Raw genomic sequence first — 115,343 nt, forward strand, 5'->3', positions numbered from 1 at the left:
GGTTGAACAACTGTCTTCATCAAGGCGTTTGGGAGCGTGAGCAAGAGGCGCTTCTGCAATGTATCGATCAGAGGCTTACTCTCTCTAACGGTAATACCCCACCTTGGATTTTTGTCAGTAATGAAGTCGGTTCGGGTATTGTGCCCCTTGGGCAGTTATCGCGGGAATTTGTGGATGCGGCAGGTTGGCTTCATCAGGCATTAGCCGAGCGAGCTGATAGCGTCACCTTGGCAATTGCTGGTTTGCCGCTCACTGTAAAGTAAAATTACCTGAAACTGATAATGATGACAGATGAACTCAGTTGGCTCGATAAGCCTGCACCAACCCCGGACCAGAGTGCTCGCAATGCCGCGATTGCCCGCCAGAAGCAATTGATTAAGCCGCAAGGCGCACTCGGTCGGCTCGAGAGCATTGCCGTGGATTTCGCCGGATTCCAGGGGAGGGAGCAACCCCAACTGAATAAATTGTCGGTGCGCGTATTCGGTGCTGATCACGGTATTGCAGCTCAGGGAACTTCCCGATTTCCTCAGGCAGTCACTTCTGTAATGCTGAAACTATTTTGCGAGGGTGGGGCGGCTATTAATGTATTGAGCCGCGAGCAGAATGCTGACTTTGCCGCAATTAATCTGGGTTGTGTGGTCCCCGCTGAACACCCTGACCTGATTGATGAAGTTATAGCTCCCTCTACTGCGGATTTCTCCCAAGGTAACCCAGCTATGACCCAAACGCAGCTGGCTCTTGCTCTTGATGCCGGTCGCCGCCAGTGTACCGATGCAGATTGTTTTATTGGCGGAGATATGGGTATTGGCAATACCACTTCCGCCGCTGCCATGTTTGCTGCCCTTTTTGAGCTAGAGGTTGGCAGCATTACGGGGCGAGGAACAGGTATCGACGATGCAGTGCTCGCCCGCAAAGTGGAACTGATCGAATCTGCCTTGGAGCAGCATCGGGCAGCGCTGGGCTCGCCACTTGCTATTTTACAAACTTTTGGTGGCTTTGAGATTGCAGCCTTAACGGGAGCGTTTGTCGCCAGTGCTCAGCGAGGTGTCCCTGTATTGGTTGATGGTTTTATGGCGACTGCTGCGGCAGCTATTGCCGGTGCTATTAATCCGTCAGTGAAACCCTGGTTGCTCTACGCCCATCTCTCTGACGAGTCTGGTCACAAACTAGCCCTCGAGTGCCTGGGGGTGAAGCCATTGCTGAGCTTCAATATGCGCCTTGGCGAAGGCACAGGTGCAGTGTTGGCCATCAGTATTATCAAGCAAGCGCTGAACCTGCATAACAAAATGTTCACTTTCAGTGAGGCAGGAGTGCCAGTTGCGGATTGATCTTTTACGACACGGTGCCTGCGAAGGTGGAAATATTTTTCGTGGCCAGATCGATGTGCCCCTAACCAGTGAGGGTAGGGAGCAGATGTTGCGAGGGCTTGCCGAACTCGATGGCTCTTGGGACCGGATTGTTACTTCACCCTTACAACGTTGCCAACGCTTTGCTGCTCAGCTTGCCCGAGAGAAAAAACTGCCGATAACTGAAGTTCCTGATATCCGGGAAATTGGTTTCGGGGACTGGGAGGGGCAGTCAGTCGATAAGATCTGGACTGAGCAACGAGCACTGTGTGAAGCCTGGGGGCGTGACCCGGAAAAGCACGCACCGCCGGGAGGTGAGCCCTTTCCCGTATTTCGATCCAGAGTTCTTCAAGCTATTGATAATCTAGCCCAGCAATATTCGGGAGAGTCCCTGCTGCTCATTACTCACGGCGGCGTTATCAAGTTGTTGCTCGCATATGCGAATAACTGGCTTCCAGTGAAAATGATTTCACTGCAAGTTAATTACGGGTTTGCCGCATCGCTGAGATACGATTCGGACAATAAGTCCTTTACCGTTTCCTACCCAGAGCAGTCAGCTTATGTTTATTGCCCGTAAGTTGTACAACCTATCCCAAGCATTTCTGTATGCGCTGGTATTTCTTACCCGGCTGCCGGTGGCGGGCTTGCTGCGGGACGTGGACAAGGAAACGGTGAAGCGGTCGATATATTTTTACCCCCTGGTTGGAGTGGTGATTGGTGTACTGTTATCCGGGGCCGCCTACCTTCTGGCTCCTTTAGGTACTCAGTTGCAAGCCGCAATACTATTGGGTTTCTGGGTGGTCCTGACAGGTGCACTACACCTCGACGGTCTTGCTGACTGTACTGATGCCTACTTTGCTGGACATAAATGTGCGGATCCTGAAGAGCAACGTCAGCATATTTTGAGAGTAATGCACGATCCCCACTGCGGCTCTATTGCAGTAGCGGCTGTTGTTGTTTTCCTACTGATAAAGTTCGCTGCAATTGCAGCCCTGCTAGAGCTAATAAACCCGGTAACAAAAGATGCTTGGGTCTATCTGCCGTTGGTGCTCTCACCTATGCTAGCCAGGGCTGCGGCCCTGGCTTTAATGGGAATTTCACAATACGCACGTGTTGAAGGCCATGTACCACCCTCTGGCTCCGAGCGCAGATGGGACCTATTGCCGGTAGTTGCAATCGTAGTTGCTATTGGATGTTTAGCGGCGCCAATACCCATTGCCATAGGCATCGTCTGTAGTTTGATTGCCCTGGTCTTATTCTGGCGTCGCCTGTGGGATAAGACTATTGGTGGTTATACCGGCGATTGTTTGGGCGGTTTGGTCGAGATAAGTGAATTGTCGATATTGATATTATGGGTGGCAGTGGTTGCCAATGTGAGTTACGGAGCTGTTTAGAAGCTCCTTAGTTATAGTCGAGTTAAAGAGATGTCTCGAAGCAGTATTGTCCGTGTTGTTTTAACCTTGAATCTGTTATTGGTTAGTAATACTTGGGCGGATGATTCCGTGCGGGTAAAAGATGCCCGTGGCCAATGGGTTGAACTGCCTGCACCAGCAGAGCGTATTGTTGCGCTAGCGCCAAATATCGTGGAGAACTTTTACAGTGCCGGGGCAGGGGATAAGCTAATTGCTGCGGTAAGCTACAGTGACTACCCCGAGCAAGCCAAGCAATTACCGGAGATAGGTAACTATAAAGCGGTAAACTATGAAAGTTTACTATTGCTAAATCCTGACTTGATTGTTGCCTGGGGATCGGGAAATGGCGATCAGATGATTAATAAACTGGAGGATCTCGGTTTTACAGTTTTCGTATCTGAATCTCACACTCTTGAAGATATCGCTGTGAATGTAAAGCGCTTCGGTAAACTTGCAGGTACAAGTGACTATGCAGATAAATCTGCCGGAGAGTGGCTTGAGCGACTGAATCAAATACAGCTTAGCCATAAGGACCTGGATTTAGTCAGTGTTTTTTATCAGGTTTGGAATGAGCCACTGCAAACACTTAATGGCGACCACCTGATTAGCGATGTTATTCAAACTTGTGGCGGCCGTAATATATTTGCCGATGCATTGGTATTAGCACCGAAGATTAGTATTGAGTCTGTACTCGATAGAGACCCGAGAGTAATTATCGCCAGCGGCATGGGAGAAGAGCGGCCAGATTGGTTGGATGCCTGGGAAGCATACCCAAGAATTAATGCAGTTAAAGAGGGAAACCTGTTTCATGTACCACCGGATATCATTCAGCGACATACTTTTCGGGTACTGGATGGTATGGAGATGGTTTGTGATGATTTGAATCGGGTGAGAGGAAGTTGAAGGTTTCAACATCCTAATTATCTAATCAGAATCTGTGCTTTCTGTTGGCAATATATCTAACGGGTCCACGTAATTCTCGCATAAGCCAGCTGGTGTTGGGATTCTTGGACATAATTCCAATTTGTCTAACCTTTGGTTTAGCTCGATCGGAGATTGAGTTGGCGTGGTAACAATTCTTAGACTGTAAAGTTTTAACGGTGAGAATAGGGGCGAGTCGCTCTGGAAACACCTCTTCTGGGGAAATATTTACCTTTATTTTTTCACTTTAGAAAATAAAGTCACGTGTTAGGTCTGTCCGATATAGTGGAATGGATACTTTGGACTCTTCACTATCAATTTATTCGTAAATAAATTAGTTTATCTGTTATTAGAGGCTTAACTACAAACACTCTGTTGGTCACCAATAGCCAAAAGAGTCTGTTTGCTGAATTTGGTATAGTCCTGATTATTAACTGTTCCGATTAAATTGCCCGGCTTCTTTGTGCCGTGTATTTAAAAATATTATCTGTTTTTGACTATTTAGTCTTCCTGAGCTTTATGTTTTCGTGGTGCCAAACTGTGTATAAATCATTGCTGATTTCTGTATTTTTGTCTGTTACCTTGTCAGGGTGTTCCGCTTCTGGGCCTATGTATACAGAGTACAAGCGACTCAATTCGGATACTGGAGTCCTTTACTTGTATAGGGAATCATCTCTTGTAAATATGGCTGTTGGCCCGAAGGTTTATATTGATGGCGGAGGCGGGCAGATTTTGAAAAATGGTGGGTATTTGGCATATGAATTGAGCCCAGGTAAACATACTATTATCGTAGGTGATGATAGTTTTGGATTTGATAACAAGGTTATGGAGGTTGATCTTAAGCAGGGCGAAAATTTATACATTAAATGGAAGGTTGGATCTCTGACAACTATGGAAATTATGGTTGTAGGGGATGCGGCAGCTGGTTATGGCGAGCGCGATTACCATTTGATAGCTATGCCTGGGAGTGTGGCAGCCAAAGAAATATCTGCTTTAAAATTATCAAAGTAATTGATTTTGGAGCTTTATATCCGTTCAGAAATGGGTGAGATAATTGATATATAAGCTGAGTCGGTTAGAAAAATTAATAAGAGGGATAATGTTGGGTTTTATTCCTCCTATTTTTACGTTATTTACAATTGGTCCAATAATGCCCAGTAACGAGCTTTGAATTCCGGTAAAATACTCAGTGCAAAAGACTGAGTGAGAGTTATGTATGAGAAACCATAAGAGATTTAGCTAATTATATGGGAGGTATAATAGCCTAGGTTTAACTCATGCTCTTACAGTTTCTGCTTCAAAGGCCAATGGCCTAACGCTTTGCTTTCTTCATAGTCATCGTTAAAGATATTGAAGTTATACGTATAGTCTCCCTATACTATGGGCTTATAGAAATTCCTTTTGAAAAAGTACGATCTTATAGATATATACGTTGTCATCTAGGAAGCCAATTATCACATACTGCGATGCCTCTACGAGAATCTTTGCTCCTAGAAATGGAATTGCTGAAGAGTCAGCCACAGAGATGGCCGCTGGACCTCTCGCCTGTTACTTACACGATCAGTGAGTAGTGAAAAAATCACTTTTTGGTAGATCATGGCTAATCAGTGGTAAAGCCGCCCCTAGCTGTATTAATGTTGAGTTCAAGTCAAATAGCCCCTTAATTTCATTGCCAAATATTGGCGGTATTTCCAAGGTGTCTAAATTATTCGTATCGTTATCTAGTTTGCAGTATTGAAGTTAAGAAAGCGGCTATTTTCTTGGGTAGGTATCCTTAGAGCCTGGAGCAAAATTCATCCCACAGTCGAAGTGGGCTGAAATGCAAAAACCTATTGACGATCGGTTTTTGCCGCTCTACCATCATTCGAAGATTAGTTTTAACCTCTGGAATAATGGTCTATGCGACTTGGCGATCTTGAGAAACAGGTGCTCCAATACCTCTGGGATAGAAAATCTGCGGATGCCAAACTGGTCCACTCGGACTTGAGCAGGGCCCGTGGAGGTTCTCTTAATACGATCCAAAGCACGCTGGATCGCCTTTACAAGAAAGGTTTGCTGTCCCGGGAGAAGCAGGGGCATGCATTCCAATACAGCCCGGCAGTGGAGCGCTACGAGTTTGTCGGGCAGCTGATTCAAGATGTTACTCGTGAGTTTGTTGATGATGAGAACGGGCTGGTAGCCGCGTTTACCTCCATCTCATCGGAGCTGAACGAAAGTCAATTAGAGCAACTGGAGCAGTTGATCGAAAGCCAGAAGATAAAGCGCCAGCAGGGTGATCGCTAATGATTTTGGGGCAGGTTGCACTCTGGCTAAACCTGCTGACTATTGCAGCGCTTGGCCTGTTTGTCGGTATTTTACTGGTATCAGCTGCCTGCCTTTCCGTTTCCCGGTATTCACTTAGCTTGTCTGTCAGTAGCCGGCGCTTACTGCTGTGGAGTGCGGTATTGCTGCCGTGGTTCGCGGCTTCCACCGCCGCTGTAATCCTGGCTTTCCCTAGCCTTTTGGGAGGCGTTGCATCACTGGCGCACTGGCACCATATCAATGCTTTTAACCTCTACAGTTGGCACGGTGTTTTTACTATTGCGTTTCTTTTCTTTAGCGGTTTTTTGGCGTTTCAAAGTTTTAAACGAGCTCATCGCCATTTGGCGCAGCTCCGTTTGTTAATGCAACTTTGCGAGAGGGATAAGTCTGACCAGAGTATTATCCAGGCAAAGGGGCCCCAGGCTTTCACCAGTGGTCTGCTCCGTCCGCAAGGGTTTTATACCAGCGGTCTGCGAGACCAGTTAACAGCGGAAGAGTTTGAGGTGGTGCGCCTGCATGAGGAAGCCCATGCGCAAAAATTTGATCCTCTGAAGAAATTAATATTCGCTTTATTTGCCAGCTTTTTCCCTACGCGTTTGGGGAATTACCTGAATCGGCAGATGGCGCTGTGTATGGAGCAGCGTGCAGATGCATATGCTCATAGGCAGGGGTGGAGTGAGACTTTTATCGCCCAAACCCTACTTAAAGTAACCCGTATCTCCAATGAGTTGCATCCCAAAGAGAGAAGTTCAGCAATGGTCTGTTATTTCGCTCTTGAACAATTGGATGCTCGTATTCGTTACTTGCTGTCTGATGATAAGGGGCGCAGCTTACCCCCCTTGTTATTAGCTGGAATGTTTGTGGCTCTTACAGGCACTTGCCTTGTCTCGGTGGATGCGCTCCACCACACCGTCGAAACCCTTTTCTCCCACTAAGGAAGCCGAAGTGTTTAATTGTTTGCGTTTAGTCATAACCAAAAAACCGATTATAGATCGGTTTTTTGTGGCCGGAGCTGTGTTCTTTTTGGCCGCATTAAGTGGGTCCCTTAGGGCAGAACAGGGCGAGGAGTTATCGGGACTTACTTATGAGCAGGCAATTCTTAAAAGCTTGCAAAATCATCCTGAACTGGCGGGCTACCGATATCAGTTTGAAGCTGTGGATGCTCTATCCGAGCACGCCAAGCTAGGACCACGACCGGAGCTTAGTGTTGCCGCCGAGGGGGTGGGAGAGGATAAGAGCAGTGATGGCAGCGGCAGTTCCCAGGTAACAGTAGGTATCAGTTGGTTATTACAGGGTGATCTCGCAGAAAAACGTGTATTGGCTACACGCAGTAAGGCTTCCGTGATTGAGGCCCAAAAGCAGGTTCTTGAGTTAGAAGTTGCCGCTAATACTGCGCGTTACTTTTTCCAGGTCCTGGCTCAGCAGGAACGCCTGGAAATTGCTAAAAGAGCAGTCGACCTGGCTCGCAGGATATCCGCTGAAATTAATCGCCAGGTTAGTGTTGGCAGAACGAATGAAGCCGATTCTTTTCGGGCGGAAGTCGACTTACAGCGTCGGCTCTTAGCTGTGGAAGATGTCGAGCACGAGTTGGATATTGCCAGATATCAATTAGCTGCCCAGTGGGGCTCCAGAGAGCCCAGTTTTCGTGCGGTGGCTGGTTCTCTTTCCAGTGTCCTTCCAGAAGTTGATTTATCTAGATTGCGAAGCTTGGTGGCGAGCAACCCAAATTTGGAAATATTCATGAGCCGCGAGCGCGTGGCGCAGGCGGAAATTGATTTGGCACGTGCAGAAGCTGGTATTCAGTGGAGGATTGATACAGGAATTCGTCGCAACGAAGCGAGCGGAGATTATGGGTTGGTGGCAGGGTTCGCAATCCCACTAGGTAAGGGTGACCGTAATCGCGGCAAGGTATCTGCTTTGAGGGCGGAACAAAATCGTTTCCGAACAGAAAGAAATGCGAAAGAGATTGAGTTGGATACACAGCTCTTTGTGATGACCCAAAGGCTACAACATCACCGGCACGTAGCTACCGCCTTGAATGAAAAGATGATTCCCAGTTTGGATAAAGCGCTCATCGCTACGCAAAAAGCCTATCGACGTGGCCGCTATAACTACTCGGAGTTGGCTCTAGCCCAACAGGGGCTTAGCGATGCGCAGCTTTCACTGCTCCAGGCACAGTACAACGCACACCTTAGCCTGATTGAAATTGAAAAACTTACCGGCCTGTCATTGGCACAGATAAGCGAGAGCGAGATATGAGATCCGCAGTTTTTTCCAGCCTGATATTCGGTGCTTTACTTTCCTTGTTCCTAAGTGGCAGCGGCAGTGTGTATGCGGCCGGAGCTGTCGCAGAGGCAGAACCGGAAAAAGGGCCCAATCGTGGGCGCATGTTGAGAGAAGGTGATTTTGCCGTTGAGCTAAGTATTTATGAAACTGGTGTTCCCCCGGAGTTTCGGGTTTGGGTGAGTAACGATGGAGAGCTGGTTAATCCTCGCCAGGTTGATCTTAAAGTGGTTCTTACAAGGCTTGGAGATGGAGAGGATCACATCGAGTTCAGGCCTGAGGGGAATTATCTGCGTGGCGATATGGTGATCTATGAGCCTCACTCATTTGTTGTGACTCTAACAGTCAAGTACCAGGGGCACGAGTACCGTTGGCAATACGATAATTTTGAGGGGCGAACCCGTATCGAATCCGGTATTGCCGAATCCATGGAAATTGATACGGAAACTGTCGGCCCCGCCAGGATGAGTGAGACCAACCGCGCTTATGGCAGGCTTATTGTAGATCCAGAGCAGGTACGTGAAATCCGTGCGCGTTTCGATGGATTTGTAGAAACTGTGCAGGTGGGATTGGGAGAGCGCGTTAAAAAAGGGCAACCCCTGATTGCAATTAACAGCAATCAAAACCTGAAAACTTACAGTATTAAATCCCCCATTACCGGTGTGGTAATTCAGCGCAATGTAAACCCTGGTGAACAGACCGCAGGTAGAGCTTTATTAACGGTTGCCGATGATACTGCCTTGTTGGCAGAGCTGGATGTTTTTCCCTGGACACGCCCCCAGATTCGCCAGGGCACGCCCGTTTCCGTAAATATCAAGTCCCTGGAAACTCCTCTGCTCGGGGTAGTGAAACAAATTGATACTTTGATGAAGCCCAACCAGGCCACTGCCGTTCGAGTGTCACTGCAAGATATTCCCTCAGGCCTCGCACCAGGTTCTTTTGTAAGCGGCGATATCCAAGTTGCTGAATATGAGGTGCCTCTCGCCGTCAAGCGTTCCGGTTTACAAGCGTTTCGCGATTTTACTGTCGTTTATGCCAAGGTGGGCGATCAATATGAAGTACGCATGTTGGAGTTGGGGCGTGAAGCAGGCGATTGGGTTGAAGTGCTGGGGGGGATTCGACCGGGAATCGAATATGTCACCGGTAACAGCTACATCATTAAAGCGGACATTGAAAAGTCCGGTGCATCCCACGATCACTGAGGGTTCGACATGCTTGAGTACTTGATAAGAACCTCAATTCAAAATCGCGGGCTGGTTATTGCCCTTGTGCTACTACTGTGCGGTTTGGGCATTTGGAATTTCACCCGGCTGCCCATTGATGCGGTACCGGATATCACCAATATCCAGGTGGTTATTAATACGGAGGCACCGGGGTATACCCCTAAAGAAGTTGAGCAACGGGTTACATACCCTGTGGAAAATGCAATGGCTGGATTGCCGAGCCTTGCTTATACCCGCTCCGTTTCGCGGTATGGACTATCTCAGGTTACGGTGATTTTTGAAGATGGCACCGATATTTATTTTGCCCGTCAGTTAGTGAATGAACGGCTCACTAGTGTACGTGGCGCACTGCCTGCTGGTATGGAACCCGGGCTCGGACCTATCGCCACAGGCCTTGGTGAAATCTTTATGTTCACAGTGGACTCCGAACCGGGAGCCACCAATGCTGATGGCAGTGCGGTAACACCCAAGGACTTGCGTTCGGTGCATGACTGGATTGTACGCCCGCAGTTACTGCGTGTACCTGGTGTGGTGGAAGTCAATCCGATCGGCGGGTTCAAGAGAGAAATTCTAATTGCTTTAGAGCCGGAGAAACTGCTGGCATTTGGCCTCACCCAAGAAGACCTGATTCGCTCGATCGAGGAGAACAATCGTAACCGCGGTGTAGGCTTTATTGAACACAGCGGCGCCCAGTGGTTGTTGCGGGTTCCGGGGCAGGCAAGCTCGTTAGAGACACTGAAGGATTTCCTGGTTGCGGAAGTGAATGGCGTTGCTGTTCGCCTTGGCGACTTGGCCAAGATCGAAGAGGGGCGCGAAATGCGCACCGGGGCGGCTACTCAGAATGGCAGGGAAGTGGTGATGAGCACCGTTTTCATGCTGGTTGGCGAAAATAGTCGCACCGTTGCAGGTGCAGTTGGTGAAAAGTTAGAGGATATCAAACAGAGTCTACCACCTGGTATCACATTGACTGCAGTTTATGATCGTACCGGTCTGGTTGACCAGACATTGCGCACGGTCCAAACCAATCTTATGGAAGGTGCGCTGCTGGTTATCGCGGTTCTTTTCCTGCTGTTGGGCAATGTTCGAGCAGCAATTCTTACTGCGCTGGTAATTCCGGTGGCCATGTTAATGACCATCACCGGCATGGTACAGGCCCGCGTAAGTGCAAACCTGATGAGTCTGGGGGCGCTGGACTTTGGCTTGTTGGTGGATGGGGCCATCATTATTGTCGAGAACTGCCTGCGACGCCTTAGCGAATCCGCCCGCGAGCGTGGCCAGTTAGATCTAAAAGAACGGCTTACCCTGGTATTTCAATCGACGCGGGAAGTGATTCGCCCGGCCATGTTTGGTGTGTTCATTATCACAGCCGTGTATTTACCCATTTTTGCCCTGACTGGAGTGGAGGGCAAGATGTTCCATCCAATGGCTATCACCGTGGTGATTGCGCTGCTTTCTGCGATGTTTCTTTCCATCACTTTGGTGCCAGCCGGCATAGCGCTGCTATTCCGCAAACCGGTGATCGAAAAGAAAAACCCTGCACTTGAGAAGCTGAATAGCTTTTATCGCCCGGCCCTAGAGTTTGCACTGCGCCAGCGTGGCATGGTTGTCGCTATTGCTGCGCTACTGGTGTTGGTTTCCGGCTATACGGCAAGCAGAATGGGTAGCGAATTTGTGCCGAATCTGGATGAAGGCGATATTGCCATGCACGCCTTGCGTATTCCTGGCACATCCCTGGAACAAGCGATTGCACTACAAAAATCCCTGGAGGAGCGGATTAAAGAGTTGCCCGAGGTGGAGCGTGTATTCGCCAAAATTGGGACTGGGGAAGTGGCTACCGATGCCGTTCCCTCAAGTGTTGCCGATAACTTTATTATCCTGAAACCCAGGTCTCAGTGGCCAGATCCGGATAAGCCGAAAGAGCAATTGGTAGAAGAGCTGGCAAAGCTGGTAGAGTCAATCCCCGGCAACCGCTATGAATTTCTCCAGCCAATTCAGATGCGCTTTAACGAGCTTTTAGCTGGGGTGCGTGCGGAATTGGCGATCAAAGTCTTTGGCGATGACTTTGAGCAATTAGAGCGTTTGGGCGGTGAAATTGAAGCGGCTATTGGCAGTGTAGAAGGCGTTGCTGATATACAGATGGAGCAAACCAGCGGTTTACCGGTTCTCGCCATTGTTCCTGACCAGGCCGCACTTACCCAGTATGGGCTGGCTATCAATCAGGTACAGGAGCAGCTGGCAACCGCCCTGGGAGGTACGGTTGCTGGCCGCTTTTATGAGGGAGATCGCCGCACCGATATTGTTGTGCGTTTGCCAGAGGTATTGCGCCAGGATTTGGATGCGCTAAAGAAATTGCCGATTCATCGACCCAATGGCAACTATGTGCCCCTGGAGGAAATTGCCAGCCTGGAACTCACTGCCGGTATCAATCAGGTTTTCCGCGAGAACGGTAAACGCAGGGTAGTGGTAACGGCCAATGTGCGGGGTAGGGATCTGGGTAGCTTTGTTGTTGATGTACAGCAGTCCGTTTCCGATAAAGTGGAAATACCACCCGGCTACTGGGTTGAATATGGCGGAACCTATCAAACGCTACAGTCTGCTACTGAACGCTTATCGATTGTAGTGCCGCTGACCCTTGTGTTGATTATGGGACTTCTCCTGCTGGCGCTTCGTTCCATAAAAGATGCGGCAATTATCTTTACCGGTATACCCCTCGCATTAACCGGCGGTGTGCTCTCTTTAATGTTGCGGGATATTCCTTTCTCCATTTCCGCAGCCGTTGGTTTTATCGCACTTTCCGGGATTGCCATCCTTAACGGCCTGGTGATGGTTTCCTTTATTCGCGACCTGCGAGACCAAGGTTACAGCATAGAAAAGGCCATTATTGAGGGCGCACTGATACGCTTACGTCCGGTCATTAGTACCGCACTGGTTGCCTCACTCGGTTTCGTGCCCATGGCGCTGAATACTGGTATTGGTTCTGAGGTACAGCGCCCACTGGCTACGGTGGTTATTGGCGGTATTGTCTCATCAACAATCCTGACACTTTTAGTGTTGCCGGCATTCTACAGAATTTTACATGGCAGGAATGCCAAGTCTGAGAGCTTACAAGATAACCCTGAAGTGGCTCTGGCTGGAGCCAGTTAACTCGGCCTGTGTGCGCTTTGGTTCACAAGAATTTAGAAATTTAATAACGGGAGATAGTAACGTTGCACAATAGTTTAAAAACAGTTTTCGGCTTGATGGCGCTGATAGCAGGTATGGTGATATCTATGCCGCTATTTGCCCATGGAGTGGACGATGCTACCAAGACTTTTCTTGCCGGCAACGAAGGGGTATCTATTATTCCCTTTCTATATATTGGCGCCAAGCATATGGTGACTGGCTATGACCATCTGCTGTTCCTGGTGGGAGTCATTTTCTTTTTATATCGATCAAAAGATGTTCTCATCTACGTAAGCTTCTTTACGCTCGGTCATAGCTTGACCCTTTTATTTGGAGTGCTAAACGACACCCATGTGAATGCCTATTTGATCGATGCCATTATTGGATTATCCATTGTCTATAAAGGCTTCGATAATCTCGGCGGCTTCAAACGGGTTTTTGGCTTCCAGCCTAATACCAAGGCTGCCGTACTGATTTTTGGGCTTTTCCACGGTTTTGGTTTGGCAACCAAATTACAGGAATTCAAGCTGTCCAGCGATGGGTTGGTGGAGAATATCCTGGCCTTTAATGTCGGAGTAGAAATTGGTCAGTTTGTTGCGTTGCTGTTTATTCTTCTCGCCATCAATTATTGGCGTCGCTTTGACAGTTTCCTGCGCTTTTCCACCATGACAAATACCTTGCTAATGAGTGGTGGACTGATGTTGGTGGGTTACCAGATGACAGGCTACTTCGTAGGTTAGATAGCCAGAAAGTGACTTTATAAAGTTAATTGAACAGAAAGAACACAGATTTAGAGCTTACAGAATGAATACAACTGAAATGCCAGTGCAGACTGCACAAACGCTGATTAAATCCACACTTGCTGCTGGTGTGCTTGCAGCCATTATGTTGACCACAGTAATCCTGCCAGCTGAATACAATATAGATCCTACTGGAATTGGCAGTGCACTGGGGCTGACTGAATTAAACAGTCAAGAGCAGGAAGTTGCGGTACCAGAAGTAGTGCAGCGTGGCGAGCAGTCCTTTGCTTATCGGACTGACACTACAACTATTGAAGTGCCCGCTGGCCGTGGAATTGAATACAAATTTCAATTGGATAAATACGGTCATTTGGAATATGAGTGGGTAACGGAGAGTGGTGAACTTTACTTTGATTTTCACGGCGAACCCACAGGCGATACTACCGGCTACTTTGAGAGCTTTGCTATTGCTACCGCAAATAAAATGAGTGGCTCTCTCACTACGCCTTTTGATGGTTCCCATGGCTGGTATTGGAAGAATAACGGTCAGGAATCTGTGAAGATCACTCTAAAAACAAAGGGGTTCTACGAGGTTATTGGACTCAAACAGTAACGTTTTTTATCAACATTCGCTAAAACCGAGAAGAAAGAGAGCATTATGAACAAACTTATTCGAGTCATCTGTGTATCAGTTACCTTAGGCTTCGCAAATCTTGCTTTCGCCCATGGTGATCACGAGAGAGACAATTTTGCTACCGTATCGATGGCTGAAGCTAAGGGCATCGCCAGCCAGGAAGTGGCTCGCCTAATCAAAGAGGGCAAGCTCAACAAGTCCTGGGCCGACATGCCACTCAATGCTGCAATACAGCGTGTTGATAACCAGCGACACTGGGTTGTTACAGCGAAAGAGCAGAGCGGTGTTTTGAACCAGCAGTTGCAAGTCTTCCTGAGTGCTGAAGGATATTTTCTTTCTTTCGAAGTGGTGAATCGTTAACTGATAGGTTTATGTTCAGGTAGCGGCAGATTCGCCGCTACCTATTATTTTAATAGCCTGGCTCGAGCAAGAGTTATAGCTGTTTTTTTGTGTTCTTAAGTAGGTAGATTTGGTAATAAACCCTATTGATAGAGGTGACTATCCAATTTGCCAGTTACTCAGTTGACTCAATACTTACAACAACTTTTCCCATAGTTTGCCCACTTGCCAGCCGCTCATGGGCCTTGCCAATATCAGACAAACTATAGGAAGTTTCATCAAGCACAGGTTTGAGATCGCCTGCTTCAGTAATGGCTTTTAGTGCTTTTAAAATATGTCCGTGTTCCTCACGGTGATAATTGTGTAGCATTGGAATTAACATAAAAATGACATGCAAAGACAAGCCTTTAAAGTGAGCAGGCGTCAGGTCAAGTTCTACCATGGAAACGGTAGTAGCTACTTGGCCGTTGAGTTTTGCTGCCTCAAAAGAGTTCGTTATATTTGCACCACCGACTGAGTCGAATACTATATCGAAGCCTGCTCCGTTGGTGTACTTCAGTACATATGACTCAACCGATTCAGTCCGGTAGTTAATAGGCGTTGCCCCCAGTTTTTCAATCATTGCCAGTTGAGGATCTCCGGAACCTGTTGAGTAAACATCAGCACCAAAGTGACGAGCCAGTTGTACAGCTATATGACCCACACCGCCCGAGCCACCGTGAACAAGAACACTTTGTCCAGGCTTAACCCCCGCACGCTGTAACCCTTCGTAGGCGGTTATGCCTACTAAGGGCAAAGCTGCTGCTTCCCGCATGGTCAGGTTCTCGGGTTTCAGGGCAATTAAGTTCGCGTCTGCAACAATATATTCGGCTAATGTTCCCAGCAAGTCAGCCAGTCCACCTGCGCAGCCATAGACTTCATCGCCCACTTGATAATCGGTTACACCTTCGCCAATCTCTTCAACAACACCAGCGAAATCCATACCCAATATTGCCGGGGCTTTCGGTGAAAGGGGTAATGCAGGTCCCATTTGGCGAATCATGGTATCTACGGTATTGACGCTGGTTGCTGATATTTTAATCAGCACATGGCCAGCTTTGGTGGTCGGCTTGGGTACTTCAGCAGCTTCAAATACGTCTGGGCCGCCAAAGGTATTTACAATCATTGCTCTCATTTTGATTCCCAAAAAGTGTACTTTCTGTAGAGTTTTGTCTAAGTGTCCGAAGTAAGTAGGGCATCGCAGTCTGTAAATCATCGAATGCCCAATTGCTACTGCTAGTTTATTTTTTGTACATCCATAACCAGTTGGTTCCAGTTCCGCTGATTTTCAATATCGTGTTCCAACCCTTGTTCATCTGCGATAGAGAAACGTTTTAGCGCAGGTGTTTTACTGGTTGCTTGATACAGCCAATAGGCCTCCGCTTTTAGCGCTTCACCGATAGGTTTATCGATGGACTCATAGACCGCCTGCTTACAGGCATTGATTGATTCTGCTGGAAATTGAGCGATTCTCTTCGCTAGGCTATCGACATACTCGCCAATTTCATCTGGCTCTAGTGCTTTGTTGATTGTGCCGAGGCTTTCCGCTTCGTCAGCATCGAAATCACGGGCGCTGAGAATAATCTCCAGCGCTTTACCCAGTCCTGTCTGCCGAGCCATCCTTGATGCGCCTCCCCCACAGGGGAGGATTCCCATACCCACTTCCATTTGCATGAATTTATATTTTCCTCGGGCTGCAAAACGCATATCGAGTGCCAAGGCCAGTTCATGGCCACCACCTCTAGCGAAGCCTTCTAGTTTGGCGATCGTTGCTTGGGGCACCTTACTGATGCGTTCACAGATAGCCTGTAAATCCAATAGTTGGGCTTCTTCGCGAGATACAGCTTCGTCAGACATATCTTTCAGTAACTCAGTATCGTAATGACATACCCAAACTTCCGGATTTGCCGACTGAAACACAACGACTTTGGTTTCTCGATCCCGTTCCAGGCGCATTGCCAGGCTGTTTAAGTCGGCCAGCATTTCTTGCCCTTGGACATTCACGGGACCAAAGTCAAGTGTCACAGTTAGGATTCCGTCATCTTGCTTCGCCGTGAATGTGGTAAAACCTTCATATTTCATGGTGAACTCCTTTTAATTGAATACGTTAATGTCTTAGGTATTTTTAATGCCGAGTTTGTCGAGAGTGTTCTCAATTTCTTCAATAAGTACCTTTCTCTTTTTCACATCAAGCGCGTCTGGGTGCGGCTGGGACCAATTGCCTATGTCATTGTCAAAGTATTTACCGCTAGCGTTTGAGAACTCATCATCGAGTGCCGCCCGTACCAATATGTTGGCGCCGATACTTAAGTCTTTCCCTTGAGTTCCGTAGGCATCTTTCACCATTTTGCTACCCAGAAATGAGGCGGGATTGATTGCGATAAATTGCGGGGCCTTGTTACCAAGTGATTGGGCTAGCTGGAAGGACCACATGGTGAGAGCCAGCTTACTTTGAGCATAAGCGTCACTGTCGGATAGTTGTTGGTGACCTTTGAGCGCTTCGATGTTTACAGTTGCTTGCGCTGCAGAGGATAGATTAATAATGCGGCCATTGGCGCTAAACAGCGGCAATAGCTGTGTCGTTAACAAGTAGGGGGCAATAGCATTTACGATAAAACGAACATCGTAACCCGTGTCGGTTATTGGGTTCTGTACTTTAAATACGCCGGCATTATTGATAAGAACATCAATATTTGAATATTGAATTTTTACCATTGAGGCCAGTGCTAACACATCTGATAAATTGGATAAATCTGCTCGGAATGTATCTATATGGGCCTTGGGATAGCTTTGCTTTATTGCTTCTTTTGCACTTTCTAGTTTTGTATCGCTGCGGCCATGTAAGAGCAAAGTATGATCCTTTGCTGCCAGTATTTTTGCAGTTTCTAATCCGATACCGTCAGTACCGCCTGTCAACAAAATGGTCTTTCGCACTTGTTATTCCTTTTCATTAAAATGTGGGAGAATTAATTCCGAAATTGTTCCAAGTATTTCTTCAATATTTACCCGGTTAAATCGGAGGTTAAGAGCAACATGGTTAACTCCGATCTCTTCTCGCGATTTGGGGTATTGATATAATTGGTTAATTCCCAGTCGATATCCCAAGTGTATGGGGTGTGGTAGGGCATCCGGAGTTTCAGTTATATCAATATAGAGAGGTTCCATCACTGGCTTGTTAATGGCAGAGTTATCTCTCAATTGGCCAATAAATTGTTTTTGCGCGATGTGTGGGCGAGGATAGGTGATCCAACCATCTCCGTTGTTAAAGAGCCAGTCTGGGGACTGCTGAGAGGAGCCCGTTATCAATAAAGGCAGCTTTGTTTTTTCTGGTTTGGGCAATATGTCTAGTTCGCCCGAAATTGCTCCAAAGTAACTCTGAAGTTGGGGGTAGGGCTCTGCTACACGGCGAATATATTTATAGCTCTCCCGGAACAGTTTCCCTCGCTCCTGATACGAAACATTCATCGCAGGATATTCTTCCGGGCGATCCCCACTGGCGACCCCAAGAATTAGGCGTCCGCCTGAGATTTGATCAACAGAGGCTGCAGCTTTTGCGATATGCGCTGGGTGGCGTAAGGGCAAAATGATGCTGGCTACACCGAGGGTAATTTTCGATGTCTGGCCTGAGAGCAGCCCAAGGTAGACGAATGGGTCAAAAGTTTGACCCGCATCGCCAAAGGAGTGCACATTGAAGGGGACATCTCTAAGCCAAATCGCGCTAAATCCCAATTCTTCCGCAAGTTGGACTCGTTCAACATGATCAAGCATCGTTGGAACTGGGTTCGTTGCGTAATTCTCTATGGGCACCACAAGTCCCACCGAGAGCTTACCTGGCTTAAACAGGGCGTTGTAACCCGCGTTGATACTGGCAAAACCGCAGCCCTGATCTTTGTATTTAGAGTGCACCGTGGTAACTCCTATGCTTCTCTGATAGGAGAGAATTGGAGGCCAAAGCTGCTAGCTACATCACAATAGACGGCTTGTGTCTGGTTATTTTCTGCGCCGCCATTCATAAGCACTCTTACACTCATCTTTTACCTCCCAGAAAGCCTAGGCCAGTCAGCGATCGACGCTGGCTCGATCTGTGGTTAAAGGCTAAAGCATTGGAATCTATGTATAAACGGCGTATAAATGGAATCAGAATTCGGTTTTTGGAGATAATACGTGGATACAAATGGGGTTCGGCTATTCGTACTGGCTGCGGAGATGCTGAATATAAGCTCTGCGGGGCGGAGACTTGGATTGGCTCCCTCTGTTGCCAGTGCCCGCTTGTCCAAGCTCGAAGTTCATTTGGGGGCGGACCTATTTCATCGATCTACCCGCAAGGTCTCTCTGTCGATAGAGGGGGAGGAGTTCCTGCCTTTTGCTCGGGAGATCATCGCACAAGAGGATGCGGCTTTTGCTGCGCTGGGGCGTGGAAATTCCTCCGTGAGCGGAACGCTCAGGTTTGCGGCATCGAGCACTTTCGTTCAGCGCTTTATCGCGCCTATCCTGCCTGAATTCCTGGAAAGGTATCCTGGAGTCAACATAGAGCTGAAGCTCTCAGACACACAAGTCAGCCTTATCGAGGGCGGCTTTGATTTGGCACTGCGCAATTATGCGGTTGAAGACAGCAGTTTAATTGGTAGGAAGCTGGCGGATGATAAACGAGTTCTATGCGCTTCTCCCAGTTATTTGGATAAATACGGCATTCCTGAAAAACCACAAGACCTTGTTGCGCATCAGCTGTTGGCCTTTATTAATTCAAAGCCAAGAAAACTGATATCAATGAGTGATCGGAGCACTTATGAATTCCCCCCCTCTAACAGTAAACCCCGAGTGATTTGTGATGATGGCGCCAGTATGCGTATAGCTGCGAAATTCGGGGTAGGGATTTGTATGAGTTCTTTTTGGAATATTAAGGCCGAACTTAATGAGGGTTCCTTGGTGAGAGTACTCCCTGGATATCATATAAGTGATCAATCGGCAATTTGGCTCGTTTACCCCAAATCCAATGTTCTAACATCCAAAGTGCGAGTATTTATTGATTTTCTCATTGAAAAAATCGGAAATCCTCCGATCTGGGGGCGATAAACTGGTTGATTAAATAATGAGGAAACTAGAGAAAATTAGACTTCCTCACTTGGGCTACAACTTTATTCTGATCTATATCGGTAAGCTTTGAGTGTTATCTATAGAATTCAGAGGGTATGTAAGGCTAATTCAATAAATCTTTTTCTAATTTGTTGCAAATGTCTTCCAAGAAAAATCCCCCTTGTTTTTCCAGCCCTCTGGAAAGCTCTAATAGCGAATCTGGGTATTGATCGACATAGTTTTGCTGAGTAATGCTATCTCTCGTTTTAAACCTTTTATACCAGGCATTGAGCTTCTTGAAACGACGGGGCAGCCTTACATCATAAAATTCATCCAGGAACATGATTAAAGGGAATGTGACACAGTCGGCAATAGTGGGGGAGTTCCCGTAAATAAATTCGTGACTTTCATTGATAGCGGTCTCTAATACATCCAGTCGTTTAATGAAATAGTAGGCTCCACTATATCCGGCATCTTTAAACTGTAGTTCTCGCTCCTGAAATACCGGGCTGATGTTATGGTTCCAGATTGCCAAAATTGTGTTGGCTTCATCTGCCATGGTGGTTAACCTAATAACGTTGGCATAGTCGATCGCATTTTCCCCGATCATGCTTGGATTTGGGAATACTTTCTCTAGATAGTGAATGATTGCGAGGGATTCTGTAATTGAATTTTCATTATCTATTTTAAGGATTGGAAGTTTGCCATAGGGATTCAGTTCCAGTACCTCCGGCGGGGGCCATTTCTTCTCGACTTTGGGGTCATATTCCCTTGATTTGATATCCAACCCTTTCTCGGAAAGGTAGATATGTATTCTGCGCGGATAGAGCGCCCAGGAAAAGTTATATATCTCTAAATTGTCAGTCATTTGCAGCACCTTTGGTAACGTAAAGCGTCAGAGACTATTTTTGCAAATCCAACCTCTAGAAACATTAAAAGTTACATGAGTGAAGGCATTCATGCAACCTTTAATGTTACGTAATGGCATCTGCTTTTGCAGTGAGAAGAATTACCGGGCAGAGGCTCTCTAGGTATAAGCTGCCGGTGGCTACGAGTTTTTAGGCTTCCTGAGCCGAGCGATCCACGCGCGTCTTTTCTCTACATGTCTAAATTTAAAAGACCAAAATCTAAAAATGTCTGACCAAATTCTAAAGCCGAGAAAGTGGAATCTATGTAACTTTTAAACTGAGAGGCTATTGGGGCTTGGAGCTCATTTGGGGTAATAGATAATGATACTTTGGCCGTGTATTTGTACATACAGGATAGGGCATAGAAAGAGTCGGGAAATCGAAATGCTTAAGTTTTTACAGCTCGCAAGTCTGGTTCAGTTTAAGTTCACGGATATTGGTTTATAAATAGATACAGTTTTAAAAAGGTGGCCATGGAGTTTTAACCCTTCGTCTTTATTAGTGAAAGTTAGAATTTCAGTATTGAGGGTAGGCCAGAATAATTTCTTAGGATTCTTGCCCATTAATTTATTGCTTTCACAAAGCTCCCCAAATTTATCCGGTGACTTATGTTTGTGTAACTTAATTAGACTCAAGTGTAAGCCCCCAAAAAAAGGAAGTTGATATATGGATCTTATATTTAACAATGCTGCATTACGCCAAAACCTTATAGGTTGCCCTGTAACTCATGCTGATGCATTTAAGTCAACGGCCGCTTCTCATCGTTGCGTTATCATCGTTCGCGCAACAGGGCCAACGTGCACTCAATTACTTGAGCAGGGATATGATACAAAGGGATTTAGGATTCATGGGAAGTCATGTGATTGGGGGCCGATGGCTGGTTTTGTTTTACGAGACCCCCGGTTAAATAAACACGGGATGAGAAAAGCGGCCTATAACCGCGCCCAGCATCAAGAGGCATTCACTGATAACAACTCTGGCGCGGGATGGACTGCATCAACAACACCGCTTCGCTTGCATCAGGAACGGGTTGATTGGCTGATTCAGAACGGAAAGATCAATGTTACAAGAAAAACTCAAGATCGTTACGAAGGTATAGCCAGCCACCCCAGTGGCATTACTTTTCACTATTCTCTTATCAGGGTTAACACATGCTTGGGAGATATGTGGGGTGTTTATGTTGATAAGGAAAAGAGCAGACAGTCAGGTTTTATCCAGGAGCGGGGTAATATCGTTGTTCAGTATGACACTAAGTACAAAGACATGTATGAGCCGCTACTGGCGATGACCAATCCAGTGGAGCATCGTCATTTTCGAAATGAGCACCCTCTGAATGCCATTACCGGGGATTACGACTTATTTGCTATTTGGCCATTTAAGCAGGGGGCAAAGAGGTTTGATCGATATGGAGATGATCGTCGTATTCTAGGCACTGCTCAAGCTTGGTCGCAGCGCCAGCATATCGAAAATCAATTGGAGAGAAATTTCACTACTCAGAGGCAAGGCACCAAGCTGGGTAATATAACTAATCGGATTTATGAAGTAAGTCAGACTCTCAATTCCACTATCGGTGGTATCCGCAGCCCGAGAGCTGGAGCTGGCCAGTGGGGGCCATTCCCCAGAAGAAATGTACTTTGGCACAGTGATGAAGCCGCGCGTCCCTATGTCAATGACATAGATTTACCCCTTATTGCATTTACTCCCGCTCGCAGTGAAGTGGTTATTCAAACTTTGCAGGCTTTTAGGGAATTTATCGCAATGTGTAGAATACATGGTGTCCATGTCACTTTGGCAGAGGGTTGGGCAATGAACCCTACCAATAATAAGCCCGACCGATTGGGGCAAGGGTATGGAAGATTTGTACCTCGCGACTGGCACTTTGGTCAGTGGATCGTTCCACCTTGGTACAATGCTTAATAGAGTTATTATGTCGATGTCTGTGGTTACTTGAAAAGTAGCCACTACTTCTCCGGAGGCTGGTTGTTAACAGCGTTTTTTGGAGCGGTCCTTTTAGGTAAAGTAGATGATTCTGTGTATATTTGAGATGTTCAATATATACAGAGAGAGGGTGTGTGCGGAAACAAATACATTTATCCAGGCGGCAGTCAAGTGAAGTGCTCCAATCTAGTCAAGCTCACCATAAGCTTGTGGAGCAAATCATAGAGCATCAACCTACTTGGAAGTCTGATAAGGGGTTTCTACTTCAGGTGGTAGCTCTCGTGGGATGCGCAAGGCTGTAAGGGGGGCGACGGAATAGTACTAAACTGACATCAAAGATAAAATAGGAATTTGTTCCCAATTTTTTGTGTAACTAACTTTGAGTGCTGTTAAGCCATTTAATAATTTCTTTATGTTCGACTTCTCCTATTGTATTCATGCTTGGGTGATATCTGCCAGTAATTTTAATTAACGTTACATTGTCTTTTTTCAAGTTTTCATAATCCACATAAGGAGATATTTGGTCTGAATCTGAGAGTATTAGTAGTGTTGGAACCTTGGAGGACTTTAGGAGTGGTATTATCTTCGTGTCATCCAGATTGATTTTGGCTTTCTCTAGAGCCAGAATGGCACCCTTGCGAAAATCTTTTTCAGGGATAATTTTGCTAAGTAGTGGGTGGTCACGTTTTGCATAATTGTACACAGCTTCATCAAATGATGGCATTGGGGCCGAAAGGATAATTCCGCTAATGTCTTGTCGTTGGGAGGAGATATGGGCTGCCGTTAGTGCGCCCATCGAATTTCCCAGAATATAAATATCCTCATCTTTAATGACGCCCTCTTTTATTAAATTGTCAATGAGGTGGTTAATATAATTGCTGTCATCCACCCCGTATTTTTTATTGCCACCTGAATCACCATGACCGAGAAGATCTGGAACAACAACCTGAAACCCAAGAAAACGGAAGTATAAAGCTGAATTGATCATAAAATCTTTGGAGGTGCGAAATCCATGCAATAAGATTACGGTACCATCGTAACTCCGCTCCATGGAGTTTCTGGTTAAATCGATTTTAACATTGTTCTCTTTGTCGCCTTCTCCATGTTTTACGGAGTACTGAAGTTTGTTATCGGTTAAAGGTGGACCATAGTAATAGCTAATACAGTTCTTTTTTTGCAGAGGGCAATATTTGTCTTTTTTGAAGTCTAAGTCTTTAATTTGATCGGCAGTTAATCTGTTGTTAAAAGAATAATCTTCAGCGTTGTCTATAAAGCTTGCAATCCTTTGGGAGCAGGCTGAAGTAGCTAAGCATGTTAAGGTAATGGAGAGTACTTTAATTAGAGATACTTTGGTTTTCATGGTTTTTGACTTTAGGAGGTTGCCGTAATTTACTCGCAGGATTATTCGTTTTTCTCTTGCCTTTGATATGTGCCATATAGGCAACCAGTTCTTCTGCCTGTAAACCTGCTGTGAGGGGTACTTCGTTCATAATTTAGGGCTTTTCCAACTTTTGCCCTTGTTTTGCGAAGGGGGCTTAGGAGTCTGCTGAGGTATTGTGTTTCGAACCAGCGTACGCCCAAGATGAGTACTAATTACTTGAGCCGGCTTGTACTTCTTCTAGGCTAGCGTGTGCCACTTATGTTGGGAGTCTAGGGTTTTGCCGAATAACTAAAGTGACCACTAAACCCCTTCTTTGGTTGAGAAGGCTGTCGGCTATCCTCTAAGGCAGCATGAAAACCTCCATTCCTCAAGGTGCTACCGTGTTATATCTAGTCACAGCAAAGCGTGAGGCCGAGTATGGTGCTTACCTTTGCTTGCTGTAGTTGCGTTCCAGCATTTCCTGGCGACTTTTTTCTTCAAAAGAGAGTTCTGCAGTGGGCCTTAATAGCAGTCGCTGCAAACCGATCGGATCCCCACTTATCTCACAGTACCCGTAAGTGCCATCTTTAATCTTCTCTAATGCCCGCTGGATCTTGCGCAGAAGTAGATGCTTGCGGCCGGTAAAGCGTAGGTGTTGCTGGTTCTCCTGCTCTGCGGCCGCTCGGTCCAGGTCATCAGCTAAGGCAAGGTTCGTGGTTGCAATAGCCTGCTGTCCCTGTTCAACCTCTGCCATTAGGTCGCTTTTCAATTCCATTAGACGATGCTGGAAGAAGAATAGTTGTTTTTCGTTCATATAGTCTGATGCAGGCATCCCCAGCAGTTCTTGTTCACCGATTTTTGGCATTCCATGAATCCCCTGTTGCATAGCTCGTGTTGACTTGAAATATTAAATTTATGATATAACATATCATTAAGTTGATTGAAGTGTATGTGGTTGTCTTGGGTTCTCGTAGATTAAAAGGATTGTTGTGAGAGATACTTTAGGAATTTTGGCTTCTGGGCTTTGCTTGCTGCACTGTCTTTTGACTCCTTTGTTACCGCTATTGGGAGGTTTGGGGATATTGGGTGCTTTACAAGAGGACCAGTTTCTCCACTTGCTGTTGCTTGTACCCGTGGTAATTCTGGCCTTGGCCAGCTTCCCAGCCTCTTGCCGACGCCATCAGCGCTACGCGGTAATGATTGTTGGTTTCTCCGGGGCATTGCTGTTGGTTGGTGCGCTATATCTCGAGGGGGTATGGGAGCTAGTTGCCAGTGTTCTTGGTGCAGGCTTATTGATTGTTGCCCACTGGGTAAACCTGCGCTTGATTTATCGGGATGCTTTAGTCGAGTAGGTGAGGGTCATGAAACTTGCAGGAGCATTGTTTGTTGCGTTGTTTTGGGCCGGCCCAGTCGCTGGGGAAATGGGAAGTCATGTTCACGGTAAGGCGATGATGTACCTGGTGGCCGAAGCAGACAAAATCATCATCGAGCTGGAGTCACCCACAGTTGATCTAGTGGGATTTGAGCATGCGCCACGTAGCGATGCCCAAAAGCAGCGGTTAGAGCAGGTTGCTCACGAACTATCCAAGCCAGATCATTTTCTTGAGTTTGTCGGTGCCCAGTGCAAACCCTTAAATGTGGAAGTTAAGGCGCCATATAGCGCAGAAGTTACCAGTGACAACTCGGTGCACAGTGGTTTCCGTGCTAGTTACCAATTCAAGTGTGATAATCTGGCACAGTTCAACAGTGTCATTGTTACCCTGTTTGAGAGGTTTCCCGGTATTCATGGGATTGCAGTGCAATGGATCAGCTCCGGTCGTCAGGGGGCTGAACTGCTCACTGGTAAAGACAACAAATTGCAAATGAAATAGGCTATGAAAGCATCCCAAATCAAACAGACCCTGAGTGTGGCGGAACAAACCTGTCGCAGTTCAGGTGCCCGCCTGACTGAAAAGCGTAAGAACGTTCTTACCGTGTTGTTGCGGTCAAAAACTCCGCTCTCTGCCTATGAAATAGCGGAGCATTACAATGGTGACTTTGGCGACTCAATTCCCGCCATGTCAGTCTATCGAATGCTGGACTTTCTGGCGGCAGAGAACCTGGTTCACAAACTCAATTCAGAAAACAAGTACCTGGCCTGTGCTCATATTGCCTGTGACCACAGCCACCAGACTCCACAGTTTTTAATCTGCAATCGCTGTAGCAAAGTGCGGGAAATTGGCATTAGGCCCGAAGTCATTGATGCATTGCGGGATACGGTTGAAAGTGCTGGATATCATCTCCAGACATCCCAATTGGAGCTGGATTGTGTTTGTGATGAGTGCAGCCGGGATGCAGCTTAGTGGCAGCTAGTCAGTTAATACGCGGGGTACCTGCCAACGTTATCACTGGTTTTTTGGGCGTCGGCAAGACAACGGCTATCCGGCATCTCCTGGAAAGTAAGCCCGCTGATGAGCGCTGGGCTGTTCTGGTCAATGAGTTTGGAGAAGTGGGCGTTGATGGCGCACTTTTTGAACCAGAACAGGAAGGCAATATTTATATTCGAGAGGTACCTGGCGGCTGTATGTGCTGTGCTGCTGGTTTGCCGATGCAGGTCGCTTTAAACCAGTTATTGGCTAAGGCCAGGCCCCATCGATTAATAATTGAGCCGACGGGCCTGGGGCACCCTAGAGAGGTGCTGGCGGCTTTGTCTGATGCAGTGCGCGGCGGTGTGTTGGACCTTCGCGGTACGCTAACTTTGGTCGATGCTCGCTGTATTGAAGATAATCGCTACTTACGTAGTGAGACTTTTCGGCAGCAATTAGAAGTTGCTGATCTGGTAGTGGCTAATAAGTCTGATCTCTACGGCCCCGAAGACTTGCAAAACCTTCAGCGATTTCTCTCGTTCTTAGGTGAGGGCGCTGAAAAACCGCTGCAAGTGGTGGAGCAAGGGCGTATCGAATTGGATTGGCTCCAGCTGCCCTGCAGTTTTCAGGTCTCGTCAGGGAGTGACCACCACCACTCAGTAACCCAGGCGGTGGATGAGGTTGAGCTATTACCGGAGTGTGGCTATCTCCGCTCAGAGAATAGCGGAGAGGGATACTACAGCTGTGGCTGGCGTTTTAGCCCTGAATTTATATTTGATTATGATGCGCTCTTTTCACTATTCAGTGGCACTGACGCTGAGAGAATCAAGGGGGTATTTATTACCGAGCAAGGTGTATTTGGATTTAATAAGGCTGACAAAGTGCTTACAGTTTTAGAGCTGGATGACATATTGGAAAGCCGGGTAGAGGCGATTAACCAAGCGCGTTTGGATTGGGATGCAATGGAGAGCTCCTGGATCGCTGCCCTGGCGGATAACCAGGGTACCGAAACAAAAGTGTTTTACGAATCCAAATAGCTATATGGCCAGGTATTCAAATCTGGCCTGGCTTATTAGAAATTTTTGCATAAATTCGGTCATTTTTTCGCGGCCGTATTCCGTAAAGTTTTAATCTGACGTAAATCTCTGAAGTAAACCAATGAATATAAAATTACTCGGCCGCTTAACTGTGGCATGGCTTGCTATGTCCGGAACCTCGGGCAGCTTTGCCGCAGATCCCCTAAATGTAACCGGTGATAAGTTCCGCCAGCTGGAGGAACTGCTGCCGACACCGAATAGTTACCGAACAGCGTCGGGCGCTCCGGGCCATGCCTATTGGCAGCAGCAAGCGGACTACGATATCAAAGTTTCACTAGACGATGATAAACAACTGATAACTGCTTCAGAGACCATCACTTACACTAATAACTCACCAGATACCCTGCGTTATTTGTGGGTGCAACTGGATCAAAACCGTTTCAAGCCGAATTCCTCTGGTAATTTGGCCACGCCAGTTGATATGGAGGCGATTGCTCCAGATACCATTCCATTCAAAAGCTTTCGTCGTGCCGTCGTATCCGACGAATTTCCAGGCGGATACCAGATTACCAAGGTGGCCGACACTCGGGGTAGGGAGCTTCGCCATACTATTGTCGATACCGGCATGCGAATTGACTTGCCCCAGCCTCTGGCCTCAGGTTCCAGCGTGAGTTTCCAGATTGACTGGGCTTACAAGGTTATTGAGCAGAAAGCACTGGGTGGGCGTTCCGGTTATGAATATTTTGAGCGCGACGATAACTACTTATACGAGATAGCCCAATGGTTCCCTCGTATGGCTGCATATAACGATGTTAGCGGGTGGCAAAACAAGCAGTTCCTGGGACGCGGCGAATTTGCGCTGGAGTTTGGGGATTATCGCGTTGCTATTGAAGTGCCAGCAGATCATATCGTTGCTGCAACCGGTGTTCTTCAAAATCCCAAGGATGTATTGACCTCCAAGCAGCGTGAGCGCTTGCGAAAGGCTCGAGTAGCCAGTAAGCCTGTGATGATTGTCACTAAGAATGAAGCGCTGGAGAACGAAAAAAGTCGTTCAAATAAGCGTAAAACCTGGGTATTTGAAGCTGAGAATGTACGTGACTTTTCTTGGGCTTCGTCACGTAAATTCCTGTGGGACGCACAGGGTTACAAGAAGGGTGGAACCGATACGATGGCTATGTCCTTCTACCCGGAAGAGGGCACTCCACTGTGGGACAAGTACTCAACAGAGTCCATTATTCATACAATAGATATCTATAACCGCTACAGTTTTGACTATCCCTATCCGGTCTCTATTTCCGTCAATGGCCCTGTGGGGGGAATGGAATACCCCATGATCACCTTCAATGGTCCGCGCCCTGAAATTGATGAGGAGGACCGCAGCAAGCGTACTTACTCTCGCCGCACCAAGTATGGGCTTATCTCTGTGATCATTCATGAGGTGGGGCACAATTATTACCCTATGATCATCAACTCTGATGAGCGTCAGTGGACCTGGATGGATGAGGGCCTGAATACCTTCGTACAGTTCTTGGCTGAACAGGAATGGGAAGAGAAGTATCCATCCCGCCGTGGCGATGCACGAAAAATTGTCGAGTATATGAAGAGTGAAAACCAGGTTCCGATTATGACGAACTCGGAATCTGTGCTTCAGCTTGGTAACAATGCCTACGGTAAGCCTGCAGCTGCACTGAATATCCTGCGTGAATCCATTATGGGGCGTGAGTTGTTCGATTTTGCTTTCCGGGAATATGCCCAGCGTTGGAAGTTCAAACGCCCTATGCCTGCGGACTTTTTCCGCACTATGGAAGATGCATCAGGTATGGACCTGGATTGGTTCTGGCGCGGATGGTTCTACACCACTGATAATGTCGATATCAGCCTTGATGCCGTACATCATTACACCGTTGGTACACAAAATCCTGAAGTGGAAGGGCCTTGGAAGCGCGCCCAGCATAAACGGGAACCCGAGACTATCACTGTTATTGAAAATCGCGCGAAAAAGTTGACTCGAATCGTCGATGCTAAGCCGGAGTTGGAAGACTTCTATAATACTCACGATGAGTTTGACGTTTCTAATGCGGATCGCAATAGCTACCAAAGTAAACTAGAAAATCTAGAGGACTGGGAAAAAGACATGCTCAAGGTTGAGAGTAATGTCTACGTGCTGGACTTTAGCAATATTGGTGGCTTGGTGATGCCACTGTTCCTGCGGCTGGAATATGAAGATGGGAGTGTTGAGGGTTTGCGTATCCCCGCTGAAATCTGGACTCGCAATGCCAAGAAGACCTCCAAAATGCTGGTGAGGGATAAGAGCAAGGTGCTTAAGTCTGTAGTGCTCGATCCCCATTGGGAAACAGCGGATGTCAATGTGGAGAACAACTTCTATCCACGTCGAATTATCAAGTCACGCCTGGAACTATTTAAGGATGAAAAGCAGCGTAACTTGATGAAAGATTGGGATGAGGAGCTTAAAGAGGAAGATTAGGTCTTGGAAAAAGTGCAGCACGCAGGCGGTCGGCCTGGAGGCTGCACTTTTGTCCTTTTTACTAAAAATATCCATCTGAAACATTCATTGTGTAGTGGTAGTATTTGATGAAAGTTTTACTTTCCTTTTTAGTGATAGTCACAACCTCGGTATTTTCATTCCAGGCAAATGCACATCGCTATCATTTTGGTTTGACCAACCTCTCCGTAAACGGGCGTACTCAAACGCTGGAGGTTTCCCATCGTTTTTTTGTTGCTGACATTGAAAAGGCCTTATCAATAAGTGCCAGTAAAGAGTTGAATGAAGCACAAAGACAGATGGAGAGCTATGTCAATTCAAGATTTCAGATTAGCCAGGAAAATGGTGAGGTGGTGAAGCTTAATTGGGTAGGTATGGAAGCCGACGTTCATGACATTTGGATATATCAGGAAGTGCCTATGGTAGATATTTCCAGTAAAAAATTGAACGTTAAACAATCAATGCTGATGGAGATAGAGCGGGACCAAGTGAACACATTGAATGTCAATAATGGCAGGGGAACTCAAAGCTACACCTTAAAGCCCGGTGAGAGTAAGGTAGGGTTCACTTTATGAGCTGGAAACTTGTCAGATAGTATCTAATTCTGTAGTTGATCGTTCAGGGTTGACCTGACAGAAGACCTTTTGAAAACCGGTAACTGTCAGATCAAATCTGAACTGATGCAGTCAAGAGCAGAATAGCTCAATAGGCTATACGTCACTCTTGAGAAAAGTTAAATTACTTGCCCCGTTACCGGCATATATATCATGGTTGTATGGGAATTGCCGTTATGATTACTATCTTTACCAAAAAAATGAGCCATATCTAGTAGCTCCCAACCGCCTGTATTTCCATCAGTAAAAACACAGTCACTTTTATTGCCTGCTCCATGACCATTTGAGGTATGAATCATTACATGTCTCATAACTCCTAAATTTGATAGAAAACCAACGAAGCAGCCCTCCGGCAAGGTCATCAAATCGTGCAGAGTATTAACTGATCGGGTTCTGGGGGTGGCTCCAAAAATTCTATTGTAGTTATTGTTACCAGTAACATTATAGTTTTTGTTGTCCATGGTTACACTAGGGCAGTTTACACCCTTGGCGCTCCAGGCACAGTAGAGCGCAGCGTCCCAGCATTGCAAACTGCTTAGTTTTGTATAAAGGGAAAGCTCTGGTCCTGTCAGAGTGCCGTTCATGAAAGCGGGTTTCGCATTCCCCATCGCTTCAGCTAACAGACGTGTTCTTCTACCCGGTGTTTGCCCCTCAGGGATTAAGGTCATTAGTGGCATTTTTGTTCCTTATTTTTATGCTTAGAAGTTGTTTTCTAAATGTTAATGCACTAAATGAATCGCATTGAAGCCATGATAAATGAATGGCGGACCTAACTGTTAGAAAAAAGTGCTATTTGTAATACTGTGTTTTAGTCGGCTAATGGCAATCTCTAGATGCGACTCTTTATTTTATATTTTTTGATTAAATGGCCGCGCTTTGTGGGCAGCAAGTCGTAAAACCCTACTTGGTATCAGGGGTTTCATTTTCGTAATTTCCGTTTCAGATCTTTAGTTTGAGTAACTGTGATCTCTGGTATCAATTTCTGGATGTTATTAACGGCTTCTTGTTACTTGTAAAGGCAATTGAGTTGAGGTCGCTATGGTTGTTTTAGGTTGGAGTAATAGCTAGATGTAAATCTTTCTTAAATTATCCGCATCGATGGGTAGGGTGTTTGGGTTTCCTTATAAAACTATTAATCTGGAGTCACATAATGCCAGTCGAGGCTATTGTGTCCATTGGTTTTGGTGGTTTTTAGTTGTCTCCGGGGTCATATTTCTTCACGTACTTGTTTAAACCAGCTGAGTACTTTCTGGTGGTGTTCTTGCCCGTATAAGAGAATAAAATTACGGGTGTGGTAGTTCTTGTTGTCCTGCAGTGCATTGATGCGCTCATCAACAAATTCTGGTGTTAGTTCGATGCCGCACTCTACCGTAATGCAATATAGCCAAGCATTGAAATTCTCTGGCACTACTGGCTGGGTCATAATAACTCCTAATTATTTTCTTGGTGCCTACGGGCCCTAAGGGAAGTTCTTGTGAAAACGCAGGGATTTTTCTAAGTTCTTATTGAGGGCAATTTATAAAATGGAAAAACCACCGGCAATGATTACTGCTGGTGGTTTCATTGATTGACTAAAGCCTTTCCCTGACTAAAACATGCCTCGCAATCCAACATTAAAGTTCCGCCCCGGCAGTGGAGCAAGTTCCTTTAGGAAGGATGAATGCACGTAAGCTAACTCGTCAGTTAGATTGTTAGCCTTCAGATAAACGGTGAGGTCGTGTTGGCTTCCTTGAAAAGTGTATGCAAGCTCAGTATTCAAAAGTGTGTAAGCAGCGGTGCTGGTTTCCAGTTCTGATACTTTGTTTTGCTCAAACGCGTGCGTAATCTCAATTCCTGCATCCCATCCATTGGAGCTATAACTTAACATACCGCCCAATCGTGCAGGTGGAGTGCGAGGCAGGTTACCTCCGTCATCTAACTTTCCACGAACAGTGTCTCCCCACAGTGTTAATGTGAGTGGCTTGGATATTTGCCAGGCAAATTCAGCTTCTAGCCCGTAGAGTGTCGAATCAGCTTGATCGAAGACATAAACGGGTAATTCGCCATGATTGTGACTCTCTTCTTCCTCATCGTGACCATGCTCTTCAATATCTTCGCTGGTGTAGCCCGTATTTCGCTCGTAGTAGAAATTATCAACCTGGTTGTAGAATAGATTCAGCACCCAGCCGATATTTCCGGAATGCCGGCGAAAACTGAGGTCAATGTTGTTGGAAACCTCTTCCTCAACATTGTTCTCGTAGTAAAAATAGGGCTCTTCTGTGTCATCCAGTCTAAATAGTGCGCCGACTTCGAAGGTGCTGGTGCCAATATGGGGACCATAAGAAAAAAGTTCAGCGGCACTGGGTGCTCGTTGGGCGTGGGTAAAAGAGATGCCGGCATTGTAATTAGCGGCAATGTCCCAGACCAAGCCGGCAGAAAAGCTAAAGGGTGTGAAAGCTAACTTATCGAGATTTCCCCCCTCCCAGTCATCATCGGTGGCTTCGATAGTGACTCTTTCGATTCGGGCTCCTAACTGCCATAGGAACTCTCCCGTGTGCTTTTCCTGTATTAGCCCAATCGCTGAGCTTTCCGTTGTGCTCGGCGGAGTGAACGCCTCTTCGCCTATTGCTTCAAAATCGGTGGTTTTGCTTTCCAGGGTTATTGCACCACGCCAGCCGGCCATATCTTGCAGCAGCAGGTTGACCCGTGCTTGCAGTGTTTGATTACTGAATGTCGTACCGATAGCGTTGTTTTCGATCTCAGAATGTTCGTAGTCTGTGTAGCCAATTCTGGCATCCAGGCCGCTCAACCATGGGTTATCCAGTGACATTTCGCTAGCCAATTGCCAGCGGTCCTGTTTCAAGTCAGAGACTACTTCTAACTCTTCTTCATGCTCGTCATGATGCTCTGACTCATCTTCCTCGTGTTCCTCATGTTCTTCAGCGTGCGAATGGCTGTGCCCGGGAATACCGTTAATTCGCTCCAGGCGTCCATAGGCAAGGCCGATTGAACCATTATCTAAAAACCAGTTGCCACCGATGTTGAACCCTTTGCTTTTTGAGTCACTGTTCTCTAATACCCCACTGGATTCTTCGCCATAGTCGCTTGAGGTGGGAATTTCATAGTCGTCACCTTTGCGCCAGAAGCTGTCCACGTGATACGCCAGCTGATCATTGCCGCCGGTATGAGCCAGCGAGGCTTCGCGCTCATCTGCCACGGTATTGCTTCCCAGCGAATAAGCAGTCCTGTTTTCACTAGAGGTAGGGATCCGCTCATCTACCACATTGACTACGCCACCGATGGCTCCTGAACCATAAAATAAAGTGGCAGGCCCCCGCAGGATTTCTATCTGCTCTGCAGTAATGGTCTCAGTGGCGACGACATGGTCTGGGCCAACTCGGGAGGCATCGGCGCTATCGAGCCCATTTTGGGTAATCAGAACGCGGGGGCCGTTGAGTCCACGGATAATGGGGCTACTGGCTACTGGTCCAAAGTAGCTGGAATGAACCCCTACTTCATTCTTGAGGGTTTCTCCCAAAGTGGAGGCTTGTTTTCGACGCAGCTCTTCGCCGGCTACCACTGTTACTGGTTGTGCTGATTCAATGGTGGAAGCATGTAATGGTGTGGCTGTTACGTCAATTTGTTCGATAACAGTGTGTTGCAAGGTAACCTTCAGGGGCTCATCCTGACCAGCTTGTAAAATTACTGTCTTATGGCTGTGCCCCGGGGCATTGATATGGATCTCGCGGAGCTGTGAAGTATTCACCTCAAGTGAAAATCGGCCCTGCGCATCTGTTTGTGCCTGCTGTCTACTTCCCGCGACTTCAATACTAGCGCCATAGATGGGCTCTCCAGAAGAATCTAATACCTGGCCGGAAATCCCATGGGCCAGGTTAGATAGGGTCATCAGTGCGAAAAGGTTCGCAGTAAGTTTCATGAGTTATTCCTTATAAGATTTTTACGTCCAAGTGCACGCTAGTTACTCGTTGGCGGACCCGAAATCGAAAGTGAGCAGTAGTCGCAGTTGGCCGGGATCGACACTGGGTGAGCGATGGATTAGGCCGAATCCTTCATTGCCTTCCCAGAGTTCACCTTTGAGTAGGGCAACCGAGCCGCATGCCAGGTGATTGATGGAAGTTGAAGGAAATTCCTGGTTGGCCTTCAAGTCGAGTGTATGAGGGTCAATAGAGTCTGGTGTCAGCCACTCTGTCCCGGTGCCCAAATAGGTTGTAATCAATCGGCAAGGCACTCGGTCTACGTGAAATTTGGGGCACATTGCACCGCTTAAGGTTGTTAAGCGAATGCCGACTCCGCTTAACTCAAACAGGTAACTGAACATATCTGCCAGTAGCTGGATATCAGCACATAGGTGCGGGTAGGGCTTAAGCTCCGGTAATACTTCAGCGAGACGGTCAATCTTGGTGGTGGGAAGCAGAATCCGGCGGTTGGGATGCACAGCGCTATTTAGAAGAGATTGGCAATTATAGGCTATGTCTTTGGGCAGTTCTCTTTGCCAGATAGCCATATTGATATCAGTTTGGAAAATATCTGCCAAAATTTCTCCGGTATCTGCAGACACAGACCGGCGGGTATTTGGCTCCTTTACCTCAGATACTCCTTTTCCAAGTGGAACCAGCTCCGCATTATTTACCTGTGTAATCAGTGGCTCACGGCTTCTTTCGTTAGAGTAAATCAGGCTCAAGATATGCTCCTCTTAAGTAAATTCGGCTAGCGAAAATGTTTTCCGCATTGTTTATTTGCTTTGCTCTTAATGAGCGAGAGCAGGGTGTTAGTGAGGTTCCTGGCTGAAAGCGTTCAATCTTCAGTTGTGGAGATGATATAACGTATCATATTTGGGTTGGTGAGATTAGGCAACCTCCAGGTATTGAAGAGGAAGAGGGGTTTTGGAGTCAAAATGATCGAGCTGATGTCGGTCGTTGGGATGAGACGGTGGATGTTGTAACAGGAATAGGCTTTCTGAGGTGTGCGGGTATGTGCTTACGGGTAGTGAGTTACTTCGCGATATCTCACAGAGGGTCATACTGTTTATCGCAAATATCTTTCTTGTTGTCGGCGCAACTTACATTTTACTCAGATCTGGTGGATCTAAAATGATATAGTGTATCAATCGTATCTTTGTGGTTTATCCAAATTGGGTGGAAGAGCCAGGAAAATAATGGCGATGATTGGCCGGCTTCAAGTAAGGTCTCAGATTCGTGTTGGTCTACAGCCGAAGAGGGTATGTTACTCTGTCAGCTTGCTGTGTTTGTAGGTGAATTTTCGGTGTTTATGCCGCAAAAAACAGGGTTAGTGTTGGGAAACATCCAAAGCTCACCTGTTATTATTTAAATATTGCTGAGTAAATATGAAAATAAATAATTCTATTGTTTACGGGGTTGCAACTGCTGCACTACTCGCTGGAGCCAGTTACTCCAGCCTTGCTGCAGAGAAAGAAAGTGTTTCGACCGAGGGGATGTGGCAGCCTCACCAGTTGCCTGAATTGTCCAAGGAGCTTCGCAGTCATGGCCTCGAGCTGGACCCAGCCAGCATGACCAAGCTTACTGAATTCCCTATGAATGCGGTGATTAGCCTGGGGGGGTGTTCCGCTTCCTTTGTCTCTCCCACGGGATTGGTGATTACCAACCACCACTGCGCCTACGGTTCAATTTCATACAATTCAACTGAATCCAAGGATTTACTGGCGGAAGGTTTCCTGGCCGGGGATTTAGCGGAAGAGTTGCCTGCTGCACCTGGCTCCCGTGTCTATGTCACCGTTGCAATGAACGAAGTGACGGATAAGGTTAATGAGCGCCTGACTGATGAGATGGATGGTGCTGCACGTTTTGCCGCAATCGAAGAAGCAGAGAAAGCGCTGGTTTCCGAGTGTGAGAAAGAGCCGGGGCATCGCTGTGAGGTTTATAGCTACTACGGCGGTTTGAATTACTACCTGGTCAAGCAACTGGAAATCCGCGATGTGCGTTTGGTCCATGCGCCGGCATCTTCGATCGGAAAGTTCGGTGGCGATATCGATAACTGGATGTGGCCTCGCCATACCGGCGATTACGCCTTCTACCGTGCCTATGTGGGTAAAGATGGTAAACCGGCCGATTACTCTAAAGATAATGTCCCTTACGAGCCCAAGCACTACCTGCCCGTAGCGGCAAAAGGCCCTAAGGAAGGCGATTTTGTGATGGTTGCCGGTTACCCTGGCCGCACTAATCGCTATCGCACCGCCCAGGAAGTGGAAAGTAACTTCAATTGGTATTACCCAAACATGCAGCGGGTATTGGGTGAGTGGTCAGAAACGATTGGTACGGCTACCGCCGACAATAAAGATGCAGAGTTAAAGTATGCCAGTCTCGTGGCAGGCTTGAATAATTACTCTAAAAACTTTACCGGCATGATGGAGGGATACCAGCGTAGCGATCTATTGCAGCGTAAAGAAAAGCTGGAAAAAGATTTGCAGGCCTGGGTGGATTCAGACAAAGCCCGCCAGAAAAAATACCAGTCTACTATTGATGACCTTGAGGCACTGGTTGTAGAAAAAGAATCAACCCGTGAACAGGATCTCGCCATCGATTATATGGATCGTTCAGCTATGCTGGGTGCCGCGAGCAAACTGTATCGTTTGGCTAAAGAGAACGAAAAACCTGATGCTAAGCGCAAGCCGGGTTATCAGGAAAGGGATCTGACCCGATTCACAGAGGGCATGCGTCGTATTGAACGCAGCTATCATCCATCAGTCGACAAACAGATCTGGCTCTACTTCCTGGACCGTTACCAGGCACTCCCGAAGGAGCAGCGTATAGCCAGCTTTGATCGTTTCTTGAACATCGGCAAAGGCAATACAGACTTAGAGGCAACACTCGACAAAATGTATAAGGAAACAGAGCTTTCCGATGTCGAGGTACGTGAAGCATGGATAGGTAAAAAGCCTGAAGACTTTATAGAGAGCAAAGACCCGTTTATCCAGCTGGCAGTGGCCATGTACGAAGACATGCTTACGCGTGAAGAGCATGAGGAGTCCATGAAAGGTCGCTTTGCTCAGTTGCGCCCACAGTATATGGAAATGCTGATTGATTATTACCACTCACTGGGTAAGCCGGTTTATCCTGATGCAAATAGCTCCCTCCGCGTGACCTATGGTTTGGTCAAAGGCTATGAGCCACCACCAGGTACGATTAAGAAGGCCGCTGACGGCAATGACGGTAAGCAAGGTTTTGTACCCTTTACAACTTTGCGTGGCATTAAGGCCAAGTACACAGGTGAGGCTCCCTTTGATGCCCCTAAGGCTTTGATGGAAGCTATCGATAAGAAGAGCTATGGCCGTTACTATGAAAAGCAGCTGGATTCGGTGCCGGTTAATTTCTTAAGTACCGTAGATATTACGGGCGGTAACTCAGGATCTCCGACAATGAATGGTCGCGGCGAGCTGGTGGGAGTCGTATTTGACGGAACCTACGATAGTATCAATGCTGATTGGGACTTCACCGATAGCACCCGGGCGATTCATGTCGACATCGCTTACATTCTCTGGGTAATGGAGAATATCGACGGTGCCGGATACCTGGTTCGGGAGATGGGCCAATAGCCGGCAATCGATGAAGTAGTGTCCTCGGGTGAGCAGCGCTCGCCTGGGACATTATTCTGTGTAAGGTTGAATGTTATCCACTTCCATACTGTAAGCCGCAGTTCCGAACTCGCTTTCTATTTTCAATGTTCTCAGTTTCCCTTCTATAGAGAAAGGTTCATACAGAGCGTCAACTTGAACTCCCTCAGGAAAACTGCCATGGATAACCTGATTTGGGGGTGGGGGCGGCAGGTGGATACAGGCTCCGAAGTAGGGAACAAAAAGGAAATTGGAAATTGTTAATTCGTCATTGAATTCAATTGGAACTATAAACCCAGCAATACGTATCTGTTGGTTGTCGAACTCTGGTTTTATTCGGGTGGAAGTCAAAGCGGCTTGGTAGCGGCTTTCATTTTCGCTCGTAGTGGCAATAGCTGATGAGTTAGGCATTGAGTCGGCAGTGGAGCCTTCAACAATATCATCTATGTATTCTGGTGGGTTGAGTAACGCATCCAGATCATCTTTTGGGATTAACTCTTCCCAGCTGACTTCACGATAACTGATACTTACCTGTTTGACTTGAGTATCTTCAGCGACTGGCGCTGAAACTTGATTGGTTTCAACTGGGCTATCACAGCCAGCTACGAGTAGTACGATTGCCAGGGTGCAGGCTGATGAGAAGAGATATCTGTTCATGGCTGGGGTTTATTTATCGTATTAAATGATTTGATATATCATTATATATCTGTTTGCAAAAATCCATGCTGCAAATGAGGTGCAAGATGAATGCTTTCACTACGAAATTGAAACTAGCGGTTGAAGTGGAGCAGCTGCGCTTCGCCTATCGTACAGGTCCTTCGGTTTTAGAGGTCCCTTATTGGTCAGTACCTGTCGGTGAGCAGGTATTTTTACGTGGCCGCTCCGGTAGTGGTAAATCAACACTGCTGAACCTCCTGGCCGGTATTCTGTCGACAAAAGTTGGAAGCCTTAAGGTTCTGGGTCAACCACTGGGTACACTGAGTGAGCGCAAGCGGGATCGCTTCAGGGCGAGACATATTGGCGTTGTATTTCAGCGCTTTAACCTAATTCCCTATTTGAGTGTGGAGGACAATATTCGTGTCGCTACCCACTTTTCTGGTTTCCGTGGCGATTTTCGCGGCAGGGTTAATGAGCTGCTAACGGGACTCTGTTTAGGAGAGGAAATTTTACCCAAGAAAGTGGCCAGCTTGAGTGTCGGACAGCAACAGAGGGTGGCAATCGTGCGGGCATTGATCAATGAACCGCAGTTATTGCTGGTTGATGAGCCTACATCTGCTTTGGACCCTGAAGCGAGAGATGCTTTTGTCCAGTTGTTGATGACTGCATGTCAGCAAAAGAAATGCACTCTGATCTTTGTCAGCCACGATAGCTCTTTGGAACGACACTTCCCTCTGGTTATGGATATGCGCGAAATAAATATTGCCTGGAAACTTAGGCCCGAGTGGGACACTGCACCGGAGGCTTTAGCCGATGTTTTTTAAACTTGCTTGGCAAAGCCTGATGCAGCGTAAGGGTAGTGTGTCACTGGCCGTATTGTCTGTAGCAATCAGTTTGATTCTAATGTTGGGGATCGAGCAGTTGCGAAGCCATACTAAAAACAGCTTTAGTCGAACTGTGTCAGGGGTAGACCTTATTGTTGGGGCGCCTACGGGACAATTGAATCTCTTGTTATACAGCGTATTCCATATTGGGAATGCCAGCAATCATATTTCATGGGATAGCTACCAGGAACTTACTCACTTACCCCAGGTACGTTGGGCGATACCCCTATTCCTGGGGGATTCGCACCAAGGTTACAGGGTGGTGGGAACCTCAACGGGATTTCTCGATCACTATCGGTATGGGAATAAGAGGCCATTGGAGCTATCAACCGGCCAGAATTTTATCGATACTTTTAGTGTCATATTGGGGGCGGAGGTCGCTCGGGAACTCAACTACCAACTTGATGACACTCTCACATTGGCGCACGGTTTGGTTGGAACGCGCTTCACAGAGCATGGTGAAAACCCCTTTATCGTTAGTGGCATACTCAAGCCTACTGGTACACCAGTAGATCGAGCACTCTATGTAAGCTTGGCGGGACTGGAAGCCGTTCATGGTGCTGATGCGGAGCACGATGATCTGGTGCCTAATAACATTACTGCCTTCTTACTCGGGCTTAATTCCCCTATAGCTACATTTCAGGTACAGAGAAAAATAAACGAATATTCGAAGGAGCCGCTGCTGGCAATATTGCCGGGCATTGCACTATCGGAGCTTTGGCAGATATCCGGTGGTATAGAAAAGGTATTATTTTTTGTCTCAGCTATGGTGGTTTTGGCTGCATTACTTGGCTTATGTATCTTACTACTTTCCACGATGCGCGAGCGCAGACTGGAGATAGCACTACTGAGAACTGTAGGTTCTGGCCCTTTGTTTTTATTCCTATTGATCCAGACTGAGGCATTTTTGGTTTTACTTTTAGGTGCGACAATTGCTGTTTCTGGATTGATAATGGGAGGCTGGCTGGTTGAGCCAATTCTGACAGATAAATTTGGAATCTATTTGGACGGCGTTGTTATAGGCGAACATACGATTGTGCTTTTAGCTTTAGTACTGGTAAGCACATTAATTGTGGCTGCTATTCCCGCTATAAGTGCATGCCGCCAGTCTTTGGGGGATAGTGATCTTCTGCATTGACTAGAAGATGAGGCGGAGCCAAATTCAGAGTAAGACTTTCTCTAGATTTTGATGTCAGAGGTAACCGAATATCTTTTATTTTATGGGCGATATTAGCTTTGTAATTTCTATATATATTTGCTTTGTTGCCTTTCCACACCATTCGTGATCCTATTTCCAGGCTGCGAGCTTTTCCTGTCACTGGGACTATTTATATCCCGTGGCTTGTAGCAGCCTACAAACACTATCTAATAATTTTTCATGACAAGGAAATAGTTTTGAATAGGATAATACTAACAATCTTAATGTTGCTGGGTAGCCTCAATATATTTGCTTCAACCCCAGATATTGAGCAGGCCAGAGATTCCTTAGAGATTGTGAAAGAATTAACCCCCTGGCCTTGGGAAGAGCCGGTAACTCCAATTATTGAAGAGTATCTGGCAGCTGATTTTGATCAATATTCGGGAATGGCAAAATCCCACTACATGGTTGAAGAATTACTGATGCACAAGTGGGGGCAGTCAATCACAGAATTTATTGTATTAGCTGAGCTTCTATACACGTTTCAGCCAGAAGATTACCAGAAGCAATATAGGCCGGAATTTGATGCCGCTATTGCCGACCTGAATCTATTCAGGTTGGCGATTAATGAGTTACTGCTTCCCCATGTGCCCGGTTATAAACTGAAACAGCAAATTTTGACTAAGCGCTTTGATGGCGAGGGTATGGTAATTGCTGTCTTTGATTTGTTTGATCCGACACGCTTACAAGAGCAGCGCGAACAGTATCCCAATATTGAAGCGGAAGTTGCCTTTGGTGATCCCATCACTTTCCTTCATGGTAACACCGTAATTGATATCATTTTGGATATTGCTCCGAAGGCGACTATTGTACCCGTTAGTGCCGAGAGCAAAACTTATAATGATGCAATGGCCTATATGCGGTATCGAGATGACATTAGTGTGATCAATATGAGCCGTGCATTTCATATCACCAATGACCAACTCGACCCAGAGTTTGCAGAGCATCTTTCCGCTATTTTACAAAGTAAGATTTTTACCAAGTCACTGGGGAATACAGGTACAGATCTTGAGCATAACAACACCGATGTCAGAGAGCGCTTGGAGCTACCACCACTCGGCAGCTTCTTTACCTATGACCTGGATTTAATCAGGGCATTCCTTGCTCAGAATGAAGGGCAGGCCGGTGCTGAGAATTTGTTTTTTGCAATCAACCTCCAGCCATTCTCAAATGAGATCTCACTTACGGCGACGGTTCCGGGTTACAACCCCTTGGCTATTAAGCAGAGCTTTGCTATTGCCGGCGATGCAGTATATTCAGCTTCCAGTCAAAACTTTGAGTCTGGTAGCTCTTTTGCCGCTCCTCAACTAGCGGCTGTCAGCCTATTGCTCCTTGAAATGGCAGACTACTACGGCCTTAGCAGGGTAGAAGCTGCTCAACTAGTGAGCAAGTCATTGAAAGATAATGCTCGCCGCAGTTGGCTAGGTGATCACAACACCGGGCTTGGGTTCGTTGACGCCCACCGGGCTATGAGCGCTATTCTGAGAGCGAATAGCAAATAAGCTTGATTTAGTCATCGAGTTGAATGAGAGTGCGCTGGCAGGTTGAATATTTGCAGCCTGCCAGTTACCTGTATAGATGGTACTGTGGGTAAAGGAAGTGAATAGGAATAGGAGTGAATATTGAACATACTTTCCGCTCATATGGGGTCCTCATTCAATGAATTATCTCCACTGTTGCAATTTGCACACACTGGGATGAAGAGGTATGAGGGTTCTGTTGTCGTCAAACGAGGTGGGGTTATTGCGAATACTATTTGTTCAATATTTAGATTCCCGAAGGCGAGTTCAAGTTCGCAGTTAGTTGTTGATTGTGGACACTTTTCCGATCGGATGGATTGGGTGAGAGATTTCGATGGGTTCAAGATGAGCTCATCATTTTATTCAGAAAAAAATTATCTGGTGGAAAGGCTCGGCCCTTTGGAAATGCAGTTTACCGCTCATAATGTCAACGGAGCACTTGAATATCAGTTTTCGAAAACGAAGCTATTAGGTATAGCTTTGCCAAAATTTCTTTGGCCCAAAGTCAAGGCTTATGAAACAGAGAGTGAAGGGCAGTATCAGTTCAGTGTCAGTGTGCACATGTTTTTAGTGGGGTTCATTTTATCATATGCTGGCGATCTGAAAATTACGGAGCCCGCTTGATTTAAAATGCCATTAGGGAAGAGCGATCTCAGTAACAAGCTCTTCCCCAACAACAATACATGATTTACTTACCTGGTATTAGAGGCTTCCGCTAGTCCCTTCAGGAGTTTCTGACTATCTGTATAAGCGCCAAAGACACCTCCCTGCATAGTAATCATCTTGAGAGCCGACTCATGGTTGCCGATGTCGGTAGCCCCAGTGCAGTCTGATAGAAGCAGGCACTCGAATCCTCGATCATTTGCTTCCCTCATGGTGGTGTGTACGCATACGTCGGTTGTAACGCCCACGAGAATCAAGTTATCGATCCCTTTAAGCTTGAGTATTAGCCCGAAGTCTGTAGAAAAGAAGGTACCTTTGCCTGGCTTATCAATAATGACCTCACCAGCTTTGGGCGCTAGTTCAGGGATCACGTCCCAACCAGGTTCCCCTCTGACTAAAATACGTCCACATGGTCCCGGGTCGCCGATACCCGCAGCAATTTGTCGTGAGCGCCAGCGTTTGTTTGGAGGGAGGTCAGAAAGGTCGGGGCGATGCCCCTCCCGGGTGTACATAATGTGATAGTTTTCTGCCCGCATCGCATTCAATACTTGCTGGATGGGTTCGATGGGCTTGCGCATTGCCTCCAGATCATATCCCATCTTGTCGACATAGCCGCCGGGGCTGCAAAAGTCCACCTGCATGTCAATAACCACGAGAGTGGTGTTTTCTGGCCTGAGATCCCCATTATATGGCCACTTGTATGGGGTGGCCTCGACAGGGCCATTTTTGTCCGATGAATCTGAAGTGCTCATTGTCAAGGCCTCTACTTATTGATAGAGAAAGTGATTGCCAATGGATAATAGCGTTGATTGAGAGCTTGATTGATTGGTAAGACTTTATTGGGCGCACAATTCTTGCTTAGGTGAGGTATGACCGAATCCACATAAGTAATGAATGCTCATCTGGTAGTGGGTTTAGGCGTATCTCTCCTATATCTTTTGTTCATGAAAGGCCAAAACATTGCGACATATATTTTGTGTATTCGTTTCTCTTCAACTATTTGATCAAATTTAAAAGGCCGCCTTTATTCGTATATCTAGCATATGAAATTTCGAGTGCGATTTTATTTTGCGCTAAATATCTACAAACAAGATCACGGTTGGATAGTTGAAGCTTACTTCTATATTTCGGTTCAAAGAGTTCGTTCCACTGATATGTGGAAGTGAAACGTCACACTTTTTTTATTGAAAAATTATCTATATTATCCTGCGGGTCATTTTGAGTGAATTTTAGTGGGGCTTATTTGGTACTCCCTTCTGGTTTAGAAATATAGGGATTAAAGAATATCCGCTTATGTATTCATCTTTGAAGTTAAGGAGCCTCTGAGTAACTACGTAATACCTCTGCGGGTCTTGAAGGTTGCAGATGTTAGGCGCAGCTCGCCGCGAATGGCCGTAGCCCTTTGCAAGAGCTGCAACGCAGCATATGCGGCCTTCAAGGCCCGCCCTTCGGGGCTTGCAGAGCGATTCACACTCCGCGTTGCGACTTCTTGAAAGGTCTAGACATTCCTGCGAAGCCGCGCCTTGATTGTGAACCGCTCTGCATGCCAGAGGCATCACGGAGTTACTCAGAGGCTCCTTAAGAACCGTTTTTGGATGTAAGTAGTTAAAGGAAAGTTTGTGGAAAATCTTAAGAAGGGAATTTTCGCTGGTGTTGCATTACTGATTATTCCTATCGCCATGGGGACTGTTTTCACGGTTGACGAGGGGCACGTAGGAATTGTAAAGCGATTTGGTAAGGCAATCTCACAGGTTGATCCTGGAATTCATACGAAAGTCCCATTTATGGATAATGTGGTCGAAATCGAAGTGAGAACTCGGAAAAATGTTGAGACGATGAATGCCGCCACCGCAGAACAAATGCCGTTAAAAGCAGTGACTGCGGTGAACTGGACCGTAACTCGCAGTGCAGCCATTGATTTGTATAAGCAATATGGCGGATTGGAACAATTTGAACAGCGGATTCTCGATCCCAGGCTGAGAAGCGCCAGTAAAGCTGGTCTGGCTGAATTCAAGGCAGAGCAGATTATCCAGAACCGGAATGCAGCAATTCGACGGATTGAGGAGCTCTTGGAGGAGGAAACCAAGGGGTTGCCTATGGAATTGGGAGATGTACAGATTGAGAGCATCAGCTTGCCTCCCAAGTACATCCAATCTATTGAAACCAAGCAGACAGAGTTGAACCTGGCGGCTGCCGAAAAGCACAAATTGGAACGTCAAAAGCTGGAAGCGCAACGTGAGGTTAATACTGCTAATGCGCGCCGTGATGCCACCAAAGCTAAAGCAGATGGTGAAGCCCATAAGATTCGTGTAGAGGCCGAGGCGGAAGCTTTTGCGATTCTGGAGAAAGGGGAAGCGGAAGCCGCAGCGATTAAAGCAAAAGCTGATGCGATTGCCAGAAACCATACCTTGGTTGAATATATCCGCGCGCAGCAATGGAATGGTCAAATGCCTTCAACGATTATGGGTGGCGATCAGCCAATTTTATGGGATATGGGGAATAACTCAGACCGCAGAAATTAAGATGGCCCAAAGCTAGAGTTTTGCTCGCTTTTTACACAAAAGGTTTGGCGTTTATCAATAGGAAACGCCAAGCCTAGTTTGTTCAGTTGGCAGTATTTCCTAAATTCTAAATGATGGTACAGTTATTACTTAATAAGGACTGTTTGTTGGTCTCTTAGTTACTTGACTTGCCAAGTAACTCCTCCCAATATCCGAAAGGTACTTTTCGGTGTGCTAATTACCCAGTTTATCCGGATTAAATTTATTGATGTTCCTCGGGTATCACGCACTCTAAATCAAGGAGATTCCGGTTGAAACACTTTATATGGTTTATCACTGCTGCAATATTGGTTTTTGGTGTCAGCAACTCGGTGATTGCAAAAGATGGGGGCTCATGTAGCGAGTTATGTACTTTTGTGCTCAAGAATAGTCGGACCTCAGAATATACGGTAATTAATAGGGAGAGGGCAGCCAAGCAGTTCACACCATTCTCTACTTTTAAGGTTCCCAATACCCTTATTGCACTTGACTTGGGTTTAGTTGAGAACCTGTTACAAGAGCTAACCTATAATCATGACAAATACCCGGCTAAAGGGTGGTGGCCTACAATCTGGTCAGAAAGACCTTTGACAATTCGCGAAGCATTTCAAAATTCAGCGGTTCCGATCTATCAGCAATTAGCAACGGAGATTGGCGCTAAGAGAATGAATCAGTATTTGGCAGGTTTTAATTATGGTAATCGGGATGCTTCGTCTGGTATTGATACCTTCTGGCTCAATGAGAGTATCAAAATATCCGCGTTGGAGCAGGTAGACTTCCTGGAACGTTTATTTACTGGTCAATTACCTGTATCGCAGTCAGCTATAGATAAAATTAAAGAAGTGATGCTGGTAGAGGAGACTGATACCTATAAGTTATATGCAAAAACAGGAGGAGGGCCAATAGCTAAAAATAAGGCTTTAGGCTGGTATATTGGAATTGTAGAGTCCAATAACAATATTCATTATTTTGCGATTAACATAGATGGCAGCAGTTTTCGGGAAGTACAAAAGAAAAGAATTGAAATTGCCAGAAAGAAACTATCTGAGTTGGGGGTTATTTAGGCTCTTTATAGCAAAGCTGTGGTACGTCTGTTTTGCAATGGTTAGGGCTTTTTGATTGATTGTTGTGAGTCAATCGGCATAATGGCGATCAAATTCACTTTCATATGGGGCTTCCTATGGGAACTCAAGCTGTAAAAGTTATATTTGCTTTATTCATCAGCACCTTTTGCTCATTATGCCTGGCTGCCGATAAAGCAGACAATTTGGATAAGCTTCTGCTTGTATCGGGTTTCACCAAGCAGGTTGAGGGGTTTCCTGAGCTAGTAAAATCTGGATTTGCGGAAGGCGTACAGCAAGGTGCACCAATTCCTCAGGATAAACTGCAAAAGATTCTTGAAAGTGCAGATAATACAATTTTACCGTCCATCATTATGGAAGAAGTGCGCTCGTCACTGAGTACTTCTCTGACCGATAAAGATGTTGAGGTCTTATTGGCTTGGTATGAGTCAGATATCGGTAAGAAAATTACTAAGGCTGAAGAGGAAGGAAGCTCTGAAGAGGCATTCCAGAATTTGATGGCTAATGCACAGCAGTTGATGGCTGACACAAAGCGCGTTGAAATGGCAACTCGTATTGATCAGCTTGTTGGTGCTACCGATATAGCGATGGAGATGCAGGTCTCTACGGGTATTGCTGTCTATTCCGCAGTGATGGCAGTGATGGCTCCCGGCCAAGAGATCAATCTAGATGCTTATAAGGCACAAATGGAGGCAATGAAGCCCCAGATGCGTCAAAATGTTGAGCAATTTGTAACTCTCTCTTTCGTGCAAACTTATCAAGGATTCGACGATGCAAGCCTAGCGAAATATGAGGAGTTCTTGAGCCAACCAGAAGCTAAAAAATTCAACTCCTCTTCAATGGCAGGGCTAAATAAAGCTCTAACACAAGTAATCGGCCGTTGGTCCGGTGATATGGCCTCTATACTTAAGAGTGAAGCGAACTGATTGTGGGGTAGGGAGCTCCTGAATATCTTTGTGCTTTCTAATTAGATATTTAGGGGTTCCTCGGCCTACAGCCTGCTTCCATATTAGCCGTAAAGGAAGCAGGCTGGTATGATCAGCATGTTTTAACTATTTCTCTCTATACTCTAAGGTGAGTTTCATAAGCTCGTCAGTTATTTGATAAAATAGCTTGTCAATTCAGATCATTATATTCTCTTGTACTTCGACAGTCCTGTTAGCCGGGATACGATAATATTCAATAGCACTGCTTGAATTCCTTACCATTGCAGCAAAGATCCGCTCTCGCCAATTTGCCATTTTGCTATAGCCACCTTTAACAGGAAATATATTGTATCGGCAGGTAAAGAAAGAAGACTTACTTGGATCTATATCCAAAAGGTGCATTTTGTTGAGTTTATTTATGGCCCCTTCGACATCTGGGCGTTCCATATATCCATAACGTAAGATTAGCCTGAAGCATCCCTCTCTGATCTTACTAATGATTGCTCGATTCTTTGGTAGTACTTTTGGTGTATTGGCCGACGTAACGGTTAGGAAAAGGTTCTTTTCATGAAGGACACTATTATGTTTCAAATTGTATATCAGGGCATGAGGGACAAAGAGTTGATTGGTTCCCACAAATATTGCTGTTCCAGGTACACGCAATGGGGGGTTATCAAAAAGTGAGTTTAAATAGGGCTCTAATTTATAATTCTTACCCTGCAAGTAACAATTTATTGCTTTTTTTCCATCTCTCCAAGTAATCATCAGCATCGCAATAAAGGCGGCTAAACTAATAGAGAACCACCCCCCGTGGCCAATCTTTGCCAGGTTTGAAGTGACAAAGGCAAAATCAATAAAGGCAAAGAATGAACCAGCGGCCAGGCAAATTATCAGGTTGTATTTGAGGTAGTGGCGATACACGATTGCTGCAATGAAGGAGGTAATCAACATTGCACCACTCACTGATACGCCATAAGCACTGGCCAGGTGGACTGAGCTTCCAAAGAGAATTGCCACCAGTATTACCGCTGTCATTAATAGGTAATTGACACCGGGCATATACACTTGCCCCGCGAGTGCTGATGACGTGTGGCGGATGGCGAAACGGGGCATCAGGCCAAGTTGGATCCCCTGTTTTGTCAGGGAGAAGGTCCCCGAGATACAGGCCTGTGAAGCAATGCAGGTTGCTACAGTTGCAAGAATAATCATTGGGTAGAGCGACCAGTCCGGGTACATCCGGTAAAAGGGGTTGTCTACCGCAGAGGTGTCACTAATAAGTAGAGCGCCCTGTCCCATATAGTTCAGCACCAGGGCGGGGAACACCAAACCTATCCAGGCAATTCTTATAGGCATACGTCCAAAATGCCCCATGTCGGTATATAGAGCCTCTCCTCCGGTAAACACCAGTAATACTGCACCTAATATCCAGAATGAAGCCATGCCATGGTTAGTGAGGAAGCTCAAAGCATGTAGGGGATTGAGGGAATGGAGGATTACAGGGTTCTGGAGCACCCAGTAAAGGCCCGCGAGTAGTAAAACTAAGAACCAGATGGCGGTAATCGGGCCGAACAGTTTCCCCACGGTTTCGGTGCCGAAGCGCTGTACAAAAAACAATCCAAAGAGTATGCCGATAGAAATTGGCAGGATAAACGGTTTTAGAGTTTTGTTGACTATCTCCAGTCCTTCGACTGCGGAGAGAACGGAGATGGCTGGTGTGATAACGGCATCACCAAAAAATAGTGCCGCCCCACAGATCCCGCCGCCGATAATAAGCTTTCTTAATAATTCTCGCCCTTTTGTCGCTTCCAGGGCCAGTGTCATCAGCGCCATGATCCCACCTTCCCCTCGGTTGTCCAGGCGCATTACCAATATGACGTACTTAATAGTGACAATGAGGGTAAGTGCCCAGAAGACAGCAGAGACCCCACCAATAATGGTCTCGGTGTTATGGGGAATTCCAAACCGGGGGTGGAAAATCAGTTTAAAGGCGTAGAGTGGGCTGGTGCCGATATCACCAAATACAACCCCGAGAGCGGCAAGTGAGAGAACCCAGTGTTTTCTTGCGCCTTCTGAGCGAGATTCCATTTGCAACTCTTATCATCCAGTGTCATACAAAGGCAGTGATTTAATACTTATCAGGGAGTTTGCTGTCATCACTTGGATGGTGGGTATCAGCGCGCAAGAAATTAATTTTCCCTGAGACTGATCTTAGCAATACATTGCTAAGGCACCATGTGAGCTACTGTGCAGGGTGCAAACTTATGAGCCGATAAAGTGAGATGTAAGAGAGGTATCCGCGTAATTGAGCAATCGTGTCAGGCAGTTATAAAAACAGCTCTTTTGGCGGGGATCTTATTGTTAGTAAGGCGGGACTACAGGAGCCTCCCCAATGAAAGCATCGGACCTTTTTATTCGTGCCCTAGAGAAAGAGGGCGTTGAGTATATCTTCGCGATTCCTGGTGAGGAAAACCTGGATATGCTGGAATCTTTGCGGGGCTCAAAGATAAAACTAATTGTCACGCGCCATGAACAGGGTGCCGGTTTTATGGCTGCTACCTATGGTCGGCTTACGGGCAAACCAGGTGTCTGCATGTCTACTTTGGGGCCGGGGGCCACGAACCTTGTGACAGCTGCAGCCTATGCCCAGCTCGGTGGAATGCCGATGGTGATGGTCACAGGTCAAAAACCTATCAAAAGTTCTAAGCAAGGCCAGTTCCAGATTATTGATATTGTTGACATGATGCGTCCACTCACCAAGTTCACCAAGACCATTGTGGGTGGCGACTATGTGCCAGCTCATGTCCGTGAAGCCTTTCGGCAATCGGAAGAGGAGCGGCCGGGGGCAACCCACTTGGAATTTCCTGAAGATATTGCCCGTGAACACTCCACCATGCCGGTCTTGGAGCCCAGCTATAACCGCAGGCCAATTGCCGAAGAGAAGGCAGTGCGCAAAGCTGCAGAAGCGATTGAGGCATCCCGTAAACCTCTGCTGTTGGTGGGAGCAGGCGCAAACCGTAAATTAACCGCCAAAATGTTGCGCAAGTTTGTCGACAAATTGGGTATTCCGGTGGTCACAACTCAGATGGGCAAGGGAGTAATTGATGAATCGGGCCCGCATTTTATTGGCAACACCGCGCTATCGGATGGGGATTTTGTTCACCGGGCCATTGAGCAGGCCGACCTGATTATCAATGTGGGTCATGATGTTGTAGAAAAACCGCCTTTCTTTATGCGTCCCGGTGGCCCGGAAGTTGTACATATCAACTTCAATTCAGCGCAGGTGGACCCGGTCTACTTTCCGCAGATAGAGGTGGTTGGCGATATTGCCAACAGCTTGTGGCAGCTGGACCAGCACTTGGAACCCCAGGATCACTGGAGCTTTACCGATGCGCACCGTATCCGTGCCGCGCTTCAAAAGCACATCCAGGAGGGCTCAAATACCACCACTTTCCCAATTCGTCCGCAACGACTGGTAAAGGATCTCCGCGAAGTAATGCCGGAGAAGGGCATTATTGCGCTTGATAATGGCATGTTCAAAATATGGTTCGCGCGGAATTATCCTGCTTTAGCCCCGAATACCGTGCTGCTCGACAACGCACTGGCAACGATGGGGGCTGGCTTGCCTTCGGCAATGGCTGCCAAGTTGGTATGCCCAGACCGCCGTGTGGTTGCAATTTGTGGGGATGGGGGCTTTATGATGAATTCCCAGGAGATTGAAACGGCGGTTCGTTTAAAACTTGACCTCATCGTACTTATTTTACGCGATGATGCCTACGGTATGATCAAGTGGAAGCAGGCCATGATGGAGTTTGATAACTTTGGTCTGGATTTTGGTAACCCTGATTTTGTCGACTATGCAAAATCCTATGGTGCTCATGGCCACAGAATAACGGCCACGGATGAGTTTAAGCCGATGATAGAAAAATGCTGTAGGGCGGGTGGGGTCCATCTCGTGGATGTGCCAGTGGATTACAGTCACAACGACCGTATCCTGAACCATGAAATTAGGGAGTTATCGAGTAAGTTGTAGGCGCTAGCCGGCTCGGGTAAGGTGGTTGTAACAGGGCGGGCGGCTTTCTTTTAAACAAGCTCCTCGGGCCCGAGTACTTTAAAGTAGGGGCCAATATCCAGCCTTATGGAGGACATGGCAATCTTGATCATTTCTCTGCGATCTTCAAGTATGTCCTCCTTAGCTATTCCATGTAGAACCATATAATCTTCATATTTCCCGGTAATAAAGTCCTCTTTCCGTATACCTTCGTAAGCTCTACATAAAACTCCATGAAGGTTCTCTATGAATTGGCGGCGGCTCTGCATTGCTTGTCGGGGCCCATGTTCGACTTCGAGTTCATGAGCATGTTCGTAGTTGATATTAACCAAGCAGAAATTTGTTTTGTTCTCTTTCCATGCTCTTGCCGCCTGGTTGAGTTCTACGATCAGGGTGAAGGGTAGGTCAGCGAACATAGGGTTATGGTCAGTAAAATCGAGAAATGCATAGCCAGCTCTTAGGTAGCTACTGGCGCGTTCCGTAATGTCGTAGCTGTGAATATCCCCGGTGCGTATGGATTCGCTGTCGGTATCTTTCTGGCAGTTGAGGCACAAAAAACCTATCTCCACTTCTGAGCTGGCATGGCCGCAAGCATTGCAAATAAGCAGTGTGCCGGGTTTGTCGTAGTCACTGCCGAAGTGTAAAAGCTCCTTTCGACATTTGGGGCAAATCAGGTCTTCACCCTCCCTGAAGTCAGCTTCACGACCCAAATAAGCGCAGCTGAAATGGTGAAGATAGAAGTCTTCGGTAAGGTTAGAGGATCTGCATACCGCGCACTCTTCACGGACATTAAACTGAGAACCCCCACAGCCGTTACAGATATGGCGTCGATCGAAAAACTTGCCCTGTAGAAATCCTGATTCGATCAGTTTTTCACATTCCGTCACAACCGTCGGGCTATCGAGGATAATATTAAAATCAACAGTAGCTTTGGAGTTGGGGCTATAGTGCGGCGAGAGACTTACGCCAGATACAAATAATCGCGCTAGTATTTTGTCGCTATCTTTCTGAGTGGTGTGGAAATCCAGGTGGACTTGCGCGCGCCGATAGTGAAAGTCGTCAATAACCTGGCTCACAACGGGCATATCCTGCGCACTAAGCTTTGAGCAATCCAGATCTGCCTTTTCGCCGACTGTTCCAGTGAGATCAATAACCGGGAGTAGATACAAGCCACCACGCATATGCCATATATGCGTCAGGTCATCTACTGATGCTGGCTCCTCAATCAAAATAGCGTCTTTGGATTCACCGGTATGCGATGTCACCTTAGAGTCGCCGGGCCAGCGAAAAAAGCTATATTCGTCACTTAAAAAGGAGATGCTGATTCCTCCACACCTATATAACAGCTGGCGTTTGAAAGATTAACTGAGTGTTTTAGCTTATTTCATGCCAGTTATACGTAACTGTGTAACCTGTGGCGTATATGGCGTCCCTTTTACTGAATAGATTGTTGAGTATTTAAGAAAAGATAGGTGAAAAATTGGCAATAGGCAGGGATAGGTGCCCTACGTCCCTGGCAGGAATTAGGAATAACTGTATGACATAAAAGGTAGTCGTCATCTGGGGGGAGTTAATTAATAAATTTATCAATAATGACATCAATCCAGTCAATCTTTAGGGTTATGGTAACTTTCTCGTTCACCGGAAATTTTGATGGGTCAAGTAAGACTATTTTCGCTAACTGATTACGCGATGTGGGCTTGAATGTATTTTGGAACTCCTGGGGTAGTGCTGCTGAGAGGGGGATCATTTCTACTAGTACCCCTTTGTCTTTAAAGCGTCCACCAGTAACCAATACCTCCATTCCAGGCTTGATCACGAATTGATATTGATTGGGTAGATAGGCTAGGACATAGGCTTCCCCGGTGTAGATAGACATAAGGGGCTCCCCAGCATCATAAACATTGCCGACATGGGGGACTGAAGCCCCAACTAGACCAGAAGTGGGGCTTTGAATAATACCGTTATTGTAATGCTCCTCCAGTTTTCTTAGCGCTTGTTCGGAGCGATAAATTGCCTCATCAACAGATCTACGTTTTCCTTCCAGGGTGGCGCTTTCAACTTGTAATTTTACCAGGGTTTCACTGGCCTCGAAGTTATCTTTCAATACATCTTGGTAACCGACTTCGCTGACTACTCCTTTATTTGCAAGTTTATTGATTCTATCTACGATTCGGCCAATTTGTACTTTACGCTCCTTGGCGGGAGTGAGTAGTTTTTTAGCAGTCTCTGCCAATAAAGTGAATTCAGCAGAAATCTGTATTAGGTTAGCTTGGCGGGTGGAGAGATCGGCGATTCGCTCCAGTAGCTCCATTGATTCAATCCTTAAGAGTAGTTCGCCCTCTTTAACAGCTTGTCCTTCATCTACGGCAACCTCTACTACTTTTACTAGATAGCCCATTTCAATAACGCTTTGATCGCGTAGTACTAACCCATCGCTTCGCAGTAAAAACCAGTCACCCCATATATAGCGAATAACGCCAATACCAAATAAAATTAACAAAGCCAGATATATTCGTCGGCTGGCAGATCCTCGGGTTTTTCGCTGCTCGCTTTCGAAGCTATCTGGGCGTAGTCGTTTTCGCAGAGCCTTCATTCAAGCTACTCACGAACACGGTGTACTTTTAAAGGGGCGAAAGAATCTTTATAGGATGTTCTAAAGATCCATTCCTGAACATAAGCATACAGTCTTACGACTCGCATAAAGTTTACATAAAAGATGCTATAGGCAGGAATATAGGGCCAAAGGGGAAGTGACTTGACTTTTGGGGTTGCGTAAGAAGCTAAAGCAAAGGTAATTGTATCGAGTGCAATTAATACAACCTGGGCTCCCGCTAAAATAAACCAGGCATTGTCGCCATAGCGCACAAATATCCAGACTAAATAGATTGGTAAAGCTATTGCGGCAATAACATTGAAAACCAGGAATTCATATTGGTGAAAAAACTCTTTTAGCTGCATTCCTTGGCGGAACGGATTAATAAAATGCAGGTACTTGCGGTAGCGAAGACGAATCGCATCCCGTTCCCACCTAAAGCGCTGGCGCATTAGAACTGTGATGCTGGTGGGAACATCGGTATAACAAATCGCCTCAGGTGCAAATTCCACTTTCCAACCGTAATCCCGCAAACGAAAGGTGATATCTAAGTCTTCTCCTCCGCCGGCATCAAAGCCGCCAATTTGATTCATTGCGGATACCCTAAAAGCACTGAAGGCACCGGAGGCACAACACATTTGGTCGAGCATCGCTAGGGAGTGTCGCCCCAAGCAAATACTGATTACATATTCAATGGCCTGGAAGGAGCTGAGTATATTTTCTGTGGAGTTTCGGACAATTACATTACCTGAAACCACGCCAACCCTGGGATCTGCAAAGCCTTGCATCACGTATTTCATAGCGTGGCGATCGAAGGTGCAATCGCAATCAATTGAGGCTATAAAGTCGCCTGTTGAAAATCTCTGTCCTAAATTAAGGGCTGAGGCCTTGCCTCCACGCAGTTCTGTTGCATGAGCGCCATCCAAGCGGCCCTTGTTTTGCAGGTAATGAATATCGTCTCGGGTTTTATCTGTGGAGCCATCGCTGATTGCGATGACTTCATAGGGGATATAGCTCTGTTCCTGTAAGCGCTCGCCACACTTTTCAATAGAGTTTTCTTCGTTGTGACCGGCGATGACTGCAGTGAGTCTGCCCAAGGATTCAATGTCCTCCTCGTACTCTGGTTTTGTGGCGAAAAAGAATACCGAGGTAAAAAACGACATTAAATATCTAGGGAATTCCAATACCACCACGATCCAAAACATCGTAAAGAGGGTGGCGTAGCTCTGAGTGGCAAAGAAAGTAATTCCATCATCGATCATTTCCCACATTTAGGTCTGCTCCTGAATAGGCGAATACAGACCCCGGCTATTGCTGTTACCTATCTGTGATATGGTAGTGATCTTATTTGGAGAACAGCGAGTGTCTTGCGGCACTTCGCTTGGGTGGACTAGGGGGCGAGCATGGAAGGTTGATCTTACGCTTAGCTTCCATTCACTGGTAAGGGCTATCAGCTCACTGCTTGTATAGGCTAAGCCCAATTTTGATACCCCCTGACTTTGGCCCTTTATGCTATAGAGCCTGTAAAAGAGACCTTGGCTCAACCAGAGGGGCAGCCATAAGTCTCCCTAGAAGGAAATGCTATCTCTGAGACTGTCAGTATAGTCCACGGTGGTTTGAGGTGTCGGGCAATGCAGAGCCCCAGAGCCAGCAGAGGCTCTGGGTTGATTTATTCGCTGCTAATAGGAAGGGGGGAATTCGGAGGCGGCGGTTCAGCCTTTATCGAACCTCAAGGTCCAGATTGTATTGAGCAACCACGCGACCTATGTAGCCCAGTTTTAGAAACGTCGCACTAATCACCATAAAGATATGTCCGGCGACCTGCGTGGGAATTGAAAACAGGTGAGACAGGGGATAGCAAATAACAATCGTCAGAATAAGCAGGGGAACTGACAGAAGCAGCGTAAAGTTACCGGCTTTTAGTAGTAGCTTGAAACGCTCACGCAGTAAGGGGTTTTCCGTATTCAGCATATCGGCCTCAGGTTCAAACGGCGTCAATCTATCTTTAGCAACTGCTATGCCAAATATAAATACCAATAAAAACAACGGGTTACGGCTTATTCTTGGTGTTTATGTGTCAAATTGACCTTTATGATTGCTGTGTCATAATGACTCTTAAAGGTCTTTTGGACTGATTTGGCTATGGTAGATACCAACGCAACCTTACTGCTTGAAGTGGCTCTGGACCTGGCTAATAGCCTTAACAACAGCGATCGTTTTGAGCGTCTGCTCTCTACTATCCGCAAAGCGATCAAGTGCGATGCTGTTGCCTTGCTAGGGCTAAATGGCGCTACACTCACCCCTCTCGCAGTTCAGGGGCTTGCCCGAAGGACTCTGGGGCGGCGATTCCTAATTGATGAGCATCCACGGCTAGCGCAAATTTGCGCCTCGGAACACCCGGTCCGCTTCCCCTCTGACTGTCAGCTACCAGATCCCTTCGATGGTTTGCTGTTGGATAGGGAGGGAGATCTTCCCGTGCACTCTTGTATGGGCTTGCCTCTCTATTCAGATAACCATCTGATTGGTCTGGTAACAGTGGATAGCATGTCTGCGGATGCCTATGCCCGAATCAGTGATCGAACCCTGGAGCTGATAGCCGCGCTGTCTGCGGCCACTTTACGCACAGCTTTAGAGCTAAAAGCCCTGTCACATTCTGCCGAGCACGCTGAGCAATTGGTGAAAGACCTAACCCAGCAGGCACTGGAGCGGGATGGAGGCGAATTAATTGGTGAGAGCGCGGAAATGCAGTCCCTGCGCAGTGAGATAGAGCTGGTGGCTGGGTCGGATTACAACGTGCTGATTCTCGGAGAAACGGGAGTGGGGAAAGAGCTGGTTGCCCGTACCGTCCACAGGTTGTCGACTCGCAAGGAGAAGCCCTTAGTCTATTTGAACTGCGCTTCCCTGACTGAAACCCTGGCGGAAGCTGAACTTTTTGGCCACTCAAAAGGGGCCTTCACCGGCGCAGATCGCGAGAGGCCCGGTAAATTTTTACTGGCGAACGGCGGCACTATTTTCCTGGATGAGGTTGGCGAGTTACCGCTTGTGGTGCAGAGCAAATTGTTGCGCGTATTGCAAAGTGGTGAGATTCAGCCGGTAGGTAAGGATACGGTACAGCATGTAGATGTTCGTATTGTAGCGGCGACTAATAGGGATTTACGTAAAGGGATTGAAAACGGTACTTTCCGAGCTGATCTCTACCATCGCCTCTCTGTATATCCCCTTGAAGTCCCACCGCTATGCCGGAGGGGTAGTGATGTCCTGCTGTTGGCAGACTACTTCTTGGAGCGCTCCCGCAGGAAGTTGGGTTTTCGTCAGTTGCGTCTCAGTTCAGAGGCCACCAATAAGCTACAGCGATACGCTTGGCCGGGTAATGTTCGCGAGCTGGAACATATTATCAGCCGCGCAGCCCTTAGGGCCCGCAAAGGTAGCTCTCCAGAAGCTATTGTTGCCATTACTACAGCACAAATTGAAATTCCCGATGACCTGGTTATTCAGAAGCCTCCGCAGAAACCGGTAGAGTCGCTGTCTGAGGCTATTGATTTAAGGGTGGAAACGGAAAACTATCAGCGTGAACTCATTGGGAGTGCCCTGGCTGAGACCGATGGGAACTGGAGTAAAGCGGCCAAATTACTATCCGTAGACCGAGGGAACTTGGTGCGTCTCGCTAAAAGGTTGGGTGTTTACATCAAGAAAGAGGTTGTTCGAGGTAAGTAATCTATATGAAGCAAGGAGTTGCAACGTTGATTAACGATAAAGGATTACGGTTTGCGCTGGTTGTAGGGGTAATTTCCCTGACTATCGGCTTACTGGCATTTGCGTATAACTGGAAAATAATTGGTGGGGGTTGGCCATATTTCGGTACATTTTTATTTCCAGGCAATCTTGTACTGTCATTCTTCTCTGAAGAAATAGATTTTTGGCCAAAGTTTGCACTTCAGATGAGTGGCCAGTTTCTGGTTCCCTTTTTGCTGGCACGTAGCCTTATTAGTTTTAGACGCTGGTGGAATTGATAAGGGGTATTACGATTTGCATGTGATATTACTCCAAGCATTTGATAGAAGGCTAGAGCTGTAAATACTTATACTTGCGATCTTGTATAAAAATAACTAAATCGCTAGCCACAATAAATATGCAAAAAATGTTTCTTGGCTATCAGGTTGATTCTCGGCAATATTATAAATGACTTTGGTTCTAATGTTATTGAACTCTTCTGGAGTTGCTTCATATTTAAAGTGTTTTGCTGTCTGGATAGCAGATTCTTCAAAGAAACCCGAGGGCTTACTTTTAATAACTCGGGGGTCTACCGGATCGCCGTTTTTATTAATGTCATACTCAACAATTACGTAGCCTTCCATCTGCTTTTCCAGCGCTTCTTGAGGGTATATTGGCAGTGATTTGTAAACAGGAACAGGCCCGCCTTTCTCTCTTGCCATTTCCCTGTCTTCAATGCTGGATTTATAAAAGTCAATGTACTGGGGGCATTCGTCGTAAGAGCTGCAATTTTTGCTTGTTGGAGAGTCAGTGCAACTGCAAAGAAGAAAAATAATAGATATCAGGGCTAATTTGTTCAAAACTTTTAATCTTCTTTGCACTTATTGAAATGGCAAGTGTAACACCCTATAGATTTTCTCTGTAGCTGTTAAATAGCAAGTAATCTATCCGGTATCTAGCGGAGTTAACGGAAAGACTGTATTGCTGAATTAGTACCGTTAACTAGAAAAGCCGTATATCAAACCGGCTCATTTCCTCATCACTCTCAACCCATTAAAAACCACGAGCAGGCTGGTCCCCATATCGGCAAAAACAGCCATCCACATGGTTGCCTCTCCGGCAAAAGCAAGCACCAGAAAGACCGCTTTAATGCCCAGCGCCAAGATAATGTTCTGCCAAAGAATATGGGCCGTTGAACGAGATAGTTGGATAAAGGTGGCGATCTTGCCCAGATTGTCGTCCATCAGGGCCACGTCAGCGGTTTCTATCGCTGTGTCGGTTCCCGTTGCTCCCATCGCAAACCCAATATCAGCACGTGCCAAGGCGGGGGCATCGTTAATGCCATCGCCAACCATGCCAACCTGGCCTTTTCCAGATAGAGCCTCTACCTCTCTGAGCTTGTCTTCCGGCAGTAGGTTGCCTTCAGCCCGATCGATGCCGACTTGTTTGGCAATCGCATCTGCAGTGTGCTGGTTGTCCCCGGAAAGCATCAGTGTTTTCACGCCCAGCTTGTGAAGGCTCTCAATGGCGTGTTGGCTCGATTCCTTCACGGTATCGGCGACAGCAAATATCGCCAGAACGGAGTTCTCCCGGGTCAGCATCACAACAGTTTTCCCTTCTTCCTCAAGGGTTCCCAATTGGCGCTCCAGCTCGGCGGAGCAAATGCCCAATTCTTCAATAAGCCGGTGGTTACCCAGGTAGCACTGATCTCCCTGAATTCTGCCCCTGACGCCGCGCCCGGCCAGGGCTTCAAAAGTATCCACTTCTTGTATGCGTTCGTGGGGAATCTGAGCAAACTCAAGTACGGCCCTGGATACCGGATGATCGGAACGTTCGGCTAGGCTCGCCGCTAGGGTTTGTACCTCTTCCGCGGGCATTGGCGCTAACACTTTAAAATCCGTGACGGTTGGCAGGCCATGGGTGATGGTTCCAGTTTTATCCAATGCCAACCAGCGAATGTGGCGCCCCTGCTCAAGGTAGGCCCCGCCTTTAACAAGGATTCCGTGGCGGGTGGCCGATGCCAAGCCGCTTACGATGGTGACAGGAGTTGCAATCACCAGTGCGCAGGGGCAGGCGATTACCAGTAACACGAGTGCGCGATAGATCCATTCCATCCAGCTGCCGGCAAAAAGCAGCGGCGGTATTACCGCAGTAGCCAGTGCCACTGCAAATACCAGGGGCGTATACCAGTGGGCGAATTGGTCGACAAAGCGCTGGGTTGGCGCGCGACTACCTTGTGCGGCTTCCACCGCATGAATAATTCGGGCGAGCAGGTTATCGTTGGCAGCAGCCGTAGATTGGTATTCGAGTGCCCCGGATTCGTTGATACTGCCGGCGAAAAGTTCATCTCCAGGGCCTTTGTCTACCGGAAGGCTCTCCCCGGTAATTGGGGCCTGGTTTACAGCTGAATTGCCGCGTATTACCTCCCCATCTAGAGCGATGCGTTCGCCGGGGCGCACCCGGATGGTTGTGCCAACCGGAACAGTCTTGGCTGACATGGAAACCCACTCGCCATCTGGCCCCTGTACAGTGGCGGTTTCCGGGGCCAGGTCCATTAACTCCCGAATCGCATTGCGGGCACGATCCAGGGATTTGGCTTCAATTAATTCTGCCAGGGTGAATAACACCATCACCATTGCCGCTTCGGGCCAGTGACCGATAAGCAGGGCGCCGGTGACCGCGATGGACATCAGCGCGTTCATATTCAGGTTGCGATTGCTGAGCGCGATCCAGCCCTTTTTGTAGGTCGTGAGTCCGCCGCCAGCGATAGCGGCCAGGGCCAGTATCATTACCAGCCAATTGTTCCCCCCCTGTAACCAGAATACGACCTCGGAGGCAATCGCCGCCAAACCGGCAGCGCCCAATAACCACCAGTTTGCATGGGTGGTAGGTGGCGCGGAATCGATGTCATCTTCCGTGGCCAGGCGTGCGTCCAGGTCAAGAGGGGTTAGGGTGTTGAGGATCTTGCTCTCCATACCTGGCGCGTGGCGCACCTGTAGGATTCGCTGCACCAGATTAAAGTCCAGCTGGTAAATGCCCTGCATGCCGGAGAGCTTGGCGCGTATCAACCCCTCTTCAGTGGGGCAGTCCATCTTGCTGATGGAGAACAGGGACAGGTCACCTTTGTCGCTATTGTTATTGGTGTTTTGAATTGGCGTCATGGTTGTGGCTTGGGTTGCCCCGCTGCAGCCACAGCTGGAATCGCGCTTGACCATTATTCACTCTCGGATAGATCAGTCAGTGAGCCAGTATTACAATCCCTCTAGTAACTATAGAGTCAAGAGGGAGTGGCATGGCTTACAAGATTGGTGAAGCTGCCAGGAGAGTAGGCTGCAAAGTGGAAACGGTTCGTTACTACGAGCAGGCAGGGCTACTGCCAGAGCCCGCTCGCTCAGAGGGTAATTTCCGGCTTTACTCAGAGTCTCACCTGGAACAACTGCGTTTTATTCGCCACTGTCGTTCTCTGGATATCCCCCTCGAGGATATTCGCAACCTGTTGAGATTAAAAGAGGCTCCATCGCAAAGCTGCACTGATATTGATAGCGTGGTTGATGATCAAATTCAACGAGTCGAAAAACAACTGGAATCGCTCAAGCAGTTGCGAAAAAGCTTGGTAGATTTACGCAATCGATGTGAGGGTGGCCAGGCAATTAATGCCTGTGACATTATGCGGGAGCTGACAGATTGTAGCTGTCATGGCCATCCGGCAAATAATAATGAGTGTTAGTCGTAAATTTTGGGCCTTGTTTTGAGTAAGTGGCGTATAGCTTTTATCGTATTATTTTGTATTGGTTTGTTGTTGGCCGTATGGGCATTTATCATTGAGCCAGCAAGTTTCCGAATTAATGAAGATGATATTGTCGTAGATGCCTGGCCAAAGGAATGTAACGGGCTAAGGGTCGCGATACTTGCTGACCTGCATGTAGGTTCCCCTTACAAGGGGCGGAAGAGCTTACAAAACCTGGTTGAGGCTGTTAATAAAAGCCAACCCGACCTTATTCTCCTACCCGGTGACTTTGTTATTCAGGGGGTTGTTGGAGGTAAATTCGTTCCGCCGGAGGATGCAGCGGGAATTCTTAAAGAACTCAAGGCCCCGATGGGGGTGTTTGCCGTATTGGGAAATCATGATTGGTGGCTTGATGCAGCGCGGGTTGAGCAATCCCTTGAAAGCCAGGGAATTTCAGTGCTTGAGGATAAGTCAGTAAGTCTGGTTAGTAGCGAATGTAAATTACGACTAGTGGGAATCAGTGATTTTTGGGAGGGGCCTCACGATGTTAAAAAAGCAATGCAGGGGATAGATGAAGGTGAGACGGTATTGGCCTTCACTCATAATCCGGATATTTTCCCCAAACTGCCTGCGGAGCTGTCATTAACTATCGCCGGGCATACTCACGGGGGCCAGGTCTACTTGCCGTTTATTGGGCGGCCCATAGTACCTTCAAGTTACGGGCAGCGTTTTGCTATTGGGCATATTGTTGAAGGTGATAAACACCTCTATGTAAGCCCTGGGGTAGGGACCAGTATTTTGCCAGTACGTTTCCTGGTGCCACCAGAAGTAACTGTATTATCCATATTTGGTCCTTGAGGTTTGATCTCTCAATGATGGATTTGGGTAGGTGGTTTGGTAGGAATGGAGCGGGGACCTTCACATATAATTCCAGCCCAGATAAGAAATAACGGGTTGATACGATGATAACAGTCAAACGAAAAGTACTGTTCGGGGATTGTGATCCCGAGGGAATCGTATACACCCCAAGATTCTCATCGTTTGCACTTGAGGCAACCCATGATGCAATGGCTGTTCTGCTTGAAGGGCCTGCTATCGCCAGAATGAAACAACTGGGTTTTCTTACACCTGTAAGAGCTTTTAACCTGGAGTTTCTATCCCCTGTAACCTGGGATCAAGAATTAAGTATCCATGTTTCTGTTGCGGATATTGGTAATCACTCTTTTACGTTTCAAACGAAAGGCTTTTTGGATAATGGGATACTAGCGTTCACCGCTAATATTACCTATGTCACTCTGTCATCCCCTGAAAAGGAGAAGACCCCATTGCCTGGCTATCTTAGAGAAGCCCTGCTGCGCGTCAGTTAGCTGCTAATTCATCGGCAAGTTATTAGAGTAGGGTGCTTCCTAATTATCTTTTTGAAAGACCGTTGTCGGAATTCCCTTAGCACCAGCGTAAAAAATGATGAGTGTCGCAGGCTTGTCGCCTTCATTGCGCCCAAAATGCCACATATCGGTGACTTCAACGTAGGCTTTCCCCTCATCCAAAGTTAGGCTTTTATCCTGGTCAACGAGGGTAACTTTTAAAGTGCCTTCGGCAACATAGACGCTATTAGGTACGGGGTGTTTGTGCACTGGTAGCCGTGCGCCTGGCTCGATTGTCACACGCACCACAGAGAGCTCTGGCTGCCCCTCTGGATATTGGGGTAGGGTATCTCCGGCCCAATCCTTGGTCGATTCTACCAGTGTGTCAAATTTTACCCCCTGCATATTTTCCTGTAGATAACCCACCAAGGGGAGCAGTAGCAATAATACTAGGGCAGCCATAGGCTTCCAGGTGTTCATGGGCTGATTCCTTATCGCTCTAAGTAAGCAGCCGTCGCCATACCGCCGGCAGTGCAGACACCAATAATTGCCCGATGGGCGTCGCGCCGGCCCAGTTCTAATAGGGTTGAACCCAGATAGCGGATGCCCGACATACCGTAGGGGTGGCCGAGCGCAATAGCACCGCCATTAACATTGGTAATGTCCCAAGGGGTTTTGAGTTCAGCCTGGTTGTATAGGGTGGTTACGGCAAAAGCCTCATGTAGCTCCCAAAGGTCAATCATATCCTGGGTGAGTTGGTGGCGCTTCATAAGGCGACTGACCGCTGGCGCTACCGCAATGCTCATCTCTTTTGGCGCTACCGCTCCCAGCTGCATACCGCGAAACAGCCCCAGAATAGGCAGGTTTCTCTGCGCTGCCAGTTCAGCATCCATCATGACGACCGCTGCGGCCCCATCGGATAATTGGGACGCATTACCGGGAGTTATCGTCCCCCCCGTGTTTACGGGCTCCAGCGCAGACAGGGCTTCCATGGTTGTGCCGGGGCGGGGGCCTTCATCTTCTGACAAGGTGACTTTCAGGCGATTGGTTTCGCCACTCTCCTTATCTTTCACTGCCATTACCGTATCAAACGGCGTGATTTCCTCGGCAAACTTTCCGGCCTTTTGAGCTTCGGCAACACGCTTTTGTGATTCAACCACATAGCGATCCTGATCTTCGCGACTGATGTTGTATTGATCGGCGACATAGTCGGCTGTTTGGATCATGGTCCACCAAACTGCCGGCACTTTCTTTTGTAAGGGCTCATAGACAAAATGGTTCAGGTTCAAGTTGAACTGCACCAGGCTGATACTCTCGACGCCACCGGCCACCCCAATTTGCATTTCGCCTGCGGCAATACGATTGGCCACAATAGAAGCCGCGTTAAGGCCAGAGCCGCAGTAGCGATTTATAGTAAAACCCGGCACTTGAGACCCAAAGCCGGCAAATAGTGCCGCGTTGCGCGCGACATTGTGTCCGGTAGCTCCCTCGGGTAAGCCGCACCCCAGCACAACGTCTTCCACTTCCTGTGGCGTTAAACCCGCCTTATAAACCACCTCCCTCAGGACATGGGCAGCCATAGAAATACCGTGAGTTTCATTTAGCGCACCCCGCCTGGCTTTGGCAATGGCAGTTCGGCAATAGGCAACAACGGCGACATCTCTCATGGGTGTAGCTCACACGATCGGGGAGGGGATGTGTTTACATTAGATCAGATAGAGGGGCTTGCAGGAGGGAGGTGAGTTTGGAGTTGCTTTCCAAGGTTGGTGATGTGTTTGTTTTGAGTTCTAATCCCTCATGTTTGACAGCTAAGGCTTTGAGGGAGTCATAAAGATTATATTGTTGATCAAGGAAGTAACTCGTATGAGATGGTTTCCCTCACCCATAATACAATATGAAGTTTCGATATATAGATGATTCGGGTTGCTCATTTTAGGATATGAATTTTGAAGTCTGTATAAACTAAGTTTGTAAGGGAAAAACAACGTGCGCTCGGTATTGCATTAGGTATAGATGTCAATTGTGGGCTTACAAGATGTATTCACAGCGAGCCTCGATTATATTGTACTTTCCCTTCCGGCTAGGTTTTAGGGGGGGAGGCAAGGGTAATGGCTATGAAGAATTTAAAGAAAATTATTACTATAACCTTAACGACTATCTATTGTGGCCAATCGCTCAAACCGTATGGCTTATCATGATAGTGTAAATATAACACCAGAATGCTTTCTAGATTTCGGTCTTTCCCTTAGTGGCTAGGCGAGAATACGTGTAAGGATTATAGAGGGAGGTGTCTCCCAGTGGATTCCTACCGTGAGCGCTACGAATTGCGCTAAAGAAAGCAGCTCTAGTGTTGCTTGGTATGGGAATCCAAAAGTATAAAGTTGCAGGCTTTTTGAGCTTTATTCAAAATGCAGGGGTAAAGATATAAAGTGTGTGAAAAGATAAGTATATGTTCCCTGCATATGTCATTTGCTATACCAATGCTCAGTGAAAGGGGGTAAAGCTACCTGTGATGGGTGGAGAGGTTTGTCATTCTACTAGCAAGCTTTTTGATATTAAGTGGGCATCGTATCTAGATGACTATAACGGTAGAACCGCTATTTACGTTATGAATAAAGATGGGAGTTGTATCCAAGTTACTTTTATCTAAGGCTTGCCTTTGTCCAACCGACATTTCTAACTGCAGTTGCGGGAGAGATCGTGGCGGAAGGTGGAAAGATTGTTTTTGTTAATATCTGCTCTGACTATTATCAAAGTACACTAGTTGCCATTGATCAGCTTCGTGATCAGTTATTATTTTTAGGTTGCAAGGGTATATGATTTAGCGTTTCTCCTGATACTAAGTGGTAATAAGCTTAAGCGATTGCGACGTCCTTATATTGGGTATTTTAGGTCTAGCCTAAATTCATCTCTGGTTTGAGTTGAAGCATATAAAGAGTGAAGTGCAGTTGTGGTGGGGGTAGATTTAGAATTGGATTCGGCTGGCCGTGTGATTTTAAGTTTGCCTACTTTTTGTGATGCGCTTCACATTTCCAGTTGTTAACTGAACTTTCTCCTGAACGATTTCCAGTAATCCCTGGATATATATCTAAACGAAAGCAAGAAACTGACGACATCTCAGGGTGAGCACGTCAGTACAGGTTAGATATTTTAGGGTAAAGCTATGGTCGCCGTTATCAGTGGGGAAGCTCTGGGTCTGTTTAATAGCACACAGGCAGGGGTGGGTTCGGCAAGTTTCGGGCAGGGACGTGAATCCATTTATGTCAACGCCTCCACCGGCAATCTGGTACTGCGCCAGCAGGATGAATTTGTCGCGGCCTCAGGCCTGGATCTGTCATTGCTCCGCACCTACAACAGCCAGGGGCAACTGGATGGCGACAACAACGATGGCTTCCGCTTTAACTTTTCCAACCAGCTGACCAATCTGGTCGGCACCCCTAATCAGCCGGGTAGCCAGATTACCCGTATCGGCAGTGATGGGGCCGAGACCATCTACCGCTACGATGCCAGCCTACAGGCCTATATCTCTTCTGACGGTGCCGGCGCCCACGACCAGATTCTGTTCGACAGCGGCAACAACCAGTGGGTCTGGCGCGAGGGCTCCAGTCGCGTTGAAGAAGTCTACGGCAGTATCAACGGCAACTGGAAAATGGTGGCCCGTGTCGATGCCGAAGGCCGCCAAGTCGTTTTTGGCCACAATAGCAGTGGTCTGGTGGACACGGTTACCGACGCCGCAGGCCAGACACTCGCGATTACCTATAGCGGCACTCGCGTTACCGGAGTGACTGTCAGCAGCGACGGCACCACAGAGCAGCGCCTGCACTACAGCTACGACGCCCAAGGCCGTTTGGAAACCGTTACCGTCGACCTGTCCCCGCAGGACAGCAGTATTGCCGACGGCAATGTGTACACCACCACTTACGAATACGACGGTGATAGCACCCGCGTTGCCACGGTGCTGCAAAGTGATGGCAGCCTGATGCGCTTTTACTATACGGATGTGGACGGGCAGGGGGATTACCGTATCTCCGAAGTGCACAGCGGCCGGGTAGCCTCCAGTGGCATGGCGCTGGAGTTTGATAACAGCGACCGCCGCATCACCACCTACAGCTACGACCTGGGCAGCAATAAGACCACGATCACCCAAATCGACAACCCGGAAGCCGGTGGTGGCAGTTGGACAGGGGTACAAACCGAACTGACGTTTGACAGCGCCGGGCGCATTATCGAGATGAAAGCCCCCGCCGACCAAAACGGCGTGCGCGAACTGACCCAATATCGCTACGACGCCGACGGCAACCTGCTGAGTCTCACCGACTACAGTGGTGACACCACCACGTATGAATACGACAGCCGCGGCAACCAGACTTTGGTGCGCGACGCCCAGGGCAATACGGTCGAGCGCGAATACGACAGTGCCAACCAGCTGAGCAAAGAAACGGTCTACCTGCGCCCGGACCCCGATGGTGCCGGCGCCGAGCAACCCAGCGAAGCCCGGGTTACCCACTATGTCTACGACGACCAGCAGCGCCTGCGCTTTGTGGTCGGCCACGACGGCACGGTACAGGAAACCCGCTACAGCGATGCCGCACAGAATGCCGAACACGGCATACCCGCCCGCACCGTCAGCGGCATTACCTACTTACAACACGGCTACTTCGACCAATTCGACGCCGCCAACTACAGCGAAGCGAGTGCCGAAAACCCCGTCGACTTTGCCTACAGCACCCTCACCAGCTGGGTGCAAAACACCCAGAGTGATATCCAAGCCAACAGCTTGCACAATGCCACTCGCCGAAGCGACACCCGCCTGGACTTCCGCGGCCAGGTCTACAGTGTGACCGCCTACAGCGCCGTGGGCAGTGACGGCGAGGGCATTGCCGACGGCAGTGAATCCACCCAATACACGGTCTACGACGCCAACGGACAACTGCGCAGCACCGTCGACCCCCGCGGCGGCGCGCAAGATGCCAGCAGCTATAAAACCAGCTACGTCTATGACGGCCTCGGCCGGCTGCTCAGCAGCACCGATGCCGAAGGGCATACCAGCACCACCCTGTACAGCGACGCCCAATCGCAGGTGATTAGCACCGACGCCGACGGCCTGCAGATCACCCGCAGCTACGCCACCAACGGCAGCCTGATCAGCGAAATCCGCCACGACACCACCAACGGCAATGCCACCCTCGGTGAAACCCGCTTCTTCTATGACACCCTCGGGCGTATCCGCGCCACCCAGGACGCGATCGGCGCTATCAGCCACAGCCTCTACGACGACAAAGGCCAGATGGTAGCCGTGATCAGCGCCTCCGGCGCCATCACCGAATTCCACTACGACGAAGAAGGCCGTCAGGTACAAAGCACCCACTACGCCAACCGACTCAGCAGCAGCCAATTGCAGAGTTTGTTGCAGAAAGACAACGACGGCCAAGTGATCGGTATCGATCAAAGTATTACCCTGGCAGACCTGCGCCCCACAGCGATTCCCGACAGTGATCGCAGCACTTATCAATACTACGACGCCGCCGGCCAGGTTCGCTTTTTTATCGATGCCGAAGGCTACCTGAGCGAAACCCAATACAACGCCCAGGGACAGGTGCTGCGCACCACCCAGTACGATGTAAAAATACAAAATCCTCAGGGAGAAACCACAGACACCCTAGCGGCAAAGTACGCCGCCAGTAACGCCCACCTCAACGTTACCAGTGACAGTGCCACCCAATGGCTGGACCCACAGCAGAGTTACGCTCAAGCGGATAGCCTCGGCTTTAACCAGCGCAGTATTGTCAATCAAAACGGCAGTATCGATCTCAGCCAATCTGCCACCACGCGCCCGGCAGAAAACCTTTACACGTTAAGTGGCAGTAGCAATGCGCGAGTCGAAAATACACAGATAGACACGGTGAGTGGCAGTGCCATTACTACTGCCTATACCCGCCCGCCGGTACAGCCCTATACCTATGCCAGCACGGCGATTGTGGCGGAGCAGTTTACGGATACGGATAACCGTAAACTGAGTGTTGTTACTCCAATAACAGCAAGTGGTCCAGAGCATCCTTACATAACTTCCACCAGTACTAGTACAAAGATTGAAGCTGGGGCATTTGGCTCCCCGATAACTGCCTCTGACCCTTTCTCTGGAGGGTTTCGAATCAATGTAACGGTGACTCGCAGCGATGGCAGTTTACCTAGTGGGTATGATGAAACCTTTTCTTACAATCATCCTGTGCGCACTTGGGATGGTACCGTATTTCTTACAAATCATTACGGAAATAATCTCCCTGATGGGAGTTACACAGTAGAGGTGGAAGTTGAAGAGATTGTAACAACGTCTATTCCTTCGCCTATGGGTGGTTGGGATTCTTCAATTGAGTATCAGTCTGTTGCTACAAAAGTACTGGATTTCTATATTGGTAAAAAACCTGAATATGAGGAAACAACGATAACTTGGCCGCTATCTACCCACCCAGGTAATGCCTCTGTATTGTTTCAATATCGTGTAGCAGGGGATAGTGATAGACCGTGGATAGATGTTGGACCGACTGAAAATAGCTTGAATCATACTGTTTCATTGCAGCCACTCAACAATGGTGACTATGAGTATTTGATAAAGTATGTCGGCGGCACCGACGATAATCCGGTATTGGTAAAGTCGGCTGCTGGAATATTTACAATTGATAAAGATGGAAAAACCACGGATAGCAGTACGCCCGATGCTATTTTTGAATTTGAATCTGTCCGCTATGTTGAAAAAAGCTCTTCAACAGAAGTCTTGGGGTATTTTTCTGAAGCGTTAGCGAGCACAATTTCCCGTGCCGATGTGCGGGTTTTGGATAAGAAAAATGACGCTTTGATATCTACCGCCTCGACCTACCCGGCCGATTATCTTGAATGGCTCAAGAGTGAGAATCCGAATGATTATTCCTATGACGGCCACTTAAATTTAGATATTGATCGAGTATTAGGCTCAGGCCGTTATGAAGTGGAGGTGACTACTTATAACATTGATGGCGATGAGATCGACTCCTATACTTTCGACTACGAAATCGGCACCCAAACCGAACACCACCCCACCAGTTTCCAATGGCCGGTAAGCTCGCGCCCGGTGAGCAGTGATAAAACTATCTTTGAATATGAAGTGTCTCCCGATACCTGGCAATCCGTACCGGTATTAGAAGATGGCAATAATCTCAAAGTGATCCTCGGGGATGTAGATGACAAAGCTGATTTAGAGGGCACTTATAACTTCCGTATTCGCTATGAACAAAATGGTGTAACCGTAAAGCAAACCACAGGTAGCCCATCGCTGACAGTGAGTAAAGGTGTTACCAAAGCCAGCAGTTTCGATTTCGAGTACACCGTAGTCTCCCTGCAAAGTGGCAGTGGTCACGCTATTACTGGTTATCCGGTCTCTATCGGCAGCGACCCCGCCCTCAATAAAATTGTCGCGCAGGTTAAAGACAGCAATGGCCAGCTGGTCTCCACTGCTGAAACTTATCCGCAATTGTTTGGCAGTTACAACGGCGAAGTCAATTTAGCGATAGGTTCTGAATTGGCAGCGGGGCAGGCCTATAGCGTGACCTTAACCCTGCACTACGACGATGGTAGCAGCAGTGTGAGAGCGGCTTTCCCGGTAGAAGTGGGAGAGCAGTCAGCGCAGGATCAAATATTTCAGTGGTCTGATGATTTGACCACCGCCAACTCCTCCGGGGAAAACTTTAATTTTAATAGCGTTAGCATTATTGATAACCCGAGAGAGGGGACCCAAGACGGTATCGGGTCCTACTCCGTCAGTGCCAATGGCGACACACTGCGTTTTACCGGCAACGCCTGGAAAGGCATCGCTTTTGATTACACGATTACAGAAGACACCATTGTTGAGCTGGAGTTTAGAAGTGACTCAGCAGCTGAAATCCAGGGTTTCGGGTTTGATGTTGATGGGGAGTATCAAGACCAGGGTTTTATACAGCTAGCCGGCACACAAAATGTGTCAACGATGAACTCCACCTATAAAACGTACTCTGTCGGGGATGGCTGGGTGCGTTACCGCATCCCGGTTGGCCAATTGGGGGCGCAGTTTCTGGGTGAGCATTCAACGCTCTATTTTGCCAATGATAAAGATATAAACCGGGAGCTGGGGGATAGCAGCTTTCGTAATTTCCGCATATTTGAAGGTGGAACAGCGGCAGAGGTTACTCATTTTGAATACCGCCGGGTTGGCAGTGAGAGCTGGCAAAGCACTCTGGTCAACCAAAACGGCAGTGACTTCACTGCCAACCTGGGCTATGAACTGTCCGGCGACTACGAATACCGTATCGCCACCTACCGCGATGCCGACGGCAACGGCCTCAGCGATAACGACCGTCTATTGCGCACCCTGTCCGGCACCTTTGCCGCCAACGACAGCGGTACCGAATCCGCCAGCTGGGACCTACCCAGCTATGAGCGCAGCAGCGCCGAAGGCTATGCCCTTGAAGGCTACCTGAGCGCCGCCGAAGCGGCGGACATCGCCTACCTGGAAACCGTGGTAATCGACAACGCCACCGGTTCCCCCATCAGCGCACAGCCGGCACAAACCTGGATCGATCCCGCCACCCTGCGCGACGGCTCCTTTGCCGGGCGCCTCAACCTGCTGGTGGGCGAGGCCCTCGCCGACGGTGATTACAGCGTGCAGGTAACCCGCCACTATATCGACGGCAGCAGCCAAGTGGATGCCACCTTCCAACAGCAGGTGGGGCGCCAGCTGCAGTCGGTGACCAACCCACAGCTGACCCTGGGGCTGGATGAAGCCTACAGCGCCAGCGGGGTGAGCCTGTCGATCCGCCCGCTGGGGAGCAGTCAGTGGGAAGCACTGTCCCTCGACCCCGCCACCGGCGCGGTGGAACTGGACAAAGATGTCCACGCCAACGGCGTGTATGAGTACCAGCTGTCCTACACCCTGGATGTGGACGGCGTCCCGGTGAGCAAGAGCGGGGTGGGGCGCTTTACCCTGGCCGCCGGCGAGAGCTATACCCAGGCACTCAGCGCAACGGCCACCGGGGTGGACCTGGCAGATGCGCGCATTGGGCGCAGCTTCTACGACGATGCCGGTCGGGTCTCCGCCACCCTGGATGCGGAGGGCTATCTCACCGAGTATCGCTACAACCGCGCCGGCCAATTGGTATCCAGTACCCGCTACGCCAACCGTGTAGCGGATTACGAACAGAGCAGCCACTGGCTCAACAGCGGCACCTTGCAGACCCTGCGCCCCGCCGCAGACCCGGCGGCGGATCGCAGCAATTACTGGCTCTACGACGGCCAGGGCCGCGAGGTGGCGGAGATCAATGCCGAAGGCTATGTCACCGAGCACGAATACGATGTAGCCGGCAACCGGGTGAAGAGCACTCAGTACGCCACGGCTCTAGGGGATCTGGACAGCGCTTTAGCGGCAGTGGAGGGGGATCCCGCACGGCTCAGTCTGGCTGGAGTGGATTTTGTGCGGCATCGTTTTAACGACCAGAATAATCTGGATGTCGGGTTGTGGGAGATCTATGGCACCAATGTAGAGGAGGCTAGTGTCAGCAAGGTCTACGATGCGGACTTGCAGCGGGAGGTAATTGCCGTCGACCGCAATGGCAATAGCATTGGGTTCCGGGTTCGCGATAAGAACAGTAGTGGTCAGCATGAAAACTGGGACATTAAAGGTATTACTGGAGTACAAACAGAGCTGAAACTGACCTCTGGTCATTTGTACTACAACCTGAATACCTCAAAGGGGGCCGCTTACGTCTCTTATCGCTCCAGTACTACGGAGCCATTTACCTACGTTAGCTCGGGCACAACTTTCTATGTTTTCCCGTTGGAAGATCAGTACCTGGACGGTAACTGGCGGACTTTTGAAGGGGATATCCTTGCGGATGTGGCCTATTTCGATAGTGAGGTTGTGGTCAATGATATCAACTGGTTTGCGCTGCATGGTGATGGCCGTATCGGTGCCGTAGAAATCCTCACCGACACCCTCGAAGCCGCGGGTACTGATATCCCAGGACAACTGCGCCCGCAGGCCTCCGGCGCCGACCGCATCAGCGAATGGCGCTACGACGGGCGCAACCAGGTGACCCACGCCACCGATGCCTCCGGCAACACCAGCACCTTTACCTACACCGCCGGCGGTCAGCTGGCGAGCAGCCGCAGTGGCATTATGGCCAGCGGCTCGATCCTGGATAACTACCTGGACAACTACCAGGGCGACCCCACTTTCAGTGCCAACGACAGCGAGGCGCGGGATTACCAGCTGGAGTACGGCGTCCAGGGCCGGGTGATCGCCGAGCGGGACCACCAGGGCCGGGTGGTGTTGAGTCACAGCTACGATGACAGCGGTCGCCGCATCAGCAGCACCGATGCCAACGGCTATACCACCCACTTTGCCTACAGTGCCGACGGCCTGCTGAAATACAGCCTGGCACCGGTATTCAACCCCGGTAATAACAGCCTCGAGTGGCAGCTGAGCAGCTTCAGCCACAACGCCTTCGGTGAAGTGACCGGCACCCGCCAGTACGCCAGCCGCCTCAGCAATACGGCGTTTAACAACCTGGGCCTGGCCGGCGATGCCGCCACCCTGGACAACCTGGCGGCGAGCCTCGCCGATGGTGAAGACACCGTCACCCGCACCGTCTACACCCAGCGCGGGTTGGTGGACAACAGCACCGATGGCGAAGGTTTTATCACTACAGCCCAGTACAACGCCTTCGGCGAGCGCACCCGCTTGAGCCAGGCGATAGATGTTGCCAACAGCCGCCAGGCAGTCACCGACTTTAGCTACAGCCGCCGCGGCGAACTGGAAACGAGCAGCGCGCAACTGAGCAGCGGCGCCTATGCCAGCGTAAGCACTGCGACCACCTATAACGCCTTCGGTGAAGCGGTATCCAGTACCGATGCGCGGGGTTACAGCACCCACTACGCCTACGACCGCCTGGGACAGTTGCTGACCCAGACCGATGCCCTGGCGCAGCAGACCCACTTAAGCTACGACGCCTTCGGCCGGGTACTGACCCGCACCGATGCGCTGAACCGCAGCACCCGCTACGAATACGACGACGCCAACCGCAGCCAGACCGTCACCACCCCGGAGGGCGTGCAGACCCGCACCGTCAGCAATGTCCACGGCGAGACCTTCGAAGTCTCCATCAAGGTTGGAGACAGCTGGCTGCGCCAGGCGCGCTACGACTACGACACCCAGGGCAACCTGACCGACACCACCGATGCCCTCGGCAACAGCGCCCGCAGCGAGTACAACGCCGCCGGCCAACTCACCGCCAGTGTCGACGCCAGCGGCGTGCGCACCGAATTAACCTACGACCCCCAGGGCCGGGTACTGACCCGCACCCAGGACGTGGGCGGTCTCAACCTGACCACCACCCAGCGCTACGGCCACCGCTATGAGGAAACCGTGGATGCCAGCGGCAGCGCAACTCGCACCGAGTACGATAAAAATGGCCGCGTGAGCCGGGTAATTGTCGATGCCAGCAGCGATGGCTCCGGCCTTAATTTGCTGACCCAGTACCGCTACGACGGCCAGGGCAATGTGCTGGAAGTGCAGGAGGGCAGCCTCAGTGGCGGTATCGATGGCAGCGCCAGTATCAAGCGCACCACCGCCTACAGCTACGATGAGCTGGGCCGGGTACTGAGCGAGACCCTCGACCCCAATGGCCTCGCCATCACCACCCGCTACGAGTACGACCAGGCCGGCAACCGCACCGCGATGACCAATGCCCTGGGGCACAGCACCTACTTTGTCTACGACGAGCTGGGCCGTGAGCGCTTTGTGCTGAGTCCGATGTATTTTAGCAATGCCAGCATGCGATATATCGTGAGCGAGAAGCAGTACGATGCCGCCGGGCAGCTCACACTCAGCACGGGGCATGGGAGTGCCTATGCCATGCCGGCAATCTTGGACATGGGTTCACTGACAGCATTGGTCAGCGCTACCCAGTGGGATCGCACCACCCGTTATGTGTATAACGACGACGGCCAGCTGACCCACAGCATCGACGCCCTGGGATATGTGACGGAGACGGTGTACAGCAGCAGCGGGCGTGTCAGCGCCGTGATCCGCTATGCCGACAGGATAGATCCGTCCAGCGAAACTGTGGACGACCTGGTGCGCGACACCAGTAACGATCGCGAGACCCGCTACCAGTACGACGCCGCCGGCCGCCAGACCCATACCCTGCGGCTGTTCGAACAGGGTGGGGTGCAATACGCCTATGTCACCGAGAGCCTGTACAACAGCCGCGGTGAAGTGGTCGGCGAGATCGCCTACGCCCGCGCCCTGAATCTCGCCAGCGAGACCACCGCTGACCTGGATGCGCAAGCGGCGGACAATCGCCACAGCACCTTTATTTACGATGCCGCCGGCCGCCGCACCCACACCGTGGACAGCCTCGGCTATGTTACCGAGACCCGCTACGACGATAGCAACGACACCGAGACGGTGATCCGCTATGCCAACGGCATCGCTGTACCCGCCGCCAGCGGCTGGGCGGACCTCAGTGCCGCGGATCTGGCCATCAGTGCCAGCAGCCAGCACGACCAGGTGATCGTCACCCAGTACGACGCCGCCGGGCGCAAAGCCAGCCTTACTGAAAAGGTGTGGGCGGAGGGCGCCCTGCAAAATTACGTTGAGAGTTACCAGTACGACGCCCTCGGCAATCGCACCCAGATCAGCGACCCGCGAGGCTTCAAGACCTACTTTAGCTACGACGCCGCCGGCCGCCTGACCCACAAGCAGGTGCCGCGCAATACGACCCAGGGCTATCTGTCCACCTGGAGTTACGACGCCCTGGGGCAGGTGCTGAGTGAGACCCACTACAGCCAGGCGGTAGCGCAAAATGCCGACCCGAGTGCTATCAATACCAATACCCTGGCCCATGCCCAGGATCGCCGTACCAGCTATATCTATAACCCCAGAGGTAATTTAAATACAGAAACCGATAGTGCAGGAGTGGTGACCGAGCATGCTTACAATGCTTTTGGGGAAATCTGGCGCACGACCGAAGCCAAGGGCCTGGCCGAACAGCGCGTAACCTTCCGCGATTTTGATCAGCTGGGTCACTTGGTGAAAGAAACCAGTGGCCTGCCGGGTTGGGAGCGGAGCCCGACCGAAGAAGAGATGGGTGCCGACGAGCAAGTGGCCACCACTTACTTTGGTTACAACAGCTTCGGCGAACTGGAGACACTGGTCAGCCCCCGGGGCCCCAGCTATACCAGCCAGCAGCTGCACGACCAGCTGGGGCGCAAGGTCGGTGAAATCGATGCCCGCGGCGGCAGCACCCAGACGGTACTGGACGCCTTTGGCAATATCGTCGCCACCACCGACCCCAACGGCAACACCGGGGTCTTCCTGTACGACGCCAACAACCAGCTCACCCACCAGGTGACCCCGGATGGCGCCGTTACCACTTACCGTTATGACGCCTTCGGCCAGGCCACCGACGTGCGCACCTACGCGCAGACACTGGCCGCCAGCACCGATATTGCCGCGCTCGACCGCGCCGCTTTGGAGTCTTTGCTCGGCAACTTGCAAGACCCCATTCGCGACCGCCACAGCGCCAGTGTGTACGACAACCGCGGCCAGCTACTGAGCAATACCCAGTACGGCTACGACCTGGTCAACGGCCACGCCACCGCCAATACCGCCACCTATGAATACGACAAGGCCGGCAACCGCACCGCTGTGATCGACGCCAATGGCGCGCGCACGGATTATCACTACGATGCCCAGGGGCGGGTGATTCAGGAGACCGGCCCGGAGTACGCTGCAACGCTGACCTATCACAACACCGGCACCACCCAGGTGCGCGCTATAACCAAGTACAGCTACAACGCCTTCGATAAAACCTTCGCGGGCGATGGCTACTACTGGGATGTCAGCGCCGGGGAGGAGAAGACCTCGGCCTACGGCATCCAAAACCGCTATATGCGCTACGACCACAACGGCCAGCTGCTGACTCTGCTGGGTCCCGCCTTTATCGGCGCCACAGGCAACGCCCAGAGTAGTGCCGACTTTGACGGCACTATCGACACGGTGCCGATGCGCACGGTAACCGAGCGCCGCTACGACGCCCTCGGCCGCCTGGTGTACGAAGGCCAGCGCGGTCTGCAGAATGCCAGCTTGAACGATGACGGCAGCGCCAACGGCACCCAGCACGGCCAGGTCCAGGCGACCGCCTACAGCTACAACCGCCTGGATCAACAGGTGTACGCCCTGGATGCGGACGGCGGCCTGACCTACAGCACCTACGACGCCGCCGGCAACCGGCGCAGCGAGACCCGCTACGACCAGCGCCTCACGGTCAACGGCGGCCTCAACCTCAGTAGCAGCGAGAGCTGGCGCACCGACGCCCAGGCCCTGCAGGGCAGCGAATTTACTACCGGGCGCACAACCCATTACCAGTACAACGCCAACAACCTGGTGACCAAAACCGAATCCGATGCCGGAGTCTTCTTCGATCTCAACAACCTGGTGGACCCGGACTCCACCAGCGGCGACCAACAGGAACTGCAAAACGGCTTTAGCCTCGGCAGCACCCAGAGCAGCCAAGCGCTCTACGACGCCAATGGCAACGCCATTATCCAGATCGACGGCAAGGACCAGGCCAGCTTCGCCCTCTACGACAGCGCCGGCAACCGGGTACTGGAAGTGGACCGCCTCGGCTATGTCACTGAGTATCTTTACGACGGCCTCGGCCAGATCACCGCGCAGACCCGCTACGCCGACGCCCTCGACTTCGCCAAGCTCGGCGCCCCCGCCGACAACGAAGCCCGCCACGCCTGGCTCGACAACCTCTACGGTGGCAACCGCGCTGCCCTGGTGGCGAATATCGCCAGCGGTGACGAGCGCACCACCGAGTATGTGTACAGCGGCCGCGGCCTGCTGCTGGAAGAGCGCATCAAAGGTGAATCCTTCTCGCGCATCAGCAACTCCGGCACCGCCCTCAATATCACCCAGGTGAGCAGCGATCTGGTCACCCGCTACGACTACGACGGCAACGGCCAGGCCACGACCACCGTGCGCTACGACGGTGATGAAAACGCCGCAGACAGCCGCGTGGAAAGTGTCGACTACAACGTGTACGGCCAGCAGGTACAAACCCGCGGCGCCGAGTACACCGACTACCGCGGCCAGAGTGTGCGCGGCACCATCAGCTACCGCTACGACCTGTTCGGCAACCGCACCGCCGAGATAGTGCACAACGACAGCGGTGGCCAGGTTACCAGCCATCACTACAACATGATCGGCAAGCGGGTGGAGACCCGCGACGCGCGGGAAAACCGTGGTGACGCCAACTACGAAGGCAAGACCCGCTTCTACTTCGACGCCTTCGGCAACGCCGTCTACCAGAGCCAGACGCAGACGAATATCGACAACGCCCGGAGCCAGGTGATCACCTGGCTGCAATACGACGCTGCCGGGCGCGAAATTGCCCGCAGCAACAACGTCGATAAGACCGAGCTGGGTGGCCGGGTACAGCACGATATTGCCTACAACACCCACGGCCAGATTGTTGGCAAGGGCATTAATACCGACGTGCGCGACTCGGTGATCGGCGGCAAATACCAGGAGTACTACGTCTACGACGAACTCGGGCGGTTATTTAAAACCAACGCCGACAACGGCTCCCCGCGTATTTACCTGTACGACCAGAACGGCAATGCCTCGTTAGAAATTACCGCGATCAACAACGACAGCCTGGACGGTATCCAAACCGCGCGGCAGGCGATGAACGAACTCACCCAGAGTGAGACCCAGTGGAAGTACAGCCTGTACGACCAGGAAGACCAGCTGATTACGGTGGTGGAAGCCCCGCTGGATACGCCCAGCGATAACCCTGACCTGGATGTAGGTTGGGATGTAAATAACGACGACTCCGAGGTGATCAATGCGATAGGCAGTGAAGCGGGTACGGATCCAAGGATCACAGGTATTGGTGATGCGAAGATAGCTGCCAGCGTTAAGGACACCAGCTTCCCCTTAGAGTGGTTTGACCTCAGTAGCGGTATGCCGAACGCTACCTATACCTTTGCGGAGAACAGATACGGCATGCCCGCTGAGCGTGAGCGGACAACCGTACATAGCACCAATGTAAGGTATGTAGATGGCGAAGGTAAAGGTTACGCCAGTAACCCCGGTGGCGCCACTGATGTGGACAGCAGTCGTTCCTGGGTTGAAAATACCGATGAACTGTTGCACCTAGAGTCTGATGACCCGCGCCTTTATCTAGACGGTCTAAGGCTCACCGACCAGCAGCAATCTGATCTTGTCGAGTTGATGCCGGGTATCGCCCTTGGTAAGTCGTTGCTCAGCACCGACTCATCTAGCACCGACTCATCTAGCACCGACTCGTCCGGCATTGGCTCGCCTGGTATCGATCCACCCGTCCCACCCACCCCAGATCCCGATGAATTGCTACCTAAGCCACAAGGCTATATCGAGCGGGACACCTGGCACTACTACACCAGCCGCCAAGTCACCCTCGACAGCGGCCGGGAAATCACCGTGTTTACCAACCGTATCGAAGTAGTAGAGCAGGTGCATATTTTTGTACCCCGGACCGTAGGTGATACCGAGTATGGCTGGCGCGAAGTGGTGATCACCACCAATACCTACAACTACGACATTACCAGCGACTTCCTGCAGGCGGATGACAGCGCTGCAGATAGCGCTTTGGAAGATGCACAGAACAACCCGCTGCAGGTGATGCCGAGCCTGGACTGGTCGGTAGATGGCGACACCCTGAGTCTCGACAGCAGCGATGTGGCCAGTGTGTTCGGCAACAACACCAAGGTCAAAGTGCTGGCGAAGAACAGCAGTGGCCAAGTGGTGATGGACAACGTCCAGTACAACTGGAGCGATGGTATGGACATCGCGCTCAACAGCAATGCGGCAGCAGTATCGCTGACATTCCTGAGCGCAGATGGACTGGTGTTGCACGCAGTGGATCTGTACAGCGATAGTGCCGACAGCCTAAATGGCAGTGTGGGCCTGCCAGGGGAAGGGGTTGGCCTTGAGCACTTGCCGGAGGTAAATAAGTTTTGGCTGTCCGCGGGTTACCGCTCCTCGAAGCAGGGTAGTTCGAGCAGTGTGAGCCTAGCTTACAATGACTCGAAGAAAGTCCATGAGACTACATATGCCACCGAAGGGGCTGAGTCTGCGAGCTATCCGGGGAAAGTGGAGGCCTATGGGGATGTCACGGTTACTTATGACAGCATCACAAGAATACAATTTGGCGGGGGGAACGGTGAACCTGTAGAGTACAAGTGGGATATTCAGTTTACGGTATCTGGCCTACGTGACGCTACAGGAGCTGAAATAACCATTGAGTATGGGAATGGGTACCGCCGTACTGTGGCCGTTACTAGAAATGGAACATTCACAACTAGCCTTTACCCTTCAGATAATATTTCGACAATTGATATATCTATGACCACGAATGGTCAGGAATGGGGGGCGTATAGCGCCAAGTCTGGCAGTGGTGGCATCACCAAAACCTCCCCGGAGCGGATCAAAGTTTACGATCTGCCTCCCGGCACAGAGTCGATTAAATTTGTTGCCGATGGCAAACCCAAATATGTCGATGTGCCCACCGGGCAGAGCTGGGTATACGTCGATACCTCATCGATGAATAACAGCGCCACCAGTCTGGAGTTTGAACTGTGGGCTTACAGCGGCAATAACCAAAGTGGTACGCTGCTGAATCACGCCAAGGGCAAATTTAATAATGCCAGTGGCGGTACGGTGACAAACATCACCAGTGCGGTAAAGAAAACCGTCACTACCAATACCTATACCCACAGCGCTTCCTCCGAGGGCGACAGCTACACCTCCGTCTTTTACTCACAGGTGGGAATGTACAACCGCGAGGCCATCCGCAATATCGCCTTGCAACTGACCGGTGCCGCCAACGATGAGACACTGATCGCCCACCATGCCACCTACAACGCCTTCGGCGAAACTGTGGCCTCTATCGACAACAACGGCAACGCCACCCTGTACGAGTACGACCAGCGCGGCAATGTGGCCAAAGAGCTGAAGCCGGAAGCGGACGTCTACACCGAGCAGATGACGAAGTTCCGCGCCCACACCGCCACCGAATACGGCGTCAATGCCTTCGGTGAAGTGGTGATGGAAAAGGTGGGGGCCGAAGCTGCCGCCGGCGCCAGCAGTGCCACCCGCACTGCAATTACCAACTACAACACCCAGCACCAACAGGTGCGTCTGCAGGACTATGAAGCGGGCTTATTGATTGCCAGCCAGGACGGAATAGGGGATTACGATACCCAAGCTTACGACCAGGCCGGCAACCTCAAGGGCAGCAGCCAGCGGGTGTATTACGCCAATGAGCGCGGCAGCGGCACCGGTTCACTTTACTACCAGGTGGCCTACCACTACGACGCCAACAACCAACTGGTGCGAATGAATCGCTTCCAGGATAACTCCCTGGCGATCGACTATGGCTATAGCGCCTCCAATCGTTACGACGAGTGGGACTACGACGAGTTTGGCAACCGCATCCGCCACCGCAATGCCCTCTACGACGATACCAATTATGTGTTGAATGCCAGCTTTAACAGCAGCGGTAACGCCACGGCCAGTGGCAAGGTAGACCAGGAGACCTACCGCTACGACGGCATGGGCCGGGTACTGCAGTACAAGAGCTATAACGGCAAGATCACCGATTACGCCTACGCCTGGAGCGACTCGGTGAGTCGCAATGTACTGGCCGCTACCGGCCAGCAGGCACAGGGCGCCGCCGATGAAGTACAGCTGGGTGGCTATATCACTTCTATCGCCAAGTCCGGTATGGGCGGCGCCGTGGACACCGACTGGAACCAGTCCTCCCACGAGGATGTACTCAGCGACGCGGTCGACTACTTCGGCAAAGCCGTCTGGCACGACGACCTCGGCGGCCACCGTATCGAATACGCCTACAACTACGCCGGCTGGCTATCGCGCCAGACCGGCAATACCGCCCTGAGTGGCGACGGCACCTGGGAGGCGCGCAACAACCAGGATATTCGCTACACCTACTACCACAACGGCAACCTGTTCCGCACCTACGACTACGGCAATAACGGCCTCGCCGATGGCGACCAGACTGCCGCCAACGACGGTGTCGCCCCCGCCGTTACCGAATACCGCTACGACAAAGCGGGCAATCGCACCGGCGAGCTCTACTACCGCTCCAACGACCTGTACAACAACCTCGGCCGCGTGGTGTACCAGCACAGCAACGCCACCTACGACGAACAGGGCCGCATCACCAATATCGAAGGCTACGACGAATACGGTAACGCCTACCAGATCGACTACACCTTCGATGTGTTTGGCAACCGCCGCAGCGTCAGCAGTGTTTACGACGGCCGCTATGTCGACAATCTCGACGGGACCATCGACGGCAAGACCCAATCGTTCTACTACACCTACGACAAGAACAACCGCTTCACCCTCACCCTCGGCGAGTTTGAAAACGGCCAGATTGTCCTGGGTAAAACCGGCACCGCGATTGCCTACAACGGTCTCGACCAGCGCTATCTCGCCAGCCGCGCCAGCGACGGCAGTATCCGCGAGAAATACGCCTACGACAGCAACGGCCGCCTCACCACCGTGCATATCGACCAGGGCAGCGGCTTTGTGCTGCGCGCCAGCCGCATCAATAACGATGCGGGGCAGGTCACCGCCTACTACGAGTACGACTCTGCCGGCAAACTGTCCAGCGCCACCGACAACTACTACAACGCCGATGGTATCCAGCTCGGTTATCAGACCACCCGGTACGATGAAAACGGCATGGCCACCAATGAGGTGACCCGCAGCCGCAACACCTTCCTCGGTGATGGCCAGACGGTGGATACCACCGTCACCAGCGCCTATCCCGAAGACGACGGCGCCGCCCCCACGGTCACTACCCTGCACAACTCCTACGAAAAGTGGGATAGCTACAAGACCAAGTCCGTGTGGATTAAAGCCGAGAATAAAGACCTGCACCCCAAGCAGCGCGACAGCTGGGAGAACGGCGAAGCCTTCTACACCTATGACAGCAATGGCCATATTCGCCGGGTCTACGACGTCGAAGGTCAGCGCGCCATCGCCTATGTGACCGATAAGGAAGGCCGCACCCTGGTGCGCGAAGAGATCAACGACGACGGCCAGAGCAGCTACGGCCGCGAGATGCGCCACTTCTACTACTTCAACGGTCACGCCGTCGGTGATGTGGGCAACGACCAGGTGCCGAGCCGCTACGACTACGTTAAAGCACTAGCCGAGGCCGAAGGAGCGGGCAACCGCCACCTTAATAGCAACGGCGATCACGTACAGGCGGTGCAATCGGCAGATTTCGACCAGAACTACCAGCCGATCAACCCCAACTATCCCACGGCCAGCTACTCCAGCTACGAAGCCCAGGGTGGAGAAACGCTGCAGAGCATCGCCGCCACGGTGTGGGGCGACTCCAGCCTGTGGTATCTCCTGGCCGATGCCAACGGCATGAAGGGCGACGAGGTACTGACCAAAGGCCAGCGCCTCGAACTGCCGAATGTGGTCACCAATATCCACAACAACAGCGACACCTTCCGCCCGGTAGACGGTGCCCTGCAGATGGGGGATACCGCCCCAACCCTGCCGGATGTGCCGCCGCCACCGCCGGTGGATGATGGTGGCTGTGGTGCGCTGGGTATGATCCTTGTGATTGTGGTTGCGGTGGTGGCCACGGTATTTACGGCGGGGGCTTTAACGGCTGGGTTAAGTGCAGGGTTTGGGAGCATCATGAGTTCTGGAGCAGCGCTATTAACTGGTGGGATGGGCGTTGGCTTAGGAACAGTAGCAACAGCCTTTGCAGCCGGAGCCGTTGGTTCAGTTGCCAGTCAAGCAACCGCAATTGGCCTCGGGATGCAAGAGGACTTTAGCTGGAGCGATGCGGCCGTTGGGGGTTTGACGACGGTTGCCACTATGGGCGTAGGCAGCTACCTCCAAGGGTTTGATAGTCTAATGGTCAGCGGCACCACCAGGCTGAACTGGGCCGGTTCCGCCATCCTGGGCGCGAGTAGTACGGTTACCAGTTACGGCATCAACAAAGCGTTTAACAAGGACGTGAGCTTTAGCTGGCGCAATGTGGCCACCTCCGCAGTAGCCTCTGGAGTCAGTTCTGGTCTCGCCGATGGCTTTGCAAACCCCTCTGACGGAGGTGGTGCACTGGCCGGAGTCATGCAGGGGGCAGAGACTTTTGGTGGGGACATTGGCCGGGAGCTGACCAGTGCCCTGATCAACGAGTCAGTGCAGAGTGCTATCTGGGGCGACAGTTTTGACTGGGGTGGGGTGGCAATTGCCACTGCTGCAGGAGTCGCTCAAAGTTCGATCAAGCGCTTAGGCGGTGATGGTGAGCCGGTTGCCGGCGGCGGTCTGGATGCGGCTTCTGTTACTGGTGGCGAAAAAGCCAGTGCTAGAGAGCGCGAGTTACAGGAGCGCGTTGATGCACACGTAACAACAATTACGGGTTATCAAGGGCGCGAAGGTGATCTTGAAACTGTACAGGTTATTGCTAGCCGAAGTGATATTTGGGGCAGTGAGAGGGACTACTGGTCTAACAGTTCGGTGATCCAGCGGAATACGCAGGTGATGATGCACTCGGCCGGTTTTAATAGTCGGCTAGATGCGAAGATCGCAAATTATGAAGCACGCACCCTGCAGGCCAGGGCCGGTGTGCAGGCAGTTTGGGATGACTTCCATGCGGGTGTTGCAGCGTCTGCTGCGAATTCGCATTTTGCGAGTGTGGGAGGGACTGATTTTTCTGGGAGTACTAAAGCGCTAGGAGATTACAGCGTTCAACGAGAACTAGAAGTAGCTCAGCTAAAAGGTGAGCTTGGGCTTGCAGCGGATGCTGAGCACGGAACGTTATTAGATACGGCTGAATGGTCTGTAAAAGGAATCATTAATGAGTCTTGGCAAGGCATACAGTTCTTAGGTAAGGCGGGTGCCAATATCTTTACTCATGGGTTGCTTAGTGATCACCTGAGTCCATGGAGTTCTGACTATCACTCACTGATAGGGGAGGATTCTTTCTTTGGTGTGCCTACAACCCTTTCGGGGGCCATAGGCCTTGAAGGAGGTGAAGTTGCTAGTTATGTGCTTGATCCTGCGGGAGTGGCTACTTTTGGGGCGTCTAAGCTTTCCAAGCTTCGAACATTAAATAAGCTCAATGAAACAGAAGGTCTCAGCGATCAACTACGTCGTTTTGATGAGCGAGCTTATATGGGGGATAATTATGAGTATCTTCCGGTTGAGGCGAAGTTTGATCTTGAGGTTGGGGGGTTGGTTTCTGGGGGAGGGAGGGTTCCAAACAATGTGGAAGTAGCTACAGGGGCAAGGAAAATAGTTACTGCTGACGATTTCTTTAAAGCGGAAGCAGAGGCTGTCAATTTCTACGATGCTGTTCGCGCATCGAATTCTAATTCTGATGTTGTTTCCATCGCTAAAAACTCCGGCATGCCGGAATTTCAGGTCGAAAGAATTAAGCAGCATGTCTTTTTTGACGATACACATATCCTAGGCGACGGCAGTGTTGGCCGTTTCCATCCAGATATTGAAATTGCAGATTCTTGGAAACGCTTGCAGGGTGGTACGCATACAGATAACGATCTGATTTTGTTGCAGCACGAGTATTTTGAATCAAGATTTGAAAAAATCTTCAAAGTTGATTATGACACTGCTCACAACAAAACAGAGAGTACAGGTAGAGTCTGGAGACCATAATGGCTTTTTCTATACATGTCGTTAAATTTGCTGACGAAGGTGAATTTGTCGTTTATGAATATGGAAGTACGGGTAAGCAATTTGGAAAAATAAAGATTCGTAAAGACAATGGGGATGTTTTAATTATTGAACCCGCAGAAGGTGATGAGAGGGAGGCTCAGGCGCAGCGAGCAGGCTTTGCTCTCATGAAGCATTGGAGGCAGGGTGAATTCCCCGATAAAACCTATTGGGCATCTTGAAAAAATCCCAGCCAATTGGCTGGGATTTTTACGTTAAGGGCAACTATCTAGAGCAACTATCTAGGACACCCAGTGCGCCGAGCTAAATCGGCAAAAGATTGGAGGTGAAAGCCCTCTACCCGGTAAGGTTTAGCAAGCCGCTGGGGCCCCGAGTCATGGGCGTTGTCCGGTAACGGCCAGGGTTAAGCGTTGACAGGGGAAGGTGCAGGCTCAGTATTGAGCTCCGAAAACAAGATTTGAGATCGCCGACCTTGTTGGGTGATGGGGAAGGCAACAGAGGTAGATACGTTTCTTGCGAGTATCTACATCGGTCTCCGGAGTCAATTGACCTGATGCATGTACTGATGTCTTTTGCGCGGAACTCGGGAGATCCTGTAGGTGATTCGTGCGTGTCCCGCACGGGTCGGGTCCGGCGAAGCCAGTTAGGAACAATTCTAGACACCCATAGATTAGAGAAAGGCGCCAGCGGCGTTGCTGGCGCTAGTCCCGATGGCTATTTCTTTCTGCTTTATAGTTAAGGTGAGGTGAAATTCAGAATATCTATGCTTGGGCTTAGAAAAACTGCGCCTCTGAATAAAAATGGAAAATAGTATCGAGAGAGTGGAAGGGAGTTAGCAAGGTGATGCAGAAAAGTAGCGTCGACAGTCGCTTATGCCATGTACCCAACGTTTATCGAGTTGCCTGCAAGCGTGTCGTATGGCCTCAGCAGACCCTACCAAACTTTTAAAGCGACTTTCAAAATTTTGGTTGAGATACAGCCAGTGTTTAGGTGAAATACCCAGCCGTTTAAGTATGGGAGGAGTATTTTCGGCAATGGCTCCGCGCTTTCTAAGATCTAGGTGCCTCCCGCTCCAGTCGACAAGCTCTAGATAGTGATCTAACTGAAAGGGTAAACCCTTTGGCATATTTAGTCGCTCACCGCCCACAAGTGGCAGTAGCTCTTTGGGCTGCTCGCCTGAGATTGCTGCGCGAATACGCTGTTGAATGGAGGTGTGATCAGAATCTTCAGGGGTTTTTGCCATATTGGCGCGGATGGGGTTGAGATCGACATAGGCCATACAAGCGGCAAGGGCTCTTTCATCCAGTAAAGCCTGGGATTTAAAGCGCCCCTCCCAGAAGCGGCCTGTGCAATTGTCTTCTGCATTAGCCTTACGAGCAATAGATTCGTTTAAGCAGCGCATAAACCAGCTGATATCCATCAATCTTTCTCGCCACAGAGCAATAAGCTCTTTGAGCTTTCCCATCTCACCGTGATCAAGGGTATGACCTTGAATGTAGCGTTGAGCCAGCTTGGAAGTATTAAAAAGTTCTTGCCAGCGATGAATGACTTCAACATCGGACCAAGTTTTCGCTGTGTGTGCGTCAATATAGAGCACTACATGGTAGTGATTACTCATTACGGCATAGGCTGCGATATCAAGGGCAAAGATGTCGGCCAGTTTTTGCATTCTGGCCTCAATCCAGTGGCGCCGGCACTCATAGTTCTGTCCTGATAGGGTATCTTTTCCGCAAAGGAATGCCCTGCGTACACAGCGAGAGACACAGTGGTAGTAAGGTGTTCTATCAAGAGAAATCTGCGAGTATCGAGGTAGGGTCATAGAATCAAAGTTTAACTGTTTTTATATACAATATGTTGGTGAGGTTTCCATGCTGTGTCAATGGAGTAGGCGTTTAAACCTTTTTCTTTGATGGGTGTCGAGACCACAAGAAGCTGGAGTAAAAGTTATTCTGCCTGGGTAATGATAGTAAGAGCAAATAGAATGGGCTGGTATTAGTGAATCTTAAAAAGCTCTTATTACGCGGTTATTGGTTGATCATATTTTAAATGGTTATGTTGATTGATTTAACGAGTGTCATAGCTTATGTGTGTTCATTTTTGTTTGATTTAGAGAATCAAAAGGCAGTGGCTCAATTCAGATGGGGTGCATGGTCGGAGTTATAGTTGTTGCTTATCATTTATATGTTTTTATTGAGCGGAGAATGTTGAGCGGCGTTGATAGTAAGTAACAGTGCATGGGGGTCCACAAAGACACCATCAAAAAAGATAGGTGGAAAGGGATCCCATTAACTACGGCGCCGATATCTATGAGGTTTGTGCAAATCTTGTAGTTATGTAGAATCGATTATTATAAATGTTGCGTGGGTGTAGCGCGTCCTCGTTCTATACTATTGGCAGTAATCTCCCGACTGGGAAGAGCCTGCAATGAATAAAGTAAAACCTTTTCGGAAGCTTGGGGCTCAGGAAGCACTCTTTGTAGAGTTGACCGAAAAGTCTAACGGTGCAGTTCAACTAGCCGTCTTCTTCAGGACCTGTAGGTCTCTGGGTGTTGAGGAATTACTAAAGGGAATGGAATATCTCCATAATCTGCACCCAATGCTCCGTTCTCGTGTAGAAAAAAATCATCATGCTTATTGGTTCTGTGATGTAGCTTTTAAAGCTATTCCTTTTGAAATAAAGCATGATGCATTGCCTTTAAATTATCAGGAAGAGTTTAAGCGATTAGGAAGTAAAGTTCTTGAGCTGGATAAATATGCTTATCGTTTCACGGTTTATGTGAATGAGCATGAAGAAGTAAAGTGGATTGCTTTTATGGTAAGCCATGCTGCCATGGATGGACGCTCCTTATTACTCCTAGTTAGAGATTTGGATCGGTACTTGAGAGGCGGGGCTGAAGATGAATCCTCTGCTTCGATCATGAAAAAATCGGTGGTGGATTATGTTAGTTCCATAAAACACCTTAATAAAAGACAGTTGGCAGTTGGTGACGGAAATGATATTTCTCCAAAGTGGCCTGTAGAGCAGGCAGTAAATGCTTCCCTTCGAAAGGGATGTTCTATGTACCGGGTCCTACCCAAAAAATTATTTTCTCTTTTGTATTTACTTTCAAAACATGAGAATGTGCAGGTCACCTCTATCTATAATGCTATTGCGATTATAGCCGCCCAGTCATTACCAGGTTTTCGCTCAAAAGCAGAGTTAATGTTGCCTATAAATGCACAATGTTTGTGTAAACACCAGATAGAACGGGATGTTATTGGGGAATGTACAATTGCGCTAACTATATCCTTATCATCAAATGAAACTAGTCTTGACTTATTGAGCCTCGCACGTTTAATTCAAAGAAAATTCTATTTACAGGTGAGGCGAGGGAATTTTTTTAAACCTCCAATTGTGCCCGATTACAGCCTTGTTGATATTGAACATTTGGCTAAAGATTCTAGTACTGCTAAAGGTTACTTTCCCTCTGGGATTTGCGTATCCAATGTAGGGGATATAGGTGAGTATACGGGCCCTTTGGAGTTCTTTGACTTTGGTGTAGTTATGACGGTACAAACACATGGAGAACACCCGATCATGCTAGTGACTTGTACAATAGATGGAGAAGGGGTGTTCGTTTTTGGATATTGCGAACCGCTAGTTAGCAAAGAAAGTGCTCTAAAGTATGTGGAAAAATATATGAAGATATTGAGAGAGTTTTCCGAGAGTAATGATCTTTATATAAGTTAGCGACCGGCTGGGCAAATGCGAGTTTACTAAATAGGGGGAGGCACAACATTAATATAGAGGTCAAATTGATTCAGGACTCCTTAGATTAGAGAGGAGTCCGGGAGCCCTGAATCTATTGATAAGTTAGGGTCCAAACTAGGTGAGAAGTAGGCCTTAGCTGAAATTACTAAATATTTTTATTTTATTTTCATCCTGGATTCTTAAAGGGCCAGGTTTTTCCATCCTGATCCAGAACAAACATAGAGTAGTGAGTCAGACTGATGCATAACCATTCGGCCTACATCAGATGAGCTACTACAATCTGATTCAGGAGGTGTTCCTGCAGAAGTGTCCAGCTGCATGTACCCTGGTGACTCATCATTTTCTACTGGGTTATTGATTGATAAATTTCCTGTATGCGTAATTTTAACTACTTCATTGAATTCACCAACGATAGTTTCTTCATGATCGACAAACTCTGTGGATGTACTCCATGTTCCCATTTGAAGATATTCGCCTTCTTTCCACGCAATATCACCTTCAGTTGAGCTGGCGCCTTCGATATATAGGCCTGGCTCATTAACAGGGTTAATGATATTGAAGCGTCCTTTGAAATGATTTTCGTAATCGTCAAGGAGATTTTCAGAGCCCACACCCACTCGGCCCTGTTGGTTTATAGATAATCTTGATTTACCGCCAGTAAAAAAGCTAAGCCAGCCGGCATGTTGACTGTCGGCATCACCATAAAAGTGAGCTCCTGCCCCGTTGCTACCTTCACCTACGCTATCGGAGTGTGCCTTCAGTGCAAGCTCTTCCCTATATTCATAGGGTATACACTCTTCGCTCTCGTCACATGACTCTTCCTTTGGATAAGTAAGATCGAAGCCTGAATAATGATAGATAGTTGATTGACTAACGTCCCCCATTATTCTTAATCTTGTCTTTGTGGTGCCAGGCGCATAACCATTATTCTCGGACTCAGCCACATCTACGGAATCAACCTGTAGCCAGTTAATATAGCTATTAGTAGAATCTTTCCAATTGCCGAGTTGAAATGTGTCATCATTCAAGACGGCGATATCACCTTCGGAAGAACTTGCACCAGTTATTAGGATTGCAGGATTGGTTGATCCTGAATCTTGAATATGCAAAGTGGCCATCGGATCTGTAACACCAATCCCGACATCCCCATCAAAAGTTTCTGCAGCGGCAACATTAGAAGCTAAAAGGCTAACTAAAAAAATAGCATGAACTTTAAGCATTAAACTTCCCTTATCTTTGTGAAAATCAAATTTATGCATTCCGAACATAAATTTCTGTAATTATAACATTATTATGATCCAAGAAAATTAGTCAGAATCTGTATAACTAAAAAATAAATACTGACAGTTTTATTGATGCTCTTCCTAGCTGTAACTCTTTGTAGCCTAAAGGCTAGGATACAGTGAAATATTTTTAGATGCTTGGCAGTTGGTACGGTCGGGCGGGAAGGGAGCGACCGCAGTTCTCCTTGCTGTTCATTTAGTATCTATTAACTAATACTCGTGTTGTTCTGCTTCTGCTTCTGCTTCTGCTTCTGCTTCTGTGATCGCAGTTTACACTGAGTTTGTGATGCGACTTTAAAAGGGCTAGTGATTGGGTGAAATACCCAGCTGCTTGAGGATTGGAGGTGTATTCTGGCCAATGTGCTCCACGCTCTGAGACATAAAAAATTAACCGCTCCAGCTCACTAGCACTAAATAGTGGTCTTGTGGAAAAGATGGCCTGCTTTGCAGAATCTGACCCTCACTACTTACAAGTAGCAACTAACCCAGCTTTCGTCTTAAGATCATCATATTGGTAGGCTGGAAAAATCACATATCCAGGCATGCGATTGTCGCAACAATATCTTTGGTCAGCCCAATAGGAAATAAATCAATCGGGGGGCTAATGTTACATAGAGTCCCGCTCTGTAATGACTCGCACGATGCATAAATGAAGGCATCATTATTGCCTCTCAGGCAGGTTTGACCTCTATTTGCCAAAGGTAGTGACAGTTTGCCATCTTCTTATCAAAATCATTCCCTGGGTGTTGGGCTAGCTCTTCTTGGCGGAGTGTTGATGGGGTGTCTTGGTATTGCCGGTAAGCTGGGTTCTGGTGCAGGCCTTAGCCCATTTCTGCTATTGGCTGCACAGGTCATATTGCTTGCTCCATTGTCGGGTATGTTTCTTCTGATGCGACAGGGGATGGCGGGGATAAGGCCGGTGAATCCCCAGATCCTTGTCCTTCGCTCCATATCAGGTTTTGTCTATTTTGCTGCCTTCTATTGGGCGGTCAAGGGCATACCCATCGCAGATGCGCTGGTGCTGGAAAGCACGAATCCATTCTTTGCCATGTTGATGGCCCGAGTATTCCTCGGTCACCGGGTTAGTATCGCCACTATCTTTCTTGCGATATTGGCATTCTTGGGCGTATGCCTCATTTTGATCCAGCACAGTGTTCAGGGCATTTTCAATCCCTACTCACTCCTTGCGTTGCTAGCGGGAGTAGCGCGTGCAGCGGGTAGTATCACAACCGGTGTCGCAGGCCGGACCGAGCCACCTGAGCGCATCATGTTCTATTTCGCTGTTGGGATGTTGGTCTTTAGCTTATCTATTGTATTCTGGGAGGATGCGAAGGTAGAGACATCGTCGCTATGGATTCTCGCGATTCCCGCACTGCTGTTTGTTCCACAGAACCTCGCTTATACGATCGCTAATCGTGTCGCACCTGCTTATCTCGTTGGGGCACTGTTTTACAGTGCGATCCTCGTCGGTGTGTTAGCCGATCGTTTTATGTTTGGCACAGAATTCGGTATCCGTGGTGTGATAGGCATGGGTATTACGGTTGCCGCTGGTCTCGGGTTGGCCTGGTTGCGGGCGAAAGAACTCAAAGAGTAACCTGACGTTTAGTACTCCTGTGTCAATCAAGTGTCTAAATACTAAAGAATCCTGGTGGGTTAGGGAGCGGTTTTTTGTTGGACCTTTTTCCTCAATAACAGAGGCCTCTTCAGAGCTTCAATTTGTTACCTTTTTTGCCTGGTATATTGCTAAGTCTGCTATTAGACGATAGGAGTTTTCGGAGTAGCCGCCACTGGTTACGGTAACCATAGGCACATCCAGTAATTGAATCTGGTCAACCAGCCATTGGTCCCTTTTTCTAGCCCCATCGATACTGACTTGTAGCCCCCCCAGCTTGTCCTGGGCAATAATATCTGTGCCTGCATTGTAGATAACCAGTTTAGGCAACGGGCTCTGCTTAATGAAGTCCGAAAATTCTGACTCCAATCTACTGAGGTAACCTTCAGTATCTGTTCCTTGCTTTAGGGGGACTAAAAATGGCCAGCGAGATTCCTGCTCATCGGGGTGCAAGCCGGGGTAGGCTTGCATATTGTACATATCAAAGATATGTATATTGGGGTCCTCCATGGCCCAGTCAGCAAACCCATTCCCTCTATGGGCATCAAGGTCAATTACCCAGATATTGTCATCTGGTGAGAGCAGGGGCTGTTCGCGAGCACGATTAATAGCAATGGCTACATCGGCGAAAGCACAGAACCCTTCACCGTGACCAGTGAATGCATGGTGATAACCTCCACCGAGATTCAAAGCAGAGGTTTTCTTGCTCAAGGCTTCCAGTACCGCCAAGCAAGTGCCTTCTGCTGCAAAGCGCATTGGTTTCATGAAATATTTATTTAAAACGCCTGCGGGCAGCAAGTGCAGTAGCGGCACCTCTATAACGCGAGCCAGCGTTTTCGATTGATGCAAGCTATCTAAATAGGGCTGCGTATGTACAGATAATAGCCAGTCTTGACTAAGAGGCTCTGAAACAACTTTTAACTCAAAATTCGCTTCTGACTCGGTATTAATCAGTGCCAATGCTTTCTCATATTTGCAGCCATCAAAAGGATGCAAGCTGGAAAGCAGCGGCAAGCTGATGTTGTAATTTGGCGAGTAGAATAGCGGTAGGCTCATGAGGTTATCTGGCTTCGAATTTGTAGCGCATAAGCTAACCCATCATTGGGTGTCCACATATCAATATGATTACCAAAAAAGCGTAACTGGAAGAGAATATGGTGAATAGGATTCGCTGCCCAGTCACTGATTTTGTTTCCTCCTTTTCCAGGTGATGCGAACCCTGAGCCAGTCTCAAGTAGCCAGGCAACGACCGTCGAGCAATTCTGATCCTTCATATTGTAATGCTTCTGTTCGCCCTTGAAGTTTTCCCAGGCTTCAATCATTTTTGTTTCATTCAGCCCATCGATAAGAATGTTCTGATCCGCATCACCACCCTCGAGGCGCCTATCAACTCGATAATCATTTGGAAAGGAAGGGCTGTGCGATCGCCCGATTTTAAAGTCCTTTTTTCCTGCTGCTGAAGAAGGCCAGCAGCTCATATAGGTGTTATCAATGGTGATGGAAGCATGTCCGACATTCCCGGTCTTTTGCTTCCAGACATGAACAGTAATAGCCATCGCGATCTCCTTATTGCGTCTTGGCTTCTAAATTCAAAACTCAATGAAGAAAGGGCGGTTAATTTTTTGTATTTCAGTGACTAATTTTATTTAGGCGGGAGGTTAGCATACTTGTATCTGGGCACGTAGTTTCAAGCAATTACACTGAACTGTTGCCGTATTATTCTACCGATCCAGTAGTCATTGTGTGAAGAAACAGTGGTTTTGATTTTTTATTCGACAAGCTTTTGCTATCGGTCGATAAATAGGTGAATAGCACTTCTTTATTATTGTAGCTTCTGGAGATCTAACAGTTGTGTGATAAAAATGGAGAGCAAAAACCTCCATTTTTATCACAGCTGGTTTTACTTTTTATGAATGAATCAATTGGCGCTATTTGAGTGATAAATCATCGCTTGCCAAATGTTCTGCTTGCCGCCGCCGTAACTATCAATTGTAGGGTTCTTGATATATGACCAAGCGACTTTGCCGTTGCCTATGAAGACAGGCTCGTCAAGCCCGCCCCAACCAAAATTCGTCAACTTTACAGGGCCTTCCAAAACCTTTAGGTCTGCATCAATTTCCATAACATAGTAGGCTTTCGGAACAAGCATCCGCATTGCCCCATTTTTAGCGGAACTCCGGTTATAAGAAAGGTTGTCGGAAATACACTGAAATTGAGCATAGCCAAATAGGTAACGCCCATTTTTCAAGTCGATAAGTTGTGGGTCACTGATTTGACAGTCGGGCTCTTCTACAAGCCATTTATAGCCTTCCCCCTCAATACTTCCTTCACCATCCACTTTAGCAATGCCAATGCGAGTCAGGGATGAAGATTCCAGAGCATCCCCGCTGCGTAGTCCCTGTCTTGAAATGGTTGGATTATCGCTGTTTGACATGTAGGAAAAGAAGCAGTTCGTATCATCGGAGGAGCATTGCTGGTCAAATGGCCCTTCAGTACTGGTATCAATGCCGTATTCGCTTTGCAGGAAGCGATTCATTTCTTCGTCATCAATGTACTTGGGGGACACGATGAGAGATAAGTTAGTATCTTCATTTACAGGAACTACAGTATGTCCACCTCCGTTAGAGAAAAATGCGTTGTCGGAAGGGATCAGATAATTGTAGTAACCTTCAAAACTACTAGTTGATGAAGTATCCTCCATCTTGATGGCAATAGTGTTTAATCCGCGCGATTGATTATATTGACCGCCATCGCTAGTGCAAATTGCCCCGTATTTTTCGTTACCAGGGTTGTAAAATGCCCGGATATTCAAGACGTGACCGTAGCCGCAAAGCCAATACCAGCCTCTGTTATTGCTGCCACTCATATTTAAGGACCAGTTATCGCGATCAATAACAGTCATTCCAGCAGAATAGTGGGAGCCACCATAGCTGCTATCAAAAACCCGAGCAGTTACTGAGAAGGCGTAGCTGGTGCGGCCTTGGCTATCATTCTCGACATAGATAAGCTCTTGGGCTCCGGCGTGGCCGCCACCATGCATCTTGTTTACAACGTAGGCAGCAGGCTTCTCGCTAAGCGCTAAGTTATCCCACTCCATTAGCCAGATTTGATCATTATATTTGTAGCCATTCTCGCGAATATACTCGACCATAGCGTTATAGTCGGCATCAGAGAGTTGATCGACAATATAAGCCATCTCCTCTTGCATTTCGTTACCTTTAATTGTCTTAAAGGTCGGGGAATCGCCGAAGTCGGTCTCGGGGAAATTTTCTTTTAGCCCAGGTAGGAAGTCCTCGAACTTTAGTGTGAGATGGTCCGTAAAATAGCCAATGTATTGACTGTGATTGGTAGATATCATCAGGCCGATATCCCTTTCAATACGTCCGTCAATAGCACTGATATTATTTTCCATCTTCATCCAGTCGCTACCGTATTGCTCAACCAGATCCCCTTGAACATCATAGCGCTCGTTTGCCTGGTATTCAGTGTTGCATAAGACCGCAACCCGTGAGCAATCAGCGCTAGCTGCGATACCATGGGCTTCGTAGCATTGTTTTAGAATTGTGGTATTGCCGGTTTGGTCGAAGCTTAGAGTTTCAGGATTATATTGCAGCTCATAAACAGTGCCATAAGTGATTTCATCTTCTCCACTACCTTCGCTAAGGGTTTTGGAAACAAACATCCTGGGTCTATCAGTATCGGTTGCGCAAGCTGTGGTGTAACTTCGCATGGGCACGGACTGTAGATTGTCATCCTGATTACTATCTGTTCTAGCTATATAGTGTGGGAGTCCATGGACTTCTTCGGCATTGGTTTGGCCATTCGGCAATGTGATATCCCGGGAAGTAATCTGGGCAAACCCCAGATCTGCTGTTTCTATATCGCCAACAGTCACGGTCCCAGGTTCGTTGTCTGGAAGGGTCCCCGATCCGCTATCCCCAGAGCCGCTACCACTACCTGAACCGCCACCATCTCCAGAGCCTTGGCCCCCGCCATTGTCGCCAGATGATTGGGCTGGGTCCGAATCTGAAGAAGAGCCTCCACCTCCTCCACATGAAGCCAGTATGACTGTAAATGCCAGTGCCAAAGTTTTCTTGCTGAATAGCTTGCTCATAAGTTTGCCCGTAAATGTGCGATTGGAATCGATTGTTATCTGTGAAATTGTCGACAAAATCTCATTTTTGAGTTATTAGAATTGGGAGCGCCATTCTAGTTCTCTGGATCTACCTTTCTGTGGATCACTTAATAATTTCTCTAAAGGGGCATTATTTTGATAGGAAATCTGGTGAAGCCTCTCTGTTTGAGTATTTGAAGAAGCTTTACATGGGATCACTAGAATTTTTGTCGAAGGCCAAGTGGGGCGTCCGCTATCTTAATTGGTATTGTTGATCCTATAGTTTTTACCAATGATTCTGGCTAGCGCTTTGATAAGGGTTTCAAGAGTGAAAGGGTAGGGGGTTAATCTATTATCGGAATAAATTCCATTAAAGCTAATGCGGCTGGAGGTAAATGTATTAAACGGTTTGAACTAAGTTACAGCGTGCGCAGGGGAGGAAGCATCGGCAATAGCCCGCGCTAAGATATCAGTATTTATTGAGGCAAATATAAGTTTTCTGTACTGCTCCCACTATCTCACAAAGTCTGCGCAAACCCTCAAAAAATTCCGGTTCAGAAATGGTTGGTGCCTGGTTGATATAGTGGGCTGTGCCGAGATAGGCGCTGTGCTCTCGGCAACACGGTATTCTTGTCTGAGGCCTACATGCCCTCTACCTTGAGTGTAAAATTCAATATGACTTTTTCGTGCCTATATTTTAATGGAGTTCCATCTTTAAAATTTCAATTACCTGCTGGCAAGTTTAACGCGGAACGAAGCCTTTCCTAATTTGAAGGTAGAGATTGTCAATGGCTAAAAATAATCTTTGCTACTTTGAGTACATAATGTTTGGTAGGCATGCATTAGGAGTAAATATCAATCATTGTGTTACTAATTCCCTATAAGTATGGTTCAGTCGCGTAATCCGAAGGGCTGGCAAGAGTAATTCGACCGGGAGTTTTTAAGACCACGATGGCTATTGCGAGCATCTGAAAATAGATGTTTGGAGGGGATAGACTATTTACTTCCGATCCGTTAAAAGCAACCCAGAGAGTAGGTCTAGCCTAGCCGAGATAGTAGATTGAAGTTTTGCCAGATAAAGCGAACCCCGATAATACAAAGCAGTAAGGCAAAACACAGCTTTAAGCGCTTAGCAGATATCCTGTGAGCAACACTGGCACCAAGCCTGGCAAAGAGCACGCTGGTAAGTACAATTCCCAGAAAAGCCGGCCAGTAAATATAACCACTGCTCCACTTCGGTAGTAACTGATTGTCCCACCCTTGCACGGCAAAGCTGACTGAACCAGAAATCGCGATTGGCAGACCAAAGGCAGCAGAGGTTCCGACAGCGCGCTGCATTTTTGTACCGAAGTGCGATAAGTAGGGTACCACCAAGGCCCCTCCACCAATACCAAAGATCGCTGCGAGCCAGCCGATTACTCCTCCGGAACATATCAAAGGTGCTGCCCCGGGTAAGTGATCGCCATTTTCTTGTGAGGTTGCTGAGGCCAACCCACCTAAGCCCATACGCACAGACATAAATATGGCAAACACGCCAATCAATAGCTGCAACCAAGCACCAGGTAACAAGTCTGCTGTCACGCCGCCCAGCCAAGACCCCACAAGTATCCCTGGAGTCATAATCCAAAATAGGTGCCAGTCAACGGCACCTTTTGCGTTATGTGCCCAGACCGAACTGATTGAAGTCACGATAATGGTTGCCAACGAAGTCCCCACCGCCATATGGGTCAGCACCTGGGGGGAGATGCCCGTGGCAGAAAAAATCAACACCAAAGCAGGCACGATGATCAAGCCTCCACCAATCCCCAAGAGGCCTGCCGCTGTACCCGCGATGGCGCCGAGTAACAAGTAAACAAATAGCATTTCCATAGTCTAATAGTTTAGTCACTCTTAAAGGCAACCAAATACACTGAGTCGCGCTGTTTGATACATTAAATTGCTTCATAGGCTTTTTGCGTCCCAGCTAATTGACTTTTAAAAAATCTATTCGATCCCCCATTTAAAAATAGATGAGGGTGCCTCTGTAGGATTTGTACCTTTCAAGTTTGAGCTCTAGACGGGGTTTATATTGGACTGTAAAGGTGTGGTGTTTGGTTGGCACTTGAACTAGATCAGAAAGCTATTTACTCATTTCCTGGCTCCTAACTACTAACCCGGTGTGTTAGCCTCTATAAGTATTGAAACTATTGGCTATTTTTTGCATTTAATGAAGTTTGCTTTGATTATGTCTTTGTGTGGTTAGGTCTGAGCAAGGATGGGAATCATAGGCATAAGTATTTTGCCAGGATCAAAAAATATACTTACCTTTCCAGGCTTAAAGAAATTTGAAGCTTCCCTATCTGTATAATTCAAGATGCATTTCAGGTTAGAGTGAAGGTGATTTATTGAGTTTAATAAAGGTTGCTTTGAGTATTGAAATATTTACTTCTCATATAAAAGAACAATTTTCCATTGTGTTTAACGGTATTGGAACAGGGCAATGCTTTACTCAACAGGCTCAAACGATTTATAGCATGTTAAGGTTCTATGGGGCTACGTGGGCACATGCAACAGTATTCAGGATTGATCCAAGTGCAGTTGTTGAGTCACTTTAGAAGCTTGGTCTGCCAATTATTTAGATGGTGAAGCTTATCATCAGATAAGGCTTCGTTAGCTTTAAATTTAAGAAAATAATTTGATTAAACATGCGTCTTGCGACAACCCTGTCAGGTATCTATGGGCGTGTAGTTTTTCTTTAGTTATTATTTAGATATGGACCCCGGCGCATACATAGTTGTGTTAATGGTTGTTAGCTGATAATAACTACTTGTCTTATTTTTTTCTACGTCCTCTTTATGCTAAGTTGCTCAAAGGAAAACCTTGAAGTAATTGTGGCCATAAGGGTAGTTGACTAAATTTAGATGGTATGTGATCGACTGAAGTGACAATCCCTTCCTTGTAAGGTGGTATCGTGGCCGACAAATCCAACTTTCTGTCCAGATTATTCACGCCGATAGAAGCGCCAGAGAGCTTTGTCCAGCAGCACTTAAAAGGTTATGGCTGTGTATCTACTCTGCTTATAAATGTTGTCACTAGAAGTAACCAAGATGAAATTACTGATTGTCTAGACAAGCTCTATGACTTAGTTGCATTGACTACCGCGCCTCACCCGAAACGCTTTTACTTAGAAAAGATAGAAGCGTTGAGGGAAGAGCTGACAGGTGTCGTTGGAAGGAAGGTCCTATATAAGAGGTTGGAGGTTGAAAAGATCCCCTTCTACATCCATTTTGATAGCACGTCTGTGTGCTTTATAGCAAATCATGATTTTTTTTCCGGTTACACTGGCTTGCTCTTTTCTAAATATGCCAATTGCTTGTTGAAGAAAGATCAGGAGAAGTCAGATGCATATTGCTCTTCAATAATGCATATATACAAGGGTAATGGGCAATACTCGAATTTTCACCGAGTAATAGGGCTGGCCCAAGCTATATTTATAGGTTTAAGTCTGAGAATGTTTAATAGGAAGGAGAGCAAGCCAAATCCATTTCTCTTGGAGGAAAAGGGTTGTATAAAAGGAGATCTCGATGACATCGTATTGGTGTCAGCTAAAGTTGAATCTAGCGAGATATCTTTCGAAAATGTCTTGAAATCTTTTATAGATAATTTTGTCAGTACTTTCGAAAGGCAGCGAGCAAACATATTGATTACCCAAGAGTTTATTCACAACATTCCGGATCAGGGTGAAAGACTGGCCGGGGTAGGAAATACGGCGTCTGGTTTCTATTTTTCTCTAAATAAACTCTCTAGGTATCAAATATACCTATTGAAAAGGTACCACATTGCATATTATGCAATGGTACTCCTCAATATGTTAAAAGTAGAGAAACAAGTTACATCAAGTATCAACGAAGACTTTACATTTAGTTATTTGCCTGCTCGAGAGGTCGACTGTATCGCGACCTATTCAATCACAAGAGATGCACTGGTTTTTGTTATTAGTAAAGCTTCTGATGGTTATCATATTGAGGTTGCTGTTAATGAGGCTGTTTTCTCTCTTGATAAGGTTGTTCTATTTCTGAAATCTTTCTCCAGTGAGATTGAACTATCAGATATCTGATAGATGCTTGAAAAATGTATAATAATATTTAGGCGCGTTTAAGTTGGTCACTCAGGTCAATTGTTAGCTTGCAGTAGTTGTTAGCCCAAATCGTTTGAATTCGCGATTACTAAACTCATAATACCCGGAAATTCTCTTGCAGATATATTGATAGTTTGGGTTGCTCAAATCTTTAATTTTGTTCCTCTTGCCATTGATTGTCTCTGTTAAATTTATGTTGTCTTGGTGGTAGACAATGGCTTCTTTCATAAAAATTGGCTGAACTTTGAGCTCATTGATAACTCGATAAGCCAGGTCTATGTCATCGTAACCCCAGGTTCCATCGTATTTTTCATCGAAAAAACCAACTTTAATGACATCCTGCCTTTTAAACACCATATTACAGCCATAAAAGTGCCCCCAGGGGTGTTCTGTATTGGGTAATTGCTCTATTTTCCCTAGGCGCCTATCTTTACTGAGCCCATAATTTGATGGGCTATTAAATCTAGGGCATGCATCAAGGTACTTGCCGTCGCCGTCCATTTCTGCTGGGTCAATATCTTTAGAGTGAATAAATTCCCTTATCCCGGTCATGCAGATACTAGGCCCATAATCATTGATTATTTTTTGAATCTCTGCCAGATAGTTCGGGGCGGGGATACAATCACTATCTGTAAATACACACCACTCGTATTTAGCAATCTTTACCCCTAAGTTTCGCGCCGAGTTAAGTGCGAATGGGTTTGGTAATTGAGGTCTGAATAATAAAGTTAAAGTAAGGTGGTTCTTAAACTGGTTGTAACATGACAGGATGTTGGGGTCTTGCGAGTTGTTATCTACAATAATGATTTCAAAATTTTCCTTTGGAAAGGTTTGTAAAGTGTAGCCTTGTAATAGGTTATACAGAAGGTCAGAATCGTTGTAGCATGGCATAATAATACTGAATCGATCAGACATGCACTTAAACTTCCTGTTGTCTATAGCTCAAAATCATTTTAAGTGAATCAGGTGAAATATAAGATAAGCGATAAATCAAATCTCCTTAATTTGGCGATTGGATTGATCGGCTATCAAACCTGACCCTTGCATTTTAGAGTACTTAGAAGTTTTAGCACTTTTGATAGTGAATATGAGGATTATTGGCAGGGTATATTTTTGTGCATCTCACTTGGACATTTGCAGGTAAAATAGTGGAAAGCTAGAGCAATTGTCTGCCATGTTATTTGACTTTTTGGTAAAGCTACCTCCTTTCAATTCATAAACTGGAACATCAAATCTAACTATATAGGGCTATATAATTAAGGCTTTTAACTTGCTCTAGTCTTTAGGGGGTGGTAAGTGTCGAGAAGTGAATATTCAAGTCAATTTACTGCTCTTGGAAGGAGGAAATACCTGTTAGGGATCAACTTGTTAATTACCTCTCATGCGATAGACCGGAAGTATTGGGCGGAATTTTAACTTACCCAATAGTTTGTGTTGAATTACACGGGGGAACCTTTGAATAGATGATTGAGGCACAGCAAATCCCCACTAACGATGGGATAGTGCTTGGTGCAAGGCTATTCTCGCCGAGTGAGGTGCCCAAAGCCGGCATCATTATTAATTCTGCTATGGCGGTTAAGCAGAGCTACTATCGGGATTTTGCTTGTTTCTTAGCCCGGAATGGCTATTTGGTTCTTACTTATGATTACCGAGGTATCGGTAAGTCCGCTATCGAGAATCAAAGGGACAAACGGCTGACCTTAAGAGCCTGGGGGGAGAGAGATTTGGCGGCAGTGATTGATTGGTGTAGCAAACGAGCTAAAAGCTTGGAGTGGCACTGCATTTGCCATAGTGTCGGTGGTCAAATTGTAGGTCTTGCATCAAATAACACCCGATTCGCGAGTGTGTATTGTGTTTCTTCTCAGAGCGGCTATTGGGGGTATTGGGATGCAAGGTATCAGCCAAAGCTATTATTCGGATGGTACTGCGCATTTCCTTTGCTATCGAATGTTTTGGGATGGGTGCCTGGAGTACTTTGGGGGGGAGAGAACCTACCTGCAGGAATAGCTCGTGAATGGGCTTACTGGGCTCGACATAAGGATTACGTTGTCGATCAGCATGGTCGGCCGATTCGTGAGGGATTCGAGCGCTTGCAGTGTGATATGAAGTTCCTGCTAATAGATGACGATAAGGACTTTGCACCAGAGAAGGCTGTCCATGCATTGCGAGATTTTTACTGTAATGCGAATACAGATATTGAGGTTATTCAAACCAGCTCTATTGGAAATACATCAATAGGCCACTTTGGGTTTTTCCGGAAGGAGTTCAAGGAGAGTCTTTGGCGAAACGTATTAGGTTGGCTGGACTAGCCCCTCCTGGCGTTGATACGCCCTCGTATCACAAATGATGCCTTTTTAACCAATCCGAGTCTGTGGTCGTTAGCATGGAAAGACAAGTACTGTGTAGATGCTTACAAGAACCAGAAGGGCCCGTCTGTCTGCCTGATGGCCGCATTTATGTCACTGAAATGGCATCTGGACGGCACTGTATAAGCCGTATTGACTTGCAGGGTCAATATCAACAAATAGGCTATCCTGCTCGGCGACCTAATGGCATGGCAATCGATGGGTATGACAATTTATGGATTGCAGATGGAGGGGGTAAGCAGCTTGTTCGCATGGGGCTAAATGGGGATCTTATTGAATCTTATGACGGACCAGAAGATCAGCCCTACTTATGGCCCAATGATCTGGTTTTTGGTGAAAATGGCTTACTTTACCTAACCGATTCCGGGATTGACCCGGATATTTTTGTTCAGGGGCAGGTGATTCGAGCTGATTGCCGATCTTGTCGCTACGATGGACAGGTATTAGAGATAGATCCTCGCAATGGAGATGTGTTGCGACAGCTTGATTCCGGATTACGTTTTCCCAACGGTATTGCCATTGATGATCGGGGCCAGCTGTATGTAGGGGAGACTATTAGCGGCAATATCTACCGCTACGATCTCGCTTCGTTAACGCACCCCAAGCGGGAGCTTTTCGGCAATGTGGTTGTTGGGGCGCCAGAGGGGTTTGTAGGGCCAGATGGGATGGCTTTCGGTAGCGACGGGCGATTATATTGTGCAGTTTTTGGTCAAGGTGACGTGACCGTTCTTGATGGTGAGGGAAGTGTGGCCGAACGTATACCCACCTGTGGTAAGCGTCCCACGAATATAGCCTTTTGCGAAGACTCGAGAGGTGGGGCGGTAGTAACGATTCTGGATGCAGGGTGCTTAGAGTGGGTAGGAATACCGTGCCGTGGTAGGCAGCTATATCGCCCAAAGATATAGACTGAGTGGATTGTCTACCTAATGATATTGTTTAGGGCCAAATAAAAGCAGCTTCAACGTCAGTTTTTAGATTTCTGTTGTATATAGTTGCGCCATCCATGAAATTGGGAAATGTCTTCTTGTTGCTGAGTCAAATAGTTTTCTCCTAATATCCCTAAAACTTGCCCGCCCTTTTCTAAGACTACTTTACCCAAAGTTAGTCCCGTTGCCTCTAAATTAAGCACTTCAATTAAACTAGCCTTGGGTAAGGACCAAATTTCAATGTTGAACCATGTTCCACCAGTACGCACTCTCTGCATCGAAGGATATTCGCCTTTGATTGCCCACATCCGGTAAATGGCTTCTGTTTTAGCCTCCCTGACAAATGTTGCATTGTTTTGTATTAAGTTTTTATCTAACGCCAGGCCACGCATCAATGGTCTATTTACTGCGATTTCTGTATATGTACTCATTTCGATTGTCTAAATCAAATATTTGATATTAGTGCTACTGACCGGTTTTATTACTACTCATACTCTCCGCATAAGCTCGCCAGCCATGCCACTTGGATATATCTTTCTGGTTTTGGACAATATAGTTTTCACCCAGTATGCCTAATACTTGTGTTCCATCCGCTAAAGCAACTTTACCTAAAACTAACCCTTTGGCCTCCTCCTCTAATAGATTGACCAAGTTGGCTTGCGGAATCGACCAGATCTCCAGTGTAATCCATGTGCCGCCGTTGAGAACTCTTTCCATTGCGGGGTATTTGTCTCCAATTGACCACATGCGATAGATCGACGCCGTTTTAGCCTCTCGTACAAAAGTGGCATGGTTTTTAAGCATATGTTTTTCGAGGGCGAATCCACGCATTAGCGTGCCATTAACTGCGACGTCAATAGATTCAGCATTCGCTAGTGACACCAATACCATTAAACTAGCAGCAATATATCTGAGTATCCTGAGCATTTATTTATCTCGAGTTGGCACCTTATGAATTTAGCTTAGATATGGAGGCAAGAAGAAACTAAATTATGCTTGTGCCTCCCTTATTATTTTAGAATGCTACCAGAGATATATTTTGTCGTTTATCAATAAAAACCAGTGGAAACATATTATGAACCTGACAGATTTGTTATTACCTACATATATACAACTATTGGAAGCCCTTTCTAGTTGGTTGGAAAAGGCAAAAACAGAATTTCCAGAAGATGAGTCTGAAGCCCTCCTTAAAGCGAGGCTTGCCCCAGATATGTTTCCTTTATCATCCCAAGTGCGGTTTAGTTGTTTACAGGCGCAAGAGGCAATATTTCGATTGAAGCGGTGTGCGCTTCCAGATTTTCTGGAGCAATTGGCTCGTGAAGGGCAGAGAGCTGATGAAAACCCCGGGTCCATTTCCGAAGCTCAAGAGCGAATTCGAGAGGCACTGGTATTTTTAAGAAGCGTTACGCCAGAAGCAGTGATGGTAGCAGTGGATGAGCCTGTGACGATTAAGCTCCCGAATGGGATGACTTTCGATATGACTAATGAGCAATATGCCAGGGACTGGGCGCTACCTCAATTTTATTTCCATATCAACACGGCCTATGCAATCTTGAGAGCCCAAGGTGTTTCCTTAGGTAAAGCCGACTATGTACAGCACGCTTTTGCTTATCTCAGGCCAGAGATGATTTCAGATTGCTAATGGTTAACAACGCTAAGTTTTTCAAGTTCATAGCTGATGGGGAGGGGGACTTTGCTTTTCTCCATCTGACTTTTGTGTATTAACTCCATAAGTGTTAATTTCGAGAGAAAAAGAGATTACTAGATAAAAAGTCAAACTTCTTTGTTGGTACGTTCTTCTATAGAATCCGCTCCCTTTCCGATTCTTCATGCGTACGATAACAGGAAGTTTATTTATGACCATCTCCCGCCGAACCTTTGTCCAGGCCATGGGTGTTGCACTTTTGACCCCCTTTACGGTCCGTTCTCTCGCGGACACTGATAGTGAAACCTATGCACGTTTTGTACTGGGTGGCACCACATTTGCTGATCAAATTGATAACGACGGAATTGTTTTTGATTTATCAGTAGCCTCGGGAGATCCCAGTCAAACTGGAGTGGTCCTTTGGACGCATATTAACCCTGATTCTTATATCGCGGGTCAGTCTTTGTATGTAGATGTCGCACTGGATGAGGAATTTACCCAGCCAATTCTAAGTGCTGAGATTAATGCTAGTGATATCACTGCAGACCGTGATTACACCGTTAACATCGACCTGGAAGGCTACTTATCTTCTGACCAACGTTACTATTACCGCTTCAAATACGGGGCTGTCAGTAGCCGCGTTGGGCGTTGTCACACACTGCCTACCGGTAGCCTAGAGAATCTAAAGATGGCTGTGGTTACCTGTCAGGATTACACCACCGGTTATTACAACGCCTACAACCATATCGCGGACGAAGATGTACATTGCGTACTGCATTTGGGTGACTTTATCTATGAATATGCCCAGTACGAGGGCTTTGAAAGCTCGATAGTGCATTCACTCTCGCTGCCTTCTGGCGGCTCTGTTGCGATGGATCTTGAGGACTATCGTCATATTTACAGAGAGTATCGCAAGGACAAGAACCTGCAGCGAGCGATGGAAATGCACTCATTTATCATCACCTGGGATGATCATGAAACTGCAGACAATGCTTACTGGGATTACGAGCGGGATACTCTGGGTGTGCCATCTCATCCCTACCAGACCGGCGATAACAACCCTGACCAGCTGCGCCAGTTGCGTCGCGATGCTCAGCAGGCCTGGATTGAATATGTCCCTGCACGGGTAAAAGTCGATGAATCCGCAAGCCACGCTTTTGACTACTTACAGATTTATCGTTCTTTCCAGTTCGGTGACTTGGTTGATCTGTATATGACGGATAGCCGCACCTATAGAACCAAGGAGCCGTGCAAGGATGGTACAGCTTGGGAAAACTACTGGTGCACAGATTATGAAGAAGATACCCAAACCATGCTGGGTAAGACTCAGAGGGATTGGCTGATTGATGGAGTTGTTAACTCCAGTGCCCGCTGGAAAGTGTGGGGGAACCAGACTTTGCTGGCACAATTGGCTGGTACTATCCTGGGGCGTTCGCTTGTGTACGCCAATTACGATGCCTGGGATGGTTACCAGTGGGAGCGGGAAAAAATCCTGTCATCTGTTAAGGACAGCAATGTCGATAACTTTGTAGTGCTGACAGGGGACCTCCACTCCAGTATCGCTTCATACCTGAAAGTTGATTTCAGCAAAATTAGCAATTGGGACTACGACAACCTGGTCGGCGTTGAGCTGATGACCCCTTCCATATCTTCTCCCAATATGAACGATACGATTGAGAAAGGTATTGATGTTGGCAGTGTGTTTACATCACTGCTAAATGGCGGGGTTCAGGTCAATAACCCACATATCAAAGATTTTGTTAGTAATATCTATGGATATGCAGTGATCGAATTCAATGTCAATGAATTAAACTGGACCGTATACAACATCGATAAGAAGAGTGATAACCCGGATACCGAAAAAGCGGTATATAAGAAGTTTAATTATGAGCCTGTTGGCATGTGGTTAACCGAAAAGTAGCTGGTTCTCAGTCAATATGAAGTTGTGGGGCGCTTGCCCCCAACTTCACAAGATTCCACTGTTTCGATTCCTTCTTCATCATATTTAGCTTGTACGAGTAAGAAAGTCCTTCCCCGGTAGCAAAACTAATAAGCCAATGAACACGCATTTGATATATGCCTGCGGGTCATCTATACCCGACGATGGGCACAATGCTGTATCTGGCGTTGGGGTGCTCTTGATAGATCAGACATCAAGTCAAAGGATATTACTTTGCTGCAAGAATCTTACCCTTACTACCTGGCCAATGAAGCAGTGCATGCCAACACCGATCTGGAAGTTACTGACAAGTATTCAGGGAAAGTAGCTACCCGGGTTGCAATGGCTGATGCCAAGGTTATTGACAGTGCCATCGACTGGGCGCTTTTGGCAGAAAAACCGATGGCTAATTTGCCGTCTTACAACCGCCAGGAAGTTTTACAGCATTGTGTTGTACGTTTTCGTGAAAGGTTTGAAGAGCTGGCCGAAGCGCTGTGTATTGAAGCTGGTAAGCCGATTCATGATTCGCGGGGCGAGGTGCTGCGTCTAATCGATACATTTCATGTGGCCGCTGAAGAGGCAGTGCGTATCAATGGTGAGATTATCAATCTTGAGATATCCAAGCGCTCACGGGGCTATCGCGGATATATCAGGCGAGTGCCAGTAGGCGCATGCTCATTTATATCGCCGTTCAATTTCCCTCTGAATCTTGCTGCTCACAAGGTGGCACCTGCCATCGCTGCTGGATGCCCCTTCGTACTAAAACCCGCTAGCCGTACGCCCATAGGGGCATTGATCATCGCCGAAGTTCTGGCCGAAACACAGCTGCCGAAAGGTGCCTTTTCTGTATTACCCTGCCATAGAGAGGGAGCAGAGCTGTTTACTGTGGATGATCGATTCAAACTACTCAGCTTTACTGGCTCACCGGCGGTGGGCTGGGACCTAAAGGCCAGAGCCGGGCGAAAGAAAGTGGTTTTGGAGTTGGGAGGTAATGCAGCCTGCGTTATCGATCGGGATACAGATCTTGATGATGCTGTGGAGAGGCTGATTTTCGGTGCTTTCTATCAGTCGGGCCAAAGCTGTATCGGCGTCCAGAGGATCTATGGGCATTGCAGTCTATATGAAGACCTGAAGCGACGACTGGTTGAGCGTACTAAAAAGCTTAAGAAAGGCGATCCTCGATCAGAAGATACATTTATTGGCCCAATGATTTCTGAGGGAGAGGCTACCCGCTTGCATACCTGGGTGGAAGAGGGGATTCAAGCCGGGGGAACCCTGCTTTGTGGAGGTACACGAGATGGCGCCATGCTTGATCCAACGCTATTGGAAAACGTGCCCCATGACTGCTCCATTGTACAACAGGAGGCATTTGGCCCAGTTGCAATTCTGGAGCCTTTCGATAGCTTTGATGATGTTTTAGACAAGGTGAATGACAGTGCCTTTGGTCTGCAGGCTGGCATATTCACTCGTGACCTTTACAAAGCCCAGCAAGCCTGGGATACCTTGGAAGTGGGTGGTGTAGTTATTGGTGATGTACCCAGCTGGCGGGTAGATAATATGCCCTATGGTGGTGTTAAGGATTCGGGTCTTGGTCGGGAGGGGGTACGTTGGGCTATTGCGGATATGACCGAGGAGAGGTTGATGGTGGTGCGAACTCCAGGGTAGGGATTTAGAGCTTTCCTTTTTAATCGAGTCATTTAACTGCAGAGTGGAATGAAAAACTAAATCTTATTTCTGGTATATACCGATTGTGATATTGTAGATCGATCAATTTAATTTAATGCAGTAATTGGTACGCTATACATGTTTCCTTTCCTCTTTTGCCTCCCTGTTTATTATTTCTCAATTTGCTAAGTTTCTTAGAAGTCTTCATGGTGATGGAGTCTATTGGTTCCGAAAATAATTAAAGTTGTACAAGGTTTTTATTCATGGAAGATCAGCTTAAGAAGAAAGCTAAGATAACACCAAGATCCCTACTGTTTTTCACTTTTTATCAAGTTGTATTTATCAGTTTTTTATATCCTTGGGTGCTTTCGCCAATATTTGATAATGTCAGAATGTTAAATTGGTATCCAATGGATGCTCAACTGCTTGACGTTGGTATGGAAAATTACAAGAGTGAAGATGGTACACAGAAACAGGTTGTAGCTAGCTATGAGTACTCTATAAATGGAAAGACCTATTGGAATAATCGGGTCGATATACACTCAAAGCCAAACGATACCGAGCACGATAGCTATCATACAACTATGTATAGATTGCTCCAGAGACATATAAAGCAGGGGAGCATGTTTAGCGGCTGGTATAACCCAAGAGATCCATATGATTCAGTGCTAGACAAAAACATACGGTGGTCGGAGATAATTATTCCAGGATTGGTATGTTTTGGGTTTATTTTCATGGGGTTGGTCGTTTATCTGGCCTATATTTTTCGAGAGCAGGAAAAGAGCCCCGATGTGGTCAGAAGAACACCATGGTTAGCAAAAAGTAAGTGGAAACCTGAAGGGATACAGTCAGAAACCAAAAAAGATATACGAGGGCAGCTTTTGGGAGGCACGCTAGCAGCTTTATTGGGTGTGATTTTTGGCTATGTGGGGATGATGCTTATTTTAAATAGAGCTTATAGTGGCCTGTTCTTTATAGTAATTGGGACGGTTGGTTTCTATGTGATGTTCAAGTCAGTTAGTAGTTGGCTTAGATTCAAGTCGATTGGAGATGTCTTCGTTACTATTACACCTTTCCCTGGCCAGATAGGTGGAAAAGTATCTGGATATATTCAATTTCCTCCACTGCTAGCAATAAGAGATAAATCTATACGTATATTGCTAAAGCAATCCAAAATTGTTACAAAGCGTACGGCTAATAGCAATAATAAAAGGGAGTTTGTAAACTGGGAAGCAGTTACTTTCGGCAAGCTGAAGGTTACTAAATTAGGAACTCGCATATATTTTAGTTTCAATGCTCCTGATGACTTGCCTGAATCCAATACAGATGTCTACTGTGGAGATGGGGAATATTGGTTCTTAAATGTTAGTGGAGAGATACCTGGGGATCACTTTGAAAGACGGTATGAGCTCCCAGTGTTTAAAGGAAGCCTTTCAAAGAAAGCTAAAACTACCGTAAAAGAGCAAGACAGAAATTTCGGAAGTGATAGAGTTAATCGCCTGCTAAGTCCGCCTCCTAAGAAAGGTCATGCAAGTAATGCTGGCAAAACGCTAATTACCGTGCCTGTGGGTGAGCCAGTTAAGGATTTTTCTGGAGAACTGTCAAGGAGAGTTGAAATGGAAATATGTGGAGCTACGACAATAATAAGGCAAAGGCCAGTTCTTTATGATTTTTGTTTGTGGATGATGGGGGCGTCTCTCCTTATTGTATTCATTGCCAGTGTGATTTCCATTATAAAAGCTGAGTTTTATCTTTTTGCATTTGGGGTTGCATTCTTGATCTTTGCTTTGGCGATTCCGACAATATTTTCGATGAGGGAGGTACACATCACGCGAGACTATTTGATTCGAAAAAATATTCGCTTTGGCATTCTCCGAGATATTGAGCAGGTACGGCGTGGCTCAGTTAATGAGTTAGCGACTAAAAGTACTGGATACACAATTTGTGTAGGAGGCCAGGATCGAAAATACTACAACCTATTTGCCAGCAGTGAGTGTGGACGGGATATTTTGATCGCAGATTTTATTCCTGGTTTTGGAGTAGTTGAACAATTACGAAAAAGAGTGAGCCTAATAATTGGGCGGCGAGTACGCCAAGCGAAAAAGAGCCCTAGTAGCCTAGATTCGGTAGAGAAAGGTTAGCAGGCGGTAATATGAGTAAGTTTAATAGGTTCTATTTTTCTTTCAATCCTTACTTATTTAGCATTGCAGGAATATTTTTTAGCTTTGCTTTTGCGGCATTTCTCTATGAGGTTGTTGGTCCTGTCCGAGATTTTTTAAAGATGCATAGTTGGAAGTCAATGTCAGCAGAGATACTCGAAGTTGAATTGGCAGAGAGTTGGGGAGATGGAGGTTCAGTAAGTTATCGAACTTTCTCAGCATATGAATTTATAGTAGATGATAAGGCTTACTGGAACAATCGAGTGGGTAACAATGATCGTTTTGAGAGCCTTGGGCAATACCAGATACATATTTACCATAGATTGAACAATGCCAAAGAGAGAGGTCTTCTAGTTGAGGGGTGGTATAACCCCAAAAATCCATCTGAGGCCGTGATGGATCGAAACTTGAGATGGATGCAAGTACTACCCTTGATCTTCTTTTGCTTGCCCGTAATGATTTTCGCACTCATGGTTATGGTTGCTTCAGTAACGCGAAAAAGAGATGCCGATATCGACCTGGAATCAAGTGATTTCCTTTTTAAAGAAGAATGGAGGAAGAGCGGGATCTTATCGATAGAGCATAGAAGTCAATGGTTTATGTGGCTATTGATCATGCTCCTGAGCGCTCCGGTTATTACTTGCATATATGTTGCCATTGATAAGCTAACTAGAGGGGTATACGATCTTGAAATAATAATGGCGTTGTTTTTTTCAATATCTCTATTGATTGCGCTTTATCGCCCTCTTAAGGGTAATATACAGCAACTTCGATATGGGAGAGTGCCTTTGGTGCTAGTTCCATTTCCCGGTATCCTGGGACGTACTCTTTCTGGATACTTGCAGTTTCCGAGCGAAATTGATGCTAACAAACACAACTTTCAGTTTTCACTTCAACAAGTAAACACATATGAGAGTGGTTTGGGTGAAAACACTAATCTTCAGAATTCTGTCAACTGGGAAGCTGGGGGGATAGGTCATCTAGAGTTGGTCGATAATTGTTCAAGAGTCTATTTTGCAATTCAAATCGCAGGTGATTTACCCCAGTCAATAATTGAGGGGTATATTGGAGATTGGTGGCGGCTTAAGGTCAAGGGCGGCATGTCAGGAGCTTGGTTTAATCGAACCTACGAAGTTCCAATTTTCAGTGAGGGCTATGAAGTTCAAGAGGCTGATGTGTTTAGTTCTGAGGTATTGGTTAAAGTCCCACTTGGGCGAGAGAAGTTGGACTACTCTGAAGATCTGAAAAAACTTGTATCGATCGAAAGGTTAGATACCGGTTACCAGATCCGTCAGAAAATTCTCACCACGGTACCCACCGTAATTCAGTTCGTTGGTGGGCTGATCGTGTCTGCTGTTGGATTGGTATTAGTATTTACCCACGTACCATTTATTTTCGCTGCTATCTTTGCGATAGCTGGGTTACTTCCTATTAATTCTGCATTAAAAAGGACGGCCAGATTCTATCAAACATATATAGGAGAAAGTAAGATTACTTGCCTTTTCTCTTGGATGTGGGCGAAGCACGAACAAAAGGTATTCGAGAAGTCAAAGATAGTTGGCGTCTATATGAAAAAATATACTGGTTATGAAGGTAGGGACGACAGGAAAAAGGAGTACTTTGATTTTTACCTTGTTGTTGATAACGGGAATAAAGTGAAAATAATATCAGACTTGCTGGGAGAGCAGGTGGCTAATCTGCTGCTTAAACGAATTGAGGATTTAACTAATCTAAAGTCAATCAGTGAACTTGAGCTCCTCTCTCTTGAGCATAAAAGAAAACTTGAGGTCTGAACTCATCTCTCTGCGGGTATCCCGCTTTCTATATGCCTCTCCCATGCAATTTGGAGAGGCAGTATTTTGAATGCCGATCTTACAAATATAATTAAGAAGGTTTAATTTAGGTATTTGCCATGAAACCGAAGATGTTCCTCAATAAAGCTGGCGATAAAGTAATAGCTGTGGTCATAACCGGAATGGCGGCGAAGTTGGAGCGGGTAGTTGCTTGCTTTGGCAGCTTCTTCGAGCGTCTCGGGTTTCAGCTGTTCAACAAGAAAGCTATCGGCTTCCCCTTGATCCACCAACATCGGCACAGGCTTGTCGGCATTTTTGAGCAGTTCGCTGCTATCGTAGTCTCGCCAACTATCCCGATCTTTGCCCAAATAGGTTTCAAAGGCTTTTTGTCCCCACGGACACTGAGAAGGATTGCTGATGGGGCTGAAGGCTGATGCGGAAACATAACTTGCCGGATTGCGTAGGGCGATCATCAGTGCACCATGGCCCCCCATTGAATGTCCTGCAATGGCGCGCTGTGTTGTCACAGGGAAGGTGGTCTCGATAAGTGCCGGCAGTTCCACCATATAATCATACATGTGGTAGTGGCGACTCCAGGGCGCTTGGGTGGCGTTGATATAAAATCCAGCACCTTGCCCCAGATCATAGGCTTCATCATCGGCAACAGATTCTCCACGGGGACTGGTGTCGGGAGCAACGATGGCTATCCCCAGTTCGGAGGCAATCCGCTGGGCTCCTGCCTTTTGCATAAAATTCTCATCGGTACAGGTCAGACCTGACAGCCAGTAGAGCACCGGAACCTTGTGCATTTGTGAAGCTTGCGGTGGCAAATAAATAGCAAAACGCATTTTGCAGTTAAGTGACTGTGAGTCGTGAAGGTATTGCTTGTGCCAGCCGCCAAAACTCCGGTTGGCACTGATATTTTCAATAGACATGATGGATAGCCCTAATTGGACCACCTCCAAGAGATGGCCCAATTGATTATTGCTGGTTATTGATCGAAGTGAATGACGGTGCGGATACTTTCGCCTTTATGTAACAGATCGAAAGATTTGTTGATGTCATCCAGGCTCATGGTGTGGGTGATAAAGTCGTTGAGCTGGAATTCGCCATTCAGGTAGCGCTCTACGTAGTCTGGTAATTCGGAGCGTCCTTTAACGCCGCCGAATGCGGACCCGCGCCAGACTCGGCCTGTTACCAGCTGGAATGGGCGGGTGGAGATCTCCTGGCCGGCACCAGCTACACCGATAATGACCGATTCACCCCAGCCCTTGTGGCAGCACTCCAGAGCGGAGCGCATCACATTGACGTTGCCGATGCATTCAAAGGAATAATCAACACCGCCCTCGGTGAGTTCGACAATGACTTCTTGAATTGGCTTATCGTAGTTGTTGGGGTTGATGCAGTCCGTCGCCCCCAGTTTGCGGGCTAATTCAAACTTGCTTTCATTGATATCGATAGCAATGATTCGCGAGGCCTTTGCCATGGTAGCGCCGATAATCGCCGAAAGGCCGATACCCCCAAGGCCAAAGATCGCAACGGTATCGCCTTCTTGAACCTTGGCGGTGTTCATCACAGCGCCCATACCAGTAGTGACACCACAACCCAGCAGGCAGACTTCCTCTAACGGCGCAGCCGGATTTACTTTTGCCAGTGAAATCTCTGGCAGTACGGTGTACTCCGAAAATGTCGAGCAGCCCATATAGTGGTAGATGGGTTTGCCATCTTTATAGAAGCGTGTGGTGCCATCGGGCATCAGGCCTTGCCCCTGAGTTTCACGGATCTTTTGGCAGAGGTTCGTCTTGCCGGACTTGCAGAATTTACACTCGCCACATTCCGGGGTGTACAGGGGGATAACATGATCACCCGCTTTGACACTGGTAACCCCTTCACCGACCTGCACGACAATACCGCCACCTTCATGGCCCAAAATACAGGGGAATTTGCCTTCCGGGTCGTCGCCAGACAAGGTGAAAGCATCGGTGTGACACACTCCCGATGCAATGACCTTGATCAATACTTCACCAGCCTTTGGCAGCATGACATCCACTTCTTCGACCGATAACGGTTGGCCAGGCCCCCAAGCGATGGCGGCCTTCGACTTGATAAATTGTTCAGACATAAGATTACTCGCTGTTAAATCATGTCATTCAGGGCCTGGAGTTGGTTGGCCCCGCTGTGACGACTGGGGAGCCATTATATTGATTGCAGAATTGATTATAATTGGGTGTTTTTGAAACTTACTTTTACATATTTGCAATAATGAAAGACTGGGAAGGTATTACAGAGTTTGTTTATGTCGCTGAAAGCGAGAGCTTTACCCTCGCAGCGCAGAGGCTGGCTATTTCCACCGCTAAAGTCAGCCGCCAGGTCAGTGCTTTGGAGAGCCGCTTGAATGTCAAACTGCTATATCGAACCACGCGCAAGGTGTCACTGACACAAGAAGGTACGCTGTTTTACCAGCATTGCCGGGGGGTGCTCGATGGGC

The 115,343-nt window shown here is 48.0% G+C and carries 83 protein-coding genes (2 of these 83 running past the window's edge); 49 read left to right on the plus strand and 34 right to left on the minus strand.

The window, feature by feature from the left end; translation table 11 throughout:
* From cobU to ACJJIR_RS09430, 14 genes are all read left to right on the plus strand, one after another.
* Positions 1 to 263: the final stretch of a bifunctional adenosylcobinamide kinase/adenosylcobinamide-phosphate guanylyltransferase gene (gene cobU, locus ACJJIR_RS09365; RefSeq protein WP_444908121.1), read on the plus strand. 286 nt of this gene lie to the left of the window's left edge; the window shows 263 of its 549 coding nt (coding positions 287-549); its start codon lies off the left edge, out of view; the stop codon is at positions 261 to 263.
* An 18-nt stretch (positions 264 to 281) separates the two neighbouring features.
* On the plus strand, positions 282 to 1,328 hold the full coding sequence (gene cobT, locus ACJJIR_RS09370; protein WP_444908122.1) for a nicotinate-nucleotide--dimethylbenzimidazole phosphoribosyltransferase: 1,047 nt from the start codon (positions 282 to 284) through the stop codon (positions 1,326 to 1,328).
* Positions 1,318 to 1,923 (plus strand): histidine phosphatase family protein, encoded by a 606-nt coding sequence (locus ACJJIR_RS09375; RefSeq protein ID WP_444908123.1) that lies wholly within the window; start codon positions 1,318 to 1,320, stop codon positions 1,921 to 1,923. Before cobT ends, ACJJIR_RS09375 begins: the two co-directional genes overlap by 11 nt.
* Positions 1,907 to 2,740, plus strand: a complete 834-nt coding sequence (cobS, locus tag ACJJIR_RS09380) for an adenosylcobinamide-GDP ribazoletransferase (RefSeq protein WP_444908124.1) — start codon at positions 1,907 to 1,909, stop codon at positions 2,738 to 2,740. The genes ACJJIR_RS09375 and cobS overlap by 17 nt, the downstream gene beginning before the upstream one ends.
* 30 nt (positions 2,741 to 2,770) lie before the next feature.
* Complete coding sequence (locus ACJJIR_RS09385; protein ID WP_444908125.1) at positions 2,771 to 3,661, plus strand: cobalamin-binding protein; 891 nt, start codon at positions 2,771 to 2,773, stop codon at positions 3,659 to 3,661.
* Between the two features lie 558 nt (positions 3,662 to 4,219).
* Entirely contained in the window at positions 4,220 to 4,690 is a 471-nt protein-coding gene (locus tag ACJJIR_RS09390; RefSeq protein ID WP_444908126.1) for a DUF2846 domain-containing protein, read from the plus strand.
* 888 nt (positions 4,691 to 5,578) lie between these two features.
* A complete protein-coding gene (locus tag ACJJIR_RS09395; RefSeq protein WP_444908127.1) occupies positions 5,579 to 5,962 on the plus strand; it encodes a BlaI/MecI/CopY family transcriptional regulator in 384 nt (127 codons plus the stop codon).
* Positions 5,962 to 6,915 (plus strand): M56 family metallopeptidase, encoded by a 954-nt coding sequence (locus ACJJIR_RS09400; protein ID WP_444908128.1) that lies wholly within the window; start codon positions 5,962 to 5,964, stop codon positions 6,913 to 6,915. The genes ACJJIR_RS09395 and ACJJIR_RS09400 overlap by 1 nt, the downstream gene beginning before the upstream one ends.
* An 88-nt stretch (positions 6,916 to 7,003) precedes the next feature.
* On the plus strand, positions 7,004 to 8,239 hold the full coding sequence (locus tag ACJJIR_RS09405; protein WP_444908129.1) for a TolC family protein: 1,236 nt from the start codon (positions 7,004 to 7,006) through the stop codon (positions 8,237 to 8,239).
* Positions 8,236 to 9,465, plus strand: coding sequence for an efflux RND transporter periplasmic adaptor subunit (locus tag ACJJIR_RS09410; protein WP_444908130.1), 1,230 nt, complete (start codon positions 8,236 to 8,238; stop codon positions 9,463 to 9,465). The genes ACJJIR_RS09405 and ACJJIR_RS09410 overlap by 4 nt, the downstream gene beginning before the upstream one ends.
* A 9-nt stretch (positions 9,466 to 9,474) precedes the next feature.
* The gene (locus ACJJIR_RS09415) at positions 9,475 to 12,630 is read left to right on the plus strand and encodes an efflux RND transporter permease subunit (protein ID WP_444908131.1); all 3,156 of its coding nucleotides are present in this window, start codon (positions 9,475 to 9,477) and stop codon (positions 12,628 to 12,630) included.
* Between the two features lie 62 nt (positions 12,631 to 12,692).
* Positions 12,693 to 13,388, plus strand: coding sequence for a HupE/UreJ family protein (locus ACJJIR_RS09420; RefSeq protein WP_444886199.1), 696 nt, complete (start codon positions 12,693 to 12,695; stop codon positions 13,386 to 13,388).
* A 64-nt stretch (positions 13,389 to 13,452) separates the two neighbouring features.
* Positions 13,453 to 14,001 (plus strand): hypothetical protein, encoded by a 549-nt coding sequence (locus ACJJIR_RS09425; RefSeq protein ID WP_444908132.1) that lies wholly within the window; start codon positions 13,453 to 13,455, stop codon positions 13,999 to 14,001.
* Between the two features lie 45 nt (positions 14,002 to 14,046).
* The gene (locus ACJJIR_RS09430) at positions 14,047 to 14,382 is read left to right on the plus strand and encodes a DUF6488 family protein (RefSeq protein ID WP_444908133.1); all 336 of its coding nucleotides are present in this window, start codon (positions 14,047 to 14,049) and stop codon (positions 14,380 to 14,382) included.
* Positions 14,383 to 14,536: 154 nt separating this feature from the next.
* Here the strand turns inward: ACJJIR_RS09430 and ACJJIR_RS09435 are convergent, their stop codons facing one another.
* The 4 genes from ACJJIR_RS09435 to ACJJIR_RS09450 all read right to left on the minus strand — a co-directional run bounded on the left by ACJJIR_RS09435 (position 14,537) and on the right by ACJJIR_RS09450 (position 18,306).
* Positions 14,537 to 15,535 carry a zinc-dependent alcohol dehydrogenase family protein gene (locus ACJJIR_RS09435; protein ID WP_444908134.1) on the minus strand — a complete coding sequence of 333 codons (999 nt, stop codon included), beginning with the start codon at positions 15,533 to 15,535 and terminating at the stop codon, positions 14,537 to 14,539.
* Positions 15,536 to 15,636: 101 nt separating this feature from the next.
* Positions 15,637 to 16,482 (minus strand): enoyl-CoA hydratase/isomerase family protein, encoded by an 846-nt coding sequence (locus ACJJIR_RS09440; RefSeq protein WP_444908135.1) that lies wholly within the window; start codon positions 16,480 to 16,482, stop codon positions 15,637 to 15,639.
* Between the two features lie 33 nt (positions 16,483 to 16,515).
* Positions 16,516 to 17,334: an SDR family NAD(P)-dependent oxidoreductase gene (locus tag ACJJIR_RS09445; protein WP_444908136.1), complete on the minus strand. Its 819-nt coding sequence runs from the start codon at positions 17,332 to 17,334 to the stop codon at positions 16,516 to 16,518.
* 3 nt (positions 17,335 to 17,337) lie between these two features.
* Positions 17,338 to 18,306 (minus strand): LLM class oxidoreductase, encoded by a 969-nt coding sequence (locus ACJJIR_RS09450; RefSeq protein ID WP_444908137.1) that lies wholly within the window; start codon positions 18,304 to 18,306, stop codon positions 17,338 to 17,340.
* 258 nt (positions 18,307 to 18,564) lie between these two features.
* On the opposite strand from ACJJIR_RS09450, the gene ACJJIR_RS09455 reads away from it, so the two are divergent.
* A complete protein-coding gene (locus ACJJIR_RS09455; RefSeq protein WP_444908138.1) occupies positions 18,565 to 19,473 on the plus strand; it encodes a LysR family transcriptional regulator in 909 nt (302 codons plus the stop codon).
* A gap of 124 nt (positions 19,474 to 19,597) precedes the next feature.
* Here the strand turns inward: ACJJIR_RS09455 and ACJJIR_RS09460 are convergent, their stop codons facing one another.
* On the minus strand, positions 19,598 to 20,341 hold the full coding sequence (locus ACJJIR_RS09460) for a glutathione S-transferase family protein (protein WP_444908139.1): 744 nt from the start codon (positions 20,339 to 20,341) through the stop codon (positions 19,598 to 19,600).
* 706 nt (positions 20,342 to 21,047) lie between these two features.
* Here ACJJIR_RS09460 and ACJJIR_RS09465 point away from each other — a divergent pair.
* Entirely contained in the window at positions 21,048 to 22,298 is a 1,251-nt protein-coding gene (locus ACJJIR_RS09465; RefSeq protein WP_444908140.1) for an anthrax toxin-like adenylyl cyclase domain-containing protein, read from the plus strand.
* Between the two features lie 394 nt (positions 22,299 to 22,692).
* Here ACJJIR_RS09465 and ACJJIR_RS09470 read toward each other — a convergent pair whose 3' ends face one another.
* From ACJJIR_RS09470 to ACJJIR_RS09480, 3 genes are all read right to left on the minus strand, one after another.
* Positions 22,693 to 23,679 (minus strand): alpha/beta hydrolase, encoded by a 987-nt coding sequence (locus tag ACJJIR_RS09470; protein WP_444908141.1) that lies wholly within the window; start codon positions 23,677 to 23,679, stop codon positions 22,693 to 22,695.
* Entirely contained in the window at positions 23,654 to 23,809 is a 156-nt protein-coding gene (locus ACJJIR_RS09475; protein WP_444908142.1) for a hypothetical protein, read from the minus strand. Before ACJJIR_RS09475 ends, ACJJIR_RS09470 begins: the two co-directional genes overlap by 26 nt.
* A 315-nt stretch (positions 23,810 to 24,124) precedes the next feature.
* Positions 24,125 to 24,544, minus strand: a complete 420-nt coding sequence (locus ACJJIR_RS09480; protein ID WP_444908143.1) for a TraR/DksA family transcriptional regulator — start codon at positions 24,542 to 24,544, stop codon at positions 24,125 to 24,127.
* Positions 24,545 to 24,668: 124 nt separating this feature from the next.
* On the opposite strand from ACJJIR_RS09480, the gene ACJJIR_RS09485 reads away from it, so the two are divergent.
* The 6 genes from ACJJIR_RS09485 to ACJJIR_RS09510 all read left to right on the plus strand — a co-directional run bounded on the left by ACJJIR_RS09485 (position 24,669) and on the right by ACJJIR_RS09510 (position 30,139).
* Entirely contained in the window at positions 24,669 to 25,031 is a 363-nt protein-coding gene (locus ACJJIR_RS09485; RefSeq protein WP_444908144.1) for a MerC family mercury resistance protein, read from the plus strand.
* A 9-nt stretch (positions 25,032 to 25,040) separates the two neighbouring features.
* The gene (locus tag ACJJIR_RS09490; protein WP_444908145.1) at positions 25,041 to 25,550 is read left to right on the plus strand and encodes a ZrgA family zinc uptake protein; all 510 of its coding nucleotides are present in this window, start codon (positions 25,041 to 25,043) and stop codon (positions 25,548 to 25,550) included.
* 3 nt (positions 25,551 to 25,553) lie between these two features.
* Positions 25,554 to 26,021: a Fur family transcriptional regulator gene (locus tag ACJJIR_RS09495; RefSeq protein WP_282933007.1), complete on the plus strand. Its 468-nt coding sequence runs from the start codon at positions 25,554 to 25,556 to the stop codon at positions 26,019 to 26,021.
* A complete protein-coding gene (locus ACJJIR_RS09500; RefSeq protein WP_444908146.1) occupies positions 26,021 to 27,061 on the plus strand; it encodes a CobW family GTP-binding protein in 1,041 nt (346 codons plus the stop codon). The genes ACJJIR_RS09495 and ACJJIR_RS09500 overlap by 1 nt, the downstream gene beginning before the upstream one ends.
* Before the next feature lie 121 nt (positions 27,062 to 27,182).
* Positions 27,183 to 29,546, plus strand: coding sequence for a M1 family metallopeptidase (locus ACJJIR_RS09505; RefSeq protein WP_444908147.1), 2,364 nt, complete (start codon positions 27,183 to 27,185; stop codon positions 29,544 to 29,546).
* A gap of 107 nt (positions 29,547 to 29,653) precedes the next feature.
* Complete coding sequence (locus tag ACJJIR_RS09510; protein ID WP_413662158.1) at positions 29,654 to 30,139, plus strand: DUF6702 family protein; 486 nt, start codon at positions 29,654 to 29,656, stop codon at positions 30,137 to 30,139.
* A gap of 158 nt (positions 30,140 to 30,297) precedes the next feature.
* Here the strand turns inward: ACJJIR_RS09510 and ACJJIR_RS09515 are convergent, their stop codons facing one another.
* From ACJJIR_RS09515 to ACJJIR_RS09530, 4 genes are all read right to left on the minus strand, one after another.
* A complete protein-coding gene (locus tag ACJJIR_RS09515) occupies positions 30,298 to 30,855 on the minus strand; it encodes a hypothetical protein (RefSeq protein ID WP_157953999.1) in 558 nt (185 codons plus the stop codon).
* A 530-nt stretch (positions 30,856 to 31,385) separates the two neighbouring features.
* Positions 31,386 to 31,601: a hypothetical protein gene (locus ACJJIR_RS09520; protein WP_444908148.1), complete on the minus strand. Its 216-nt coding sequence runs from the start codon at positions 31,599 to 31,601 to the stop codon at positions 31,386 to 31,388.
* 165 nt (positions 31,602 to 31,766) lie between these two features.
* Positions 31,767 to 34,094, minus strand: a complete 2,328-nt coding sequence (locus ACJJIR_RS09525) for a TonB-dependent receptor (RefSeq protein ID WP_444908149.1) — start codon at positions 34,092 to 34,094, stop codon at positions 31,767 to 31,769.
* A 42-nt stretch (positions 34,095 to 34,136) separates the two neighbouring features.
* Positions 34,137 to 34,859 (minus strand): DUF1826 domain-containing protein, encoded by a 723-nt coding sequence (locus ACJJIR_RS09530; protein WP_444908150.1) that lies wholly within the window; start codon positions 34,857 to 34,859, stop codon positions 34,137 to 34,139.
* Positions 34,860 to 35,522: 663 nt separating this feature from the next.
* Between ACJJIR_RS09530 and ACJJIR_RS09535 the strand changes: the two genes are divergently transcribed.
* Entirely contained in the window at positions 35,523 to 37,748 is a 2,226-nt protein-coding gene (locus ACJJIR_RS09535; RefSeq protein ID WP_444908151.1) for a S46 family peptidase, read from the plus strand.
* Between the two features lie 51 nt (positions 37,749 to 37,799).
* Here ACJJIR_RS09535 and ACJJIR_RS09540 read toward each other — a convergent pair whose 3' ends face one another.
* On the minus strand, positions 37,800 to 38,423 hold the full coding sequence (locus ACJJIR_RS09540) for a DUF3299 domain-containing protein (protein ID WP_444908152.1): 624 nt from the start codon (positions 38,421 to 38,423) through the stop codon (positions 37,800 to 37,802).
* Between the two features lie 86 nt (positions 38,424 to 38,509).
* Between ACJJIR_RS09540 and ACJJIR_RS09545 the strand changes: the two genes are divergently transcribed.
* From ACJJIR_RS09545 to ACJJIR_RS09560, 4 genes are all read left to right on the plus strand, one after another.
* Entirely contained in the window at positions 38,510 to 39,247 is a 738-nt protein-coding gene (locus tag ACJJIR_RS09545; protein ID WP_444908153.1) for an ABC transporter ATP-binding protein, read from the plus strand.
* The gene (locus tag ACJJIR_RS09550) at positions 39,237 to 40,445 is read left to right on the plus strand and encodes an ABC transporter permease (protein ID WP_444908154.1); all 1,209 of its coding nucleotides are present in this window, start codon (positions 39,237 to 39,239) and stop codon (positions 40,443 to 40,445) included. The genes ACJJIR_RS09545 and ACJJIR_RS09550 overlap by 11 nt, the downstream gene beginning before the upstream one ends.
* 257 nt (positions 40,446 to 40,702) lie before the next feature.
* Entirely contained in the window at positions 40,703 to 42,007 is a 1,305-nt protein-coding gene (locus ACJJIR_RS09555; RefSeq protein WP_444908155.1) for a S8/S53 family peptidase, read from the plus strand.
* Between the two features lie 120 nt (positions 42,008 to 42,127).
* Complete coding sequence (locus ACJJIR_RS09560; RefSeq protein ID WP_444908156.1) at positions 42,128 to 42,649, plus strand: DUF4166 domain-containing protein; 522 nt, start codon at positions 42,128 to 42,130, stop codon at positions 42,647 to 42,649.
* A gap of 68 nt (positions 42,650 to 42,717) precedes the next feature.
* Here ACJJIR_RS09560 and biuH read toward each other — a convergent pair whose 3' ends face one another.
* Complete coding sequence (gene biuH, locus ACJJIR_RS09565) at positions 42,718 to 43,440, minus strand: biuret amidohydrolase (protein ID WP_444908157.1); 723 nt, start codon at positions 43,438 to 43,440, stop codon at positions 42,718 to 42,720.
* Positions 43,441 to 44,307: 867 nt separating this feature from the next.
* On the opposite strand from biuH, the gene ACJJIR_RS09570 reads away from it, so the two are divergent.
* From ACJJIR_RS09570 to ACJJIR_RS09580, 3 genes are all read left to right on the plus strand, one after another.
* The gene (locus tag ACJJIR_RS09570; protein ID WP_444897472.1) at positions 44,308 to 45,210 is read left to right on the plus strand and encodes a prohibitin family protein; all 903 of its coding nucleotides are present in this window, start codon (positions 44,308 to 44,310) and stop codon (positions 45,208 to 45,210) included.
* Positions 45,211 to 45,500: 290 nt separating this feature from the next.
* Positions 45,501 to 46,292, plus strand: coding sequence for a penicillin-binding transpeptidase domain-containing protein (locus ACJJIR_RS09575; protein ID WP_444908158.1), 792 nt, complete (start codon positions 45,501 to 45,503; stop codon positions 46,290 to 46,292).
* Between the two features lie 116 nt (positions 46,293 to 46,408).
* Positions 46,409 to 47,236, plus strand: coding sequence for a DUF2059 domain-containing protein (locus tag ACJJIR_RS09580; protein WP_444908159.1), 828 nt, complete (start codon positions 46,409 to 46,411; stop codon positions 47,234 to 47,236).
* 195 nt (positions 47,237 to 47,431) lie between these two features.
* On the opposite strand, the gene ACJJIR_RS09585 is transcribed toward ACJJIR_RS09580, so the two are convergent.
* Complete coding sequence (locus tag ACJJIR_RS09585) at positions 47,432 to 49,321, minus strand: potassium transporter Kup (RefSeq protein ID WP_444908160.1); 1,890 nt, start codon at positions 49,319 to 49,321, stop codon at positions 47,432 to 47,434.
* 304 nt (positions 49,322 to 49,625) lie between these two features.
* Here ACJJIR_RS09585 and ACJJIR_RS09590 point away from each other — a divergent pair, with 304 nt between their 5' ends.
* On the plus strand, positions 49,626 to 51,266 hold the full coding sequence (locus ACJJIR_RS09590; RefSeq protein WP_413662143.1) for an acetolactate synthase large subunit: 1,641 nt from the start codon (positions 49,626 to 49,628) through the stop codon (positions 51,264 to 51,266).
* A gap of 50 nt (positions 51,267 to 51,316) precedes the next feature.
* On the opposite strand, the gene ACJJIR_RS09595 is transcribed toward ACJJIR_RS09590, so the two are convergent.
* The 4 genes from ACJJIR_RS09595 to ACJJIR_RS09610 all read right to left on the minus strand — a co-directional run bounded on the left by ACJJIR_RS09595 (position 51,317) and on the right by ACJJIR_RS09610 (position 55,851).
* The gene (locus ACJJIR_RS09595; RefSeq protein WP_444908161.1) at positions 51,317 to 52,549 is read right to left on the minus strand and encodes a TackOD1 domain-containing metal-binding protein; all 1,233 of its coding nucleotides are present in this window, start codon (positions 52,547 to 52,549) and stop codon (positions 51,317 to 51,319) included.
* Positions 52,550 to 52,854: 305 nt separating this feature from the next.
* Complete coding sequence (locus ACJJIR_RS09600) at positions 52,855 to 53,880, minus strand: HlyD family secretion protein (protein WP_444908162.1); 1,026 nt, start codon at positions 53,878 to 53,880, stop codon at positions 52,855 to 52,857.
* A 5-nt stretch (positions 53,881 to 53,885) separates the two neighbouring features.
* Positions 53,886 to 55,151, minus strand: coding sequence for a glycosyltransferase family 2 protein (locus tag ACJJIR_RS09605; protein ID WP_444908163.1), 1,266 nt, complete (start codon positions 55,149 to 55,151; stop codon positions 53,886 to 53,888).
* 448 nt (positions 55,152 to 55,599) lie between these two features.
* A complete protein-coding gene (locus tag ACJJIR_RS09610) occupies positions 55,600 to 55,851 on the minus strand; it encodes a hypothetical protein (protein WP_444908164.1) in 252 nt (83 codons plus the stop codon).
* Positions 55,852 to 56,022: 171 nt separating this feature from the next.
* On the opposite strand from ACJJIR_RS09610, the gene norR reads away from it, so the two are divergent.
* Together norR and ACJJIR_RS09620 are read left to right on the plus strand one after the other, a co-directional pair.
* A complete protein-coding gene (gene norR, locus ACJJIR_RS09615; protein WP_444908165.1) occupies positions 56,023 to 57,594 on the plus strand; it encodes a nitric oxide reductase transcriptional regulator NorR in 1,572 nt (523 codons plus the stop codon).
* A gap of 5 nt (positions 57,595 to 57,599) precedes the next feature.
* On the plus strand, positions 57,600 to 57,890 hold the full coding sequence (locus ACJJIR_RS09620) for a hypothetical protein (RefSeq protein ID WP_444908166.1): 291 nt from the start codon (positions 57,600 to 57,602) through the stop codon (positions 57,888 to 57,890).
* Positions 57,891 to 57,986: 96 nt separating this feature from the next.
* Here ACJJIR_RS09620 and ACJJIR_RS09625 read toward each other — a convergent pair whose 3' ends face one another.
* Positions 57,987 to 58,313, minus strand: a complete 327-nt coding sequence (locus ACJJIR_RS09625) for an energy transducer TonB (RefSeq protein ID WP_444908167.1) — start codon at positions 58,311 to 58,313, stop codon at positions 57,987 to 57,989.
* Positions 58,314 to 58,619: 306 nt separating this feature from the next.
* Positions 58,620 to 60,806, minus strand: a complete 2,187-nt coding sequence (locus ACJJIR_RS09630) for a heavy metal translocating P-type ATPase (RefSeq protein ID WP_444908168.1) — start codon at positions 60,804 to 60,806, stop codon at positions 58,620 to 58,622.
* A 77-nt stretch (positions 60,807 to 60,883) separates the two neighbouring features.
* On the opposite strand from ACJJIR_RS09630, the gene cadR reads away from it, so the two are divergent.
* The 3 genes from cadR to ACJJIR_RS09645 all read left to right on the plus strand — a co-directional run bounded on the left by cadR (position 60,884) and on the right by ACJJIR_RS09645 (position 62,685).
* Positions 60,884 to 61,318, plus strand: a complete 435-nt coding sequence (cadR, locus tag ACJJIR_RS09635) for a Cd(II)/Pb(II)-responsive transcriptional regulator (protein WP_444897465.1) — start codon at positions 60,884 to 60,886, stop codon at positions 61,316 to 61,318.
* A 21-nt stretch (positions 61,319 to 61,339) separates the two neighbouring features.
* Positions 61,340 to 62,176: a metallophosphoesterase gene (locus ACJJIR_RS09640; protein WP_444908169.1), complete on the plus strand. Its 837-nt coding sequence runs from the start codon at positions 61,340 to 61,342 to the stop codon at positions 62,174 to 62,176.
* Positions 62,177 to 62,280: 104 nt separating this feature from the next.
* Positions 62,281 to 62,685, plus strand: a complete 405-nt coding sequence (locus tag ACJJIR_RS09645) for an acyl-CoA thioesterase (protein WP_444908170.1) — start codon at positions 62,281 to 62,283, stop codon at positions 62,683 to 62,685.
* Positions 62,686 to 62,724: 39 nt separating this feature from the next.
* Here the strand turns inward: ACJJIR_RS09645 and ACJJIR_RS09650 are convergent, their stop codons facing one another.
* Entirely contained in the window at positions 62,725 to 63,162 is a 438-nt protein-coding gene (locus ACJJIR_RS09650; RefSeq protein WP_444908171.1) for a cupin domain-containing protein, read from the minus strand.
* A gap of 11 nt (positions 63,163 to 63,173) precedes the next feature.
* The gene (locus ACJJIR_RS09655) at positions 63,174 to 64,349 is read right to left on the minus strand and encodes a thiolase family protein (protein WP_444908172.1); all 1,176 of its coding nucleotides are present in this window, start codon (positions 64,347 to 64,349) and stop codon (positions 63,174 to 63,176) included.
* Between the two features lie 1,496 nt (positions 64,350 to 65,845).
* On the opposite strand from ACJJIR_RS09655, the gene ACJJIR_RS09660 reads away from it, so the two are divergent.
* Positions 65,846 to 85,468, plus strand: a complete 19,623-nt coding sequence (locus ACJJIR_RS09660; protein WP_444908173.1) for a hypothetical protein — start codon at positions 65,846 to 65,848, stop codon at positions 85,466 to 85,468.
* Entirely contained in the window at positions 85,468 to 85,707 is a 240-nt protein-coding gene (locus ACJJIR_RS09665; protein ID WP_444908174.1) for a hypothetical protein, read from the plus strand. Before ACJJIR_RS09660 ends, ACJJIR_RS09665 begins: the two co-directional genes overlap by 1 nt.
* Before the next feature lie 611 nt (positions 85,708 to 86,318).
* On the opposite strand, the gene ACJJIR_RS09670 is transcribed toward ACJJIR_RS09665, so the two are convergent.
* Positions 86,319 to 87,155 (minus strand): transposase, encoded by an 837-nt coding sequence (locus tag ACJJIR_RS09670; RefSeq protein WP_444908175.1) that lies wholly within the window; start codon positions 87,153 to 87,155, stop codon positions 86,319 to 86,321.
* Positions 87,156 to 87,910: 755 nt separating this feature from the next.
* Here ACJJIR_RS09670 and ACJJIR_RS09675 point away from each other — a divergent pair.
* Positions 87,911 to 89,215, plus strand: a complete 1,305-nt coding sequence (locus ACJJIR_RS09675; protein WP_444908176.1) for a hypothetical protein — start codon at positions 87,911 to 87,913, stop codon at positions 89,213 to 89,215.
* 200 nt (positions 89,216 to 89,415) lie between these two features.
* Here the strand turns inward: ACJJIR_RS09675 and ACJJIR_RS09680 are convergent, their stop codons facing one another.
* The gene (locus tag ACJJIR_RS09680) at positions 89,416 to 90,495 is read right to left on the minus strand and encodes a hypothetical protein (RefSeq protein WP_444908177.1); all 1,080 of its coding nucleotides are present in this window, start codon (positions 90,493 to 90,495) and stop codon (positions 89,416 to 89,418) included.
* Positions 90,496 to 91,294: 799 nt separating this feature from the next.
* Here ACJJIR_RS09680 and ACJJIR_RS09685 point away from each other — a divergent pair.
* A complete protein-coding gene (locus ACJJIR_RS09685; RefSeq protein ID WP_444908178.1) occupies positions 91,295 to 92,113 on the plus strand; it encodes a DMT family transporter in 819 nt (272 codons plus the stop codon).
* Positions 92,114 to 92,230: 117 nt separating this feature from the next.
* Here the strand turns inward: ACJJIR_RS09685 and ACJJIR_RS09690 are convergent, their stop codons facing one another.
* The 4 genes from ACJJIR_RS09690 to ACJJIR_RS09705 form a co-directional block, all read right to left on the minus strand.
* Positions 92,231 to 93,187, minus strand: coding sequence for a histone deacetylase family protein (locus ACJJIR_RS09690; protein WP_444908179.1), 957 nt, complete (start codon positions 93,185 to 93,187; stop codon positions 92,231 to 92,233).
* Entirely contained in the window at positions 93,184 to 93,687 is a 504-nt protein-coding gene (locus ACJJIR_RS09695) for a hypothetical protein (protein ID WP_444908180.1), read from the minus strand. Before ACJJIR_RS09695 ends, ACJJIR_RS09690 begins: the two co-directional genes overlap by 4 nt.
* Positions 93,688 to 94,049: 362 nt before the next feature.
* The gene (locus ACJJIR_RS09700) at positions 94,050 to 96,245 is read right to left on the minus strand and encodes a hypothetical protein (RefSeq protein ID WP_444908181.1); all 2,196 of its coding nucleotides are present in this window, start codon (positions 96,243 to 96,245) and stop codon (positions 94,050 to 94,052) included.
* Between the two features lie 1,038 nt (positions 96,246 to 97,283).
* Positions 97,284 to 98,108, minus strand: coding sequence for a sulfite exporter TauE/SafE family protein (locus ACJJIR_RS09705; RefSeq protein ID WP_444908182.1), 825 nt, complete (start codon positions 98,106 to 98,108; stop codon positions 97,284 to 97,286).
* A gap of 1,087 nt (positions 98,109 to 99,195) precedes the next feature.
* On the opposite strand from ACJJIR_RS09705, the gene ACJJIR_RS09710 reads away from it, so the two are divergent.
* Entirely contained in the window at positions 99,196 to 100,341 is a 1,146-nt protein-coding gene (locus ACJJIR_RS09710) for a hypothetical protein (protein WP_444908183.1), read from the plus strand.
* Between the two features lie 63 nt (positions 100,342 to 100,404).
* On the opposite strand, the gene ACJJIR_RS09715 is transcribed toward ACJJIR_RS09710, so the two are convergent.
* Positions 100,405 to 101,277, minus strand: coding sequence for a glycosyltransferase family 2 protein (locus ACJJIR_RS09715; protein ID WP_444908184.1), 873 nt, complete (start codon positions 101,275 to 101,277; stop codon positions 100,405 to 100,407).
* Between the two features lie 548 nt (positions 101,278 to 101,825).
* Here ACJJIR_RS09715 and ACJJIR_RS09720 point away from each other — a divergent pair.
* Positions 101,826 to 102,671, plus strand: a complete 846-nt coding sequence (locus ACJJIR_RS09720; protein WP_444908185.1) for an alpha/beta hydrolase family protein — start codon at positions 101,826 to 101,828, stop codon at positions 102,669 to 102,671.
* 74 nt (positions 102,672 to 102,745) lie between these two features.
* Positions 102,746 to 103,633 carry an SMP-30/gluconolactonase/LRE family protein gene (locus ACJJIR_RS09725; protein WP_444908186.1) on the plus strand — a complete coding sequence of 296 codons (888 nt, stop codon included), beginning with the start codon at positions 102,746 to 102,748 and terminating at the stop codon, positions 103,631 to 103,633.
* 59 nt (positions 103,634 to 103,692) lie between these two features.
* Here ACJJIR_RS09725 and ACJJIR_RS09730 read toward each other — a convergent pair whose 3' ends face one another.
* Both ACJJIR_RS09730 and ACJJIR_RS09735 read right to left on the minus strand, forming a co-directional pair.
* Positions 103,693 to 104,085, minus strand: a complete 393-nt coding sequence (locus ACJJIR_RS09730; RefSeq protein ID WP_444908187.1) for an allophanate hydrolase-related protein — start codon at positions 104,083 to 104,085, stop codon at positions 103,693 to 103,695.
* Positions 104,086 to 104,119: 34 nt separating this feature from the next.
* The gene (locus ACJJIR_RS09735; protein ID WP_444908188.1) at positions 104,120 to 104,581 is read right to left on the minus strand and encodes an allophanate hydrolase-related protein; all 462 of its coding nucleotides are present in this window, start codon (positions 104,579 to 104,581) and stop codon (positions 104,120 to 104,122) included.
* 148 nt (positions 104,582 to 104,729) lie between these two features.
* Between ACJJIR_RS09735 and ACJJIR_RS09740 the strand changes: the two genes are divergently transcribed.
* The 5 genes from ACJJIR_RS09740 to ACJJIR_RS09760 all read left to right on the plus strand — a co-directional run bounded on the left by ACJJIR_RS09740 (position 104,730) and on the right by ACJJIR_RS09760 (position 112,855).
* Entirely contained in the window at positions 104,730 to 105,296 is a 567-nt protein-coding gene (locus tag ACJJIR_RS09740; RefSeq protein ID WP_444908189.1) for a DUF1993 domain-containing protein, read from the plus strand.
* Positions 105,297 to 105,510: 214 nt separating this feature from the next.
* The gene (locus tag ACJJIR_RS09745) at positions 105,511 to 107,220 is read left to right on the plus strand and encodes an alkaline phosphatase D family protein (RefSeq protein WP_444908190.1); all 1,710 of its coding nucleotides are present in this window, start codon (positions 105,511 to 105,513) and stop codon (positions 107,218 to 107,220) included.
* A gap of 252 nt (positions 107,221 to 107,472) precedes the next feature.
* Positions 107,473 to 108,903: an aldehyde dehydrogenase family protein gene (locus ACJJIR_RS09750; protein ID WP_444908191.1), complete on the plus strand. Its 1,431-nt coding sequence runs from the start codon at positions 107,473 to 107,475 to the stop codon at positions 108,901 to 108,903.
* A gap of 263 nt (positions 108,904 to 109,166) precedes the next feature.
* Positions 109,167 to 111,044, plus strand: coding sequence for a DUF3592 domain-containing protein (locus ACJJIR_RS09755; RefSeq protein ID WP_444908192.1), 1,878 nt, complete (start codon positions 109,167 to 109,169; stop codon positions 111,042 to 111,044).
* Between the two features lie 11 nt (positions 111,045 to 111,055).
* Positions 111,056 to 112,855: a DUF3592 domain-containing protein gene (locus ACJJIR_RS09760; protein WP_444908193.1), complete on the plus strand. Its 1,800-nt coding sequence runs from the start codon at positions 111,056 to 111,058 to the stop codon at positions 112,853 to 112,855.
* A 101-nt stretch (positions 112,856 to 112,956) separates the two neighbouring features.
* Here ACJJIR_RS09760 and fghA read toward each other — a convergent pair whose 3' ends face one another.
* A complete protein-coding gene (fghA, locus tag ACJJIR_RS09765; RefSeq protein WP_444908194.1) occupies positions 112,957 to 113,790 on the minus strand; it encodes an S-formylglutathione hydrolase in 834 nt (277 codons plus the stop codon).
* 56 nt (positions 113,791 to 113,846) lie between these two features.
* On the minus strand, positions 113,847 to 114,977 hold the full coding sequence (locus ACJJIR_RS09770; protein WP_444908195.1) for an S-(hydroxymethyl)glutathione dehydrogenase/class III alcohol dehydrogenase: 1,131 nt from the start codon (positions 114,975 to 114,977) through the stop codon (positions 113,847 to 113,849).
* Between the two features lie 140 nt (positions 114,978 to 115,117).
* Between ACJJIR_RS09770 and ACJJIR_RS09775 the strand changes: the two genes are divergently transcribed.
* Positions 115,118 to 115,343, plus strand: partial view of a LysR family transcriptional regulator gene (locus ACJJIR_RS09775; RefSeq protein WP_444908196.1) — the start only. It continues 644 nt past the right edge of the window; the window shows 226 of its 870 coding nt (coding positions 1-226); it begins with the start codon at positions 115,118 to 115,120; its stop codon lies off the right edge, out of view.

The sequence above is a fragment of the Microbulbifer maximicatervae (SeqCode) genome (genome assembly GCF_052467385.1).

Excerpts from the sequence above, each read along its gene's own strand:
- cobT (WP_444908122.1), top strand. The coding sequence starts at position 282 with ATGATGACAGATGAACTCAGTTGGCTCGATAAGCCTGCACCAACCCCG.
- cobS (WP_444908124.1), top strand. The coding sequence starts at position 1,907 with ATGTTTATTGCCCGTAAGTTGTACAACCTATCCCAAGCATTTCTGTAT.
- ACJJIR_RS09385 (WP_444908125.1), top strand. The coding sequence starts at position 2,771 with ATGTCTCGAAGCAGTATTGTCCGTGTTGTTTTAACCTTGAATCTGTTA.
- ACJJIR_RS09395 (WP_444908127.1), top strand. The coding sequence starts at position 5,579 with ATGCGACTTGGCGATCTTGAGAAACAGGTGCTCCAATACCTCTGGGAT.
- ACJJIR_RS09400 (WP_444908128.1), top strand. The coding sequence starts at position 5,962 with ATGATTTTGGGGCAGGTTGCACTCTGGCTAAACCTGCTGACTATTGCA.
- ACJJIR_RS09410 (WP_444908130.1), top strand. The coding sequence starts at position 8,236 with ATGAGATCCGCAGTTTTTTCCAGCCTGATATTCGGTGCTTTACTTTCC.
- ACJJIR_RS09415 (WP_444908131.1), top strand. The coding sequence starts at position 9,475 with ATGCTTGAGTACTTGATAAGAACCTCAATTCAAAATCGCGGGCTGGTT.
- ACJJIR_RS09425 (WP_444908132.1), top strand. The coding sequence starts at position 13,453 with ATGAATACAACTGAAATGCCAGTGCAGACTGCACAAACGCTGATTAAA.
- ACJJIR_RS09430 (WP_444908133.1), top strand. The coding sequence starts at position 14,047 with ATGAACAAACTTATTCGAGTCATCTGTGTATCAGTTACCTTAGGCTTC.
- ACJJIR_RS09435 (WP_444908134.1), bottom strand. The coding sequence starts at position 15,535 with ATGAGAGCAATGATTGTAAATACCTTTGGCGGCCCAGACGTATTTGAA.
- ACJJIR_RS09440 (WP_444908135.1), bottom strand. The coding sequence starts at position 16,482 with ATGAAATATGAAGGTTTTACCACATTCACGGCGAAGCAAGATGACGGA.
- ACJJIR_RS09460 (WP_444908139.1), bottom strand. The coding sequence starts at position 20,341 with ATGACTGACAATTTAGAGATATATAACTTTTCCTGGGCGCTCTATCCG.
- ACJJIR_RS09465 (WP_444908140.1), top strand. The coding sequence starts at position 21,048 with ATGGATCTTATATTTAACAATGCTGCATTACGCCAAAACCTTATAGGT.
- ACJJIR_RS09470 (WP_444908141.1), bottom strand. The coding sequence starts at position 23,679 with ATGAAAACCAAAGTATCTCTAATTAAAGTACTCTCCATTACCTTAACA.
- ACJJIR_RS09475 (WP_444908142.1), bottom strand. The coding sequence starts at position 23,809 with ATGAACGAAGTACCCCTCACAGCAGGTTTACAGGCAGAAGAACTGGTT.
- ACJJIR_RS09480 (WP_444908143.1), bottom strand. The coding sequence starts at position 24,544 with ATGCCAAAAATCGGTGAACAAGAACTGCTGGGGATGCCTGCATCAGAC.
- ACJJIR_RS09490 (WP_444908145.1), top strand. The coding sequence starts at position 25,041 with ATGAAACTTGCAGGAGCATTGTTTGTTGCGTTGTTTTGGGCCGGCCCA.
- ACJJIR_RS09495 (WP_282933007.1), top strand. The coding sequence starts at position 25,554 with ATGAAAGCATCCCAAATCAAACAGACCCTGAGTGTGGCGGAACAAACC.
- ACJJIR_RS09505 (WP_444908147.1), top strand. The coding sequence starts at position 27,183 with ATGAATATAAAATTACTCGGCCGCTTAACTGTGGCATGGCTTGCTATG.
- ACJJIR_RS09510 (WP_413662158.1), top strand. The coding sequence starts at position 29,654 with ATGAAAGTTTTACTTTCCTTTTTAGTGATAGTCACAACCTCGGTATTT.
- ACJJIR_RS09515 (WP_157953999.1), bottom strand. The coding sequence starts at position 30,855 with ATGCCACTAATGACCTTAATCCCTGAGGGGCAAACACCGGGTAGAAGA.
- ACJJIR_RS09520 (WP_444908148.1), bottom strand. The coding sequence starts at position 31,601 with ATGACCCAGCCAGTAGTGCCAGAGAATTTCAATGCTTGGCTATATTGC.
- ACJJIR_RS09525 (WP_444908149.1), bottom strand. The coding sequence starts at position 34,094 with ATGAAACTTACTGCGAACCTTTTCGCACTGATGACCCTATCTAACCTG.
- ACJJIR_RS09535 (WP_444908151.1), top strand. The coding sequence starts at position 35,523 with ATGAAAATAAATAATTCTATTGTTTACGGGGTTGCAACTGCTGCACTA.
- ACJJIR_RS09540 (WP_444908152.1), bottom strand. The coding sequence starts at position 38,423 with ATGAACAGATATCTCTTCTCATCAGCCTGCACCCTGGCAATCGTACTA.
- ACJJIR_RS09545 (WP_444908153.1), top strand. The coding sequence starts at position 38,510 with ATGAATGCTTTCACTACGAAATTGAAACTAGCGGTTGAAGTGGAGCAG.
- ACJJIR_RS09550 (WP_444908154.1), top strand. The coding sequence starts at position 39,237 with ATGTTTTTTAAACTTGCTTGGCAAAGCCTGATGCAGCGTAAGGGTAGT.
- biuH (WP_444908157.1), bottom strand. The coding sequence starts at position 43,440 with ATGAGCACTTCAGATTCATCGGACAAAAATGGCCCTGTCGAGGCCACC.
- ACJJIR_RS09580 (WP_444908159.1), top strand. The coding sequence starts at position 46,409 with ATGGGAACTCAAGCTGTAAAAGTTATATTTGCTTTATTCATCAGCACC.
- ACJJIR_RS09585 (WP_444908160.1), bottom strand. The coding sequence starts at position 49,321 with ATGGAATCTCGCTCAGAAGGCGCAAGAAAACACTGGGTTCTCTCACTT.
- ACJJIR_RS09590 (WP_413662143.1), top strand. The coding sequence starts at position 49,626 with ATGAAAGCATCGGACCTTTTTATTCGTGCCCTAGAGAAAGAGGGCGTT.
- ACJJIR_RS09600 (WP_444908162.1), bottom strand. The coding sequence starts at position 53,880 with ATGAAGGCTCTGCGAAAACGACTACGCCCAGATAGCTTCGAAAGCGAG.
- ACJJIR_RS09605 (WP_444908163.1), bottom strand. The coding sequence starts at position 55,151 with ATGTGGGAAATGATCGATGATGGAATTACTTTCTTTGCCACTCAGAGC.
- ACJJIR_RS09610 (WP_444908164.1), bottom strand. The coding sequence starts at position 55,851 with ATGCTGAATACGGAAAACCCCTTACTGCGTGAGCGTTTCAAGCTACTA.
- norR (WP_444908165.1), top strand. The coding sequence starts at position 56,023 with ATGGTAGATACCAACGCAACCTTACTGCTTGAAGTGGCTCTGGACCTG.
- ACJJIR_RS09620 (WP_444908166.1), top strand. The coding sequence starts at position 57,600 with ATGAAGCAAGGAGTTGCAACGTTGATTAACGATAAAGGATTACGGTTT.
- ACJJIR_RS09625 (WP_444908167.1), bottom strand. The coding sequence starts at position 58,313 with ATGGCAAGAGAGAAAGGCGGGCCTGTTCCTGTTTACAAATCACTGCCA.
- ACJJIR_RS09630 (WP_444908168.1), bottom strand. The coding sequence starts at position 60,806 with ATGGTCAAGCGCGATTCCAGCTGTGGCTGCAGCGGGGCAACCCAAGCC.
- cadR (WP_444897465.1), top strand. The coding sequence starts at position 60,884 with ATGGCTTACAAGATTGGTGAAGCTGCCAGGAGAGTAGGCTGCAAAGTG.
- ACJJIR_RS09645 (WP_444908170.1), top strand. The coding sequence starts at position 62,281 with ATGATAACAGTCAAACGAAAAGTACTGTTCGGGGATTGTGATCCCGAG.
- ACJJIR_RS09650 (WP_444908171.1), bottom strand. The coding sequence starts at position 63,162 with ATGAACACCTGGAAGCCTATGGCTGCCCTAGTATTATTGCTACTGCTC.
- ACJJIR_RS09655 (WP_444908172.1), bottom strand. The coding sequence starts at position 64,349 with ATGAGAGATGTCGCCGTTGTTGCCTATTGCCGAACTGCCATTGCCAAA.
- ACJJIR_RS09660 (WP_444908173.1), top strand. The coding sequence starts at position 65,846 with ATGGTCGCCGTTATCAGTGGGGAAGCTCTGGGTCTGTTTAATAGCACA.
- ACJJIR_RS09665 (WP_444908174.1), top strand. The coding sequence starts at position 85,468 with ATGGCTTTTTCTATACATGTCGTTAAATTTGCTGACGAAGGTGAATTT.
- ACJJIR_RS09670 (WP_444908175.1), bottom strand. The coding sequence starts at position 87,155 with ATGCAAAAACTGGCCGACATCTTTGCCCTTGATATCGCAGCCTATGCC.
- ACJJIR_RS09675 (WP_444908176.1), top strand. The coding sequence starts at position 87,911 with ATGAATAAAGTAAAACCTTTTCGGAAGCTTGGGGCTCAGGAAGCACTC.
- ACJJIR_RS09680 (WP_444908177.1), bottom strand. The coding sequence starts at position 90,495 with ATGCATAAATTTGATTTTCACAAAGATAAGGGAAGTTTAATGCTTAAA.
- ACJJIR_RS09685 (WP_444908178.1), top strand. The coding sequence starts at position 91,295 with ATGGGGTGTCTTGGTATTGCCGGTAAGCTGGGTTCTGGTGCAGGCCTT.
- ACJJIR_RS09690 (WP_444908179.1), bottom strand. The coding sequence starts at position 93,187 with ATGAGCCTACCGCTATTCTACTCGCCAAATTACAACATCAGCTTGCCG.
- ACJJIR_RS09695 (WP_444908180.1), bottom strand. The coding sequence starts at position 93,687 with ATGGCTATTACTGTTCATGTCTGGAAGCAAAAGACCGGGAATGTCGGA.
- ACJJIR_RS09700 (WP_444908181.1), bottom strand. The coding sequence starts at position 96,245 with ATGAGCAAGCTATTCAGCAAGAAAACTTTGGCACTGGCATTTACAGTC.
- ACJJIR_RS09705 (WP_444908182.1), bottom strand. The coding sequence starts at position 98,108 with ATGCTATTTGTTTACTTGTTACTCGGCGCCATCGCGGGTACAGCGGCA.
- ACJJIR_RS09715 (WP_444908184.1), bottom strand. The coding sequence starts at position 101,277 with ATGTCTGATCGATTCAGTATTATTATGCCATGCTACAACGATTCTGAC.
- ACJJIR_RS09720 (WP_444908185.1), top strand. The coding sequence starts at position 101,826 with ATGATTGAGGCACAGCAAATCCCCACTAACGATGGGATAGTGCTTGGT.
- ACJJIR_RS09725 (WP_444908186.1), top strand. The coding sequence starts at position 102,746 with ATGGAAAGACAAGTACTGTGTAGATGCTTACAAGAACCAGAAGGGCCC.
- ACJJIR_RS09730 (WP_444908187.1), bottom strand. The coding sequence starts at position 104,085 with ATGAGTACATATACAGAAATCGCAGTAAATAGACCATTGATGCGTGGC.
- ACJJIR_RS09735 (WP_444908188.1), bottom strand. The coding sequence starts at position 104,581 with ATGCTCAGGATACTCAGATATATTGCTGCTAGTTTAATGGTATTGGTG.
- ACJJIR_RS09740 (WP_444908189.1), top strand. The coding sequence starts at position 104,730 with ATGAACCTGACAGATTTGTTATTACCTACATATATACAACTATTGGAA.
- ACJJIR_RS09745 (WP_444908190.1), top strand. The coding sequence starts at position 105,511 with ATGACCATCTCCCGCCGAACCTTTGTCCAGGCCATGGGTGTTGCACTT.
- ACJJIR_RS09755 (WP_444908192.1), top strand. The coding sequence starts at position 109,167 with ATGGAAGATCAGCTTAAGAAGAAAGCTAAGATAACACCAAGATCCCTA.
- ACJJIR_RS09760 (WP_444908193.1), top strand. The coding sequence starts at position 111,056 with ATGAGTAAGTTTAATAGGTTCTATTTTTCTTTCAATCCTTACTTATTT.
- fghA (WP_444908194.1), bottom strand. The coding sequence starts at position 113,790 with ATGTCTATTGAAAATATCAGTGCCAACCGGAGTTTTGGCGGCTGGCAC.
- ACJJIR_RS09770 (WP_444908195.1), bottom strand. The coding sequence starts at position 114,977 with ATGTCTGAACAATTTATCAAGTCGAAGGCCGCCATCGCTTGGGGGCCT.